The organism is Cystobacter fuscus, from assembly GCF_044360685.1.
Lineage (GTDB): Bacteria > Myxococcota > Myxococcia > Myxococcales > Myxococcaceae > Cystobacter > Cystobacter fuscus_C.
This window is the reverse complement of record NZ_CP043491.1, coordinates 2,010,309-2,125,651: the sequence shown is the minus strand read 5'-3', so window position 1 is coordinate 2,125,651 and position 115,343 is coordinate 2,010,309. Positions and strand designations below refer to the sequence as shown.

Below are 115,343 nucleotides of genomic sequence, written 5' to 3'. Positions count from 1 at the left end.
GGCGGCTCCTCCCGCCGCCCGCGCCTGAGTCTCCCTCCCCCGAAGCACCCCTCCCTCCATGACCTGGTTCTACAACCTGAAGATCTCCACCAAACTGCTCCTCTCCTTCATCGGCCTGAGCATGCTCAACGTCGTGCTGGGCGTCTTCGCCACCCAGCAGCTGAGCAAGATGAATGACGCGACGGACGTGGTGACCGACACCTGGATGCCCAGCATCATCCACGTGTCGGCCGCCAACACCGACACCTCGGACTTCCTCATCCTCGAGCAGCAGCACATCCTGTCGATCGACACCACGCGGATGGCCGAGCTCGAGCGGCTCATGCGTCAGGAACTGGAGTCCATCGAGGGCAGCTTCAAGAAGTACGAGCCGCTCATCTCCTCCGAGAAGGAGCGGCGCCTGTACGAGGAGTTCACCCGCCTCTGGAAGAACTACCTGGAGGAGCACGACCGCCTCATCGAGCTGTCACGCAACAACCCGACCCTGGATCAGATCCAGGGCATCAACCAGGGCCGCGCGCAACAGCTCTACCAGGCCTCCTCCGACAAGCTGGATGAGCTGGTGCTGGCCATCCAGGAGGCCTCGCGCAAGGCGTCGGTCGACTCGGACAACATCTACGCCATCGCGCGGTCATGGATCACCGCCGTCGTGGGAGCCAGCCTGTTCATCGGCGTGCTGCTGAGCATCCTCATCGCGCGGATCATCGCCCGGCCGCTCACCGAGGCCCTGCAGGCGGCGGATCGCATCGCCGATGGCGACCTGAGCGTGCGCGTCACCGCGGAGACCCAGGACGAGACGGGCCGGCTGCTCGCGTCCATGCAGCGCATGGTGCTCAAGCTCTCCCAGGTCATCAGCGAGGTGCGCGAGGGCGCCAGCACGCTCGCCTCCGCGTCGGCCCAGGTGTCCTCCTCCTCGCAGAGCCTGTCGCATGGCACCAACGAGCAGGCCACCAGCGTGGAGGAGACGACCGCGAGCCTGGAGCAGATGACGTCCACCATCACCCAGAACCGGGACCACAGCCGGCAGATGGAGCAGATGGCCCTTCAGGGCGCCCGGGACGCGGACGAGAGCGGCAAGGCGGTGAAGGAGACCGTGGAGGCGATGAACTCCATCGCGGAGAAGATCTCCATCATCGAGGAGATCTCCTACCAGACCAACCTGCTGGCGCTCAACGCGGCCATCGAGGCGGCGCGCGCGGGGGCCCATGGCAAGGGCTTCGCGGTGGTGGCCACCGAGGTGCGCAAGCTGGCCGAGCGCAGCCAGACGGCGGCGCGGGAGATCTCGGGGCTGGCCTCCAGCAGCGTGAAGGTGGCGTCGCGCTCGGGGCAGTTGCTCTCGGAGCTGGTGCCCTCCATCCGCAAGACGGCGGACCTGGTGCAGGAGGTGGTGGCCGCCTCGGCCGAACAGGCCACCGGCGTCACCCAGATGAACAAGGCCATGCTGCACGTGGACCAGGTCACGCAGCGCAACGCCTCGGCCTCCGAGGAACTCGCCTCCACCGCCGAGGAGCTGTCCGCCCAGGCCGAGGCGCTGCAACAGCTCGTGTCCTTCTTCCACCTCTCGGAGGGCGCCGAGCGCTCCGAGCGCGGCTTCCGCCCCCCGGCCGCCCACCGCCCCCAGACGCACTCCCCCGCGGCGGGGTTGAAGGCCGCGGCGAGCGGGCTCGGCGCCGGAGCGTCCAGGCAAGCCCCCCGGGCCCCCGCTCCCCATCCCGACGAGGATCGGGACTTCAAGCGTTTCCAGGTGTGAGAATGAGTGACATGAGCGAGGAGACTTCCGCCGCCACGCAGTACCTCAGCTTCATCCTCGCCGGGGAGGAGTACGCGCTCGGCATCCTGCGGGTGAAGGAGATCATCGAGTACGACACCGTCACCCGCGTGCCCGGAGCCCCCGTGTGGGTGCGCGGCGTGTTCAACCTGCGCGGCAGCGTGGTGCCGGTGGTGGACCTGACGGTGAAGCTGGGCCTGCCGCCCATCCAGCTCACGCGCCGCAGCTGCATCGTGGTGGTGGAGGTGAGGCAGGGCAACGAGGACATCGTCCTGGGCCTGCTCGCCGATGCCATCGGCCAGGTCATCGAGCTGGGGCCCGAGGACGTGGCGCCCCCGCCCGCCTTCGGCACGCCGGTGCACGTGGACTACCTGCTGGGCATGGGCCGCGTCGGCACGGCGCGCAAGTTCATCCTGCTGCTGGACATCGACAAGGTGCTCAGCGGCCAGGAAGTGCTGTCGGCCACGGCGCTGCGGGCCCCGCCCGGGGAGGACACCGGGAGCCCCACCGGGAAGGTCGCATGAAACCGGAGCGCCCGGAGGAGTCCGGGGCAAAATTCGCCCCCGAGCCCCCGCCGCTGTCCGAGCGGGAGTTCACCGGCATCCAGCAGTTCATCTACCGCGAGGCGGGCATCTGGCTGTCGCCCGCGAAGAAGGCGCTGGTGGTGGGGCGGCTGTCGCGCCGGTTGCGCGAGCTGGGCAACCCCTCCTTCGCGGCCTACCTGCGGCGGGCGGAGGAGGACAGCGCCGAGCGCGTGCGGCTGTTGGACGCGCTGTGCACGCACGAGACGCACTTCTTCCGCGAGCCCCGGCACTTCGACTTCCTGGCGCGCGACGTGCTGCCGCGCTGGCGCCACCAGGGGGACACCGGCAGCGGCGAGGGCAAGCGGGTGCGGGTGTGGAGCGCGGGGTGCTCGACGGGCGAGGAGCCCTTCTCGCTCGCCATGGTGCTGCGCCACCACCTGCCGGCCGAGGAGGGCTGGGAGATCGACATCCTCGCCACGGATCTCTCCACGCGCATCCTCGAGCAGGCCCGGCAGGCGCGCTGGCCGGTGGAGAAGGCCGCGCAGATTCCCAAGCCCTACCTGCGCGCCTACATGCTGCGCGGCGTGGGCAGCCAGGAGGCGTGGATGAAGGCGGACGCCCACCTGCGCGCGCTGGTGCGCTTCCAGCGGGTGAACCTGAATGACGACAACGGGGTGGTGGGGCGCTTCGATCTGCTCTTCTGCCGCAACGTCCTCATCTACTTCGACCCGACCTCGAGGGCCCGGGCCGTGGAGCGGCTGCTCAATCATTTGTACCCCCAGGGGATGCTCTTCCTCGGCCACTCCGAGAGCCTGCTGGGCCTGGGCACGCGCGTGCGCGCGCTGATGCCCACCGTCTACGCGCCGCGCGCCCCCCCGGCCGGAGTGTCCGCCGCGCGAGGGTGAGACGGGATCCCTCCCTCGCGAGCGGAGCCGGCGTAGTAAGAGGGCGCGCCATGTCCCGCCGTGCCTCCGCCCCCCACATCGTCATCGTCGGAGCAGGACCCGCGGGTTCATCGGCCGCCACCTTCCTCGCGCAGCAGGGCGCCCGGGTGACGCTGCTGGAGCGCGGCCATTTTCCCCGCGACAAGACGTGTGGGGATGGCTGCACGCCGCGCACGCTGTGGATGTTGGAGCGCCTGGGGCTCGGCACGCTGGCGAGCACCGATGGGACGCCCGTGGACTCGGTGCACGCCGTCTCCCCGGGCGGCGTGGTGTGGGACGCCGCCATTCCGGCCCGCCTCTTCGGCGGCAAGGCCAGCATCATCCCCCGGGAGGTGCTCGACGAGCGGCTCGTGCACAGGGCCGTCCAGACGGGGGCCACCCTGCGCGAGGGCGTGCGGGTGGTGGGCCTGGAGCGCGAAGGCGGCGTGCCGCGGCTGCGCTGCCTCGGGGGCGAGTCGTTGCTGGCCGACGTGGTGCTCGGGTGCGACGGCTCCCCCTCGGTGATCCGCGGCGCGCTCGGGGCCCCGGACTTCCCCGCGCACGAGTGCGCCTTCGCCATCCGCGTCTATTACGAGAACGTGCGCCTGTCACACCCCCGGGGCATGGGCTTCTTCTGGGACGAGGCGCTGCTGCCCGCCTATGGGTGGATCTTCCCGCTGCCCGGAGGCCGGGCCAACGTGGGCCTGGGCATACGCGCGGACCAGCTCGCAGCGTCCAGCGCGCGGCTGCCCGAGCTGCTCGATCGCTTCTGCGCGAGCCCTCGCGTGGCGGCGGAGCTCGCCGGGGGCCGGCGCCTGGGGCGGCCCAAGGGACACCACCTGCCCTTCGGCTCCTCGGCCCGGCACACCACCTTCGATCAGGCGCTGCTGCTGGGGGACGCGGCCGGCTTCGTCAACCCGCTCACCGGCGAGGGCATCGAGTTCGCCCTGGAGTCCGGCGCCTTCGCCGCCGAGGCGGTGGCCGAGGCCGTGAGCGCGGGAGACCTGTCGGCCCGGGGGCTCGGCGGCTACGCGCGGCGCTGGCGCACGCGCTTCCGCACCGCGTTCCGGCTCAACCGCCGGCTCATGTGGGCCTTCGAGCGGCCACGGCTGTTGGATCGCGTCTTCCGCACGGCGTGCCGGGACGAGCGCACCCGCGACGAGCTCATCGACGTGATCAGCGGCGAGGCCACCCGGCTCTCGTGGCGCTTCCTCGCGTCGGTGGCACTCGGACGTTGAGGCACGGGACGCACTGTGAGTCCTTCCCCCGGGCTCCGCCACACCGCGCACCGCGTTACTGACGAGTGGTTGACGTGTGGAGGACGCGCGGGAGAACTCGCCGCCAGAAGCGTCCCCCGCCCCCTTGCACCCCCTGGGAGCTGGGCACATCCTCGATCGCGAACGGCCACGACAGGAGGTGGGGGAATGCTTTCCATCCATGAGCATGCGAGTCTGGAAGAGGCGAGCGTGGAGCTGTTGGAGTTCGCCCTGGCTCCATCCAACTGGATGGCGGTCCAGGCGAACGGGGCGGCGGTGGTGCCCGCGCAGGACGTGCAGCACCAACGGCGCGTCGGGCCGCTGCGCATCTACGCCGTCGTGGAAGTGACGCCCTCGCTGGAGGTCTTCCTGCGCGTCGCCTTTCGCGCGCCGGGACTCTCGCCGGTGAAGGCCGCGGACCACCTGGAGCTCTTCCTCAAGCAGCGCCTGCCGCTCACGCCCAACACCGAGTGGCAGGTGGAAGTGGATGAGCGCCGGTGGATCCACTTCGTGCGGCGCTACGCCTCGCCTCGTCTTCAGGCGTGAGCCTCGACGGCGGGCGTGTGCGGCCCTCCGGGGACGTGCTGGCGCCCGCCCACCACTTGGCCCTCGTTCACCTCGATGATCCAGTAGCCCTCGCGTCCGGCCTGCGTGGACGAGCCCGCGCAGAAGACATGTGGCCGCTCGGCCGTGGCCGGCAGGTGGTAGCGGTGATGGATGTGGCCGTGCAGCACCGCGAAGCGCGGGCCCCGCAGCAGACGGATGAGCGCCTTCGCGTCCCGGAGCCGATGCAGGGGGTGATCCGCGCCGCCCGCGGGCGTGAAGGGCGCGTGGTGCACCACCACCAGCAGGGCCCGGCCCTCCAGCCGGGGATCCGCCACCACCGCCGAGAGCCCCTCCAACTGCGCCGCGCCAATGAGGCCCGAGGCGATCCCGGGAACCACCGGCACCCGCGCGGACAAGAGCCCCACCACCGCGGCGTCCCGCCCCACCAGCCGCACGAAGGGGAAGGCCCCCTCGCGCTGGTGCTCGGGCAGATCGCTGTGCAAGAGCTGGCCGAAGTGCCGCGCGAAGCGGCCCGAGCGGTGGCTGCCCGGCGTGAAGACATCATGGTTGCCGGGGATGATGGTGCACCGGCCCGGGTCCTCGGCCAGCTCGCCCAGAGCCTGGCGCGCGAGCACGAACTCGGGCTCCAGCGCGTACTGGGTGACGTCACCGGAGAGGATGAAGTGGTCCACGCCCCAGCGCCGCGCGTCGTCCGCGATGGTGGCGAGCGTCGCGGGCGCTCGCGCGTAGGCCTTGCGGCGCCCTCCCACGGTCTGCTCGAACATGGCGAGCCACCGCCGCCAGCCCAGGGGACGCATGGGCAGTGACGGGTAGTCCGCCGTCATGTGGACATCGGAGCAGTGAAGAAAGTGCATCGGGTTCCATCCAGGGCACACCGGGTGGCACGGGCACGCATGCTCGCCCGCCTGAAGACGCATGCTCCCCCATCCGAGGGGCACGGCGGGTGAAAACTGCGCACGCCTCGCGGGGAGGCCAAGCTAGTCTGGCCGCCACCACGTCATGAGCCTTCGCGGACGCTTCGCGCCCAGCCCCACCGGGCGCATCCACCTCGGCAATGCCCGCAGCGCGCTGCTCGGCTGGCTCCAGGCCCGCGCGGCGGGAGGCCGCTTCCTCTTGCGCATCGAGGACCTGGACCGGGCGCGCTGCCGGCCCGCCTTCCTGGATGACCTGTACCGGGATCTCACGTGGCTGGGCCTGGACTGGGACGAGCCCCCCCTGGTGCAGAGCGAGCGCGGGGAGGTGTACCAGGCGGCCCTGGAGAGGCTGGAGCGGGCGGGCCGGGTCTACCCGTGCTTCTGCACGCGCGCGGAGATCGCCCGGGCGGCGAGTGCCCCCCATGGCCTGGGCGAGGAGGGCCCCCGCTACCCGGGCACGTGCGCGGCCCTGACGCCCGAGGCCCGCGTGGCCCGGGCCGCCACGCGTCCTCCGGCATGGCGCTTCCAGGCCGTCCCCGGGGAGTGGTGCTTCGAGGATGGACTGCACGGCCGCTACTGCCAGGACGTGGCCGCGGCGGTGGGGGACTTCGTGGTGCGCCGCAATGACGGCGTGGCGAGCTACCAGCTCGCCGTGGTGGTGGACGACGCGGCCAGCGGCATCACCGACGTGCTGCGCGGCGATGATCTGCTGTCCTCCACGCCCCGGCAGCTCCAGCTCTACGACGCGCTCGGCGTGAGCCCCCCGCGCTTCTGGCACGTGCCCCTGGTGCTGGGCGAGGACGGCAAGCGGCTGGCCAAGCGGGAAGGCGCCTTCGCGGTGGCCGAGCTGCGCGAGCGTGGCATCGCCGTCGAGCGGGTGCTGGGGCTGCTCGCGGCCTGGAGCGGGCTGGGCGATGGCTCGCCGGTGACGCGCGAGGAGCTGCTCCACCGCTTCCGCCCGGAGCTGCTGCCCCGGACCCCGGTGGTGGCGCACGAAACGCCCTTGAAGGAGGCCCTGGGGTTGGGCTGAAAATTTCCACCTGCTACACTCCGCGCGGGATCCCGTGAAGCGGGAGGCTCTTGAAAACCCGGGCGGGGCGCTATGGTGTACATCCTCGCACGCACGCCACATGTCCGTCACCGTTCAACAGCTAGCTGCCCGGGACGCCGAAGCGCTGCGGGCGCTGCTCGCCCGGGATCCGGCCCACAACCTCTACCTGCTGGGGCTGTTGGAGGAATTCGGCCTCACCTCGCCCGAGGGGCAGGGCGGCTTCTCCTATTGGGGGCGCTTCGATGGGCCGACGCTCACCGCGGCCGTGTTCGTGGGGGGCGCGGGAGGGCTGCTGGTGCCCTCGGCGAGTGACGGCACGGCCACGGGGCTCATCGCGGACACGCTGGCCGATCGCGTGAGACTCCGAGGGGCGGTGGGCGACAAGCCCGCGGTGGACGCGCTGGTGCGCAGCCTGTGCGTGGGCCGGCCGAAGCTGTCGCGCACCTACCGGCTCTTCTCCGTCTCGGCCGATGACCTGGGCCCCTTCACCAACCCGCTCTTGCGGCTGGCGCGCGAAGAGGATCTGCCGCGCCTGTTGCCGCTGGCGGCGGGGGCCATCCAGGAGCTGCACGAGCGGGACGCGCTCGCGGAGGATCCCCACTTCGAGGCGCGGGTGGCGCAGCGCGTGCGGGCCAAGCGCACCTACGTGCTGGAGGAGGACGGCGAGCTGGTGTTCAAGGTGGACATCGGCAGCCGCTCGCAATACGGCGCGGAGCTGGAGAACCTCTACACGCTGCCGTCGCAGCGCAAGAAGGGCCACGCCACGCTGTGCCTGGGGCAGATCTCCCGCTTCCTCCTCTCGTCGCTGCCGCGCCTGACCCTGCGCGTGGAGGAGAAGGACGAGTCCCTGGCGCGCATCGCCCGCCGGGTGGGTTACCTCGCCGGCCGCACCCAACGCGTGGTGCTGGTGGATTAGCGCGGGGCGGCTGCCGCCTGGGGATTTCGACTGGAGACACATCGATGATGTCCCCCCGCTCACCTGTCTCCGTGAACGGTTAGGGTGTGGAATGAGCAAGACTCTCTTGTTGCTGCGCCTGTGCATGGCCTTGTGCTTGGTGCTGCCCACATCGTGCATGACGTCCCGAGGCTCGGCAGTCGACGAGGCGAACCCGAAGCCGGAACCCGTGGCGGTGCGGGTGAGCGAACTGCCCGGAGGCAGGCTGCGGCTTGCCTTCGAGCCGGTGGAGCCAGACTTGACGCTAGAGCAAGTGCCGCCGCACGAGGCACAGGAAGTGCTCGCGATCTTCCATGAGTCCTTCCCGAGGGAAAAAGGGCGTCATTTCCGGCTCGTGCGAACCTCGACGGGGCCGGAGCCCGCGGAGTGGGAGCAGCGACTGAGAGAGGAGTTCTTGTCCCGCTACGGAGTTCCCGAGGTGCCACTGCCCGGGGCATTGGAGACGAGCCCCGTCTTCATGGCGTTGAAAATGTCACCCCCCTACATGGGTGAGGGTGCCCGGGATGCGGCACGGGAACTGTTCCGCTCACCCGTGTTCCTCTCTAGCGTCGCGTTGTCGGTGCTGGTGTATTTCTCCGCCTGGCTGGCACCAGAGCCCTTGTTCACCAAAGCCTTTGTGATGGCGTTGACGCTGAGACTGGCCTTGCTGGTGGGCGTGCTGGAACTCAACCAGTTCGCGAGGGCATGCGCGAGGTTGTACCAGGAAGCCGAGGCGGCGAGATCGGTGGAAGAGTTGGAGGCGGTAGCGGAGCGCTTCGGCAAAACAGTGGGAGGAACGGGGCTACGCGTGCTGATGCTGGCAGCCAGCATGGGAGTAGCCAGGGGATTGCCCGAAGTGCCCCAGGGTGGTCTCGGGGCGCTGCTATGGGCGCCTCGGCACGCGTTGGCCGGGGGAATGACCGTAGAGGGAGCGGCAACAGTGCAGATGGTGGCCGATGGCACCATCATCGTAACGGGCATGGCGGCGGGCACGGCGACTTCAGCGGCAGGCAATGCATGCACGGATGGAACCGAGAGCCAGAAGGACTACCACTGGCACCACCTCGCAACGAACAAGAATGAGATTTCATCGCGCTACGGTGGACCATGGACGCCCTTGTTCGAAAAGCTCTTCACAAAGGCTGGGATGAGTCTGGATGCGGCGGAAAACCTCGTCTACCTCAAGGGACATAAAGGCCCCCATCCCGAGGAGTACCATTCGGAAGTCTATCAGCGACTCGAAACAGCACTCAGAAAATGCCAGACCGTTGCACAATGCAGAAGCAATCTGGTGCGAGCACTCCAGAAAGTGGCGGATGAGGTATGTTCCCCCGGAGCCTCGCTCCACCAATGGGTGACGAAGTGAAGCACATGGCCCGGTATTTCGAACTGATGGACGACAGGCGCTCCGAGTCACGGTGGCATCTGGGAAGCCCCGTGAATGAGCAGGGGCAGGAACTAGACCCCTGGCAATTCAAGGATGGGAAATCGCTCGAACCAGGCTGCGTTCCTCGGTTTCCACTCGATACGCCAGGACGTCCTCTGGACTATTGCTGGGCGGCGTTTTCCATTCCTGTCGTCCATGAACGGGTCGTCCAGCTCTTCGAGCGGCTGGATGTCCAAGAAGTGCAGTTCCTTCCCGCGCGAGTCGAGGGCCATGATGCGCCCTACTTCATACTCAACTCGCTTCGCATCATCCGGTGTATCGACGATGCCCGGTGCAGACGGGTGGCCTACTGGACGCCCGAGGATGAACAGCCAGAAAAGGTGGGGGAGTACCGGGTTGTTTCAGGTCTGCGCATCGACCCCGGAAAAGCAGGAGGGGCCCACATCTTCCGGCCCTGGGGCTGGCCGGTCGCCCTCATCGTCTCCGAGGGCCTCAAACAGGCCATGGAGGCGGAGGGCATCACCGGCACACGGTTCATCGAAGTGTGACGCCTGTCCGCCTCGGGCGCACACCAGGGCTCATCCACTTGCCCGCTCCTCCCTAGCGGGACGCGGGGGGATGACCCGAAGCGCGCCTGGAGGTCGGCCCGCACAGGAACCAGGGTGCGCATCCCGTCGCGCCCCCCCCGCTGTACTCCAGACCAACGCATGGTCAAGGTCGATAGGGAGAACCCTTTCAACCCGAGGGAGGCGCATATGGCGAACATCAATCAGAGCGGGATGGATATCAACAACCCACAGTCGCAGAGCACGGAGGAGCCGGGTGCGACGCGACGTGCCTCGGGAGTAGACCTACAAACCCGGCGCGAGCAGCGCCGGGAAACCAAGCGCAACCAGACCTACAAGGCCTTCCTGCGCAACCTCATGGCCATCGGCTCGATGAACGAGGAAGACGCGGAGCGTGCCGCGATCTCGGTGCTCTGCGTCCTGGAACAGCGGCTCTTCGGCGGGGAGCCGGCCCACCTGGAAGCCCAGCTCCCCGGCAAGCTTCAGGATCTGCTGGTCCGCTGCGAGCGGCACACGGGCAAACCCGCGAGCAAGTTCGGCAGGGACGGCTTCATCCAGATGGTGGCGCAAGACCTGGAGGTGGAGCCCCTCGTGGCGGAGCGGAGGATCCGCGCCGTCTTCACCGCCTTGAGGGATCAGGTCTCCGAGGGGGAGATCGACGACGTCATCGGCCAGCTGCCCTCCGACCTGCGCGAGCTGTGGCACCTCACCATCTGACGTGCGTCGAGGCCCGGCCGCCCCCGCGCACGGTCAATCGTGCCCCTCCGAGGTGCGACCGCGTGAGGGGGCCTCGGGCTTGAAGAGAGAGCGGCCCGGGGTCGCCATCCACGCCAGCGAGAAGTGCTTGCCCTGGGGATGGAGCGCCAGCACGGCCCCCTTGCGCAGCTTGCCGGGCAGTTCCTCCTGCTCCAGGGCGCGCGCGCCCGCGACGGCGAGCGAGGGATTGTGCCCCACGAGCATCCAGCCCGGGCCCAGCTCGCGTGCCATGTGGAGGATGCGCTTGGGCGCCTGGGGACGGGGACGCAACTCGGGGAGGACCTCCACGTGAGCGAGTCCGAAGGCCTCGGCGAGGATCTCCGCGGTCTGGATGGCGCGCACCAGGGGGCTCGTGGCGATGCCCACCATGGGCGTGAGGCGCGCGAGCTTGCGTGCGTGGGCACGGAAGGTGGCCCTGCCCTCGAGCGTCAGGGGACGGCTCTCATCACCCAGGCGGTGGTCACCCTCGGCCTCGGCGTGGCGGACGAACATCAGGGGCATCTGGTGGGAAGACATGGCGGGAGTGTCCCTAAAGCCCCGGGGCCCAAGGGACAAGCAACGTTCCCGCGTCAGGACTCCCGGCGGCGAGACACGTTCGTGACGGTGGAACCCCGCGTCCGGCGGGCGGTAGAGTCCGCGCCCATGTCCCGTCCCACGCCTGACCGCCGTCCCCTCTCGGGTGAGGGCCCCGTCATCCTCCGGGAGCCCAGTGATCCGCGCTGGCTGCCCCTCGCGCTCGAGCGCTTCGACGAGGTGCTGGTGGACCATGCCCACTGCGAGAAGAAGGCCGCCGCCAACGCGCTCTCGATGATCCAGGTGTACCCGGATCTGCCGGGCCTGCCCGCGCAGATGGCGCGGCTGGCGCGCGAGGAGAGCGCGCACCTGGCCCGGGTGCTGGAGCTGATGGCCGCCCGCGGCCTGACCTTGAACCGGGACGCGGGAGACCCCTACGCCCAGGGCCTGCAGAAGGCCGTGCGCACCTCGCACGAGGGCCGCAAGGTGGACCGGCTGCTCGTGGCCGCCGTCATCGAGGCCCGCTCCTGCGAGCGCCTGTCGCTGCTCGCCGAGGGACTCGAGGAGGAGTCGCTGCGCCGCTTCTACGCGGAGCTCGCCCAGTCCGAGGATGGCCACCAGTCGCTCTTCTACCGGCTGGCCGTCACGGCGGCGGGAGGCGACGAGACGCCGGTGCGCGCCCGCCTGGAGGAACTGCTCGTCCTCGAAGCCGAGGTGCTCCAGCGCATCGGGGTGCGCGCCGCCATCCACTGAGCGGACGAGCTGCCCTCCGGGGCGAGCCCCGCCCCTCCTCGCGGGACGGGGTCAATGCCTTGCATCCATCAGGGCGGGCGCGGCCCGCCCAATCCCAGACATCCCAGCCACCCCTCGCGACGAGCTGAGTTCCCGGGACCGTGGAGTTCCGTTCGGATCCAGGTTGCTGTGCAACCCGCGCGTGTTCAGGTTCGCCCCCGCAGTCAGGAGCAGGGGTGGGTCCGCGAGCGGCGAGGAGGGGCGAACGAATGCAAGGGCGTCGGCAACGCAAAGGGACCGGAGCGGGAAGGACGAGGGGAAGTGGAAGCATCTGGCTCGTGGGTCTGCTCGTCGGCATGGCCTCGTCGGCGCTGGCCCAGAATCCAGCCACGACGGTGGACATCGACGTGAGCGCCGGGCGGCATCCCATCAACCCCTTCATCTATGGCGTCGCCCATGCCACCCGGGCGCAGTTGGAGGATCTCAACGCCACCCTCAACCGCTGGGGAGGCAACGCCACCAGCCGCTACAACTGGCGATTGAACGCCGCCAACCGCGCCAACGACTACTTCTTCGAGAGCCTGCCCTACCCGAGCGCGCAACCGGGTGGCCAGGTGGATGCCTTCATCCAGAGCACCCGGGAGGCGGACGCCGAGCCCCTCGTCACCATTCCCATCCTCGGCTGGGTGGCGAACCTGGGGCCGGACCGCTCCAGGATGTGCAGCTATTCCATCGCCAGGTACGGCGCGCAGCAGGACAGGGATCCCTACTACCCGGACGCCGGCGATGGGGTGCACGTCTCGGGGAAGGACGTGGCCAACGATCCCCGGGACGCCAACGTGCCCGTGGACGCGCGCTTCCAGAAGGGCTGGGTGGAGCACCTGCGCCAGACCTGGGGCACGGCCGCGCGCGGGGGCGTGCGCCACTACGTCATGGATAACGAGCCGAGCCTCTGGCACCAGACCCACCGGGACGTGCAGCCCACGGGTGCCACCATGCGGGAGCTGCGCGACAAGTTCCTCGCGCACGCCGCCGCGGTGAAGGACGCGGAGCCGGACGCGCTCATCCTCGGCCCCGAGGAGTGGGGCTGGAGCGGCTACTTCTACAGCGGCTATGACCATCAATACGCGCCCCAGACGGACTACACCCGCTACCCGGACCGGGAGGCCAACGGGGACTGGGACTACCTGCCCTGGCTGCTGAACCAATTGCGCACGCACGAGCGCACCACGGGCCGGCGGCTGCTGGACGTCTTCACCGTCCACTACTACCCCCAGGGCGGTGAGTTCAGTGGCAACACCTCCCAGGCGATGCAGCTGCGGCGCAACCGCTCCACGCGCTCGTTGTGGGATCCGGACTACGTCGACGAGACGTGGATCAACGACACGGTCATGCTGGTGCCCCGCCTGAAGGACTGGGTGAGCACCTGGTACCCGGGCACGAAGGTGGGCCTCACCGAGTACAACTGGGGCGCGGAGGCGCACATCAATGGCGCCACCACCCAGGCAGACCTCCTCGGCATCTTCGGCCGCGAGGGGCTGGACTACGCCACCCGCTGGGAGACGCCGGCCGCGGCCACGCCCACCTACAAGGCGATGAAGCTCTACCGCAACTACGACGGGCGCAAGTCCACCTTCGGGGACGTGAGCGTGGCCTGCTCCGTGCCCGAGCCGGACCACCTGTCCGCGTTCGCCGCCCAGCGCACGAGCGATGGCGCCCTCACCGTCATGGTCGTCAACAAGGTGTTGACGGGCTCCACCCCCCTCACCTTGAACCTGTCTGGCTTCAGAGCGGGATGGATGGCGCAGGTCTGGCAGCTCACCGCCACCAATACCATCACCCGCCTGAGGGATGTGTCCGTGTCCGCGGGCGCTTTGCACACCCGCGTTCCCAGCCAGAGCGTCACCCTGTTCGTCATCCCCCTGGCCTCGCGCCCCAGCAACCAGCCTCCGGTGGCGAAGCTCACGGCGACGCCCACCTCGGGCAACCCACCCCTCACGGTGGCCTTCAGCAGCGCGGGCTCCACGGACCCCGATGGTCCCCTCGTCACGTATGCCTGGGACTTCGGGGATGGACAACACGCCACCGGCGCCACGGTGAGCCATGTCTATACGCGAGGGGGCTCCTTCACCGCCACGCTCACCGTGAAGGACAACAACGGCGCCACCGCCACCGCCTCCGTGCCCATCCAGGTGACCGCCACCTCCCTGGAGGCTCCGACCAACTGCTACACCCAACGCGCGGGCTCGGACGTGACGGTGCGCTGGACGGACAACTCCCAGACGGAGCAGGGCTTCATCGTCGAGCGCGGCCTCCAGGTCTCGCCCATCACCTACCAGGAGATCGCCCGGGTGGACGCCAACACCAGGATGTTCGTGGACAGGCAGGTGGCCCCAGGCAGGTACTACTACCGGGTCATCGCCTTCGCTGGCGCGCTCCGGTCCACTCCTTCGAACATGGATGGCGAAAAGATTCCCTGACCCGACGCGACGCCAGAGTGTCACCCGGTTCATCATTCCCCCGGGTCCCGCGCCCCACCGGTGAACGGGTCTGGGACGGCGATTCCCGGGCGCGTATAGATGGCGCCGCCCATGAGTGCCCCGACCACGTCCTACCCGCCCGCTCCTCCCCGCCCGCTCCTCCTCGCGCTCGCGTACCTGGCCTTCGTGAGCCTCGGACTGCCCGACGCCGTGCTCGGCGTCTCCTGGCCCTCCATCCGCCACACCTTCGAGCTGCCCCAGGCGGGCATGGGCATCATCCTCGCCACGGGGGCGGCGTCCTACTTCGTCTCGGGCCTGCTCGTGGGCCGGCTCATGCGCGCGCTCGGGGTCGGCCTGCTGCTGGTGGCCAGCACCGTGCTCGTCACGCTCGGCATCACCGGCTACGCCACCCTTCCCTACTTCCCCCTGTTCCTGATGGCCTCGTGTGTCATCGGCTTCGGCTCGGGCGCCATCGACGCCGGGCTCAACACCTACGCCGCCCAGCACTTCGGCGCGCGCCACATGAACTGGCTGCACGCGGCCTACAGCACCGGAGCGGCCCTGGGTCCCGTGCTCACCACGGCGCTGCTCGCGCGCGACGCGGGGTGGCGCGCGGGCTATGCCGTCATCGCCGCGCTGCTGGGCACCCTCGCGCTGTGCTTCGTGCTGATGCGCCGGCAATGGGACGGGGCCCCCGGGGGCTCCGCCTCCACCTCCAACGAGCCGGGCGGGGCGGGCGACGTGACGCCCACGGTGGGTGCCCTCGAGGCCCTGCGCCGCGCCCCGGTGGGGTTGCAGATCCTCATCTTCTTCTTCTACACCGGCATCGAGGTCACCGCGGGCCAGTGGAGCTACACGCTCCTCACCGAGGAGCGTGGCCTGGGCACGGCGGAGGCGGGCACCTGGGTCAGCGTCTTCTGGGGATGTCTGCTCGCCGGACGCATCTCGCTCGGCTTCGTCATCGAGCGCGTCGGCACCGTGCGGCTGCTGCGGCTGAGCACCGCGCTGGCCGTCGTGGGCGCGCTCCTCTTCGCCCTGCCCTCACTGCCTCCCGCACTCGGGTTGGGCCTGCTGGGATTCTCGATCTCCTCCATTTTTCCAGCCCTCATGTCCGAGACCCCCCGAAGGGTGGGCCAGGACGCGGCCGCTCACGCGGTGGGCTTCCAGGTAAGCGCCGCGACGCTGGGGATCGCCGTCCTGCCGAGCCTCGCGGGCCTGCTCGGGGCGCGCTTCGGCCTCTGGGTCATCGGGTGGCAGATCCTCGGATGCGTGGTGCTGCTGACGGTGCTCCACGAGATCCTTTCCGTCCTGACTGACCGCGCCTCCGCTCCCGCTTCACGCGAAGTGATGACGCGGCCCGTGAGCCAAGAGAAGTAGGGGCGCGCGCGCGTTCTTCGCGTTAGCGTGCGGGCCGTTGTCTTCCGAATGGAGCAGCAATGACGGACCCGAAGAACACCTCTCCGGACGCTTCCACACGTCCGGAGACCCCCACCTCCGAAAGCGCGGAGGGCGCCACCCGCCGGGAGTTCATCGCCACCGCTACCGTAACCGTCGGCGGAGCCCTGTTGTTGGACGGTTGCAGCCATACCCCCACCACCCCCGACACCCCCACGCCTCCCGGTACCCCGTCCTCGCCCCCGGCCACCGGTGACGTGGACGTGTCGTTCACCCTCAACGGCCAGCCCCGGACGGTGAAGGTGGACACGCGCACCAGCCTGCTGGACGCGCTGCGTGAGCGCCTGGACATGACCGGCACCAAGAAGGGCTGTGACCACGGCCAGTGCGGCGCGTGCACGGTGCTGGTGAACGGCCGGCGCGAGCTGAGCTGTCTGTCACTCGCCGTCATGAACCAGGGCGCCGAGGTGCGCACCATCGAGGGCCTCGCCCAGGGTGACAAGCTGCACCCGATGCAGGAGTCCTTCATCACCTGTGACGCGCTGCAGTGCGGCTACTGCACGCCGGGACAGATCATGAGCGCCGTGGGCCTCATGTCCGAGCCCTGCGGGCCCGCCGACGACGACGTGCGCGAGGCGATGAGCGGCAACATCTGCCGCTGCAGCGCCTACCCCAACATCATCGCCGCCATCCAGCAGGTGCGGCAGAACACCAAACAGTAGCCTCCAGGTCTCGCGCATGAATCCCTTTCAATATGAGCAAGCGCAGGAGCTGAACTCCGGCGCGGAGCGGGTGCTTCGCACCCCCGAGGCCACCTTCCTGGCGGGCGGAACCAACCTGCTGGACTTGATGAAGCTGGGCGTGGAGAAGCCCGCCGTCCTCGTGGACGTGCGCAAGCTGCCGCTCGCCCAGGTGGAGGAGCTGCCCGATGGGGGCCTGCGGCTGGGCGCGCTCGCGCGCAACAGCGACGTGGCCTTCCATCCGCTCGTCAAGGAGCGCTACCCCCTGCTGTCCCAGGCCCTGCTCGCGGGCGCCTCGGCGCAGCTGCGCAACATGGCCACGGTGGGCGGCAACGTCATGCAGCGCACCCGCTGTTCCTACTTCCGCGACACCTCCACCCGCTGCAACAAGCGCGAGCCCGGCACGGGCTGCTCGGCGCTCGAGGGCATCAACCGCGGCCATGCGGTGCTGGGTGTCAGCGAGGCGTGCATCGCCACCCACCCCTCGGACATGGCCGTGGCGCTCGCGGCCCTGGGCGCCACCGTGCGCGTGAAGGGCGAGAAGGGCGAGCGCTCCATCCCCTTCACCGACTTCCACCTCCTGCCCGGCACCACGCCCCAGCGCGAGACGCAGCTCGAGCACGGGGAGCTGATCCTCTCGGTGGACGTGCCCGCGCTGCCCGCCGCGAAGCAGTCGCTCTACATCAAGGTGCGTGACCGCGCTTCGTACGCCTTCGCCCTGGCCTCGGTGGCCGCGGCGCTGGAGGTGAAGAACGGCCGCATCGAGCAGGCCCGGCTCGCGCTCGGTGGCGTGGGCACCAAGCCCTGGCGCGTGCCCGCCGCCGAGGCGAAGCTCGTGGGCCAGGCCCCTTCGCCCGAGGTGTTCCAGGCGGCGGCGGCGGCGGCGCTCGAGGGCGCCCAGCCGCGCGAGCACAACGGTTTCAAGGTCGAACTGGCGCGGCGGCTCGTCGTGCGTGCCCTGACGGTGTTGGGAGGTCGCTCATGAACGGCAAGCTGATTGGCAACCCCGTGGACCGGGTGGACGGCCGGCTCAAGGTCACCGGCAAGGCCACCTACTCCGCGGAGAACCACCCGGAAGGCATGGTCTACGCCGCCATCGTGCAGAGCACGGTGCCGCGCGGCAGCGTGCTGCGCATGCATACGGACGAGGCGGAGAAGGCCCCGGGCGTGCTCAAGGTGCTCACCCCCCGCAACATGCCCAAGCCCGCGGGGCTGGCGCAGTACAGCGCCATCCCCATGTTGCCCAAGCTCCCCGTCATGCAGGACAGCGAGGTGTTCTACAACGGCCAGCCCATCGGGCTGGTGGTGGCCGACACGTTCGAGCGCGCCGTGCACGCCGCCTCGCTCGTGCGCACCACCTACGTGGACAAGCCCGCCATCCTCGACATCGAGAAGGCACGGGCCAACGCCCAGCCCGCCCCGGGCATCTTCGGCGGTCCCCCGCCCGGGCACACGCGCGGCGACGTGGAGGCCGGGCTCAAGGCCGGCCCCGTGCGCGTGGAGGCCACCTACGTCACCCCCGCCGAGACGCACCACCCGATGGAGCCCCACGCCACCGTCGTCGTGTGGAACGACCCCGAGCACCTCACCCTGTACGACACCACCCAGGGTGTGCACTTCTCGCGGCAGTTCCTCGCCCTGCTGCTGGCCATGCCCCAGGAGAACATCCGCGTGCTGTCGCCCTTCCTGGGCGGAGGCTTCGGATGCAAGGGGCTGCCCTGGGGGCACGTCGTGATGAGCGTCCTCGCGGCGAAGGAGGTGGGCCGTCCGGTGAAGGTGGTGCTCACGCGCCAGCAGATGTCCATGATGGTGGGCTACCGGCCCACGACGGTGCAGAAGCTGGAGCTGGCGGCCAGCCCCAAGGGCCAGCTCACCGCCCTGCGGCACACGGGCATCTCGGAGCTGTCCGAGCAGGACTCCTTCGCCGAGACGTTCACCGCCGTGAGCAACATGCTCTACGCGTGCCCCAACGTCACCACCGCCCAGCAGGTGGTGCGGCTGAGCACGTCCACGCCCACCTTCATGCGCGCCCCGGGCGAGGCCCCCGGCACCTTCGCGCTGGAGAGCGCCATGGACGAGCTGGCGCACCAGCTCAAGATGGATCCGCTGGAGCTGCGCCGCCTCAACCACGCGGACAAGGATCCGGAGCACGGCCGTCCCTGGTCCAGCAAGTCCCTGCTGGAGTGCTACCGCGTGGGCGCCGAGCGCTTCGGCTGGAAGAAGCGGCCGCTCGCGCCGCGCTCCCTGCGCGAGGGCGACAAGCTCATCGGCTGGGGCATGGCCACCGCCACCTTCCCCGCCATGCGCGGCCAGGCCGCCGCCGTGGCGCGCGTGCTGCCGGATGGCACCGCGGTGGTGCAGTGCGGCGGCGCGGACCTGGGCACCGGTGCCTACACCGTGTTCACCCAGGTGGCCGCCGACGCGCTCGGCATGTCCCACCAGAAGGTGCGCATGGAGATGGGCGACAGCCAGCTGCCGCTCGGCCCCCTCGCGGGCGGCTCCATGAGCACCGCCACCGCCTCGCCCGCCATCCAGGGCGCGGCCGCCTCGGCGCGTGAGCAGCTCGTGAAGCTCGCCGTGGCGGACAAGGCCTCGCCCCTGTACGGGCTCGCGGAGAAGGACGTCCTCACCGAGGACGGACGGCTCTTCTCGCGCAAGGACAAGTCCAAGGGCGAGACGTACGCGCAGCTCCTCACGCGCCAGCAGTTGCCCCACGTGGAGGGCAAGGGCGAGTCGGCGCCCAAGGAGGAGGAGAAGAAGTACAGCGGCCACGCCTTCGGTGCCCACTTCGTCGAGGTGCGCGTGGACGAGGCGCTGGGGACCGTGCGCGTCAGCCGCATCGTCTCCACCATGGCCGCCGGCCGCATCCTCAACGCCAAGACGGCCAGCAGCCAGATCAGCGGCGGCATCATCTTCGGCCTGGGCATGGCGCTCACCGAGGAGACCCTGCGCGACCCCCGCAACGGGCGGGTGATGACGGCGGACCTGGCCGACTACCACGTCCCCGTTCAGGCCGACGTGCCGAAGATCGACGTGCAGTTCATCGAGGAGGAGGACAAGTTCGTCAATCCCCTGGGCATCAAGGGCATTGGTGAAATCGCCACCACCGGCGTCGCCGCCGCCGTGGCCAACGCCGTCTTCCACGCCACCGGCAAGCGCATCCGCGAGCTGCCCATCACCCTGGACAAGCTGCTGTAAGAGGGCCGGGCGGAACGCCTCCCGCGTTCCGCCCCCCTCTCCCGGCGCTTCCAGTGCTGGCGGAAATAACCGTCCTTCCTTGATTTGCCGGGAAAAAGGGCATGAGATGCGGCTCCCCCCTCGCTGCCGGAGACGCCGCGTCATGTCCAGACACCCACTGACCCTGTTGTCGTCACTGCTGTTATTGCAGGCCTGCAACCCGGTGATGGAGTCGCCGGAAGAGCCGCCCGAGCCCGTGGCCGCCCCGGCCCAGCAACCCCTGGCGGCACCTGGCTTCGCCGAGCTGCACCACCACATGTTCGCCGAGGAGGCGTTCGGCGGTGGCTGGTTCCATGGCAGCTACACCGGCACGCTCGCGAGCTGTGATGGGGGGGAGCCCGAGAGCGACCATGCGCGGGTGCGCATGGACCTGAGCAACATGCTCAACCTGTGCCCCAACTCGGGCAGCGTGGACCTGAGCGGCGTGCCCCTCTTGTCGTCGCTGTTCGGCGTGGGCGGGGCGGCGGCGTCCGAGTTCATCGGGAAGATCGAGGGCACGGAAGGGGACACCGGCCTGCACCTCGGGCGCAAGAACGTGAACACGCAGTGGCCGCGCTGGGACACCATCGCCCACCAGCAGGCGTGGGAAGGGTGGCTGAAGCAGGCGCACACGGGGGGCCTGTCGCTGGTGACGGTGTCGCTGGTGAGCAATGGCTTCCTGTGCAGCGCCCTGCCCTACGCCAACCTCAACCGCCCCTGCGACGAGATGGCGGACGTCGAGGTGCAGATTCAAATGGCCAAGGACTTCGACGCGCGCACGGACTGGGCGGAGATCGCCCTGTCGCCCGCGCATGCCCGGCAGATCATCGCCTCGGGCAAGCTGGCGATGGTGCTCTCCATCGAGGTGAGCAAGCTGTTCGGCACCAAGGACTGGCGCTCGGAGCTCAACCGCTTCCATGACCTGGGCGTGCGCTCGCTCCAGCCCGTGCACCAGCTGGACAACCGCTTCGGCGGCCCGGCGCTGCACAACGCCATCTTCCAGGTCGCGCAGTTCCTGGAGAACTGCCACATCGACACCGACTGCGGCGCCACCGGCAACGGCTTCACGCTGGGCTTCGACGTGGACGCCAACTGCCGCAACACCAAGGGCCTGACGGAGGAGGGCAAGGCGCTGGTGCGCGAGATGATGGCCAAGGGGATGCTCATCGACATCGCCCACATGTCCGAGCGCAGCGTGCAGGACACGCTCGCCCTCACCCAGGCCAACACGTACTACCCCGTCTATGTCTCCCACGGGCACTTCCGCGAGGTGATGAACCCGGAGCTGGCCGCCACGGAGAAGACGACCCCCGCCAACGTGGTGCGCGCCCTGCGGCAGAGCGGCGGCATGTTCGGCCTGCGCACGGCGCATGACGAGACGCGCGCGTACACGCGCACTTCCATCGCCAACAACTGCCAGGGCTCCACGCGCTCCTTCGCCCAGGCGTACGAGTTCGGCCGCCAGGGACTCAAGGTGCCCATGGCGTTCGGCGCGGACCTCAACGGCTTCATCCAGCAGACCCGGCCGCGCTTTGGCTCGTATGGCGCGTGCTCGGCGGGCTTCAAGGCGGAGGCGGATGCGCAGGCCGCCCAGCAGCGCCTGTCCGGGCCCCCGCGCCTGGGCACCGACTTCGACCAGTACGGCCTGGCCCACGTGGGACTCCTGCCGGACCTGCTGCGCGACCTCAAGCAGCTGGGCGCCAACACCACGGGCCTCGAGGGCTCCACGGAGAGCTTCCTGCGCATGTGGGAGCGCGCCCAGTCCACCCGCGCGGGCATGGCGGACGCCGCGGCGGACATCGACACCAGCGGCGTGGCCCCCTACGTGGACAAGGCCACCCGCGAGGCGCAGTACCCCCAGGTGTGCGGCAAGGCGTACGCGCCCGCCTCCAAGGTGCTCGGCGAGACGTGCCGCTTCAACGAGGAGTGCGTGAGCGCGAAGTGCACCTCCATGGAGTGCGGCGCCATCACCGGCACCTGCATCTGCGACGGCGACAACGACTGCGGCACGACGCAGTACTGCGGCTGGGGCCTCAACACCGGCGTGTGCCAGAACAAGAAGGCCAAGGGCGCCCTGTGCGCGGAAGGCCGGGAGTGCCTGTCGGGCACCTGCCGCTGGCTCACCTGCGGTTGAGCCCGGGACCCTCCGCCGCGAGGGTGGCCCCCGGCGCGCGCACGGCGGCCGCCGGGGTGCTCCCCTTGCCCTGGAAGGGCCAGCGCATGGGCACCAGCACCACGAGCAGGGCGAGCAGCACGGCCGTCAGGGGCGTGCCGAGCCGGAAGAAGTCCGTGAAGCGGTAGTGGCCGGGCCCGTACACGAGCACGCAGCTCGGCTCGAGCGGGGTGATGAAGGAGCAGCTCGCCGCGAGCGTCACCCCCATGGCGAAGGGCCGGGGATCCACCCCCAGCTTCGCCGCGGCGCTGATGGCCACCGGCAGCACCACCAGGGCCGCGGCCTGGTTGCTCATGGGGGCCGACAGCACGATGGTGAGCACCATCATCAAGAGCATCACCAGACGCGGGCCCCCATAGGCCCCGAGCCGCGCCGCGTGTTCGCCGAGGAAGCGCCCCGCGCCGCTCGTCTCCATGGCCACGCCGAGCGCCATCATGCAGCCGATGAGCAGCACCACCCGCCAGTCCACCCGGAAGGCCCGGCCCGCGTCCACGCACCCGGTGGCGATCATCCCCAACATCCCGGCGAGTCCCGCCACCGCCAATGGCACCACCTCGAGCGAGCCCAGCAGCAGCGCCCCGAGGAACAGCGACACGGCCAGCAGGGCCTTGGCATGGCGGGGCGGCTGGTACTCCACGCCCCCCAGCACGAGCAACTGGGCGCCCTCGGTGAGGTCCTGCACCCGCTCACGCGCTCCCCACAGCATCAGCACGTCCCCCGCCGACAGCTCCAGGGTGGACAACGAGCGCCCGCCCACGCGCCGGCCCAGCAGCTGCAACTTGGTGAGCCGCTGGACGACGGGCCTGCGGTGCAGCGCCAGCGCCACCAGGCCATAGCGCTCGAGGAAGTGCGTCTCCTTGAAGCTGCGGCCCACGAGTGGACTGTCCGGGGTCACCGTCGCCTCCACCAGGATGGTGTCCTGGGGGCGCAGCTCCGAGTCCGACAGCTTCACGTCCGGCCTCAGCTCGATGCCCTTCAGGTCCTTCACCCGGAGGATGTCCTCTCGCTTGCCCTCGATGATGAGCCGCTCGTCGCCCTGCAGCCGGAACGTCGGGATCGCCGGCAGGGGCTGCCCCCCGCGGCACACCCCGATGACGCGCAGCCCGAGCCCCGTGGTGATGTCCGCCAGGGTCTGGCCCACATAGGGGGAGTCCGGGGGCAACACCACCTCGGTGAGGTAGTCGCGCAGGGTCCAGTCCGTCATGGAGCCGTCGCCCTCGCGCGCCGGCAGGAGCAGCGGCCCCAGGAACACCACGAGCAGCATGCCGATCACCGCCAGCGGCAGGCCCACGGGCGTCAGCTCCGTCACCCCGAGCGGCGCGAGCCCCAGGCGGGGCAGCGCCGCGGACACCACCAGGTTGGTGGAGGTGCCGTAGAGCAGCACCATGCCCCCCAGCATGGAGGCATACGCCATGGGCAAGAGCACCTTGCTCTTGGGCACCTTGGCGCGATGCGCCGCCCCGATGGCCACCGGCAGGAAGGCCGCCGTCGTCACCGTGTTGGACACGAAGGAGGAGAACACCGCCACCGCCCCCATCATCGCCAGCACGAACGTCTGGTGGCCAAAGCGCGCGAAGAAGGACAGCCGCTGCCCCACCAGCAGCACCACCCCCGTGCTCGCCAGCCCCTGCGTCATCGCCAGCAGGGTGAAGATGAAGACGACGGTGTCGTTGCTGAAGCCCGCGAAGGCCTGCTCGGGCGTCAGCACCCCCGTGAGCGCCAGCAGGCACACGATGGACAGCGACGTCACCTCGATGGGAATCGCCTCCAGGGAGAACAACACGAGCGCCAGCAGCACGGCGCCCAGGACGATGGCGATGGTCATGGAGGGTGCGCAGACTGGAGCTTGCCGGACGTGGAAGGAAATCTTCCGGTACTGAACGTCGGCTTCTGAATAGACACGATTCAATTAGTAAAATTGAATGAACAAGGCAGTCCCCGAGGGAGGCGAGGAAGCGGGCGTCGTTGCTTTTACAAGCAGGAGCCAGAAATGTAGCCGGACCTTTTACAAGGAGATGTCCACATGGCCTCGCTCCAAACCCCAGGGACCCAGGGCAGTGCTCCCACGAAGAACCCGGAGCTCCTGGCCTGGGTGGCGAAGATGGCGCAGATGACCCAGCCGGATCAGATCGTCTGGTGTGATGGGTCCGAGGAAGAGAAGAAGCGGCTGACGGAGCAGGCGGTGAAGCAGGGCATCCTCATCCCGCTCAATCCGCAGAAGCGCCCGGGGTGCTACCTGCACCGCTCCAACCCCAACGACGTGGCGCGCGTGGAGCACCTCACCTTCATCTGCACCACGAACAAGGAAGACGCCGGGCCCACCAACAACTGGATGGAGCCCGAGTCGGCATACACGAAGCTCTCCCACCTGTTCACCGGGAGCATGAAGGGCCGCACGATGTACGTGGTGCCCTACGTGATGGGCCCGCTGGGCAGCCCGTTCGCCAAGGTGGGCGTGGAGCTGACCGACAGCATCTACGTGGTGCTCAACATGCGCATCATGACGCGCATGGGCCGCGCGGCGCTGGAGATGCTGGGCGACGCGGGCGAGTTCAACCGCGGCCTGCACAGCACCGGGGACCTGGACCCCGAGCGCCGCTTCATCTGCCACTTCCCCCAGGACAACACCATCTGGAGCATTGGCAGCGGCTATGGCGGCAACGCGCTGTTGGGCAAGAAGTGCATGGCGCTGCGCATCGGCAGCTATCTGGGCCAGCACGAGGGCTGGCTCGCCGAGCACATGCTCATCCTCGGCGTCACCAGCCCCCAGGGCGAGACGACGTACGTGGCGGCGGCCTTCCCCTCCGCGTGCGGCAAGACGAACTTCGCCATGATGATTCCGCCCAAGGAGTACGCGGGCTGGAAGATCGAGACCGTGGGCGATGACATCGCGTGGATGCGCGTGGGCCCGGACGGGCGCCTGTGGGCCATCAACCCCGAGGCCGGCTACTTCGGCGTGGCCCCCGGCACCAACATGAAGAGCAACCCCAACGCCATGACCAGCGTGGCGCGCGACACCCTCTTCACCAACGTGGCCCTGACGGCCGATGGGGACGTGTGGTGGGAAGGCATGGACGGCGAGGTGCCCGAGGAGCTCACCGACTGGCAGGGCCGGCCCTGGAAGAAGGGCAGCACGGAGAAGGCGGCGCACCCCAACAGCCGCTTCACCGCGCCCATGACGAACAACCCCGTGCTCAGCTCCAAGGCGAACGACCCCATGGGCGTGCCCATCTCCGCCATCATCTTCGGCGGCCGTCGCTCCAACACCGTCCCGCTCGTGCTCCAGGCCTTCAACTGGACCCATGGCGTCTTCCTGGGCGCCACCATGGGCAGCGAGACCACCGCCGCCGCCACCGGCAAGGTGGGCGTGGTGCGCCGCGACCCCATGGCCATGCTGCCCTTCTGCGGCTACCACATGGGTGACTACCTCCAGCACTGGCTCAACATGCAGAAGGCCATCGCCCACCCGCCGAAGATCTTCCAGGTCAACTGGTTCCGCCAGGACAAGAACGGCAAGTTCATCTGGCCGGGCTTCGGCGAGAACATGCGCGTGCTCGAGTGGATCGTGAACCGCGTCCACGGCCGCGTGCCCACCGAGGAGACCCTGCTCGGCTGGGTGCCGCGCTCGGATCAGGGCCTCAACACCAAGGGGCTGGACCTGCCCCGGGAGTCGCTCGCCGAGGTCACCTCCATCAAGCCGGACGAGTGGAAGGTGGAGCTCAAGAACCAGGAGGTCTTCTTCGAGTCCCTGGGACTCAAGGCCCCCGAGGCGCTGACGTTGCAGCGCAAGCTGCTCATCTCGCGGCTCGAGAGTTGACAGACCTGACACACGGCAGGTGAGCCCCGCTCGACGGGGCGCGGGGCCGCCCTTCCACATCCAGGAGGGAGCGGCCCGGATGTTTTGGAGTAGACTCGGCCTTCATGAGATTGGTCCTGCTTCTGTGGACGGCCCTGCTGCTCACCCCCTTCGCGGCACACGCCAAGGGCCCCTCCGCCAAGGAGCTCGTGAAACAGGCGGAGCGGCTGTATGACCAGAAGAAGTACGTGGAGGCCGCCGAGGCGCTCGAGAAGGCGAACGAGCAGGCCCCCGACTCGCGGCTCGTCTACAACATCGCCCGCGCGTACGACCAGGCGGGCCGGGCACGCGAGGCCATCAGCTATTACGAGCAGTACATGACGGACGGCGAGGACGCGCAGCTGCGCAAGCGCGCGCGCTCGGCGGTGGAGCGCTTGCGTCTACAGCAGCAGAAAGAGGAGGCGGCGGCGGCGGCGGCCGAAGCCGAGCGCAAGCGCATGCAGGAGGAGGCCGAGGCGGCCCAGCGGCGCATGGAGGCGGAGCGCGAGGCGGCCCGGCAGGCCGAAGCGGCCAACCAGCTGCGGCTCGAGGAGGCGCACCGGGACGCGCTCGCGGAGCGCAAGCGCACGCAGATCACCTCCTTCGCCCTGGGAGGCCTGGCGGTGGCGGGCGTCGGCATGGGCGTCGTCTTCGGGGTGCAGGCGGCGAACGCCCGCGCGAACTTCAACAACGCCCAGGACCTGGACACCAAGGTCGCCGCGCGCACCGCCACCCGGAGCAACGCGCTGCTGGCGGACATCGGCTATGGCGTGGGCATCGTCAGCGCCGTGGCGGCCGTGCTGCTCTATCCCCGGCAGCCCGCGCCCGTGGCGGGACAGGCCCGGTTGATCTCCGCGCCCCGGGGCTCGGGCGCGGGTGTGGAGGTGAGCTTCTGATGCGCGCACTGTGGATGACGGGAGTGTTGTCGGTGCTGGCCAGCGGGTGCAGCTTCATCTCGGCGGCGGGGCTCGACGAGTGCGAGACGAGCGCGGACTGTGGCAGCGACCGGGTCTGCACCCCCGAGAAGCTGTGCCTGCCACTGCCCGTGGGCTGCGGCACCGTGTACGGCTCCCAGAGCCGGGATGCCATTCCCATCGGGGGCCTGTTCCCCGTGCACTCCGGCCCGGCCGTGGACGCGCCCATCGACGAGTCGGATGAGCAGGCGCTCAACGCCGCGGTGCTGGCGGTGGAGCAGATCAACCAGCGAAGCATTGGCGGCAAGCAGTTCGCCCTGTACTTCTGCGACACGGGCAACGACGTGGGGCGCGCCCAGCGGCAGGCCGAGTGGCTGGTGAAGGAGAAGAAGGTGCCGGCGATGATCACCGCCGGCAGCAGCCAGACGCTCACGGTGGCCCAGTCGGTGGCCATCGCCGCGAACGTGGTCACCATGAGCTACAGCGCCACCTCGCCCGAGGTGACGGATCTGCCGGACAAGAATGGCGGGCAGGTGGGGTTCGTGTGGCGCACCTCGGCCTCGGACGCCATCCAGGGCAGCGTCATCGCCAACCTGCTGCGCACCGACGCCCGCTTCGGCGCCCCCAAGCGCGTGGGCATCTTCTACGTGAATGATCCCTACGGGCAGGGGCTCTTCAACATCGTCTCCGAGCGCCTCGACATGGCCCCGAAGGTGGACAACGAGGGGGACTCGTATACGCGCCAGGGAGACGTCAAGGCCGCGCTGGACACGCTCAACCAGTTCGATCCGGACCTCACCGTGCTGGTGGGTTTCGCCAGCGACGTCACGAACATCCTCACCGAGGCCGCCACCCGGCCCAACCTCCAGCGCAGCGTGCACAAGTGGCTGTTCTCCGACAGCGTGAAGGACGTGGCCGTGCTGGCCAATGGCACGGCGTCCGCCCAGGCGCAGGGCTTCTATGGCACGGCGCCGGCCCAGGGCACGGGGCAGGCCTTCCGCGCCTTCCAGAGCAGCTTCAAGGACCGCTTCAACAAGGACCCGAGCGCCTACGCCTATACCTCCAATGCCTATGACGCCATGTACCTGCTGGCCCTGGGCGCCGCCTACTCCCAGGGCACCAGCGGCGCCGTGACGGGCCCGAAGCTGGCCGAGGGCCTGACGAAGGTCTCGTCCGCGACGAACAACCCCATCCAGCTCACCAGCAGCAGCTTCACGAGTCTCGCCGCGGAGCTCGCCGCGGGCCGGAGCGTCAACGTGGATGGAGCCAGCGGCGCCCTGGACTTCAACAACGACACCGGCGAGGCCCCCGCCCCCGTGGAGTTGTGGCAGGTGGTCGGCAACAACTTCGCGACCATCGAGACCATCCCGGCGCCCAAGACCACGCCGTGACGCCCCCTCCCCCGCGCGAGCGCTCCCCCGAGGGACGCGGCGCGGGGGGAGCGGCACGCTACGCCCAGGACGCCGCCCCGTCCGCGCCCGGAGCCTCCGCGTGGAACCAGGCCGCTACCGGCTCCCCGCCCTCGAAGTAGAGCAGGCTCCTCACCCCATCCCGGTCCTCGATGCGGATGCACTGGAGGTTGCCCTCGTCATCCATGAGCAGGTGCACGTGCTCCGGCTCACTGACGTGGTGGGTGAACTCCCGCCGCAGCGTGCCCACCGTCACCTCCAGGGTGCCTGGCTCCCGCGACTCCACGTCGATGCCCACCAGCGGCAGCGCCTGCTCCATCCGCCACGGCGACCCCTGCCCGTCCTCCACCTCCAGCCGGAGGGGATGACTCGACGCCCGCTCGCTCAGCAACTCGAAGTAGGCGAACCAGTTCCGCCTGGGAATCTCCGCCACATAGCCCATGGTCTGCCTCCTCCCCCGAAGGTAGGTCCGCGAGCGCCCCGGCCATCCACCCCTTCATGAATGGCGCGTTCTGGCGATTCCCCAGGCCGTGGGGCGGGCAGGCGTTCATCCCCCTCGTGGCTCGTCAGGAGCCCGTCCCGGCGTCCGGGTCCGGATCACACGAACACAGGTCCGCGTCGATGTCCTCTCCGCCCGACGTCCCATCCCCCCCATAGGAGGTGATGCGCGGCTTGCCCCCTTCATTCACATAGACGTACTCGTTGCCCCAGGGGTCCTTGGGCAGCGCTTCCAGGATGCGGTTGTCCACCAGCCCGCGCAGCCCCGTGGCCGTGTCTGGGAAACGGCCTTTCTTGGCGTAGTACACAGTGAGAGCGTTGCGCAGCGCGTGGAAGTCCATCCGCGCCCGGCGCTGCCTGGCCTCATTCAACCGGGGAATCACGGCCACTCCCACCGCGGCCATGATGAGGCCCAGGATGGTGATGACGACCATGATCTCGATGAGCGTCATGCCGCGTGCCCGGCGGCGCCGCGCCCCCGTCTTGAGTTGTTGCACCTTGTAGCTCCTTGTCTGGCCCCGCGTGGAGCCAGACATCCACCTGTGCAACCCGTGCGCCGGACGGGGCGGCGCTCGTGGCGCCGAGGAGCGCGGAGCGGACGCGGGGCGGCCAGAGTCAGCGGGCAAGCCAGGCTGTCCCGGACGAGGACGCGCTCCCGGGACAGCCTGTCCCGACAGGATGGCGGGACACTTTGTCGCTCCGAGCGCCAAGTCTTCTGGCTGCTCCTCGAGTAGCCATCCACGAAGGCATGCACTCATGCGAGTGGAAGCCGCCCATACCCCCAGCACTCCGCATGGGATCCGATGGCCGTGCTACAATTCAATCCCCGTTGAAGTTCTCGCCTGAAGCCCCCGCTGGGTTCGACCCGGTCTAAAGAAAGAGCCTGAATGGATGCCATCGCCGTGGTGGGATTGGGTTGCGTCCTGCCGAACGCGCACCGCGTTTCCGATTTCTGGACCAGCATCTCCACCGGAAGGATTTCACTCGCGAAGGTGCCCGCCCGCGCGTGGGATCACTCACTCTACTTCAGCCCGGATCGCACGATGCCGGACCGGGCCCACGCGGACGTGGGTGGCTTCATCAACGACTTCGTCTTCGATTGGCGCAAGTACAAGGTGCCGCCAGCGGACGCGCAGAACGTGCACCCCCTGCAGTGGATGATTCTCGAGGCCGGCACCCAGGCGCTCTCCGAGGTGCGCGTGCTGCCGCGGGAGACCACCGGCATCCTGCTCGGGGCCACCAGCCTGGGATGGCAGCGCGACAGCGGCATGCACATCCGGCTGGAGGACATGCTGGACGCGGTGCGCACCACGGACGAGTTCCGCGCGCTGCCCCTCACCCGGCAGCAGGAGGTGCTGGAGATCACCGCCCAGCGGCTGCGCGCGCGCCTCAAGGAGTGCAGCGACGACAACGTGGTGGGCTCCTCGGCGAGCGTGGCCGTGGGGCGCATCAACATGCAGTTCGACCTCAAGGGGCTGCACTACTCGGTGGACGCGGGCTACTCCTCGGCGCTCGCGGCGCTGGACCTGGCGGTGCGCGGCCTGCGCGACGGCGAGTTCGACCTGGCGGTGGCCGGCGGCGTCAGCGAGATGCTCACGCCGCTGGAGTTCATCGCCTTCTCCAAGCTGGGAGGGCTGTCCTACAAGGGCCACGTCCGGCCCTTCTCGGATGACTCGGACGGCACGCTGCTGGGCGAGGGCGTGTCGCTCTTCGCCCTCAAGCGGCTGGAGGACGCGGAGCGGGATGGGGAGACCATCTACGCGGTGCTGCGGGGCATCGGCGGCTCCTCGGACGGGCGGGGCAAGTCGCTGGTGGCGCCCCGGCGCGAGGGCCAGGCGCTCGCCATGCGCCGCGCCATCGAGGACGCGGGGGTGGACCCCACGAGCGTGCAGTACGTGGAGTGCCACGCCACGGGCACCCAGGTGGGGGATGCCAGCGAGGTCCAGGCGCTCGCGAGCATCTACACCGGCGCCCCGGGCTCCATCGCGCTCGGCTCGGTGAAGGCCAACATCGGCCACCTGCGCGCGGGCGCGGGCGCCGCCGGTCTGCTCAAGGCGGTGCTGTCGCTGCACCACGGCCAGATTCCGCCGCAGCCGGGCGTGGAGCGCGTCAACCCGAAGCTGGAGCTGGAGCGCACGCCCTTCTTCGTGCCGCGCAAGGCGCAGCCGTTCCGTCCGGGCACCACGCCGCTCGCCTCCGTGAGCTCCTTCAGCTTCGGCGGCAACAACTACCACGCGGTGCTGGAGGCCTACCGGCCGGGCCATGGCCGCACGCCCCAGCCGCGCCGCCACCAGGCCGAGCCGCTGGCCATCATCGGCATGGGCGGCATGTTCCCGGGAGCCCCCAGCGTCGAGGCCCTGTGGAAGCGGCTGCTCGAGGGGTACGACGCCACGCGCGAGGTGCCCCCCGAGCGCTGGAAGGCCGAGCGCTACTCGCACCCGGATCGCAAGGATCGCACCTACACGAAGCTGGGCTGCTGGCTGGAGAACCTGCCCTCTCCCACGCTGGAGATGCGCATTCCCCCCGCGGCCTGGGCCTCGTTGGACCCGTCGCACGTGGTGACGCTGCTGAGCGCCGAGCAGGCCCTCAAGGACGCGGGCTACGCCGCGGACAAGTGGAACCGGGAGCGGGTGGCGCTCGCGCTCGGCTTCCTGCCCTACCAGGGCATCAAGTTCCTCGCGGACACGCGCGTGCGCTGGGCGGAGTTCGCCCGCGAGCTGCGCGAGACGCTGGAGAAGTCCGGCATGCCCGAGTGGATGCGCAACGTCATCCTCAAGGGCGCCGAGGAGCGCTACAAGGCGGGCCTGCCCCCCATCAGCGAGGACAGCCTCACCGGCTACCTGGGCAGCCTCAACGCCGGGCGCATCTCCTCGCTGTATGACTTCCACGGCCCGCATATGGTGATGGACTCGGCGTGCGCCAGCTCGCTCGCGGCGCTCCATGCCGCCGCGAAGCTGCTCAACCACCGCCAGGCGGACGTGGTGCTCACCGGCGGCGTGTGGGCGGACATGTCCCCCGAGTTCTTCATCGCCGGCTGCCGCTTCAACGCCCTGTCCTCCCGGGGCAGCTCGCCCTTCTCCGCCAACGCGGACGGCTTCGTGCCCGGCGAGGGCGCGGGAGTGCTCGTGCTCAAGCGGCTGTCGGACGCCGAGCGCGATGGCGACCGCATCCACTCCGTCATCCGCGCCATCGCCGGCTCCAGCGACGGCAAGGGCCGCTCGGTGCTGCCCCCGAGCGAGATGGGCGAGACGCTCGCCATGCGCCGCGCGCTCGCCGCCGCGAACGTGCCGCCCACCAGCGTGGACTACGTGGAGTGCCACGGCACCGGCACCGCGCTGGGCGACGTGGTGGAGACCAAGTCCACCCACAACGCCTATGGCGAGGGCCGCACCCGGCCCCTGCTCATCGGCTCGGTGAAGAGCAACATCGGCCACCTCAACGCCGCGGCGGGCGTGGCGGGGATGATCAAGGTCACGCGCGCCATGCAGGAGCACCTGCTGCCCCGCTCGCTCAAGAGCGAGCCGCGCAACCCGAAGATTCCCCAGGGCCTGGAAGTGGTGACCGAGCAGCGCGAGTGGCCCGTGCCCATGGGCGGGGGCCCCCGCCGCGCCGGGGTGAGTTCGTTCGGCGTGGGCGGTTCCAACTTCCACGCCATCCTCGAGGAGTATAAGGCCCCTTCACTGCGGACCGCCGGCAAGGAGCCGGAGCCGGGGAAGAAGGAGACGGCCAAGAAGGAGGCCGGGCCGGTGAAGGAAGCCGCGCCCATGAAGAAGGAGGAAGCGGCGGTGAAGAAGGAAGGCGAGCCGGTGAAGAAGGAGACGGAGCCCGCCGACGCGGAGCCCCGGCTCATCGCCGTGGCGGGAGCGGACGCGCGCGCGTGCCTGACGCAGTTGGACCGGCTGTGCGAGGCGACGGGCCCCCTGGAGGACACGCGCCGCGTGCCCGAGGGGCCCTACCGCGTGGCCGTCACGGCGCGCACCCGCGAGGAGCTGCGCAAGAAGCGCGACTTCCTGCGCAAGGCGGTGGAGACGGGCGGGGACATGGAGTTCCTCGGCCAGTCCGGCATCTTCGCGGCCGGGCCGGACGCTCCCCTGCGCGGCGCGCCGGTGGCCATCACCTTCCCGGGCCAGGGCGGCCAGTACGCCAACATGCTGCGCCCGCTCGCGCGCGCCTACCCGGTGGTGCAGAGCACCCTGGACGAGGCGGACCGCGTCTACCTGCACCTCACCGGACGCACGCTCACCTCGAGCTTCTACACCGAGGACGCCAAGGGCTACCGGCAGAACGACGAGGACATCCACGCGGCCGTCTTCCTCGTCAACGTGGCGCTCTACCGGCTGCTGCGCGCCCATGGCATCCGCGCGGACGTGCTCGTCGGCCAGAGCGCGGGGGAGCTGGCGGCGCTGGTGGCCGCGGGCACCCTCACCCTGGAAGAGGGCCTGCGCGCCATCCACTCGCGCACGGTGGCCGTGCTGGAAATGCCCACGGTGGACCCGGGCCAGATGGCGGCGCTCACCTGCGCCTCCGAGCAGGTGCCCGAGCTCATCGCGGGCCTGCCCGGCTACGCCACCCTCGCCGCGGACAACGGGCCGCGCGCCTGCATCGTGTCCGCGGATCGCGAGGCCCTGCCCGCCCTGGTGGAACGCTGCGCCGCGCGTGGCATCGAATGCACCGTGCTCGCGGTGTCCCACGGCTACCACTCGATGCTCATCGCGGGCGCGCGTCCCGCCTACCAGCGGGTGCTGGAGGGGTTCGTCTTCCGCGCGCCCACGGTGCGCCTGGTGTCCACCATCGACGCGGCGGAGTATGGCGGCCGGCCCGCGCGCGACTATCCGGCCTTCCTGACGAGCCAGTTCGTCGAGCCTGTCCGGTTGCGTCAGGCCCTCGCGGAAGCACACCGCCTGGGCGCTCGGATCTTCATCGAAGCCGGACCCAAGTGGTCTCTCACCCAGTTCACCCGGGAGATCCTCAAGGGTCAGTCCCATGGTGCCATCGCATCGATTCACCCCAAGGTAGGTGACATGGAACAGTTCAAGCGAGTCGTCGGATATTCGTACGTCAATGGCGTCGGGCAGCTCTCGGCGGACGCCGTGAACGGCGAAACCGTGGAGCAGGTGCTGCTCGGACTGCCCCTGGACGGGGTGCTCGAGCCCGCCACCGCGCTCAAGATCGCCATCGCCCTGGGCCGTGAGTTCGGCGTGGACGCCTCGGTGGCCCGGCCCGAGAACCTGGTCACGCTCGATGCGATCATCGCCCTGGTGGAGCAGCTGCGCACGGGCCAGAGCGCGGCCGGCCTCGCGGCCCCCGCTCCCCGGGAGGCTCCCGCCCCGGCCCCGGTGGCCGCGGCTGCCCCCGCCGCCCAGCCCGTCACGACGGTGCAGAAGTCCATCGCGCTGGAGGAAGAGGTCCGGCGCGTGCTGATGGACACCGTGGTGGCCAAGACGGGCTACCCCGAGGACATGCTGGAGATGGACCTCGATCTGGAGGCCGACCTCGGCATCGACACCGTCAAGCAGGTGGACATCTTCGCGCGCACCCGCGAGGCCTTCGGCGTCTCGCGCGACCCCAACCGCGCCCTGCGTGACTTCAACACCCTGCGCAAGGTCATCGAGCACATCGTCGAGCGCGTCCTCTCCTCGCAGGGTGGCGCCGCCGCGGCTCCGGCCCCCGCCAAGGCCGCCGCCCCCGCTCCCGCCGCCGCGGCTCCGGCCCCCGCCAGGGCCGCCGCTCCGGCTCCCGCTCCGGCCCCCGCCGCGCCCGCGCCCCTCGTCGCCAGCAGCGTCCCGTCGGTGCCCACCGCCCTGGCCGCCTCGCTGAACCTCTTCGAGCAGGTGCGCGAGGTGCTCATCCGCACCGTGGTGGCCAAGACGGGCTACCCCGAGGACATGCTGGAGATGGACCTCGACCTGGAGGCCGACCTCGGCATCGACACCGTCAAGCAGGTGGACATCTTCGCGCGCACCCGCGAGGCCTTCGGCGTCTCGCGCGACCCCAACCGCGCCCTGCGTGACTTCAACACCCTGCGCAAGGTCATCGAGCACATCGTCGAGCGCGCGCAGCACGCGAGCCCGCCAACCGCGGCGGCTCCCGCTCCGGCCGCGTCGGCCACGGCCGCGGCCGCGGCGGCGCTCGCCAAGGCCGCCGTGCCCGTCACCGAGGAGTCCTCGAAGCGCGCGGGTGGTGGGGGCGGTTCGCGCTCGGTGCGCGACGCGCTCTTCGCCCTGGACCTGCGGCAGGTGGGCGCCAAGCAGGACGAGCTGCACCGGCTGGGCGAGGCGCTGTCCTTGAAGGTGGGCGCCGCCGCGCCCGACATGGGCCAGGTGCGTACCTTCGGTGACCTCCTCCAACATTTCGCGAAGGACCGCTAGTCCGTGCAACCCGACACCTCACAATACCCCCTGCTCGAGGAAGTGGCCGAGGTCTTCCGCGGGGAGAGCGCGGTCGCCAAGCGCGACGTGCGCCTTCCCGTGGAGCTCGACGAGGAGACGCGCCCGCTGTCCGCGTCCCTGGAGTTGGAGTTCCTCGCCGAGGTGGGCGCGCTCGTGTACCCGGACCGGGTGCTGGTGGGCATGCGGGACGTGCGCTGGTTCCTGCGCGCCCCGGTGCCCGCGGCCGCCGCGCGGCTGGTGGGGCGAGCCCGCCGGGAGCAGGATGGTGAGGTCTCGGTCTTCCTGTCCCTGGAGCAGGAGAGCAGCGAGGAGCCCATCCCCGTCTGCCGTGCCATCCTCCAGTTCGGCCAGGCCTATGGGCCCGCCCCCTGGCCCCAGCAGCAACGGCAGCTCGCGCCCCGCACGGAGAACCTCCAGAACGGGCGGCAGCTCTACACGAGCGTGGGCGGCCAGGGCGACCGCGTCCCCGAGTCGCTCCAGGTCGTCTCCTGGGCCCGGCTGTGTGAGCTGGGCCGCATCCAGGGCGGGCTCATCCACCCCCGGACGCTCTCCAAGGTCCTCCCCGCCAGCCGCATCCAGGTGGCCCCCGCCGCGCTCGAGGGAGCGCTGCACCTGGTGAAGTGGCTCTGGTACGCCTTCTCCGGCGAGGGCTCGCGCGAGATGGCGATGACCGACGCCAACTGGTACCGCATGCCCCGGAGGGACGAGCGGCTGCTGTGCGACGCACGCCTGTGTGGCGCCGGCAGCGGCCTGGCCTCCTTCAACGCCCAGCTCCTCGGGCAGGATGGCATCCCCGTGCTCGAGTTGCGCGGCATCGGCATGGCCTCGCTGCCCTCCGAGGACACCTCCCCCACCCTGCCCCGCGTCACCTGGCAGTCCTTCGTCAAGCTCCTGACCCCGCGATGACCTCCTCCGCGAACATCCCCCTGGCCATCATCGGACTCGGCTGCCGACTGCCCGGCGCCGACACGCCCTCGCGCTTCATGAACCAGTCCCTCGAGGGGATGCGCGCCCTGACACAGGCCCCGGAGGACTGGAACGCCGGCCTGCCCGTGCGCCATCCGCTCCTGGGCGGCTTCGTCCCCGAGGAGGGCAAGGACTGGAAGCAGTTCAAGCTGCCGCCCGCCCACGTGGAGAAGATGCACCGCATGGAGCGCCTGCTGCACCTCACGCTCCTGCAGGCCACCCAGGACGCCGGCTATGGCCCCGACAAGAGCCCGGGCAGCCGCTGCGCCATCTTCCTGGGCTCCACCGGCCTGGGCGTGGACCTGAAGAGCGATCAGGCCCTGCGCCTGCGCGCCCCCGAGCTGCGCGATCACCTCGCCCCGCTGCTGGCGCACAGGCCCGACGGCGCCCGGTTGCTGGCGGCCGTGGAGCGGCACGTGGAGCAGCACGCCCCGCCCATCATCACCGAGACGGTGCCCATGACGGCCACCATGGTGGCCAACCGGCTGTCCACCCTGCTCGACACGCGCGGCGGACACCTCGCGGTCGACGCGGGCACGGCCTCGTCGCTCGCGGCGCTGCGGCTCGCCTCGCTCTCGCTCTCGCATGGCCAGTGCGACGTGGCGGTGGTGGGCGCGGTGGCGCCACTGCTCAGCCCCTCCTCTTTCGCCCTGCTGGCCGCGCGCGGCTGGTTGGCGGAGCGCGAGCTGCTCGCGCTCGATGGACGCTCCGCGGGCACGCTGCCCGGCGAGGGCGCCGTGGCGCTCGTGTTGTGCCGGCTCGATGACGCGCTGGCGGACAAGCAGCGCATCTACGCCGTGCTCCATGGCGTCAGCGCCGAGGTGAACCTCAAGCAGGGCCTGTCGCGCCTGTCGCGCATGGTGGATCGCGCCGCGCGCGCCTGCCTGGACATGAGTGGAGTGGAGGCCGAGCAGGTGCGGCACGTGGAGCTGCAGGCCTGCGGCGTACCGGGCCTGGAGGACCAGGAGCTGCTCGGGCTCAAGGCGGCGCTCTCCGCGACGCGCTCCGAGCCCCTGACGTTCTCCACCGCGACGCCCCAGGTGGGCTTCCAGCAGGCGGCCAGCGGGCTCGTGTCGGTGATGCGCGCGGCGCTGTCGCTGCACGGCAACGTGCGTGCTCCCGTGGCCGGACTCACCTCGCCCCGGCAGGGCGCGGACGCGCTGCTGCAGTGCCTCACCCGCCCGGAGCCGCTGCCGCCGCGCGCCTACGTGGGGGTGAGCAGCCTGGGCTGGAGCAACATGGCCTATCACGCGCTGCTCGGGCCCGCGCCCACCCGCGAAGCGTGGACGGACATCCGCCCCGTGCGCCCGGCCGTGCAGAAGTTCGCCATCGTCGGCATGGGGGCGCTGGCCCCGGGCGCGCCGGATGCCCAGGCGCTGTGGACGAACACGGTGTCCAAGGCGGACGCCATCGGCGACCTGCCGCCCTCGCGCTTCGACGTCAACCGCACGCTGGGCGCCCTCCTGGCCAAGAACGAGGTGGTGCCCCGGCTGGCCGGCACGGTGGAGATTCCGACCGCCGAGCCACGCTGGCTCAAGCTGCCTCCGGCGCAGGCCGCGGCCCTGGATCCCTCCGTGCCCATCTTCGTCAAGGCGGCGGAGGAGGCGCTCGGCCAGGCGGGCCACGAGCCCGGCGCGTGGAATGGCAAGCGCGTGCAGGTGGTGGTGGGCCAGTTGCCCGTGCGCTACAAGGAGTTCGAGATCGAGGTGCGCTTCGTGGGCGAGCGCTACCTCAAGCTGGCGGCGCAGGCCCTGCGCGCCGAGGGCCTCACCGACGCCCAGGTGGCCCCCCTCATCGAGGCCGCGCGCGCGAACCTCGTCTCCAAGCTGCCCCCGCTGGATGAGAACACGTCCCAGTACTACTCGGGCATCGCCTGCGCGGCGCGGCTGGCCGCCCTGCATGACTTCAATGGCGGGGTGATGGCGGTGGACGCCGCGTGCGCCAGCTCTCCCGCGGCGCTGCACGCGGGCATGCTCGCGCTGAGCAACCGCGACGTCGACATCGTGGTGGCCGGTGGCGTGGCCTTCAACCTGGTGCCCGAGTACGCCGCCGCCCTGGCCGCGCTCGGCATCCTCTCGCCACGAGGCACCTTCCCCTTCGACGATCGCGCCGACGGCTTCGTGCCGGCCGAGGGCGCGGGCGCGGTGGTCATCAAGCGCCTGGAGGACGCGGAGGCGCAGAGGGACCGGATCATCGCCGTCATCTCCGGCATCGGCTTCTCCAGTGACGGACGGGGCACCAGCGTGTTCGCGCCCAACCCCAAGGGACAGGCGCGCGCGGTGGAGCGCGCCCTGGAGGACGCGAAGATCCACCCGGATCAGATGGGCCTGCTGGAGGCGCACGGCACGGGCACGCGCATCGGGGACAGCGCGGAGGCCACCGCCTATGGCGAGGCCTTCCAGTCGCGCGGGCGCGACAATCCCGTGCCCATGGGCACGCTCAAGTCGCAGATCGGCCACACCTCGTCGGCCAGCGGCATGCTCGCCCTCATCAAGACGGCCTTCGCGGTGAGCGAGGCGTACCTGCCGCCCATGAACGGCGGCGAGTTCCCGAAGCAGGAGATTCCCTTCGACAAGCTGCCCATCGCCCTGTCGCTCGAGGGCCGTCCGTGGCCGGCGCCCCGGGAGGGCAAGCGCTACGCGGGGGTGAGCTCGTTCGGCGCGGGCGGCACCAACTACCACGTCATCCTCGAGGAGCACGGCAACGTCCACCGCAAGCCCCAGACGGTGGACCCGCAGAGCCTCACATCAGGCCATCCCCTGCCCAGCCGCGGCCTGTCCGCGCAGCGCTGGAGCGTGGACCTGGTGCCGCTGGCGCTCTCGTCGGAGAAGCGCTACCCGCTCGCGGGCCGCAAGCTGCTGTTGCTCGGGGACGAGCCGGGCCTCGTCGCCGCCTTCAGCCGCCTCCTGGTGGGCAAGGGCGTGCGCCTGGCCACGGTGCAGGTGTCGGGCCTCACCGACGCGCTGGAGGTGGAGCGCCGCGTGCGCATGGCCAGCGCGGAGCTGGGAGGAGCCGACGGCGTCATCGACCTGGGCGCCTTCGGTCCGGTGGAGTACTTCCTCACGCTGGGCAGCGCCCGCTTCGCGCGCCGCATGGCGGAGACGACGGCGCGCTGGCACGGCACCGGCCGCGCGCTCTACGAGCGGATGCGCGACGCCAAGGGGCGCAACGCCTGCTACGTGGCCGTCACCACCATGGGCGGTGACTTCGGCTTCGTGGGAGATGGCGGCAACGTGATGGGCGGCGCGCTCGCGGGCTTCCTCAAGGGGCTCAAGCAGGAGCTGCCCTCCACGGTCGTCAAGACGATCGACTTCGAGCCCCGCGTGTCGCACTGGGTGGTGGCGGAGACGGTGGCGCGCGAGCTGGAGGAAGGCAGCGACCGCACGGAGATCGGCTACCTGGCGGGCCGCCGCTTCGTGGTGGGGCTGCGCCGCTCGGACTTCTCCCTGGAAGACAACACGGTGCTGCGCCGGGTGGACCCGAGCTGGGTGCTGCTCTTCTCCGGAGGCGGGCGCGGCGCCGTCTTCGAGGTGGCCAAGGCGGTGGCGAGACTCGGCCCCAAGGTGATCGTCACCGGACGCACCCCCGCGCCCACCGGAGACGAGCCCTACCTCGCGCTGGACGACAAGGACTTCGAGAACTACCGCAAGGAGGAGATGGTGCGCCGCAAGAAGGCGGACCCGTCCCTCACGGTGGTGCGCTTCAACGAAATGTTCGAGTCCTACGTCCGGGCGCGCGAGCTGTGGCGCAACCTCCAGGAGGTGTACGCCCAGGGCCTGTCCATCGAGTACGAGACGTGCGACGTGCGCAACGCCACGGACGTGCGGGCCATGGTGGACCGGGTGCGCGAGTACCACGGCCACATCGACGGCATCGTCCACGGCGCCATGGTGGAGTCCTCCAAGAGCCTGCCCGACAAGACGCCCGCCATCGTCGCCTCCACCATGGAGGTGAAGGTGCTCGGCCTCATCAACCTGCTGGAGGCCACGCGGCGCGATGACCTGAAGCTCATGATGTGCTTCGGCTCGGGCGCGGGCCGCTTCGGCAACAAGGGCCAGACGGACTACAGCGCCGCCAACGACTTGATGAGCAAGTGCGCCATGGCGTACGCGCACCGGGCCCGGCCCCACATGCGCTGCGTCACCATCGACTGGACGGCGTGGGAAGGCGTGGGCGCCGCGGCGCGGCAGATGGACGTGGTGCAGAACACCGGCGTGTCCTTCATCACCCCGGCGGAGGGCGCCTACTGGTTCATCAACGAGCTGATGCTCGGCCGCTCCGAGCGCGAGGTGGCCATCTTCGACGAGCGGCTCTTCCGCGAGTGGCCCTTCCTGGGCGCCTCCGCGGACGGCCCGGACGCGCGCACCGTGTACGACGACCGCGGCTTCCTGCTCGTGCGCTCGGACTACCCGATGCTCGACTGCGTGGAGCGCCATGACTCCGAGGGCCTCATCGCCACGCGCACGTTCGACCTGAGGACGGATCCGTTCGTGCTCCAGCACCAGCTCGACTCGGTGCCCATCATGCCCGGCACCTTCGGCTTCGAGATGCTCGGCGAGACGGCCTCCCTCTTCCGCCCGGACCTGACCGTGCTGCGCGCGGAGAACCTGCGCATCGAGACGCCGCTCAAGTTCTTCAAGGCCCCGCTCACCGGCGAGCGCGCCAAGGGCAAGCCCGTCCACGTCACCCTCACCGCCAAGGTGCTCAAGCGCCAGGGCGACGAGGTGACGCTCTACGTGGAGTCCAGCAGTGATCTGGCGCTAGGCGGGCGCTCCGAGCAGACCCAGCGGCGCATCCACCAGCAGGGCATCTTCGTGCTCGGACCGCAGCCGCCCGTGGAGACCGGCCAGGGCAAGCTGCCCGAGGCGCTTCCCGGCGCGCGCGCCCGCTCCATCTTCCACCTGGCCAAGGAGCCCTTGTACCTGGGTCCGCTCTTTTGCCGCGCCGAGTGGGTCTACGTGGGCGAGCGCGAGGTGGAGGGCATCATCCGCGCGCCCCGGCAGCGGGAGATCTTCACGCACGTGGCACGGCCGCGCTTCCAGTTGGATCCGCTCCTGCTCGACGCCGCCTTCCAGGTGGCGGCCAACTGGGACGGACACCACAACAACCTCGTGTCGGTGCCCATGGGCGTGGATCACCTGGTGCGCGGACGCCAGCGGCGGCTCGGCGAGTCGGGCCACGTCAAGGCGCGGATGATGCGGGTGGAGGGCGAGGACGTCATCTACGACTTCGAGGTGCGGGGCGAGGACGGCGCGCTGCTCCTGGGTGGCAGCGGGCTGTGGTTCCGGCGGCTGCAGCGGGGTGAGCGGCGGAGTGACGACAGCTGAGCGGCTCCAGCTCCCCGGCGGACGGGAGCTCTTCCTGGGCTGGGCCGAGGTGGGGGCGGAGGACGACGCCACCCTCTCTGGCCTGGAGCGCGAGGGGCTCGCCCGGTGCCGCACGGCCAAGCGGCGGCGGGAGTTCGTCGCGGGCCGGCTCGCCGCGCACCGTGCCCTCGAGCGCCTGGAGCCCGGCGCCCGGGCGGAGGTGACAGCGCGCACCGAAGGGCTGGACGCCGGCCGCCCGGTGCTCGTGCCCGAGCGGGGACTCGCGCTGTCCATCTCCCACTCCACGGGACTGGCGGTGGCGGCGCTCGCACGCGGCGGCGCGCTGGGCGTGGACCTAGAAGAGCGGGTGGAGGCGGGCGAGGCCTTCCTCGAGGAGGCCTTCGCTCCGGGTGAGCGCGCGGGCTACGCCGCCGTCTGCGGAGCGTGGGTGGACGCCACCACCGCCGCCTGGGCGATGAAGGAAGCGGTGCTCAAGGTGTGGGGCGTGGGGCTGCGCGCCCCCCTGCAGAAGGTGGCGGTGCGCCCCGTGCTGCTCCACGCGCACGCGGGGCTGCTGGCCCTGCGGGTGAAGCTCGACACGTGGGAGTTGCCCCCGGGGCTCGGCGAGCCCCCGTCCGTCCTGGACGCGCTGCTGCTCACGGACGGCACGGGGCGGGTCCTGGCGGCCGCCGGCTGACGGCCACCAGGGGTGCTCGGGCCCGCTAGGCGCGCTCGCCCCGCTCCGCCCGCTCGGCCGAGGAGACCTCCTCGGCGGTCAGGGCGGTCTGGAAGTCGTACTCCTCGACGAAGGACGTCACGCGCGAGGCCACGATGCGCATGTGGTCCGCGGCCTCGTCGCTCGTGCGCAGACTCGTCATCGTCTGATCCATGATCTTCGTGAGGTCATTCACCGCCTGGAAGATCTGCCCGATGCCCTGGTTCTGCTGGGTGACGGCCGCGGAGATCTGCCGCACGGAGTTCACGTTGTCGCGCACGATGCCCGACAGCTGCTTGATGTTGTCGCCGAAGGAGCGCAGCTGCTGCACGCTGCCCTGCACCTTGCCCGAGCCGCTCTCCGTCATGTCCGCCGTGGTGCGGATGGACTCGCTCAAGTCCTGCAGGATGTTCTGCACGTTGTAGGTGGCCTTGACGGACTGGTCCGCCAGGCTGCGGATCTCCCGCGCCACCACGCTGAAGCCCTTGCCGTGCTCGCCCGAGCGCACCGCCTCGATGGCGGCGTTGAGCGCCAGCATGGTGGAGCGGTCCGCCAGGCTCTTCACCGTGGTGGTGATGTTGGCGATCTGCTGCGCGCGCTCATCCAGCGAGCGGATGCTCTGCGCCATCTGGATCACCTGCTGCTGGATTTCATGCATGCCCGCGAGGCTCTGCTCGAGCGCCGCCTCGCCCGCGCGGCCGATCTGATCCGCGCGCTCGGCCTGCTGCAACACGTCCTCCGCCTTCTGGGCGGCGACCATCGACGTCTGGCGGATCTCCTGGGCGGTGACCTGGGTCTCCTGCAGCGCCGCGGCCTGGATGGAGAGCGCCTCGGTCTGCTCCTTGTGCGAGCTGTTGAGCCGTCCGGCCGAGTCGCCCAGCGTCTGCGCCGAGTCGCTGAGCGACGAGGAGAAGGTGCGCAAGCGCTCGAACGCGGAGGCGGTGGCCATGGACAGATCTCCCACCTCGTCGGTGGAGACCCAGAAGGGCAGCATCGGCTTGCCCGAGGCGATGGAGCCGATGGACTTCTGCACGGCGCCCGAGCCCGCGCTCTGGTGGCGCGCGATCTCCCAGGCGCACCACGCCGCGGAGAAGGTCATGAAGCCACCGACGCCCACGATGGGAATGATGAGCGAGTCCAGGATGCCGGCCACCTGCGTCTGCACGAACGAGAGGAGCGTCGGAGCGATATTCGCCAGCTCCGCGAACATCTTGTCGTAACCACTGGCGCTCTGCTTCGTGATGATCATCCCCGTCACCGTCAGCGTGGCGAACACGAAGATGGCGAAGCAGTAGGGCAGGAACCAGCTCTGCTTGGGCCACAGAAAGCCGCGCTCGTCGTCGATGCGCAGCTGCGGGTACTTGTGCAGCTCCTCGATGGCATGGGGCCGCAGCACGCGCTCCATGCGCAGCGCCATGCGGATGCCGACGACCATCGCCAGCAGGCCGAAGGCGAGCATCGACTGGGGGATGATCCACGGATTCAGGCCGTACTTCACCACGGGCCAGGTGGCCCACGTGATACAGGAGCCCTGGTAGGCCAGCATCACGCCGATCTCGATCTTGCGCGGGGCCTTGAGGATGCGCCGCAACCGGTCACCCGGCAGATCCTCGGGCCGCGGAGTCACGGCCTTCGTCACGATCGCGCGGATCAAGAAGAACGTGATGACGTTGCCGAAAATGGGCGTGTTGCACGTCGCGTTGATGAGGAAGACCTTCAGGGCGAGGGAGGACTCCAGCCCCATCACCAACGTGAGCAGGTAGGCCACCGGCACCAGCGCGGTCAACATCGCGAACTGCTGCTCCAGGTAGCAACGCCAGACCAGACGCTTCAACTCAGGCTTGTTCATCGCCGTTTCATCCTAGCACCCTTTTTTCCCGCGCCGCTGTTTCACGCCTCGGATCATCCCGCGCGGGGAAGATCCCGGCTTCCTCGGGCGGAGGGCAGGAGAGGAGCCTGTGAGGTCCCCCCCTCCCGACCCGATTCCACAGGACGGGTCACGCCCGGCGGCCGGGCGCCGCGAGGCTCCCGGGAGGCCTACTTCATGAGGTAGCCGCCGTTGACCCCCAGCGTCTGCCCGGTCACCCATCGGGCGTCCTCGGAGGCGAGGAACGCGACCGAGCCGCCGATGTCCTCGGGGCGGCCCACCTTGTCCAGCAACGTCTGCGACGTGATGGTGCGCCGGACCTTGAGGGGCACGTCGCTCACCATGTCCGTGGCCACCAGGCCGATGATGAGCGCGTTGACCGTGATGCCCCGCGGGGCGAGCTCGATCGCCGCGGTGCGGGTGAGCGACTCGGCCGCGGCCTTGGTGGCCGCGTACATGCCGTCCCAGGCGATGTTCTTGTGGGCGCTCACGGACGAGAAGTTGATGATGCGCCCCCGGTCCGACATGTGGCGCCCCGCCAGGCGGCAGCCCACGATGAGCCCCCAGATGTTGACCTCCACGAGCCGCTGGAAGAGCGCCCGGTCGAGGGTGTCCAGGGACGCCGGCTCCTGCGCCGCCGCGTTGTTGACCAGGATGTCCACCTGCCCGAAGCGCTGGAGGGTCGTGTCGAAGAGCGCCTGCATCTGCGCCTCGTCCGCCACGTCCGCGCGGAAGGAGAAGGCCTGCCCCCCCGCGGCCTGGATGGAGCGCACCACCTCCTCGGCCGCCTCCGCGCTCCGGGCGTAGTTGACCACGACCCTGGCGCCCTCGGCCGCCAGCCGCCGTGCGACCGCGGCCCCGATGCCGCGGGCGCTTCCCGTGACGATGGCCACCTTCTGATCGAGCCTGGGCATGCGCGTGATTTCCTCGTGATGTGGATATTTCCGCGAAGGCTATCCCGTGCCACTGGCGAGCGCAGCCATCCACACACCGGCAGCGAACCGTCCTTCACCCGGGTGGAGAGGAGCCACGCGAGCCATCCGAGTACCCTCCTGGATTCTCATATATCGTCTGGCCCCGGACGGTCCGGCGAGTCGACCATCGACAAGGGGGAAGTAGATGAAGCCCAGCACTCACAGGTTCGGACAGGCGGTGATCATCGGAGGCAGCATCGCGGGGCTGTTGAGCGCCCGGGTGCTGGCGGATCACTTCGACAAGGTGCTTGTCCTGGAGCGCGAGCCGTTTCCCGACGGGCCCGAGGCGCGCAAGAGCACGCCCCAGGGGCGCCACATCCACGCGGTACTGGAGGCCGGGCTCAAGGTCATGGAGGGACTGTTCCCCGGTCTGCGGCGGGAGCTGGAGGCGGGGGGCGTCGAGTACATCGACATGGCCCGGGACGCCGCCTGGCTCCAGTCGGGAAGCTGGAAGGCGCGCTATGAGGGAGACATCGAGACCGTGCTCGTGTCGCGGCCCTTCCTCGAGTGGAAGATCCGCGGCCGCGTCGCCGCGCTGCCCAACGTGGAGCTGCGCACGGGCTACGCCGTCGAGGAGCTGGTGTTGGACGCCTCGCGCACCCGCGCCGTGGGCGTGAAGGTGAAGGGCCCGGAGGGAGAGCAGGAGATTGCGGGCGCGCTCATCGTGGACGCCAGCGGACGGGGCTCCCGGGCGCCGCAGTGGTTGGAGGCGCTGGGCTTCGGCCAGGTGGAGCAGGAGCAGGTGCGCATCGACCTGGGCTACACGAGCCGCCTCTACGAGCGCCCTCCGGGCTTCGACGCGTGGAAGATCCTCGTGCTCAATGGCAAGGCGCCCGAGAGCCAGCGCTCGGGCTTCATCTCCAACGTGGAGGGAGGGCGGTGGATCGTCAGCCTCAATGGCTACTTCGGCGACCACGCGCCCACGGATGACGCGGGCTTCCTGGAGTTCGCGCGCGGCCTGCCCACGCCCGCCATCTACGAGTACATCCGCGACGCCAAGCCACTCACCGCCCCGGTGGTGCACAAGATTCCCTCGAGCCGGTGGCTGCATTACGAGCGGCTGGCCCGGCGGCCCGAGGGCTTCGTGCTGCTGGGGGACGCGGTGTGCGCCCTCAATCCCGTCTTCGGGCAGGGCATGACGGTGGGCGCCCTGGGCGCGAAGTTCCTCGGCGAGTGCATCGCCCAGGCGAGGGTCTCGCCGGAGGGCCTGCCCCTGGAGGTGGCGCGGCCCTTCCAGAAGAAGCTCGCCGGGCTCATCGGGCTGTGCTGGACGCTCACCACCACCATGGACCTGGCCCACCCCCAGGCCGAGGGCAAGCGCCCCTTCGGCTTGAAGTTCCTGCAGTGGTCCTTCCAGAACATGATCGACCTGACGTCGGAGAACGTCTCGTCGTGCCGGACCTTCTACGAGGCGCTCCACCTGCGCAAGGGCATCCTGGGGCTGCTCCAGCCCGGCTTCCTCGCGGCGCTGGTGGTGTACAACCTCAAGAGCTTCTTCGTGCCGAGGCATAAGCGGGCCAACCTGGACCAGATGCCGGCCCGGCCCAGCCACAGCCCGTCCCCGGGCATGAAGCGGGTGGACGCCGCCGCCTGAGCCCCTGGGGCACCCAGTCATTTGGAGGAGCCGGGAGGCGGTTGTAGAACCCTCCCCGACCCGGCCGTCCCCCTCCTGGGAGCCCCATCACATGAAGCCTGATTCCGCTGGCCCCGCCGCGACACAGTCCCTCCAGCCCGCCACCGACTTCCAGCCCTACATCCCCGCCGAGCGGATGGACGTGGCGGAGTTCACGCCCAAGGCCGTCATCATCGGGGTGTTCTTCGGCATCGTCTTCGGCGCCGCCACGGTGTACCTGGCGCTCAAGGCGGGCCTGACGGTGTCGGCGTCCATTCCCATCGCCGTGCTGGCCATCTCCCTGCTCAAGAAGCTGGGGGGCTCGACGATCCTCGAGAACAACGTGGTGCAGACCATCGGCTCGGCGGGCGAGTCCATCGCCGCGGGCGTGGTGTTCACCCTGCCCGGCTTCCTCTTCCTGAGCCCCGAGAGCCAGGGCGCGAGCTTCTTCGAGTACTGGACCATCTTCACGCTGGCGCTGCTGGGCGGCGTGCTGGGCACGCTGATGATGGTGCCCCTGCGCCGCTCGCTCATCGTCAAGGAGCACGGCAACCTGCCCTACCCGGAAGGGGCGGCGTGCGCCTCGGTGCTCATCGCGGGCGAGAAGGGCGGCGACCTGGCGAAGATCGCCTTCCAGGGCGTGGGCTTCGCGTTCGTGTACGCGCTCTTGCAGAAGATCGTGAAGCTCATCGCCGAGACGCCGGCGCTGGTGACGAAGCAGACCAACCGCTTCTTCCCCTCCGCCACGCTCAACGGCGACATCACGCCGGAGTACCTGGGCGTGGGCTACATCGTGGGGCCCAAGATCGCCGGCGTGCTCGTGGCCGGTGGCGTGCTCGCGTGGCTGGGGCTCATCCCGCTGCTGGCCACGCTGGTGCCGGGTGACACCATCGCCGAGCAGCTGGTGAAGCTCGGCTATCTGCAGAGCCTCACCACGGCGGGAGGCCCCGGCGGGTGGGATCCGGCGACCCACACCTTCCGCGACACCGCGGCGGCCATCTACCGCGCGTACGTGCGGCAGATTGGCGCGGGCGCGGTGGCCGCGGGCGGCTTCATCACGCTGCTCAAGACGCTGCCCACCATCGTGTCCGCCTTCCAGGAGAGCCTCGCGTCCTTCAAGGAAGGCGCCGGGAAGGCGGTGCAGAAGCGCACCGAGAACGACCTGCCCATCACCGTGGTGCTCTTCGGCAGCGCGGCCCTCATCCTGGTGCTGGCCGTGCTGCCCTTCCTGCCCGGGAGCGTGTTCGGCCGGCTGATGCTGGGCATCCTCATCGTGGTGTTCGGGTTCTTCTTCGTGACGGTGGCCTCGCGCATCGTGGGCATCATCGGCTCGTCGTCCAACCCCATCTCCGGCATGACGATCGCCACGCTGATGGCCACCTGCCTCATCTTCATCGGCATTGGCTGGACGGGGGACATCTACCAGCCCATGGCGCTGTGCGTGGGCGGCATGGTGTGCATCGCGGCGGCCAACGCGGGCGCCACGTCGCAGGACCTGAAGACGGGCTACCTGGTGGGCGCCACCCCGCGCGCGCAGCAGATCGGCCTGATGATTGGCGCGGTGGCGGCGGCGATCGTCATCGGGCTCACCATGAAGCTGCTGGACACGCCCACCGAGGCGATGCGCGCCCAGGGCATCATGCACCGCATCGGCACGGACGCGTACCCCGCCCCGCAGGGCACGCTCATGGCCACGCTCATCAAGGGCCTCTTGTCCTTCAACCTGGACTGGCAGTTCGTGCTCGTGGGCGCCTTCCTGTCGGTGACGATGGAGCTGTGCGGCGTGAAGTCGCTGTCCTTCGCCGTGGGCGCCTACCTGCCCCTGTCCACCACCGCGCCCATCTTCGTGGGTGGCGCCATCAAGGGGCTGTCCGACTTCGTGGCCCAGCGCAAGGGCGAGCACGTGGAGGAGTCGGAGCTCGGCCCCGGCAACCTCTTCTCCACGGGCCTGGTGGCCGGTGGCGCGCTCGCGGGCGTGGTGGTCGCCATGCTGTCGGTGTACGGGCCCATCAACGACGTCATCTCCCGGCTGTCGATGGAACACAAACTCACCGAACTGCTGGGCGCGGGGGGCTACCAGCTGCTCGGCGTGTTCGCCTTCGCCTTCATGAGCTTCGTGCTCTACCGCGTCTCGCGCCGCCCCTCGCGGGTGTGACGCACCGCATCCCCGACCCCGCCTGGTGGGCCAAGCGTGTGCTTGTCACCAGTGCGGGGGCATTCCCGGCGGATTATTGAAGGGTGCAGGACGATCGTCGGCCCGCCCGCATGAAGAAGGAGCGGGCACTGCACATCTTTGTCACCGAAACGGCGAAGCGCTGTCCGCATCACTCCATCTAGGTAGTGGAGAAGGACATCGCGTAACCGGAACGGTTCCGGGAGAGGCGACCATGGCCATGACCGTGACGAAGCTGGTGGAAGGACGAGAGGCACAGAACCGCGCCCTCGAAGCACGGGAGCGCCGCAACAAGGCGCGGCAGGCGGTGGCGCGGAGCATGTCGGGCCGATCGCTCGTCGAGCTGTCCCTGGACGAGGCCCGGGAGAACGCCCTGGAGGATGACCGGGAGCGTCGCTTCCTCACCGCGCTGCAGCATCTGGAGACGGAGCTGGGGGTGGCGCCCTCGGAGATGGTGGAGGACGAGACGGGCTTCTATGGCCTCTTCGTCACCCCCATGCCCGCCCTGCTCGCCCGGCGCCGGGCCAGCCGCATCGAGGCGCGGGAGGCGTGGGATCAACGCCTGAGCATCGAGTGCTACGGGCTCGCCGGAAGCCAGGTGGCCACGGGCAAGGTGCCCCGCGAGACCGTTGGCTCACCCACCCTGCACTGACGCTCGGAGACCCTAGCCGCCCGCGGCCAGCACGCGCGCGAGCGGCCCCAGGGCGGCGGCGAAGACGTCCGGGTGCGTCAACAGCGACAGCACGAGGAAGGCCCCTCCCCGGAAGTCATAGAAGTACCCCGGCTGCACGTTCACCCCTTCCTCCAACAGCGCCAGACACGTGGCCTCCTCGCCGGGCTCCAGGGGAATGCGCAACACGGCGCTCCAGCCGCCCTGAGCGGGCACCACGTCCCAGCGCGCGCCCGACGGCCGGGCCTCGAGCAGCCGGCGCCGGTTCTCCTTCACCCGCGCGAGCACCGCGCCCTGGAAGACAGGCGCGTGGGCCAGCCACTCCGGCAGGCTGAGCTGCACGGGCGTGTTCACCGGCAGGTACGTGTCCGCCACCAGCTCCAGGCGCGCCAGGGCCTCGTCCCGCGCCGCCTCGGGCCCCCCCACGTGCATCCACGCGAGCTTGAGGCCCGGCAGGCCGGCGACCTTCGACAGCCCCGACAGGCTGAAGGTGGGCATCGGCAGCTCCCGCCCGGCCACCGAGCCCACCCGCCCCGGCTCCGCGTCCCAGGCGAAGTCGGAGAAGACCTCGTCCGACACGAGCGCCAGCCCGGCCCGCGCGCACAGGGCGCTCAGCGCCTCCAGCTCGCCCTCGCGCAGGTAGTGGCCCGTGGGGTTGCCGGGATTCACCACGAGCACCGCCCGCGTGCGCGCGTCACGCGCGGCGTCCACCGCGTCCACGTCCAGGCCAAAGCCATGCGCGCGGGGCAGGCGGTAGGTGCGCGTCTGGACGCCCTCCAGCCGCGCGAGGTACTCGAAGAGCGGGTAGCTGGGCGCGGGGACGAGCACGTTGTCCCCCGGCTCGCACAGCAGCTTGAACAGCCAGCCGTAGGCCTCGCTCGTGCTCGACGAAAGGACGAGGTGCTCGGGGCGCGGCGCCCTTCCCCGCGTGCCCAGGAAGGCCGCCACCGCCTCGCGGGCGGAGAGCAGCCCCAGGGACTCGGGGGAGTAGCGCAGGGCGTCCGGGTGGGCCAGCGGCGCGGGCCCGGGCAGGGGCAGGTGCAGCTCCACGCGCGTGGGGTTGGTCTCCGTGAGGTCCATCACCGGCAGTCCCCGGGCGCGGCGGCTGGCGAGCGCCAGGGCCAGGGTGTTCCACGTCCGCGCGAACCCCGTGCGCGCGGAGAAGGGACTCACAAGCCCGTCTGGAGCATGGCGGAGGCCACGCGCCGGATGAGCTCGCGGCGGATCTCCTTGCGGCAGTGGTCGATCGCCTTGGGGTGGGGCTTGGGCAGTGTCCCCTCCCGCGAGCGGAGGGCGGTGCGCAACACCAGTTCGACCTTGGATGGCTCGAGGTGGAAGAGCCGGGCTCCCTCCTTCTGCAGGAAGTAGGAGAGACCGCGCGTATCGAGGAGCTTGGAGAGGTATCGCCTGGAGTCAGCGAGGAGCGAGAGGTCGATGATGTCGGCCATTCGCCGAGGTTTCTCACCCGGATCGAAACATGCGTCCATTTCGCGGCCGGACGGTGCGAAAATTTGATCTCCGGCGCGCATGCGAAACGCGGCGGAGGCCGATTTATCGGGCTCGCGCGCGATCCATCCCGAGCAGCGGGGCGAGTGCCGCGCGGAACGCCGCGTGACGGCGTACCGGCTGCAACAGGTAGGGAACAGGGCCCAGGACACGGACGCCATGACGCTCGGCGATGAGCGCCGCGTTGTCGCGCTCGGAAGGGTCGCGCGTGGGGGTGCTGCGCGACAGCAGCACCGCCGCGACAGGGATGTTGCGCGCGGCGAGGGCCTCGAGCGACAGGGCCGTATGGTTGAGCGTGCCCAGGCCCGCGCGGGCCACGAGCAGCACGGGCAGGCCGAGCGTGGAGATGAGATCGATGACGTCGTGGGAGGAGTCGAGCGGGACGAAGAGGCCGCCGGCCCCCTCCGCGACCACGGCGCCCTTCCCCACCCGCTCCCAGGCGGCGAGGGTGGTGCCCCAGTCGGGCTCTCGGCCGAGGCGGCGCGCGGCGATGCCCGGGGCCAGGGGCGCTCGGAAGCGGTGGGGACAGACGAGGTCCAGGGGCAGGTCGCTGCGCGCGGCCTCGCGCAGGCTCAGCGCGTCCGCGGGGGCGCGCAGCGAGGCACACCCGCTCTCGTAGGGCTTGAAGCCCTGGGGGGACAGCCCCGCGTCGGCCATCAGGGACAGCAGGGCACGCGAGGCCTGGGTCTTGCCCACGCTGGTGTCCGTGCCCGTGACGAAGAAGCGGGGGACGGGGGGAAGCGCACGTCGACGGGCCATGGGGCCTCCGGTGTCAGAGATTGAGGGAGCGCAGGGCGGCGAGCGCCAGGTCGAGCTGACCCTCGGTATGCGCGGCGGACAGGCAGAAGCGCAAGCGGCTGGTGCCCTCGGGGACGGTGGGGGGGCGGATGGCCTTGACGAGCAGGCCCCGCGAGCGCAGCGCCTGGGACGCCGCGACGGCGCGCTCGGGCTCGCCCACGATGACGGGGAAGACGGCGCTGCGCGGCTCCGCGGCGAAGCCGAGCTCTCGCAGCCCCTTGGAGAAGCGGTGGATGTTGCGCCACAGCCGGGCGCGCAGCGAGTCATCGCGCTCGACGATGTCCACGGCGGCCTCGGCCGCGGCGCACAGGGCGGCGGGCAGCGCGGTGGAGTAGACGAGGGGCCGGGCGCGCTGGAGCACGAAGTCCACCACCGGGCGGGACGCGGCGATGTACGCGCCCAGCCCGCCGAGCGACTTGCTCAACGTGCCCATGCGCACGTCCACGGCCCCTTCCAGGCCCAGCGCCTCGCACAAGCCCGCCCCCCGCTCGCCGAGCACCCCCGTGGCATGCGCCTCGTCGACGAGGAGCGCCGCGCCGTGGGCCTGGCACACCTGGACGATGTCGCGCAGGGGGGCGACGTCTCCATCCATGGAGAACACGGTGTCGGTGACGACGAGCCGGCGGCGCGCGGGGGTGGAGGCCAGGGCGCGCTCCAGCGCCTCGACGTCCGAGTGGGGGTAGACGACCGTGCGGGCGCGTGACAGCCGGCAGCCGTCGATGAGGGAGGCATGGTTGAGGGCGTCGGAGAAGACGGCGTCCTCTGGGCCCACGAGCGCCTGGAGGGTGCCCACGTTGGCCGCGTAGCCCGAGTTGAACAGGAGCACGGCCTCGGCGCGCTCGAAGGCGGCGAGCCGGGCCTCCAGCCGCTGGTGCGCGGAGGTGTCGCCCACCACGAGCCGGCTCGCGCCGGAGCCCACGCCATGCACCTCGAGCGCGGCGGCGGCCGCGGCGCGCACGGTGGGCGACGCGGCCAGACCCAGGTAGTCGTTGGAGGCGAAGTTGACGAGCGTCTCGCCGCCCAGGCGCACGAGTGGCCCCTGGGCGGAGTCGAGCGGCTCCAGATAGCGGCGCAGCCCCCGGGCCTTCAGGGCGGAAAGCCCCTCCTCGGCCCAAGCGGTGGCCACGCCCGTGGCACGCGCGCTCACCGGGACGTGTCCGGCTCCAGCGGCCGGATGCCCGCCTTCTCCAGCAGGGCCATGTCCTGGGCGTACTCGGGGTTACCCGTGGTGAGCAGCTTGTCGCCGAAGAAGATGGAGTTGGCGCCCGCGAGCATGCAGAGCAGCTGCGCCTCCTCGTTCATCTGCTTGCGGCCCGCGGACAGGCGCACCATGGACAGGGGCATGAGCAGACGCGCCGTGGCGATGGTGCGCACCATCTCCACCGACTCCACCGGCTTCTGGTTCTCCAGGGGCGTGCCCTTCACCGCCACCAGCGCGTTGATGGGCACCGACTCCGGGTGCACCTCCTGGTTGGCCAGCGTGAGCAGCAGCCCGCAGCGGTCCTCCACGCTCTCGCCCAGGCCGATGATGCCGCCCGAGCACACGGAGATGCCCGCCTTGCGCACGCGCTCGAGCGTGCGCAGCCGATCGTCATACGTGCGCGTGGAGATGATGTCGCCGTAGTGCTCGGCCGAGGTGTCCAGGTTGTGGTTGTAGGCGGACAGGCCCGCCTCGCGCAGCCGCGCCGCCTGGCTCTCGGAGAGCATGCCCAGCGTGGCGCACGCCTCCATGCCGAGCGCCTTCACGCCCTTGACCATCTCCAGGACGCTGTCGAACTGGGGACCGTCCTTCACCTCGCGCCAGGCCGCGCCCATGCAGAAGCGCGTGGCGCCCGCGGCCCGGGCCTGCGCGGCGGACTCGAGCACGGCCGCCACCGGCATGAGCTTCTCGGCCTTCACGCCCGTGTGGTGACGCGCCGCCTGGGGGCAGTAGCCGCAGTCCTCGGGACAGCCGCCCGTCTTGATGGACAGGAGCGAACACAGCTGCACCTTGTTGTCCTGGAAGACGGCCCGGTGGACGGTCTGCGCCTTGTGGATGAGCTCCAGGAGCGGCAGCGCGTAGAGGGCGCGCACCTCGGGCAGCGTCCAGTCATGGCGGACGGTGACTCCGGGAGGCGGCGTGGCGAAGTGGGCGTGGCCGTGGAACGAGTCGTCGGAAGGGGCGTGGGCGGACATGGGCTCCTCGGAAGAGCGCCGAACGTCGTGGATGGCCCCATCGTTGTCAACCACGCAGCACGCCCGGGTTGACAACCCCCGGGCGTGCCGAAAATCAATCTGAAATCAGGAACTTACGGAGGTCATCCCCCCGAAGGCCCGCCCTATCAGGCGTGGATTCTGCGTCCGCGGCCCGCCCAGCCCGCCAGGAACAACACGACGATGGAGCCAATCACCGACATGATGAGACCCGAGGGCTGCAGGTCGAGCACGCTCCGGCCCGGCGAGAACAGCGCGCCGATGAAGCCACCCACGAACGAACCCACGATGCCCAGGATCATCGTCATGATGAGACCCATGGACTGGCGGCCCGGAACCAGAGCACGCGCGATCAGACCCGCCACCAGACCCACCACGATGAACCAAATGATGCTCATCTGTTCTCTCCTCGATCGGGCACCGCCCCGTGCGGCCCCAGTGGTCTGCAACTTGGGGAGCCCCTCCCCGGAGCACAACTTGATCCGGCGGATTCCGATGAATCCCCACGCCTCCCTGCTCGCTCTCCATCCAGCCAGGAAATGAAGTGGGGCGGCGTGGGAGGGGTGCGCTAGAGAACAACCTCCATGGCGAAGGCGAAGACGCATTACGCGTGTCAGGCATGCGGGTACCAGTCGGCGAAGTGGTTGGGGAAGTGCCCTGACTGCGGCGCGTGGAGCTCGCTGGTGGAGGAGACCGAGACGAAGGTGGACGAGAAGCGCCCGGCCTGGGGCGCCTCGGGCGGAGCCTCCAAGCCGGTGCGGCTGCGCGAGGTGAGCGGCGAGCAGGAGCAGCGCCGGCACACGGGCATCGCCGAGTTCGACCGGGTCCTCGGCGGCGGAGTGGTGGACGGCTCGCTGGTGCTGCTCGGCGGAGACCCCGGCATCGGCAAGTCCACGCTGCTGCTCGCCGCGCTGGATCGGCTGGGCCACGCGGGCCCGGTGCTCTACGTGTCGGGCGAGGAGTCGCTGCGGCAGACGAAGATGCGCGCCGAGCGCCTCCGGGTGGAGGGCGAGGCCATCCACCTCTTCGCGGAGACGGACGCGGACCGGGTGCTCTCGGTGGCCGAGTCGCTCAAGCCCCGGGCCCTGGTGGTGGACTCCATCCAGACCATGTACCTGCCGGAGCTGGGCAGCGCGCCGGGGAGCATCTCCCAGGTGCGCGAGGTGGCCGGGCGCTTCATGGCCTACGCCAAGCGCAGCGGCGTGCCCACCTTCCTCGTGGGCCACGTGACGAAGGAGGGCTCCATCGCGGGCCCGCGCGTGCTCGAGCACATGGTGGACACCGTCCTCTACTTCGAGGGCGAGCGCGGCCACCCCTTCCGGATTCTGCGGGCGCACAAGAACCGCTTCGGCTCGACGAACGAGATTGGAGTCTTCGAGATGAAGGGAGCGGGGCTCGTGGAGGTGGCCGACCCCTCGGCGCTCTTCCTCGCCGAGCGCCCGGCGGGCAAGGCGGGCAGCGTGGTGACGTGCACGCTCAATGGCACGCGCCCCCTGCTGGTGGAGGTGCAGGCGCTGGTGGCACCCACGGGCTACGGCACCGCGCGGCGCACGGCCATCGGCGTGGACGGCAACCGCGTGGCCCTGCTCGCCGCGGTGCTGGAGAAGAAGGAGGACATTCCGCTGGTGGGCTGCGACCTCTTCGTCAACGTGGCCGGAGGCATGCAGTTGTCCGAGCCGGCGTGTGACCTGGCGGTGTGCGCGGCCCTGGTGAGCAGCCTGCAGAACCGGCCGCTCGAGGCGCATACCCTGGTGCTCGGCGAGGTGGGACTCGCGGGCGAGGTGCGCGCGGTGGGCCAGGTGGAGCCGCGGCTCGCCGAGGCGGCGAAGATGGGCTTCCAGCGCGCCGTCATCCCCAAGGGCAGCGCCCGGCGGCTCGAGGACTCCAAGCTGGAGGTGGTCGGCGTGGAGACGCTGTCCGAGGCGCTCGGCGCCATGTTCGACTGAGCGGGCCGGCCCCCTTCGAAAGACGACCGGCCCCGCGCCGCGTCCCCCTTCCGGAGGACCGCGCGAGGCCGGTACGGATGAGCCGCTCGAGGAGCGGGAATCAGCCGCCGATGTTCTTGAGCACGGACATGCCCATCTCGTGCATCTGCTTCATCATCTGCGCGATGAGCTGGTTGAGCTCCTGCTCCTTCTGCATCTTCATCTGCGCCTCGAGGAAGGGCTTCATCTCGGCGGGAGCGGTCGCGAGCATCTGGTTCTGGGCAGCGCTCAGACCACCCATGGCACCCTGAGCCGAATTCACGATCGAAGAGAGAGAGGACATTTGATTTTCCTTGGGCCCGCTCGGGGCCGAAGCTGAGGTTTGAATCCAACTGCTTGATAAATTGGTTATCGATTCTTGAGAGCCGGAGTTTCCTCCCGGATTTTCGGAACCATTTCCGGGCGGTTTCCGGGGAAGCCGGCTCAGCCCGCCTTGCGAATCTTCTCCGCCGACGGCACCACCTCGAGGAAGCGCACCGGTATCCTCTCCACCAGCCGCTCGGTGTACTGGGTGAACAGGCGGTAGAGCACCGGCAGCAGCACCAGCGTCAGCACGCACGCGGAAATGGTCCCCGCCACGATCACCACCGCCAGGGGCTTCTGCGTCTCCGAGCCGATACCCCGGCTCAAGCACGCCGGCACCAGGCCCAGCGCCGCCAGTGACGCCGTCATCAGCACCGGCCGCAGACGCTCCATCGCGCCGTTGAGGATGGCCGACTCCAGCGGCTCGCCCGCCTCGCGCCGCTCGGCGATGGCCGACATCACCAGCACCCCGTTGAGCGCCGCCTGGCCGATGAGCGCGATGAAGCCCACCGCCGCCGCCACCGACAGCGGCATGCCCGCGAGGAACAGGCCGAAGACACCTCCGATCAGCGCGAAGGGCACGTTCATCAGCGTGATGACCGCGCGGCCAAACGAGTTGAACGCCTTGAAGAGCAGCAGCAGCGTCAGCACGAGCGCCACCGGCACCACCGTCAGCAGCCGGTGCATCGCGCGCTCCTTGCTCTCGAACTCGCCGCCCCACTCGATGCCCACCCCTTGGGGCAGGGGCACGTCCCTGGCCACCTTCGCGCGGGCCTCCTCCACGAACGAGCCCATGTCGCGCCCACGCACGTTCATGCGGATGCCAATGTAGCGCCGGCCATTCTCGCGATTGATGGACGCGCGGCCCTGGCCATTGCCCACCTGGGCCAGCGCCTCGAGCGGCACCGTCACGCCACCGTCCACCGGAACACGCAGCTTGCGGATCTTCTCCACGTCGTCGCGGCTGGAGGAGGGCAGACGCATGACGACGTCGAAGCGCCGCTCCCCGTCCCAGAACTCGCTCACCGGCTGGCCGCTGAGCGCCGTCTGCAGCACGTGCTGGAACTCGCCCATGTCCATGCCGTAGCGCGCGAGCGCCACCCGGTCCGGCGTCACCTGCACCTGGAGCACCGCCGCGCTCTTCACCAGGCCCAGGTCCGCCACGCCCTCCACGTGGGAGATGCTGTTCTTCACCTTCTCCGCCAGCTCCTGCAGCGCCGCCAGGTCGTCACCGAAGAGCTTCACGGCGATCTGTCCCTGCTGACCGGAGATGCTCTCGTTGACGTTGTCGCCGATGGGCTGGCTGAAGTTCACCTCCAGGCCGGGGATGCCATCGATGGGCCTCTTGAGCGCGTCCATCACCAGGTCGAGCGTGGGCGTCTCCTTGGGCCACTCGTGGGGCGGCCTGAGCTTGACGAAGAACTCCAGGTTGTTGGCCAGCTTGGCGTCCGTGCCGTCCTCGGGGCGGCCCAGGGCGGAGAGCACCTGCTCCACCTGCGGCGCCTGCTCGATGAGCTGGGTGATGCGCGGCACCAGCTTGCGGCCCTCGGTGAGGGAGACATTGGGGGGCAGGCTGAAGGTCATGTAGATGCTGCCCTCGTTGAGCGCGGGGAGGAACTCGCTGCCCAACCGCGGCACCATCACCCCCGCCACCACCAGGCCCGCCGTGGCCACGCCCAGCACCAGCGCGGGCCGCTTGAGGGCGAACTTCAGCGTGGGGCCATAGGCGCGCTCGGCCAGCTTGAGCACCGGGCTCTCCTTGTGCCGGGCCCCCTTGCGATAGACGAACGAGGCGAGCACCGGCACCAGCGTCACCGAGAAGATGAGCGCGCCCACCAGCGCCGCCACCACCGTGTTGGCCATGGGGCTGAAGATGCGCCCCTCCACCCGCTCCAGCATGAAGATGGGCAGATAGGCCGCGATGATGATGAGCATGGAGAACACCGTGGGCCGCACCACCTGCGAGGTGGCCTGGCGGATGCGCTCCTCCACCGGCACGTCCTCGTGCGCCGCCCCAGGGCCATGCCCATGGTCCAGCGCCAGCTTGAGCAGGATGCTCTCGATGATGACCACGCCACCGTCCACGATGACGCCGAAGTCCACCGCGCCCAGGGACAACAGGTTGGCGGACATGCCTCGCATCTTCAGGTAGATGAACGAGCTGAGCAGCGAGAGGGGAATCAGCGTCCCCACCACCAGCGCCGCCCTCAGGTCCAACAGGAAGATGAAGAGGACGAGCGTCACCACGATGCCGCCCTCGAGCAGGTTGTGGCCCACCGTCTTGAGGGTGGTGTTCACCAGGTCCGTGCGATCATAGAAGGGCTCCACCTTCGCCCCGTCCTGCTCCAGGCGGTGGTTGATCTCCCCCACCGAGTCGCGCAGGCGCGCGAGCACCTCGGAGGGATTCTCCCCGCGGCGCATCAGCACGATGCCCTCCACGGAATCGAGGTTGGTGCCACGGCTCACCACGCCCTGGCGCGGGGCCCAGCCGTCCGCCACCTCCGCCACGTCCTTGATGAAGACGGGCGTGCCATCATGCGTGGCCACGCGCACGTCGCGGATGTCGTCCAGGGTGGAGAAGAGGCCCTGGCTGCGGATGACGAGCTGCTCGGCGCCGCGCTCCAGGACGCCGCCCGAGGCGTTCTTGCTCCCGCTCTGAAGGGCCTTCTCCAGATCGTCCAGCGTCAGGCCAAAGGAGGCCAGGCGCGCCGGATCCGGCTGCACGTGCACCTCGCGCAGCAGGCCACCGATGGACACCACGTCCGCCACGCCGTTGACCCGCAGCATCATCGGGCGCACCACCCAGTCCTGCAGGGTGCGCAGCTTCATCGGGTCCCCCTTCGCGCCGCTGAGCGTGTAGCGGTACACCTCGCCAATGGGCGTGGCGTAGGGCCCCAGCTCCGGGGTGATGCCCTCGGGCAGATCCACTTCGCGCAACCGCTCCAGCACCTGCTGGCGCGCCGCCAGTCCGTCCACCCCGTCGTTGAAGGTGAGGGTGACGAAGGACAGCCCGAAGAGCGACAGGTTGCGAAGCCGGTTCAAGCCCGGGGTGCCGTTGAGCGCGCGCTCCAGCGGCAGGCCAATCTGCCGCTCCACCTCCTCCGAGGGCTGGCCGGGAAAGAGGGTAATCACCTGCACCTGCGTGTCCGTGGGGTCCGGGAAGGCCTCCACGGTGAGGCCCTGGAAGCTCACCCAGCCCCAGATGGCGACCAGCACCGAGAAGAAGACGACAGCGGCCCGGTTCTTGAGTGAGAAGTCTACGAGTTTGTCGAACATGGATGCGTCTCCGGTCCGCGGTTAGTCCGCCAGCTCGATGGTGTTCTCCAGCAGCAGCGCGCCGCGGGCGACGTAGCGGCTGCCCGTCTCCAACCCGGCGCGCAGCTCGACCTCACCGTCCCTCCGGCGGCCCGTCGTCACCGCCACGCGCTCCAGCCTTCCGGCCTCCCGCGCCACGAAGACGACCGAGCGCGCTCCATCCGTCACCACCGCGCTGGCCGGCACGCGCACGCGCCTCACGTCCGCGGGCGCCTCGGGCGTCACCTCCATGAAGGCGTTGGGACGCAGCACCCGGTCCTCGTTCACCACCCGCACGCGCACCTCCACCGTGCGCCGCCGCGGATCCACCACCTCCGAGACACGCTCCACCGTGCCGCGCCGCTCCACCGCGCCCGACTGCGTGCGCACGATGGCCCTCTGGCCCTCGCGCAGGTCCGCGGCGTCCGACTCCTGCATGTCCGCGATGACCAGCACCTCGCTCAAGTCCGAGATGCGTGCGAGCGGCTTGTCGCGATCCGGCGTCACCTCCTGGTTGGACACCACGTCCAGGTCCACCACCGTGCCCGCGCGCGGCGCCGTCACCCAGAAGAGGTTGTCCCCCTCGGCGGACACCGAGAGGCTCGCGCGCTTGGCCCGAGCCGCCTCCAGGGCCAGCTTCGCCTGGCGCAGCTCGGCCTCGGCGGCCAGGAGCTCCTTCTCCGGCGCGGCCTGCAGGCTCACCAGCTCGCGCAGCCGCTCCGCCACGCGCTGCTTGTCCGCCACCTCCGTCTCGGCGCTCTTCTGCTCGCGATCCAGGTCCGCGTAGGCCGCCGAGCGCACGGAGAAGAGCCGGTCTCCCGCCTTCACCCGATCTCCGATGCGCACGCGCACCTGATCCACCCGGCCCGCCAGGGGCGCGCCCATGGAGGCGGTGCGGCGCTCGTCCAGGTCCACGCGGCCGGGCGCGGGCAGCGGCGCGAGCGCGGACGCCTCCGCGGCCACCGCGAGCTCGATGTACTGCCACTGCGGCCCCTCCGGGGGCAGGTGCACGCTCTCGCCCTTGACGACGGGACCAGACGCGGGCGTGGGCTCGGCCTCGGCGATCGATGGGCGGCCGAGCACCAGGCCCAGGGAGATGGCGGCGCCCACGCCGAGACCGGCGGCGGCGAGCAAGACGGGACGGCGGGGAGGACGGGAGGAGGAAGCGGTCATGGGGGGGATTCCGAAGGGGGGAAAGGGGTGGGAAGGGGGGTTAGAAGTGCTCGCCGAGCTCCGGCGGCGGCTTGGGACCGGCCGAGCGCACCCGGTCCAGGTCCAGCGAGAGGCGGAAGGCGGCGAGGTCGATGTCGGCGGCATCCAACAGGAGCTGGCCGTAGGTGCGCCGGGCGAGCAGCAGGTCCTGCAGCGAGGCCCCACCGGCCTTCACCGCCGCCTCCAGCCGCTGCACCAGCGAGGAGGCCAGGGGCAGCGTCTGCTGGCGCACGCGCTCGCGCCGGGCCGCCACCGCGTCGCGCTGGGTGGTGAGGGATTGGGTGTCGCGCTCGGCCTGGGCGGTGAGCCGCATCCGGGCCTGCTCGGAGGCCTCGGACTGGGCGCTCGCGGCGAGCGCATCCGCCTGGCCATGATCGAACACGGGCAGGGGAAAAGACAGACTGACGCCCAGCGAGTCGCGCTGGTTGCCGGAGATGAGGAACTGGTCGCGCAGGTAGCCCACGCGCACGGTGGGGTCCGGAATCCAGCGCCGCCGGGCAAGCGTGAGCGAGGACTGAGCGCTGCGCCGCTGGGCCTCCAGCGAGAGCAGATCCGGCCGCTGTTCCACCTCGGAGGGCGGGAGCGGACGCGACAAGCGGGAAGAGAGGAATTGGCTCGCGGCCTCGCGGCCACCGAAGGGAGAGCAGGACAGCCCCACCGTCCGCGAGCACTCCAGGAGCGCTCCAGCCAGCCGGCTGTGCTCCTCGACGAGCTGCCCCTGGAGCTGCGTCTCCTCCAGCGTGGCCCGGTCCACGTCCAGGCCCGCGGTGTCACCCCGCTGCGCCCGGACACGCTGCAGCTCCGTGAGCCGCGCGGCGTCCTCGGCCAGACGCTCCAGCTCGGCCAGACGCACCTCGGCGGTGGCCACCTCCGCCGCGCGCTCCAGCACGTCATAGGTGCGCTCGCGCAGGCTGGATTGCACCTCGAGCGCGGTGGAGGCCAGGGCCGCCTGGGCCGCGTCACGGCGGGGGCCGCGCTTGCCCAGCTCGATGAGCTCGGAGATGCCCACGCCCGCGTTGGGCACCTGCGTCAGCCGATTCAGCCCCGGCGGGTTGGTGGGCCCCACGGCGATGGTGCCGACGGAGAGATCCAACTCGGGATTGGGCAGTTGGCGCGCGCGCACCAGCTCGGCGCGCGCGGCGGCGATGCGGGCGCGGGCGGTGGCGAACTCGGGCGAGCGTGCCCACAGCAACGCGGCCATGCCGTTCTCGTCGGGCAGCGAGGCGAGCGTCAGGGAAGCGGACGAGGCGGCGGGCGCTGGCGCGGCGCTGGGGGAATCGGACTGGGCCGGGGCGGCGGTGGCCCCCAGCAACAGGCAGGAGACGAGCAGAGGTGGAACACGACGCACGAAAGGGGCTCCCGGTGGGGTTCGGGGGAGTCCCTGGGCAAGCCGCGTGCCCACGCCACTTCCAGTGATTCCGAGGGGTTGGGCCGAGGAGTCACTGCAAGGATCTTGAAGTGGCGGCCGGACTTCAAAATCCTTTCATTGAAGATTCTTGAACCGCCTGGTGCCGGGCGCGTGGGGAGTGGGAACACCGGCAGTGACATTCGCCCGTGGAGGGGACGAAATTGCGCGCGTCCCTTGCTGGAGTTCACACATGACCGCACGCCGTCCGCTGTTGGCCGCCACCCTCGCCTTGGGCCTGCTCGCTGGATGCAGCCGCAATGCGCCGCCCCCCGAGTCCAAGCCTTCCGAGTCCGGTGGAACGCCCGCGCAGGCCGACAAGCCCGCCACCGAGACGCCTACCCCGCCGCCCGCCGACACCCCGCCAGCCGGGAGCAATGCGGCGGAGACCGCCGCCACCCAGCAGAGCGCCACCTATTACGTCCGGGACAGCGGCATCCGCTGCATCGCCCCGCCCTGCCCGGCCTTCATCGCCACGCGGGTGGACAAGCCCGACGAGGATGGGCTTCAGGTCACCGAGTTGGATCTCAACGCGCTGGGCCTCAGCCAGGAGAAGCAAGACAGCCTGATGGAGGCGACCCACACGGCTCCCGGAATCAAGGTGGAGGCCATCCTGGGCATCGGCGCGAGCGTCGGCCCCGCTGGCCACGCCAAGATCCTGCGCATCAGCCGGGTCATCGACAGCAAGTAGTCATTGGCTTCACGGTGGATGACCTCCGGCCCCGGTACGCGGGCACGGAGGTCTCGCACCGGGTCACCCCCCCTCCGGGGTTGGCTCGGTGTCCATGTCCCATTGCTCCGGCGAGAACATACAGACACCGTTGCCCGCGTCATCGGTGCTCACGCAGAACTCGTTCACACACGGGGAGGGGCCCGACAAGGAGCAGCGTTGGCGGCACCGGCCCTGGACACACGCGGAGTCTTCCGGACAGCTCGCCTCCCCCTCGTGTCCACAGGGCTGGACGCACTGGCCCTGGGCACGCCCCACCAAGGTGAGGAAGGGCTCCGTCTCGCAGACCTTACCGTCGGGACAAGGCAGGTCGCTGAGGCATGATTGACCCAGAACCACGAGGCACGCCGACACGCCGCCCTCCAGGCGAACACACTCCTGGTCCTCGGCGCACTCACGGTCCTCACACGTGGGCAGGCACACGGGCCCTTCGGGGTCACCGCGAGCACAGAAGAAGCCCTCCGAACACGTTCCCTCCTCACCAGGTACACACCGCCGGCCGCACCAGCCAGAACCCGCGCAAACGAGTCCCTCCCCACAAGCCCATTCCCTCGAGGCCAGCAGAGGCTCCCGAATGCATCGTTCCCCCTCCTTGCGCGAGCCCACGAAGACACACTGGCGCAAGGCCATCCGCCGTCCACGCACGGGGATGGCACGGCAGACGTTCCCATAGGGCGCGCACCACCGATCGGATTCGCATCCACTGATCGTGCACCTCCGCATCTGGTAGCGCGGATCGTGAAAACACACGAGCGGAGGATCACACTGCGCATCCCCCTGGCATGGCTGGAGCAGGGTCAGCCGTTGACGGGCCTCCGCGGGCGGCAACCAGGCAGCGACGTGCCACCCCTCGACAAATTGCTCAGCAGGGGCCCGGTGCCAGAGCAGGAGGATTCCCACCAGTGGGAGAATCAACAACGATGCGGCGGAGATCCCCAGCACAACGCGCCACTTCGTCATCGACGCGTCCTCTCGCTCGAATCCAACAGTCCATCCCTATCTAGCGGCTGTGCCCGTCCGTGCTGGTACATCACGCCGACCATGTTACCTCTCCAGTCAGCCCGGCGCACCATTTCACCGCCGGAACCGGAAGCCTCGCGCGGTAGCATGTGCACATGGCCACAGGACGCAAAGCTCCCAAGGTACGGCGGACCAGCACTCACCCTGTGGCTGCTCGAGCCCACCCCACCAGAAGGTGCGAGGCACGGACGGCATCCCTGATCATCCTGCTCGCCAGCATGGGCACCAACGGTTGTTACGCGGGCGCCAATTGCACGCCCGCCGATACGACCCATAGCTGCTGCGTGAAGAACCACCCCGAGGAGCCTGAAGCATGCGACGGGATCGAGGCAGTGGAAGGCACGGCCTTCCGGAGTTCCTCCACCCCTCAACAGGTCAAGGCCTCCAGCAGCAAGGGTCCAATGATCGCCGTCGCGACCGTCGCGGCGACTGGGACAGCAGCGGTGTTGGTCAACATGAACGATGCCGTCCAGTTCAAGAAGCTCCAGGAGGAGTTGGACAGGGTGATGGAGGAGTGTGTGGATCTGGCGGATCGAACCATCGATTCGAGACGGCCCAAAGGCGAAATCCTCGACTCCGTCAGGTGCAACGAGGAGGTGGGGAAAGACGCCAACGGGAAACGAGTGACCCGAGCCATGCAGTTGGGCAATGAGAAGCACCAAGAAGCATCCAACTGCGTCAAGGAGAAGCTCAGCAGACTTATCAAGGGGCAATTCAGCATCGAGCAGCGTTACCAGTACAATTCGTCGACGAAGAAACTCAGGCGCGTGAGCACAGAAGAAGAACAACGCTTGATACGGCAGGGGCGGAAACACGAACTCAGGGGCACGTTGAAACCGGATGTCGTCATCCACTCAGGAGATCCAACACAAGCCCGGCTTGTCTACGACTTCAAGTTTCCCTGCGGGGACGACAAACCTCCCACATGGCGCATCTACGAACAAGGCCCTTACCGAGACAAAACACAAGGGCGAATATACGAGGATGCGTTCGGTGTACAGCCTGGGCGCGTCGCGCCCGGTAGAAAGGGCGTCATTCGATGATCGAGCAATACCCGAGGATCAGACAATACGACGATCATGGCCAGTTGGATCTACGTGAGGGGCTGATCCTCTGCTTTTTCATGCGTCGTCCGCACAATGAAATATCACAAGCCGTCATGCGCGCCCTGGACATCTACCTCGATGCGGTAGGACCCGAGAAGCTAGGCTGGTCCCTGGAGCCAGAGAGTGACGACGACCCCGATGAAGAGGGCGTCGAGACGGTCATGCGACCACTGGACAGCGGGCAGTGGGCAAGAGTTCGAGAAAAATTGCGTGATCCCATCAGTTGCCTCCTCCAACTGGAAGAGCATAAAAGCCAGGTGGGGGGATTCCATGTCGAGTACTACGGCAGACAACGCGCCACCTTCGAACGCCCTGCCTGGGCACAAGCCGTCAGCGCGCTGTCCTTCTGGTTGCCCACGGAGTACCTGGAGGAGCAGGGCCCCTCGCGAGTCAGGGACATGGCCGTGGCGATGGCTCGCGAGCTTCCCATCAACTCCGGCTATGTCAGTCTCGCCTTCAACTACCTTTTGCGATACCGAGATGTCGTCCGTGCGGTACACGAGAATTGCTTCCGCTACCCGGGTCTGGATGTGCATGACCTGAGCGACGCGTCCATGGAACTCGGCACACGGGTTCGCGGGGCGTACTGGTTGAACTTCTACGGACAGCCGCTGCTCGGACAACTCGGAGGGGCGGAACGTCTTCGCCAGCAACTCGATTCACCCCAGGTCTCCGTCGAAGAACTCGGGGAAGAAAAGGTGCTGGTGGCGCTCGGGGCGGAACCAACGACAGGGGAAGTGCAACGGCAGGGCGAGCTACATCCGTATCGGGCCCTGGCCCGGGTGCTGGAGCCCTTCCTGCATCAGGAGAAACCGCGCTGGTTCAGCTTCTCCCTGGAGCAACTGCGTCACTGGGAGCGCCGATTCATGACCTGATAGGCCGAGGCACCCTCGAAGTCACGTGGCCCGCGCACGCGCGAGGGTCGCAGACCGCGCCCCTCCGCGCCATGCTTCCTACGGGGTAGCGACCATCTCGAACGAGACACATAGGGTGCGCGCCCTCACCCGCCGATTGGGAGTCCCCATGCGTCTCACGTCCCTCGTCCTGCTGTCCCTGCTCGCCACTGCCTGCGGCCCCGGCGAACCCGGCCCCGCGGGCCCTCCCGGCCCCCAGGGTCCCGCCGGTGCCCAGGGTCCCGCGGGCGCTCCGGGAGCCCCGGGTGCCACCTTGAGCACGAGCTACGTGTGCACCGGAGCGGCCAACAACGGCACGGCGAATTTTGCTCTCGTCCACACGGTCTACGTCATGTCGGACGAAAGCGTGATGGCCACCTGCAACCTGGCGGATGGCAGCCTATGGACCACGGGCATCAACATGTGGCGCAAGGACCAAGATGGCGCCGCCGTGGGCGGATGCCTCGTGTACTTCGACATCGATGACACCAAGAACGCGGGCGCCTGGACGATGGAGATCAACGCCCAGCGCACGTCCAGCTCGGCCACCTACCGCAACACGGGAAGCCCGCTGAACGGCCGCGTCTTCTCCCTGTCCTGCACCGCCGGCTGACCGGGCACGGGCGCCACCCGATGGAGCGCGCCCATCTCCAGTAGAGTGGGGTCCCCGCCCATGGCCCCCTGGACCCCGCTCACCCCCCGGCTGTCGGACGCGCTCGGCTCGCTCTCGGCGCGCCTGCTCGTGGCCTTCCTCCTGCCCACCCTGCTCTTCCTCGCCCTCACCGGCACCGCCGTCTACGCGCTCGCCCGCGGCATCCTCGAGGACGAGCTGGGCACGAGCCTCACCGCCATCGCCGCGGCCACCGCCACCCAGGTGAGCGGCGAGCGCATGCTCACCATCGAGCCGGGGGACGACACCACCGGCACGCGCACGTGGCGCAACCTCGTGCGCCTGCTCACCGACGTGCGCGCCGCCAGCGGCGTGCGCCGCGTGTACGTCGTGGACACCCGCGGCCAGGTGCGCGCCGACGTGGGCGGCGGCCTCCCCGTGGGCACCGAGGTCCCCGAGCTCGCCCGCGACCGGCTCGAGCTGTCGCGCGTCTTCTCCGGGCAGCGCGCCGCGAGCCAGGTCCTCTTCCAGGGCTCGGACGGCCTGCTCTACAAGACGGGCTACGCGCCCGTGCGCCGCGAGGGCGAGGTGGTGGGCGCCGTGGCGGTGGAGGGCAGCGCCGCCTTCTTCGGCCCGCTCGCGCGCCTGTCCCGGGGCTTCGCGGCGGCGAGCACGGGCGCACTCGGGGTGCTCGCGCTCGTGGCGCTCTTCACCGCGCGTGGGCTCGCCCGGCCCCTGCGCCGGCTCATGGACTCGGCGCTGCGCATCGGCCGGGGTGACCTGACCACCCCCGTCCCCCCCGAGCCCACCCGGGAGATTGGCGTGCTGGCGCGCGAGCTGGAGGTGATGCGCGGGGCGCTCGAGAGCCGCGACCGGCAGCTCAAGCTGATGCTCGCGGGCGTGGCCCACGAGGTGCGCAACCCCCTGGGCGGCATCTCGCTCTTCTCGGGCCTGCTCACCGAGGACCTGAAGGCGGGCGCCACCCAGGAGGCCGCCGGGCACGTGGCGCGCATCCAGCACGAGGTGGACTACCTGCAGCGCATCGTCGAGGACTTCCTCGCCTTCGCCCGCGAGCAGCCGCTCTCGCGCGCGAGCGTGGCGGCCTCGGAGCTGCTCTGGGAGGCGCGGGGCCTGCTCACCTCGGACGCGGCGGCGCGGCAGGTGGAGGTGCGCGTGGAGGCGGAGGAGGCCGTGCTGGAGGCCGATGGCAGCCTCTTGACGGCCGCGGTGGTGAACCTGGTGAAGAACGCCGTGCAGGCCACCCCTCCCGGGGGCCTCGTGCGGGTGACGGGCCGCGGCGAGGGCCCCCACTACACCATCCGCGTCGAGGACCCCGGCGCGGGCGTGCCCGAGGCCGAACGCGAGCGCATCTTCGAGCCCTTCTTCACCACCCGGCAGAAGGGCACGGGCCTGGGCCTGCCCCTGTCGCGCAAGATCGCCCGGGCCCACGGCGGCGACCTGCGCCTGGTCCCCACGCCGGGGGTGACTTGTTTCGAACTCACCCTTCCCCGGGCCGCTCCACTGCCTCCTCTTTGACCCGGCGGGCCAGCACCTGTCCGCCCTGCCATCCAGAGAGGAAATGAAGTAGGGAAAGGACCTGTTGCGCGGACGACAGCCTGTCCCACGCGACGACCACCCCCCCACCAGAGGTTGTAAAGAAGGATCCAAGGGGGGCCGGACAGGCAATAGGTGGGTGGCTGCTCGGTGAAAACCATCTCCTCAACCCAGCGGAGGCCTCCTCCTCGTGTCCCTGCCATCGGATAACGATCTCTCCTCGCCCGGCGCCCTGCACGCGCTCTTCGGGGGCGGGGGCCAGGAGCAGCGGCTGGATACCGAGCGGGAGCAATTCCGGCTGCTCGCCGAGGCCCTGCCGCAGATCGTCTGGACGGCCCGGGCCGATGGCGTCCAGGACTACCTCAACCGGCGCTGGTTCCAGTACACGGGCATGTCCGCCGAGGAGTCCCGCGGGGACGCCTGGATGCGTGCCTTCCACCCCGATGATCTGCTGGAGTACGAGCAGCGCTGGCGCCACAGCCTCACCACGGGCGAGCCCTTCGAGGCCGAGTCGCGCTGCCGCCGGCTGGACGGCGTCTGGCGCTGGTTCCTCGCCCGCGCCATCCCCGTGCAGGACCCGCAGGGCCGCGTCATCCGCTGGTTCGGCACCTGTACCGACATCGACGACCAGAAGCGCACCTCGGACGTCCACAGCTTCCTGGCCGAGGCGAGCTCCCTGCTGGCGGTCACGTTGGATCCGGAAGAGACCCTGCGCAACTTCACCCGCCTGGCCGTGCCGCGGCTGGCGGACTGGTGCACGGTGGACCTGGTGGGAGCGGACGAGGGCGTGGAGCGCGCGGCGGTGACCCACATCGACCCGGCCAAGGAGACCCTGGCGTGGGAGCTGGCGCGCAAGGCGCCGGCGGACCTCCAGAGCACCTCGCCGGGGGTGGGCCAGGTCATCCGCACCGGGGAGTCGGAGCTGCTGGAGCTGGTCTCCGACGAGCTGCTCGCCAGCCTGGTGCGCACTCCGGACGAGCTGCGCCTGCTGAGTGAGCTCGGCCTGCGCTCCTCCATCATCGTTCCCCTGGTGGTGCATGGGCGGACGCTGGGCGCCATCACCCTCGTGCAGGCCAGCGGCACCCGGAGCTTCTCCGCCGCGGACCTGCCCCTGGCCGAGGAGTTCGCGCGCCGGGCCGCGCTCGCGCTGGACAACGCGCGCCTGTACCGCGAGAGCCAGGAGGCCGTGAGCCGCGCCCAGCACGAGCGCTACCTCGCCGAGCAGGCCCGCGCGATGCTCGACACGCTGCTCGACGCCGCCCCCGCCGGCATCGCGCTCTTCGACCGGATGCTGTGCTTCGTGCGCGTCAACCGCACCCTGCGCGACATCAACCGCCTGTCCACGGATGACCCGGCCTTCTCCGAGGCCATCTCCACGCAGGGCCCCGGGGCGACGCTCGTGGTCAAGTCGCTCGTCAAGGCGCTCGAGACGGGAGAGACGCAGACGGTGGAGTCCACCACGCGGCTGCCCAATGGCGAGGAGCGGGCGTGGCTGGCGCGCTACGCGCCCGTGCGCTCGGCGGAGGGCAGCACGCTGGGCGTGGCCACCGTGGTGCTCGACATCACCGAGCGCAAGCGCGCCGAGGCCGAGCGCGAGCGCCTCATCGCCGCGCTGGAGCGCAGCAACCAGGATCTGGATCAATTCGCCTACGTGGCCAGCCATGACCTGAAGGCGCCCCTGCGCGGCATCGCCAACCTGTCGCAGTGGATAGAGGACGACCTGCAGGAGGTGATGACCGCGGAGACGCGCGAGCAGATGCGGCTGTTGCGCGGGCGCGTGCAGCGCATGGAGGCGCTCATCAACGGCATCCTCGACTACAGCCGCGCGGGAAGGATGCGCGGGCGGCCGGAGCGGGTGGACGTGGGGCGGCTCATCATGGAGTGCGTGGAGCTGCTCGCGCCTCCCGAGAGCACGCAGATCGAGGTGGCGCCGGGCATGCCCACGATGCGCACCGAGCGCGTGCCCCTGCAGCAGGTGTTCCTCAACCTGCTGAGCAACGCCCTCAAGCACGCGCAGGGGGCCGAGCCGCGCATCCGCGTGGGCGTGCGCCCGGCGGAAGGCTTCTGGGAATTCTCCGTGGAAGACAACGGGCCGGGAATCGCACCGGAGTACCATGAGCGCATCTGGGGCCTCTTCCAGACACTCCGGGCGAGGGACGAAGTGGAGAACACGGGAATCGGGCTGTCGGTGGTGAAGAAGAGCGTGGAGGCGCGCGGCGGACGTGCCTGGCTGCGCTCCACGCCGGGGCAGGGTGCCACCTTCCTCTTCACCTGGCCCGGCCACATGCCGGATGAGGGAAGGTGATGCTGCCCCTGAAGATGCTCAACATCCTCCTGGTGGATGACGACTCGGTGGACGTGATGAACGTCCAGCGCGCCTTCAAGAAGAGCAACATCCAGAGCGCCCTCTACGTCGCGAGCGACGGCAAGCAGGCGCTGGACATGCTGCACGAGGGCCGGGTGCCGTCGACCAACCGGCTCATCCTGTTGGATCTCAACATGCCGCGCATGAATGGCCTGGAGTTCCTGCGCGCCATCCGCGCGGACCCAGACCTGTCCAGCACCCCTGTGGTGGTGCTCACCACATCCAACGATGACCGGGACCGGGTGCAAAGCTACGCCCACCATGTCGCTGGCTATCTCCTCAAGCCCGTCACCTCCCCAGCTTTCGTGGAGTTGATGAGCGCGCTCAACGCATACTGGGTCCGAGTGGAGTTGCCGTGAGAGCCGAGGGGCACATGGAGGAGCAACGGCTGCGCCTGCTGGTGGCGGATGACGACGAGGTGGACAGGCTCGCGGTGCGGCGCGCCCTGCTCAAGGCGGGACTGAGCGCGCAGCTCGTCGAGGTGGCCGACGGTGCGTCCGCGCTCGCGGCGCTGCTGCAGCAATCCTTCGACTGTGCCCTGCTCGACTTCCAGATGCCGGGCCAGGACGGGCTGCAGGTGCTGCGCAAGGCGCGCGCCGCGCTGGTGGAAACCCCCATCATCATGCTCACCGGCCAGGGGGACGAGCAGACGGCCGTGGAGCTGATGAAGGCGGGCGCCACCGACTACCTCGGCAAGTCGTCGCTCACCGCCGAGCGGCTCGCGCACCTGCTGCGCCAGGCGCTGCGGCTGCACGAGGCCCAGCAGCAGTACCGCACGCTCGCCGAGGTGCTGCCCCACACCATCTGGACGAGCCGCCCGGACGGGCAGGTGGACTACCTCAGCCGCCGGGGCTTGGAGACCATGGCGGTGCCCGAGGCCAACCCCTCGCGATGGATGGAGGCGGTGCACCCGGACGATCTGCCGCGCCTGAACGAGCTGTGGCAGCGCAGCCTGAACACGGGCGAGCCCTTCGAGGTGGAGAGCCGCCTGCGGGGCCCCGAGGGCGGCGACCACTGGCACCTCATCCGGGCCCACCCCATGCGCGACTCCCGGGGACGGGTGCTGCGCTGGTTCGGCACCAACGCGAACATCGACGGCCAGCGGCGGGCCCAGGAGCGTATCTCCCGGCTCCAGGCCGTCACCGCCGCGCTCTCCGAGGCGCTCGCCCCGCGCCAGGTGCTCGACGTCATCGTCACCCAGGGACTCGTGGCCATGGACGCCCAGGCGGGCGCGGTGTGGCTCGTGTCCGAGGACAACCAGTCGCTCGAGGTCGTGGGCCCCTCGCCCCAGGCGCGCGAGCTGGCCCGGGGCCTGGAGCGCCTCACGCTCGACACCGCCGTGCCGGTGGCCGAGGCGGTGCGCCAGGATCGGCTCGTCACCTACTCCACGCGCGAGGAGCGGGACCGGCGCTATCCGCTGCTCGCCCGGCAGGGACTGCCCTTCGAGGCCTCGGCGGTCATCCCCCTGCGCGGCAGCCGCGGCGTCATGGGCGCCCTGGTGGTGGACTTCACGCGCCGGCGCGTGCTGCCCCAGGACGAGCAGGACTTCTTCCTCGCCCTGGCGCGGCAGGGGGCCCAGGCGCTCGAGCGCGCCCGGCTCTACGAGGCCGCGCAGCAGGCGCGCGCCGCCGCCGAGGCCAGTGAGACGCAGCTGCGCCACGTGCTCGCCGAGCGCGAGCGCATGGAGGCCACGCTCCAGGAGCGCGACGAGCGGCTGCGCGCGGCCCTGTGGGCGAGCAGCACCGGCACCTTCCGCTGGGACCTGCGCACCGGGGCCCTGGAGTGGGACGAGAACCTGGATCAGCTCTTCGGGCTGCCGCCGGGGCGCACGGTGCAGAGCATCGAGGACTTCCTGTCGCTCCTGCACCCCGAGGAGCGCGACGAGGCGCGGCGGCGCAGCGAGGCGTGCGCGCGCGAGGGCGCGGACTTCGACATGGACTTCCGCGTGGTGTGGCCGGACGAGCGCCTGCACTGGCTCAACTGCAAGGGCAAGACGTTCGTGGACGCGGGCGGGCGGCCGCTCTACATGACGGGCGCCTGCGTGGACATCACCGTGCAGAAGCAGCAGGAGGCCGAGGCGCGCCAGCTCGCCGAGTTCGAGCGGCAGATCCTCGGCATCGTCAGCCATGATTTGCGCAACCCCCTGAGCGTCATCCGCATCTCCGCCTCCACCCTGCTCGCGCGCGAGGGGCTGGACGAGCGGCAGAGCAAGAGCCTCACCCGCATCATCACCGCCACGGACCGCTCCACCCGCCTCATCCGAGATCTGCTGGACTTCAGCCAGGCGCGGCTCGGCGGCGGCATCCCCGTGGAGCGCAAGCAGATGGATCTCTTCGAGCTGACGCGCGGCGTGGTGGAGGAGCTCGCCGCGAGCCACCCGGAGCGCGAGGTGGAGATGAGCCAGGAGGGCGAGGGCGCGGGCGACTGGGATGGAGACCGGCTCGCGCAGGTGCTCGGCAACCTGGTGGGCAACGCGTTGCAGCACAGCCCCGCGCACACCCCGGTGCGCGTGCGCTGCCAGGGCGAGCCCTCCACGGTCGTCATCGAGGTGCACAACGAGGGGACGCCCATCGATCCCGCGTACCTGCCGGAGCTGTTCGAGCCCTTCCGCCGGGGGCGTCACGCGGGCAGTGGCGCGGGCAGCGTGGGGCTCGGCCTCTACATCACCCGGCAGCTCGTGCTGGCCCACGGAGGCCGCATCCAGGTGACCTCGCGCGAGGGCGAGGGCACGCGCTTCGCCGTGCGGCTGCCACGCGGCCCCCAGACCCCTCCGCCCCTACCGGGAGTGTCGGGCCGCCCCTTCAGCGGTTGAGCGGGGGGCTCACTGCGCGCGCGCCACCGCCCGGGCCTTCTCCAGCAGGCGCCGCAGCGGCGCGTCCTCGCCCACCCGCGCGAGCGCCTCGTCCCACGTCAACCACTGCGCGCCCGTGGACTCGTTGGGATCATGCACCAGCGCCTCCGGGTTCTCCGCCACCACGAGGTAGCGCACGTCCAGGTGCTGGTGCTCCGCTTCGTCCTTGCGCGCGGGAATGGTGTGCACGTCCACGTCCAGCGGGCGGGGAGCGCGCGGATGGAGCACCACGCGGCAACCCGTCTCCTCCCGCGCCTCGCGCAGCGCCGAGTCCTCCATGCGGCCCGCGTCCGCCTCCTCCGCGTGTCCACCGGGTTGCAGCCAGCGCTTGAGCTTGCCGTGCAGCAGCAGCACCACCCGCGCTCCCGCAGGGTCCACCACCACGGCGCTCCCGGTGAAGTGCGCCCGCGGCTGGGCGCGGGAGAAGGGCTGCTCCAGCTCCTCGGCGAAGCGGCGCATGCGCTCCAGGTCCTCGCGCTCCCGCTCGTCCGCGGGAACGTGGTGGGACAGCAGGGCGCGCAGGGAATCCAGGGAGGCATTCATGGGGGGCGCATTGTGCCCACTTCGATCCCGAGTGCCAGGACGATATAGGTTCGCCTCCATGGCCCGAATCCTCGTCATCGACGACCACGACACCCTTCGAGAGGGCATGGCGGTCACCCTCACCCGCTCCGGCCACGTGGTGACCGCCGCGCGCTCGGGGACGGATGGCGTCGCCGCCTACAAGAAGACGCCGTTCGATCTCGTCGTCACGGACTTGAAGATGGATGGCATGGACGGCATCGCCGTCACGCGCACCCTCAAGGCCCACGACGCGGCCGCCGTCGTCATGGTCGTCACCGCCTTCGGCACCATCGAGACGGCCGTGCAGGCCATGCAGCAGGGCGCCTACGACTTCATCACCAAGCCCTTCACCCCGGACGTGCTGCGCGCCAAGGTGGACAAGGGCCTGGAGCTGTCGGCCACCCGCCGCCAGGTGGAGAAGCTGTCGGCCCGCACCGAGGCGCTCGAGTCCGACGCCGCGCGCGCCAGCGGCGGCCTGCTCGTGGGTGACAGCGAGCCCATGCAGCGGCTCGTCGCGCAGGTGCGCAAGGCGGCCGCCACCGACGCCACCGTGCTCGTGCGCGGCGAGTCCGGCACGGGCAAGGAGCTCGTGGCGCGCATGCTCCACCAGTGCTCGCCCCGCAAGGACGGGCCCTTCGTCGTCGTGCACTGCGCGGCCCTGGCCGAGACGCTCCTGGAGAGCGAGCTGTTCGGCCACGAGCGCGGAGCCTTCACCGGCGCCATCAAGCGCAAGCTCGGCCGCTTCGAGCTCGCCGACGGCGGCACGCTCTTCCTCGACGAGATTGGAGAAATCCCCGCCTCCGTGCAGACGAAGCTCTTGCGCGTGCTGCAGGAGAAGGAGCTGCAGCGCGTGGGCGGCGAGGAGACGCTCAAGGTGGACGTGCGCGTGGTGAGCGCCACCCACCGCGACCTCCAGGCCGAGGTGAAGGCGGGCCGCTTCCGAGAGGATCTCTACTACCGGCTGCACATCGTCCCCCTGATGCTGCCGCCGCTGCGCGAGCGGCCCGAGGACATCCCCACGCTCGCGCGGCACTTCGTGACCCGGCATGGGCCACGGGTGAACAAGCGCGTGCGGGGCCTGGAGGACAGCGCCCTGCGCGCGCTCACCCGCTACGCCTGGCCGGGCAACGTGCGCGAGCTGGAGAACGTCATCGAGCAGTCGCTCGTCTTCGCCGAGGGGGAGACACTGGCCGCCACGGACCTGCCGGCCCACCTCTCCCAGCTCCCCCCGCGCGCCGACGCGGGCCTGCCCGTGCCCACCGGCGACCGGCCACTGCCCGACATCCTCGAGGACCTGGAGCGCCAGCTCATCGCCCGCGCCTACGAGAAGGCCGGCGGCGTGAAGACGGAGACGGCCCGGCTGCTCGGCATCAAGACGTCCGCGCTGTACTACAAGCTGGAGAAGTACGGTTTCATCTCCAAGGGTGAGCGTCCCGAGGAGTCCTGACGCGGGGCGCCGGCGGGCCCCTCCCCTCGAAAATCCATCGCCCCCGGCCTCCCCTGGCGGATTTCCACGGGACGGCGCCCCGGCCCCGCCCGTCCCGCCTGGCCGAACCCCCTGGAACCACGCGGGTTGAACGGGAAACGGCTCGCCTCGCCGTGCAGTGGCCCTGGCATCCGTCTTGCTGATAGGAATCGGGTGATGAAGCGCGTCCTGCTCGCCCTGTGGCTGTGTCTCGTGCCGGGAGCCCCCGTATGGGCGGCCTCGGGCCTGGACACGCCGCGGACGCAGGCCCAGGAAGCGCGCGCCCGGGTGCGCGAGCTGCGCGAGCAACAGCAGGTGCTGCGCGCGGAGTTGAACACCCTGGCCGGACGCATCGAGCAGCTCAAGACCGGGCAGAAGGGCCGGCTGGTGGCGGGCTCGGAGCTGGAGCAGGCGCTGCAACGCTCGCAGGAGCTGTCCGGACAGCTCACGGGGCTGGCCCAGTCGCTCGCCGGGGCCGAGTCCGAGGCGGAGCGGCGCCACCTGGCGTTGCACACGGCGCTCTCCGCGGAGCTCGACCGGGTGCGCGCGGCCTGGGACGCCACGAGCGACCGGCGGGCGCGGGCCGGACTGCTCGAGCGCATGCGCACCCTGCGCGCCGAGCGTGATGCGGTGCGCACCGCGCTGCCCCCCTCCCAAGTACCGGCGTTGCCCGAGGCGGCCACGAGCGATGACGCCGAGGATCTGCTGGAGCAGGCGGACGCGCTGCGTGACACCGAGGACAAGGTGAACCAGCGGCTCCAGGCACTGCGCACCCGCCTCACCGAGGTGCGCGAGGAGCGGGAGCTGGAGCGGCGCATGAGCGACTTCCTCGGCGAGGAGTCCATGTTCGACGAGCAGGACCGGCGCCTGCGCTTGAGCATGGACTCCACCACGAAGAACATCTCGGTGAGCGCCACCCCGCGCACCGGGAGCCCGGCCCTCGTGACGAGGGACGAAGCCCCTGCCGGGGGAAATGGGTCGGCGGGAATCCCGCCCCCGGCGCTGCCAGGCAGCAGCCCGGACACCCCTGGGGACTCGACCCCTGGCCCTCCGAGCGGCCCCGGCAACTCGGGCGACCCCTACAACTACAACAACGGGGCTCCCCCCACCCGCCCGCAGGCCATCGACAGCCGCCCGCAGGTGGGCACGGTGCGCGCCCAGGTCCTCGCCAGTGACTTCCCGGAGGATGTCCGGGGCCTGGAGCAGGAAGCCGCTCGGCTCGAGTCGCTCGCTCGGGAGCTGGGCTCACGCGCGGACTCGCTGGAACGCCGCGCGCGCGAGCTGCGCTAGCTCATCCTCCCGCCACCAGGAACCCCGGACCTCGGTTCGTGGCCGGCCCGCTCCGGCTCCAACGCCCCCATCAACGAACATGTTCGTTAAGTACTTGTTCGTGACGAACATGTTCGTTAGATTGGGGGCATGAGTTCGACCCCACCGCGCACCAGTCGCCGCGAGCGCCCAGCGAAGCCGGCGCTCACCCGCCACGCCATCGTGAGTGCCGCACTGGACGTGGTCCGCGAGGAGGGACTGGAGCGGCTGACGATGCGCCGGCTGGCCACCGAGCTGGATACCGGCGCGGCGTCGCTCTACGTCTACTTCCGCAACGTCGCCGAGCTACACGCCGGCGTGCTGGATGAGTTGCTGGGCACCGTCGACCTCGGAGGCGGGGACGGCGACTGGAGGACCCGGCTCATCGGGGTGCTGCGCTCCTACACCCAGGTGTTGCTCGAGCAGCCGAGCCTCGCCCGCTCCGCGATGGTGTCCCGGCCCTCGGGACCGCACTACCTGGCGCTGCTGGAGAAGCTGCTCGCCCTCCTCGCCGAGGGTGGCGTTCCCGACGGCCAGGCGGCCTGGGGCGTCGACCTGCTCCTGCTGTACGCCACGAGCACGGCGGTCGAGCACGGCGCCCCCGATGGGGAAGCGAGTGGAGAAGACGAGTTCAACACCCTGGCCGCCGCGTTGCGCACCGTCTCGGCCACCAGCCACCCACGTATCGCCGCGCTCGGTGACGATCTGTTGTCCGGCACCGGCTCCGACCGCCTCACCTGGGGCTTCGACGTCCTGCTCAACGGGCTCCCGCGCACCCCCAGACCGCGGCGCTGACGTTCCTCCCCACGACCCGACCCACCCCCACGAAGAAACCAAACCATGACCGCGACCCCCTCGATCACCATCGTCGGAGCCGGACTGGGCGGATTGACCCTTGCCCGCGTCCTGGCCCGCTCCGGAATCCACGCCACGATCTACGATCTCGACGCCTCACCCACGGCCCGCCCCCAGGGCGGAATGCTGGACATCCACGAGGACTCCGGGCAGCGAGCCCTGCGCGAGGCCGGGCTGTTCGAGCGGTTCCTGCCGCTCACCCAACCTGGCGGCGAGGATCTGCGCGTCCTGGACAAGAACGCGACCGTGCGCCTGGACGAGCAGGGGGAAGGTGGCCGGCCGGAGATCGAGCGCGGCGCGCTGCGCGACCTGCTGCTGTCCTCCCTGCCCGAGGGAATGGTGCGCTGGGGATCCAAGGTCACCGCCATCCGCGCGCTCGGCGACGGCCGGCACCAACTGACCCTGGGCAACGGGGACGTGGTCGACAGCGATCTGCTGATCGGCGCCGACGGAGCCTGGTCGAAGGTCCGCCCCCTGGTCTCGGCGGCCGTGCCGGTCTACTCGGGACTGTCCTTCATCGAGGCCCACCTGAGCGAGGCCGACACCCGGCATCCCGCCAGCGCCACCCTCGTGGGCCGAGGTTCGATGTTCGCGCTGGGCGCGCACCAGGGAATGATCGCCCACCGTGGAGGCAGGGGCGAGCTGCACGTCTACATCGCGCTGATGAAGCCGGCCGGCTGGGCGGCGTCCCTCGACGTCACCGACCCGGCCGCCATCAAGGCCCACCTGCTGGAGCACTTCGCCGGCTGGGACGAATCGCTGCTCGCGCTGATCTCCGACGCCGACGACCACCTCGTGCCCCGGCCCATCCACGCCCTGCCGGTCGGGCATCGCTGGCCCCGGACACCGGGAGTCACCCTGCTCGGCGACGCCGCCCACCTGATGTCGCCCTTCGCCGGGGAGGGTGCCAACCTGGCCATGCTCGACGGTGCCGAACTCGGACGGGCACTCCTCGCCCACCCCGGCGACGTGGAAGCAGCGCTGGCGGCGTACGAGCGGGAGCTGTTCCCCCGGAGCGAGAAGTCGGCCGCCGAGTCCGCCGCCAACCTCATCACGCTCTTCAAGCCCGACGCCCCCCAGGGCTTGTTGGACATGATGGCCCGGTACGCCGTGATGAGCGCGTGAGCCGCGCGGACTCACCGCCCCACGAGCACGTCCAGCGTCACGTCGGCCTGCAGGCGCACCTCGCGTGACGGCATGCGGCCCTTGCCCCGTACGAGCAGGCTCATGGACGGAGCGGCGAGGAAGGGCTGCAGCTCCGCGTGCGTCAGCTCCAGGAACAGCACGGGATTGGGCGCACTCAAGTTCAGCGAGGAGATGTTCTGCTTGTACGCCACCCGGACCTCCCGATCTCCCGAGCGCGCGTAGCACTCCACGGTGTCCAGGAAGGAGAAGTCCTGGTCCGCGGGCGCGAGCACCTTGAGCTGGAAGGAATGGATCCGCGCGGACGTCACGCGATCCTTGGTGATGTCCTGGTTCTGGAAGTCCTGGTTCCGGTTGAAGTCGAGGTTGGTGAAGCTGCCAAAGGCCGGGAAGGCATCGAGCGGGGTATCGGTGTCGCTCGGGGGAGCGGCGGGAATGGTCGTCTCGCCCTTGAGATTGGCGACGTAGGAGGGGGGCGCGCAGGCCACGAGCGCGAGCAGGGCACACATGGGGAGCACGAAAGGGGGGCGCATGGGGCGGGAATCTACCGGCCCGCCGGGGAGACGTCACCGAGCCCCCGTGGAGGCCGCTGCTCTCGTGGACAGGGCGGGCTTGGCCCGGAGTATGGTGCGCCCACTTGAAACACATCCTCTCCACGCTCCTGGTGCTGGTCGTGGCGCGGGCCGGTGGTGCGCGGGCCGCCGACGTGGAGGGACGCCTGCGCGTGACGGGCCGGTTGCTGTGGGATGGCAACGCGCCGCGGGACTTCTCCCAACGGGGCATCTCCCGCGACACCTCGGACGGGGTGTTCGGCCTGCTCGCCTCGGCCGAGGGCCGCTACACCGCCGAGCGCTGGCAGCTCGTGGGCCGCTACGACGGGGGCGCTCGCGCCTACCTCGGCTACACCCAGGAGAACACGCTCGTGCAGGCCGCCGCGCTGGAGGGCTCGCACGCGCTGGGCGAGTTGCTCGGCCTGGGCGTGGAGGGACGCGCCAAGGACCGGCGAGGGGGAGGCCGGGAGTACACGGACCTGGCGGCCTCGGCCTTCGCCGAGTACGTCCCGGACGCGCGGCTCGCCCTGCGCCTGCGCCTGGGCGCCCACCGCTTCCTCTACCGCCCGGACTCCGCCGCGAACTTCGGCGGCCCCGAGCTGGGAGTGCTCGCGCGCTACCGGCTCGACCGCCGCCATGCCTTCAGCCTCACCGGAGAGTACGGCGCGCGCCGCTACGACTCGTTCGCGCGCCTGCCCCCGGCCGAGCCCCCGCGGCTGACGGATGGGCGCGCGGACACGGCCCTGCTCGCGAGCGTGGGCTACACCTACAAGGGCCCCCTGACGCTGGGGCTCGCGTACTCCTACGCGGAGAACAACTCCAACAGCTTCGGCGAGTCGGTGCACCGCCACCGGCTGAGCGCCACCCTGGGAATGCGCCTGCCCTGGAAGCTGACGCTGCTGGCCCAGGGCGCGGTAGGGCTCAACCTCTACCCGGATGGCGTCTACCTCTCGCCGGAGATCACCCTGCTCGAGGAGGACGAGGCGCAGAACATGCTGTCCGTGCGGCTGGTGCGGCCCCTGAACGATTGGCTCGACGTGGAGCTGTCCTCGGCCTTCTATGGCAGCAGCCGGATGCCCAGGTCGGGCCTGTTCTACTTCCGCCCCGTGGTGGGCGTGGGCCTGACCTGGCGGCCCTGACGCCCGCTCACTCCAGCCCGGCCAGCCGCTCGTCGATCTCCTCGGCGAGGCTCGCGTGGCTCTGGGCGAGCGCCGTGTCGCGGGCGCGGGTGAGCACCTCGCGCGCCCGGGACGTCTGCCCCGCTCCGGAGTAGGCGTCCCCCAGGGACACCAGGGCGGCGGCGTACTGGGGATCCAGCCGGACGGCGGTCTCCAGGGCCTCGGCCGCCTCGGCGTAGCGGCGCGCCTCCAGCAGGGCCTTGCCCAGGGAGAAGTGCGCCATGGGGGCATCGGGGAACTGGGCGGCCATCTTCTTGAACTGCTCCAACCGGGCGTCGCTCATGGAGGGGTGATAGAAGAGAGGCATGTCCGTTGCCAAGCAAGACGTGCGCTCCCTCGCCGAGGCCGCCCGCAAGGCCTCGCGCGTACTGGCCTCCGCCCCCACCGCCCAGAAGGACGAGGCCCTTCGTGCCATGGCCCGTCATCTGCGCGCCGCCCTGCCCGCGCTCCTGGCCGCCAACGCGGAGGACCTGGCCGCCGCGCGCGCCGCGGACAGACCCTCGGCCTTCCTGGACCGGCTCCTGCTGGACGCCGGACGGGTGGAGGCCATGGCGCGGGCGGTGGAGGAGGTGGCGAGCCTGAAGGATCCGGTGGGCGAGCGGGCGGAGGAGTGGGACCGGCCCAACGGCCTGCACGTGAGCAAGGTGCGGCTGCCGCTGGGGGTGGTGCTGATGATCTACGAGGCCCGGCCCAACGTGACGAGTGACGCGGCGGCGCTGTGCCTCAAGAGCGGCAACGCGGCGCTCTTGCGCGGGGGCAGCGAGGCGGCGCGCTCCAACGCGGCCATCGCGGCGGCGCTGGCGGCGGGGCTCACCGAGGCGGGGCTGCCGGCCGCGAGCATCCAGCCGGTGCCTCCGGGCGAGCGCGAGACGATGCTGGAGCTGCTCAAGCTCGACGGCCTCATCGACCTGTGCATTCCCCGGGGCGGCGAGAGCCTCATCCGCTTCGTGGCGGAGAACGCGCGCATTCCCGTGGTGAAGCACTACAAGGGCGTCTGCCACGTGTACGTGCACGCCGCGGCGGACCTGGAGATGGCCACGCGCATCGTGCTCAACGCCAAGGCGAGCCGTCCGGGGGTGTGCAACGCCGCCGAGTGTCTGCTGGTGGACCGGGCCATCGCCGAGCGCTTCCTGCCCCAGGTGGGCCGGGAGCTGGTGGCGCGGGGCGTGGAGCTGCGCGCGGACGCGGCCTCCAGAGGTGTCCTGGAGCAGGCCGACGTGGCGGCGCGGCCCGCGACCCAGGAGGACTGGGGCCAGGAGTACCTGGACCTCATCCTCGCCGTCCGGGTGGTGGACGGGCTGGAGGAGGCGATGGAGCACATCGCCCGCTATGGCAGTGAGCACACCGAGGCCATCGTCACAGCGGACGCCGGGGTGGCCGGGCGCTTCATCCGGGAGGTCCTGGCGAGTGGGGTGATCTGGAACGCCTCCACGCGCTTCAACGACGGGAGCGAGCTGGGCCTGGGGGCGGAAATCGGGGTTTCCACCAGCCGACTGCACGCCTTTGGACCCATGGGCCTGAGAGAATTGACGACTCAAAAGTACGTCATCCACGGACAGGGCCAGGTGCGCTAGGGTGCGCGCCCAGACACGTATGGCGACCAAGAAGACGACGAAGAAGCCGGCGGCGAAGAAGAAGAGCGCGACGAAGACGCCCGCCGCCCGCAAGAAGACGGCCGCGAAGAAGACGACGGCGAAGAAGCTGGCCGTGCGCAAGAAGCCGTCCGTCCGCAAGAAGAAGGCGCCCGCGCCGGCGGCGGCGGCTCCGGCCATCGCGGAGAACCCACGCGCCCATGCGCTCGCGCGCAAGATCGCCAACCTGCTGTCGGACAAGAAGGCCGTGGACATCGTCATCCTCGACGTGCGCGGCATGACGTCCTACGCCGACTACGTCGTGGTGGCCTCGGGCGAGAGCGACCGGCAGGTGTCCTCCATGGCCGAGCACGTGCTCGTCAAGCTCAAGGAGAGCGAGGGCCTGCGCCCCGTGGGCCACGAGGGCATGGACACCGGCCAGTGGGTGCTCCTGGACTTCGGCGAGGTGGTCGCCCACATCTTCTATTCGGAGATGCGCGCCCACTATGACCTCGAGGGCATCTGGGCCGACGCGCGCCGGGAGAAGGTGGCCTGAAGGTCCGGCTCGTCTCGGTGGGCAGGGATCGCTCGGGCCTCTATGAGCCCGCGGTCCAGGAATACGCCTCGCGCCTGGCCCACTACACCCGCTTCGAGCTGGTGGAGCTACCCGAGGCCGGTGGAAAGAAGGGCAAGGCCACGGACGCCCGCGCGCTCGAGGCCGACGCCCTGCTCGCGCGCAGGAAGCCGCAAGACTTGCTGGTGGCGCTCGACGAGCGGGGCAAGCTGCTCGACTCGGTGGAGTTCAGCCGCTACGTGGGCCGGGCCCGGGATGGCGCGAAGGATCTCCTCCTCGTCATTGGGGGGGACGAGGGCCTGGACGATCGGGTGCGGCAGTCGGCCGACCTCGTGCTCTCGCTGTCGAAGATGACGCTGCCTCACCGCCTGGCGCGCGTGGTGCTGGTGGAGCAGCTCTACCGCGCCTTCACGCTCCTCAAGGGCGAGCCGTACCACAAGTAGCCCGCCCCGGCCCGGCACGTCAGACGGCGCGTGCCGCGCGCGTCCAGGGGCGGCATGAACTCCACCCTTCCCCGCGTCCGTGTCATCGCCTCGCCCCAGTCGTGGGTGGAGGGAGAAGCCCTGCGTCAACTCGAGGCCGCCGCGCGGCTTCCCGGCATGCGCTCCGCGGTGGGCCTGCCAGACCTGCACCCGGGCAAGGGAGCTCCGGTGGGCGCCGCGTTCACCTCGCAAGGCGTCTTCTATCCCTTCCTGGTGGGCAACGACATCGGGTGCGGCATGGGGCTGTGGGCGTTGGACCTGCCCGCGCGCAAGGCGAAGCCGGAGCGCTGGGCCGCGCGGCTGGACCTGGAGGGCCCCTGGGAGGGCGACGCGGAGGCGATGCTCGCGGACGCGGGCGTCAGGCCCTGCGGCTTCGAGGCCTCACTCGGCACCGTGGGCGGCGGCAACCACTTCGCCGAGGTGCAGCGGGTGGAGGCGGTGCACGACGCGAAGGCCTTCCAGGCGCTGAAGCTGGAGATGAACCAACTGCTGCTGCTGGTGCACTCGGGCTCACGGGGCCTGGGGGAACACATCCTGCGCGCGCACGTGGACCGGCATGGCGCGGGAAGCCTCGCGGAGGAGTCGGCCGAGGCGCGCACCTACCTCGCGCGGCATGATCAGGCGGTGGGCTGGGCGCGGGCCAATCGCGCCGCCATCGCCGAGCGGGTGATGCGGGGCGTGGGCGCGGCGGGGCGGCGGGTGCTGGATGTGTGCCATAACAGCGTCACGCCCAAGACTTGGCAGGGCGGACGGGGCTGGCTGCACCGCAAGGGCGCGGCGCCCTCGGATCAGGGGCCGGTGGTGATTCCCGGCAGCCGTGGCGCGCTGAGCTATCTGGTGCTGCCGCTGGGGGACGGCGAGGACCATGCCCACAGCCTCGCGCACGGGGCGGGCCGCAAGTGGACGCGCACCCATGCCCGCGAGCGCCTGCGCGAGCGCTTCACCCCCGATGCGCTCCTGCGCACCTCCTTCAAGAGCCACGTCGTGTGCGAGGACCGCGACCTGCTCTTCGAGGAGGCCCCTCCCGCGTACAAGGCCATCGATCGCGTGGTGGGCGATCTGGTCGATGCTGGACTCGTGCGTGTGGTGGCCACGCTCGCGCCGCTCCTGACCTACAAGACCCGGAGCCGGCGGGAGTAGGCTCACGCCCGCCATGATCAAGCTCTACCAGTCCCAGCCCTCGGGTAATTGCTACAAGGTCCGCCTGCTGCTGCACCAGCTCGCCATTCCCTTCGAGACGGAGGAGGTGGACATCGCCGCCGGGCAGACGCGCACGCCGGAATTCAAGACGAAGAATCCCGTCGCCAAGCTGCCCACCGTGGAGCTGGAGCCGGGCGTGTTCCTCGCCGAGTCCAATGCCATCCTCTGGTACTTCGCCGAGGGCACGCCCTTCATCCCCTCGGACAAGCTGGAGCGGGCGCGGATGCTGCAGTGGATGTTCTTCGAGCAGTACAGCCACGAGCCCTACATCGCCGTGGCTCGCGCGTGGGTCTCCCTCTTCGGGATTCCCGCGGGCAAGGAGCAGGAGTTGGAGGAGCGCATCCACAAGGGCTACGCCGCGCTGGACGTGATGGAGGGCGAGCTCAAGAAGCGTCCCTTCTTCGCCGGAGACACCTACAGCCTCGCGGACATCGCGTTGTATGCCTATACGCACGTGGCGGACGAGGGCCGCTTCGAGCTGGGACGCTACCGGGCCATCCGCGCCTGGTTCGAGCGGGTGCAGGCTCAGCCGCGCCACCTGCGCCTGCGCGACCCGGTGGCCTGAGAGAGCAATGGTGCTCGCGGCGGTGACGCATTGACCCCGGGGTGAAGGGGCCCGTCCTCATCCTCGAGGCTTCTTGCCTCCGAGGTGGGCCGCGAGCGCGTCGATGAAGACCCGCACCTTGGCCGAGAGGCTTCGATGGCTCGGGTACAGGGCATTGACCTCGGTCGTGTCCGGTCTCGTCTGGGGGAGCACCCGCACCAGTTCGCCAGCGGCAATCGCTTTCTCGGCCATGAAGCGTGGGAGCCTGCCAATGCCCGCTCCGCCCATCAGCATCACCAACCCGACCGCGGGTTCCGGGCAAACCGAACGGGGGTAGATGGCGATGTGCTCTTTTCCACGACCGGGGGTATCGAACGTCCACTCCGTCGTCCCGTCGATCCTGTCCATGAAATCGTGGCCCGCGAGGTCCGCGACCGTGGTGGGCGTCCCCCGTGCCTTGAGATAGGAGGGACTGGCGCAAAGCCACATCTCCAGTGATGGCAGACGGCGTGCGACGAGCCCGGAATCGACGAGTGAACCCATACGGATCGCCACGTCGATCTCCTGGGCGATCATATCGACGTTGCGATGGTTGAGGTCGAGCACCACCCGGACCTCGGGGTAGCTCGCGAGGAACGCGGGCAGCATCGGCGCGATCAGGGTGTGGACGTACGAGAGCGGCGCGCTCACCCGCAGGGTGCCGCGCGGTACGCCGACGAAGCCCCCCAGCGCCGTCTCGGCCTCGTCGACGTCGTTCATGATTCGCAAGGCATGCGGATGCAGCAGCGCGCCCGCGTCCGTGAGCCGCACATGGCGATTGGAGCGTTCCACCAGCGCGGTGCCCACGACGGCCTCCAGCCGGGCGAGCGAACGGCTGACAGATGATTTCGGCATGTTCAACGCTCGCGCGGCGGCCGAGACACTCTTCAAGTCGGCGATGCGCGCGAATGCACGCAGATCAGTCAGGTCCAGGTCGAACATGGCCTCGAGCGTTCCAGAACTGGAACATCATGTCCACACCTGGCAACCGCGCTTCCAGTTGGAACAACCCGGGCATCCACCTAGAGATGATTGGCAACAGGAACCCAGCAACAGGAACCCGGTATGACCTCAATCCTTCATCAAGACAGACTTCTGTCCCCAGTCACCCTTGGCGCGCTGACACTGCGCAACCGGGTGATCATGTCCCCCATGTCCCGCGTGCGAGCGGATGCGGACCTGGCGCCCCCGGACTTCGTCGCGAGGTATTACGCCCAGAGGGCCAGCGCGGGGCTGATCATCACGGAATCCACCGCCGTCGCTCCCTACGGCGCTGGCTTCCCACCACTGCCCGGTCTCTTCACCGCCAGACAGGTCAATGGCTGGCGCAAGGTGGTCGAGGCCGTGCACGACGCGGGCGGCCTGATCGCCGCCCAGCTCTGGCACACCGGACGCGAACGCACAGAAGACGAAGCCCGGGGACGGCCACCCGGCTGGGCCATGATGGAAGCGATCACACCGGCTGATCTCACGACATCCGAAATCGCCGGCATCGTGAAGGGGTACGTCAACGGCGCACGGGCCTCCCGGGAAGCCGGCTTCGACGCCATCGAGCTCCACAACGGAAATGGCTTCCTCCTCGATCGCTTCCTCCGGGCTGGAACCAACGGTCGCGAGGACAGCTACGGGGGGAGCCTCGAGAACCGCACACGCTTGACGCTGGAAGTCCTCGCGGCGGTCTCGGACGTCTACGGTGCCGATCGCGTCGGAGTCAGGTTCTCGCCCAGCGCCACCATCGCGGGTGGCCCGGATCCGCGAGTGGAGGAGACCTTCGCCTATCTTCTCGAGCGGCTCCGTCCACTGGGTCTCGCCTGGGTCGATGTGACCCGTGTCACCGCGCAGGATCTCGCCCATGGGTCTGGACCGGGAATCCCGCTGGAGTGGATCCGGTCGCACTACGCGGGCCGACTGATCGGGGCTGGCGAGTTCGACCGCGAAAAGGGCGAAGAGGCGATCGCCCAGGGTACCCTGGACGCGGTCGCCTATGGCCGGCTGTTCCTCGCCAATCCGGACTTGCCGAGGCGCTTCGCCAGGCGGGCCCCGCTGAACAATCCCAACCCTCAGACCTTCTACGCGCCGGGCGAAATTGGCCTGACGGACTACCCCACGATGGAGGCGGCATGAACACCCAGCTCATGACAAGGGGAGTGGCTCCGGCCGCTCCCCAGGCGGACAGCTCGGTGAAAGGACTCGACGGGTTCACGCACCGCTACGCCGAGGTGAACGGTACCCGGATCCACTACGTGGTGGGCGGCAAGGGCCCGGCCATCGTGCTCATGCATGGGTATCCGTACACCTGGGCCTCGTGGCGCAAGCTGATGCCGCTGCTCGCCGATGCCGGCTTCACCGTCATTGCCCCCGACCTTCGCGGCCTCGGCGATTCCGACAAGACCGAGACGGGTTACTCGAAGGTCAACGTCGCCGAGGACGTGCGGCAGATCGTCCAGTCGCTCGGCTTCGACACCATCAACCTGGTCGGCACCGACATCGGCACGATGGTTGCCTATGCCTACGCGTCCCGCCATCCCGACGAGGTCCGCCGGCTGATATTGGCCGAGTCCCTCATCCCCGGCTTCGGCCTCGATGAACTGATGAACCCGGCAACGGGCGGCTATTGGCACTTCGGCTTCCACGCCCAGGTCGATGTCGCCGAGCTGCTGACGGCCGGGAAGGAAGTGGCCTACCTGCTGCCCACGATGAAATGGGCGTCCACGTCCAAGGACGCGGAAGACGTGGCGCTGAAGCTCTTCCTTCCGTACTACCTCGCGCCGGGTGGCATGCGCGCCGGCTTCAAACATTACGAGACGATGGTCGAGGATGGCAGGGAGAACCGCGCGGCCTTCCGCGCCAAGCTGAAGATGCCCGTGTTGGTACTGAACGGCGACAAGGGCATCCCTCAGGCCCAGACACTCGGATGCGTGTTCCAGGTCGCGGAGAACGTCGAGGCGGAACTCGTTCCCCAGAGCGGCCATACCTTCGCCGAGGACAATCCGGCCTGGGCCGGGGAGAGACTCGCTCGCTTCTTCGCCCCCTCTCGCCGGGCCAGTTCAGCCCTGGGTGAAGGAGCCCATCACGTCGAGGCATCGAGGGCCTTCTTCACCTCGTCCGCGAGCGGATCATCCGAGAGGCTGATGACGGCGAAGCCGTAGCCGTCGCGGAACCAGTAATGCGTGAGCAGCACCCCATCCCGACGCAGCCCCTTCGTCCGGCCGGGAACCCGGCTTCCCGGCCGCATGTAGAAGCCGAGACGCCGCCCGTCCCGGGCCTCGTAGAGCAGCAGGGCGGCCGCGCCAACGTCGGTCGACAGCAGTTGCCCGCCGAGCAGCGTGAAGCCGTGCGCTTGGAGATCCGGTACCGCAGCCCGGGGGCCCAGGTTCCTGACCAGCCAGAGCTTCAAGTCGTCGGACTTCGACGCGTCCAGCTCGAGCGCGTGCGTCTGGTCCATCGCGAACAGGCGGTAGGCCTGGAGCGCGTCCTCCATGGGTGGGAGCGTGGCGGCCATCGTCATCGAGCGGGCCACCCACCCCCCCACGGCGCCCACACCCGCCGTGAGCACCAGGGCCGCCGCCAGGGCCACGCGCTGGCGCGTCCGGGCACGCAACAAGCGGCGGATGGCGGAGGGCTCGAGTTGGGGGGCGGGCGGGAGGGCATGGGGATTGGCGTGCGCCGCGCGCAGCCGCTCGGCATCGCGCTTCCATGCGGCGACCGTCTCCGCCCACTCGGGAGTGGCCTCGAGCCAGGCCTCGACTTCCCGCCTCCGGCCATCGTCCAACTGGCCATCGACATAGGCGTGCAGTTCGTCCTCGGTCGGAATGAGCGGCGTCATTTCAGCACCCGGAGAGAAGGAGGAGACACATCATTGTCCGTCAACTCGCGCAACGCCTTGCGCGCGCGCGACAGGCGGGACATCACCGTCCCGATGGGCACCCCGAGCGCCTCGGCGGCCTCGCCATAGCTCAAGCCCTCCACGGCCACCAGCAGCATCAACGCCCGCTGCTCGGGTGGCAACCGGCCAAAGGACTCCAGCGAGGCGCGGGCGATGACCACCTCCTCGGCCGAGGGCGCCACGTCCCGGGGACCCCGGAACACGTCCAGCAGCCGCGAGAAGCGCCCCGCGCGCTTGCGCTCGTCGAGGAAGCGCCGGTACAGAATGGAGAACAGCTAGGCCTGGAGGCTGCCCGCCTCGTGCCGGCTCTTCCATCTCGACACCGCGCGCTCGAGGCTCGCCTGCACGAGGTCGTCGGCGGCGGTGGAATCGTGGGTCAAGGCCCGTGCGAACCGCCGCAAGCGGGGAATCAAGTCACGGAGTTCGGCTTCGTCGGTCTCGGTCATGGGGCGCTCGTGAGACGACCGGATCCTGTCCCTATTCCGCACCGATCCGAAAGCCGGGGAATAGGTGCGCGCGAGCGTCGTCTCACGGGCTCTTCAAAGGACACCTCATGATGATCCTCAACCGCCTCGCTTCTGCTTTCGCCGCCTTCCTCCTCCTCGGAGCGGCTTCCTCTCCCGTGCTCGCCGCCCCGGTGAAGAACATCGTGCTGGTTCATGGAGCCTTCGTCGACGGCTCCGGCTGGAAGCCCGTTCACGACATCCTGATCAAGCACGGGTACAACGTCAGCATCCTCCAGCACCCGATGACCTCGCTGGAAGACGATGTCGCCGCGACGAAGCGTCTTCTCGACCGCCAGCAAGGCCCGGTCCTGCTGGTCGGTCACAGCTACGGTGGCACCGTCATCACCCATGCGGGAACGGATCCACGGGTCGCCGGGCTCGTCTACATCGCGGCCCACATGCCGGACACGGGTGAGAGCGGCGCCTCCAACAAAGCGAAGACGCCAGGCGCCTCGAAGGCGATCGCACCCACGCCGGACGGTTTCCTCTTCATCGATCCCGCGCGCTTCCATGAGGACTTCGCCGCGGACCTGCCGCGCGAGCAGGCCGAGTTCATGGCTCGCTCGCAGATGCCCACCGCGCTCCGGGCGATGTCGACGCCCATCGTCAATCCCGCCTGGAAGACAAAGCCCAGTTGGATGCTCGTGTCGACGGAGGACAAGATCATCCATCCCGAGCTGCAACGGATGTACGCCGCGCGCGCCCACAGCCACAAGGTCGAGGTGAAGGGAAGCCATGCGGTCTACGTGTCGCACCCCAAGGAGGTCGCGGCGCTGATCGAGGACGCCGCGAAGCACGCCGGGGACTGAAGCAAGGCGAGAAGGTCGCGTGAGATGATAGGAAGCCAGCCATGATGCGAATCATCCCAGGCGACCTCGGTGACCCGCGCGTCATCGAGCTGCTCCACATCCATCACACACGAGCCCGGGCGGAGACAGCACCGGGCAGTGCGCACGCCTTGGACCTCACCGGGCTACGATCGCCCGACATCCGCCTCTGGACGATCTGGGAGGACGAAACGCTTCTGGGTGTCGGCGCGCTGAAGCAGCTCTCACCGGAGCATGGTGAGATCAAGTCGATGCATACGGCGCAATCCATGCGCGGCCGGGGCGCTGGAAGCGCCATGTTGCGCCACATCATCGAGACCGCACGGGCCAGCGGTATGTCGCGCCTCAGCCTGGAAACGGGCTCCTGGGATTATTTCCGGCCCGCACGGGCGCTCTACAAGAGCCATGGCTTCGTGGAGTGCCCGCCGTTCGCCGACTATGTGCTCGACCCGAACAGCGTCTTCATGACGCTCGGGCTGTCAGCCAACAAGTCCGGAATCGACGATTGAACCCACACCACACGACTACAGGCGGCACCCCGGACCTCCGGTACAACTCATGTCGTTGAAGTCGTAGACCTCGGAGTGACCTGGATTGCCACGTGGGCGCTCCGTGCCTTTCCGTACGAAGAACACCGCCGAGCGCGCCCCATAGAGGCCCGCCGGAAACGTCATGGGCCGCAGCACAACGTATGCATTGCGCATCATGTGCGACGACCTGAACCTGGAGACCCGCCCATCGCCCGGGACGGATGTCGCTCCGCGCCCAGGCGCCACGCGCGCCATCTGCGCTTCCCACTCATTGATGTCGCCAATGTTCGCGCGCCGCAGCAGCCCCTTGCGCAAGGCATCATCAAGGCCCGCCTCCCCCGCCAGCGGCGCCGTCTTGTCGGCGTACGACTCCACTGGCGCGTCGCTCCCCCCCACCCACTTGGAGGGCGTGCCCTTCGCCTCACCCAGAGTGACCTCACCTCCGCTTGCCGGGTAGACCATGTCGACATCACGCCCGAAGAAGCGCTGGGCCATGGGGTTCAGCGTCTCGAGGCGATTCGCATCCACGTAGAAGTAACCGCACTCACTCCTGTTCTCGGCCGTGAGAACGGTGACCGGCGTGGTGGCATCCAGGCCCGCGACGATCTGTCGATAGGAACTGCTGACCAGCACGGCCAGGATGGTCGTCTCTTGAGAGCGTCGGATCGACCAGAGGGTCGGCTCTTGGGAACTAAGCATCAGCACGACGGGCTTGCCCGGGTTGTCGACACTCACTGTCATGGTCGTGGCGGCGCTCCCGCTCTGATCGATCTGCACCGTGCTCCTCTTGCCCCCGTGGCCGCCACCCGCCAGGACGGCGAAGTCGGCGGGCAAGGTCAGGCCCCTGAAACCGCACGCCGGCGCGACGGGTGGCGTCTTGATGGGCGGTTCTGGCACGACATCTGCCCTGGACAGGCTTCGCACGGCGACGAGCGGCGTCTTGATGGAGGGCGGTGCTGGCGGGAGATACTCCCTGCCTCTGCTCTGCTCGCGCGACGGAGTCTTGAGAACCGTCCACGATGAGAACGTCATCGACACCTCCCCCTCCTTGATTTCCACGAAGGTGAGCGCCCGCTCTTTCCGATCATCGATGAGCAACGAGTCCTCCGACATCCAGACCATGCGTGGAGACAGCCCGGGGGACAACGTCACTTGCTGCAAAGCCCTGGTCGCGCAGTCCAACGCTCCACCCGAACGAACCACCTTGATCAAAGTCATTCGCTCACTCGGGCCGTTGCGGCAATCCAGCACGACGGCCTGGTAGGTCCCATCGGGCGAAGGGATGAGCTGCAACATCTCCCCTGCCGGATCACAACCCAACAACGCCATCGAGCCCAGCACGTACAGCACCAGAAGCCGCTTCATGACCGCCCCCGACGTGGACACACAATGCGTGTATCCATCGTCCTCCGAGTCTTCACTTAGCGTCAACTCGCACCAGGGTAAGCAGTGGTGCGGGCATTCACGCCTCGTGCCGTGCGTACTCCCACACCACGGCCCGAGCACGCTCGGCCAACGCGTGACTCTCGGACAGCTCCCGCCCGAGAAGCCGCGGAACGGCGAGCGCGAGGCTGACGGAGTTGGTGAGGACACAGCCCCGGACGGCCTCCAGTTGCTCCCGCCCCACCGGGCGCTCCACGACTGGCATGTCCCCGAGCCGTCCTTCCTCCAGCAGCACGGAGCGGATGATGCCGGGAAGGCAGGGAGCCTCCAGGGGCGGAGTCACCACCGCGTCCCCCAGGAGGAGGAACAGATTCCCGTTCGGCGCCTCGCAGAGTTCCCCGGCCTCGTTGGCGAAGACCACTCCCCGGCCAAAGTGCGCGTACTGTCGCAGGTACGAGACGCTCTTGTGTTTCAAGGAGGGGTCGCCCCTCCGGTAGCCGTGCGCCTCCCACTCGTCGAGGACGGTGTGCTCGTGTGGAGCTGGCAGGGCCCGAAAGGACAGCAGCAGCCGCCCATCTCCCGCCACCAGCTTGCCCACGCCGGTGAAGCTCGGGCCCAGGCTGGCATCCACCTCCAGGCACCGGTGCAAGGACTCGCGAACGGCGCTGACGGTGAGGACGTCCTCGGGTGGTGCGCGCACGCAACCCGCATGGGCCTCGAGGCTCGATCGGAGCCGCGCGAGGTGCCGCCCGAGGAACATGGGCGAGCCCCCGGTGACGAGGAACGTCTCGAAGAAGCCCGCGCCGAAGAAGAACGACTGGAGGAAGTCCTGGAGCCGCAACTCCTCGAGCCGCCGCACCTCTCCGTTCACCGCGACCGTGTCCATCATCCGCTTCGCGCCTCCAGGAAGTTCGCGAGCAACGTGTTCCCGTGCGGGGTGAGGAAGGACTCGGGATGGAACTGGATGCCCTCCACCCACGGGTACTCGCGGTGGCGCAGCCCCATCACCAGGTCGCCGCACCAGGCCGTCACCTCCAGGCAGTCCGGAAGACTCGCCCGCTCCACCACCAGCGAGTGATAGCGCGCGGCGACGAACGGGTCGGGCAGGCCCCGGAAGACACCCCGGCCATCGTGGTGGATGTCGGCCGTCTTCCCGTGCACGGGCACCGGCGCCCGCACCACGCGCCCGCCGAACACCTGACCGATGGACTGGTGCCCCAGGCACACCCCGAGCACCGGCACCCGGCTCGCGAAAGCGCGGATGACCTCCAGGGAGATGCCGGCCTCGTTCGGCGTGCACGGGCCCGGTGAGATGACGATCCGCCCGGGCCGCAGGGCTTCCACCCCGGCGAGGGACAGGGCGTCGTTGCGCACCACCTTCAGCTCCGCCCCGAGCCCGCCCAGCACCTGCACGAGGTTGAAGGTGAAGGAGTCGAAGTTGTCGATGAGCAGTATCATGCCGCGCCCTCCACCGGTCGCGCGGACAGCGCCAGCAGCAGTGAGCGGGCCTTGTGCAGCGTCTCCTGGTATTCGCGCCTCGGCTCCGAGTCATGGACGATGCCCGCCCCGACCTGCACCCAGGCCCGGCCATTCTTGAGCACCATGGTGCGGATGACAATGTTCAGGTCCAGCTCGCCCGTGAAGCTTACGTACCCGAGCGAGCCCGTGTAGAGGCCCCGCGCGTGGGGCTCCAGCTCGGTGATGATCTGCATGGTGCGGATCTTCGGCACGCCGGTGATGGTGCCGCCCGGGAACACCGCCGCCACCACGTCGAGCGGCTCCACTCCCGGCGCCAGCCGGCCCACCACCTCGGACTCGATGTGGAGCACGTGGGCGTACTCGATGATCTCCATCAGCTTCGTCACCTGGACACTCCCGTAGGCGCAGACGCGCCCCAGGTCGTTGCGATCCAGGTCCACCAGCATCGCGTGCTCCGCCCGCTCCTTCTCGCTGGTGCGCAGCTCGTGCGCGAACCGGGCGTTCTCCTCCGGCGTGCCCTTGCGGCGCGTGCCCGCGATCGGGCGGGTGATGGCCCGGCCATCCTCCACCCGGACCAGACGCTCGGGCGAGGCACTCACCACCTCGAAGCCATCCACCTCCAGGTAGCTGGCGAAGTGCACCGGGCTGATAGACGCGAGGGCCTCGTACAGTTCCAGAGCGGGGAGTCTCGGCTCCACCTCCAGCCGCTGTGAGAGATTGACCTGATAGGTGTCTCCCGCGCGGATGTACTCCTGCACGCGCTCCACCGCGCGCTGGTAGCCCTCCTGCGTGAAGTTGGAGCGCCAGGGCACGTCTGGCGTCTGCCCGTCCGCGAGGTGCCAGGCCGGTGCCCGCGGCCCGGCCGATGCGACCGTGCGCACGACATGCTCCAGCGCCTCCACCCGTTGAAGGCAGTCCTCGTAATCACGGCCCGTGGCCACCACGAGCGCCCGGTCCTCCAGGTGATCCACCGCCACGAAGGTGTCCACGAAGTCCAATGCGATGTCCGGCAGGCCCAGGTCGTCATTCGAGTGGCGTGGCAGGGACTCGAAATGGTGCGCGGCCTCGTAGGCGAAGAAGCCCACCGCCCCGCCGCAGAAGAGCGGCATTCCCGGCAGCCGCACGCCCCGCCAGCGCCTGAGCAGCCCACGCAAGGTCGCCAGGGGCTCGCCCGGCTGGGCCTCGCCGTTCACCTCGCATCGTGAGCCCCGGGCCCGGAACGAGAGGAAGGGTTTGGCACCCACGAAGGAGTAGCGGCCCTCGCTGGAGACGCGGCTGCTCTCGAGCAGGAAGCGGTGCCCCGGGGGGAGGGCTCGCAGCAGGTCCACGAGCCGTGCGCCTTGCAGTTCCACCGAGCGGACGAGGGGTACCTGGTCGTACCCCTCCGCCACGAGCACCTCGAAGCGCTCGCGGTCCAGCGGAGAGGGAGGCGGAATGGGGACGACTGACATGGGCGGGCTTGTAACAGAGGAGTGAAGCGGAAGCCCGTCAGGGGTGGTCCATCAGGAGGATCCCGCTCGTATGCCAGGCGGGCCTCGTGCATCCGCTTCGCGCGCGTCCTCCCCAAGGAGCCTGTTTGGTAGGACCCACGTCATGGCATCAGGACAGACCTCTTCGCTGCAACTGCCATCGTTCCTACATGGCACCTTCCGCTCGGTGCAGCAGAAGACGAGACGGGATGGCTCGCGGTGTGGCGAGCAGTACCGTGAATGTCCTCCTGCGACTGGGCCATGGATGCGTGGTGCCCGTTGGGAGAAGTCTCGGTGCGCGAGCGCCTGGAGATGGCGGCGCAGCGCATGGAGAAGGCAACACGGGAGGACTGCGTCAACGCCATCTTCCGGGAGATGCCGCGAGCGCTCGCACATGTCGGCGAGTTGAAGCATTGGAAGGTGGTGGCCGACCCTGAATTCCAGCGCGAGCGCCTCACCACACTCGACCCGAGGTCCTTCGAGCGGGTATCGGCTGCATGTACAGCGGACCTGCTCTGGCTGTTGACTCGCTGGGACCGTGAGATGGAGAAGCAGTAGGAGGCACTCCCGACACGTCCACCCCCCACCGCTCCCCCTCCCCAGGTTCCTGCCGCCGCGGGCATGTCCCTTTCACCCTGATGAGCCGGTTTGTGAACTCCCGCGCGTTCTCGAGCGCATAGCCCTCCCGACCATTGTTGAAGTACCGCGGGCGGCGGAACCCTACTTCGTCTGTCGTGAGGTCAGCCGGGCGGGAAAGCGCTCCTCGACGCCGGGCAGGAACAGGGGCCGACCCTCGCGGGCGGCCTGGATGGCCAGGGGGAAGTCAAGGTCGCCATAGCGGTCGAGCACCGCCGGGTCGAAGAAGTCTGTTCCGTTCCCCTCCCCTTCGTTCTCGATGTCCGGCTCCAGCGTCTCCCAGCCCGCGCGCGACGCGTAGAGCAGCGAACGCACCCCTCCGTCCGTGTAGATGAAGGTGTGCGTGTCGAGGAAGCTCGCCCTCGCCCTGAGCCCGCCCGTGGCGCTGAGGACGGCGTTGTGGTCTCCGTACTGGCCGAAGAGCCAGTCTTCCACGAAGACCGAGCCTTCGACGAAGACCCGCGCCCCGTTGCCGAACGAGAGCGTCCGCGCCTGGAGGTCTCCCCGGACAATGACGAGCCCGGGGAGATACTCGTAGGTCCACAGGTCGAGGTGGCCGGACGTCTTGAGGGGACCGTCGACCAGGACGACATAGGGGCCTTTGCCCGTGTCGATGTCTCCGGAACCGTCGACGCCCCCGTCGATGATGCGAAGCTTGCCGGGAGGAGGGCCACCGGGGCGGCGCTCGAGGTCCCAGAGCTCCGCCTCCTGCGGGTGGAGGTGGAGGCGCGAGTGGAGCTCCGCGAAAGTGGTCTCCCGGCCAAGGTCTTCGAGTCGAGTGGTGGGCATGAAGTGCATCATGCCTCTGGTCTTGCCGAGACCCACGGTCGATTGGCTCGCGGCGTGCGCAGGGCCGGGCTCTCCTCCTCCCGCCCGCGCTGGCGCTCAGCGCTGGGTGCGCTGGAACGAGGCCAGCAGCACGCCGGCGAGGATGAACAGCGTGCCGAAGGTCTTGTTCAGCACCGACAGGTGCCGTGGCGAGCGCAGCAGCCGCAGCGCGCGCGACGCCAGCAGCGTGTAGCCGCCCATCACGACGAGGTCGGTGAACCCGATCGTCGCGCCGATCGCGAGGTACTGCGGGCCCAGCGGTTCCGACAGCGCGACGAACTGGGGCACGACGGCGAGGATGAAGACCGTGCCCTTGGGGTTGAGCGCATTGACGATCCAGCCCTTCAGCACGAGCTGGCGGCGCGGCACCACGCCCCGCCCACCGGCAGGGCTGGCATCGGAGTCCGCGACCAGCGGCAGCGCCGACGCGCGCCACTGGCGCACGCCCAGCCAGACGAGGTACGCCACACCGGCCCACTTCACCACCGAGAACGCGAGTGGCGAGGCGGCGATCAGCGCGCCCATCCCCATCGCGACGACGAGCACCTGCGTGACGATGCCCAGCACCAGACCGAAGGTCACGAAGTAGCCGCGGCGAAAGCCGTGGTCGAGACCCGCGCTCATCGCGGCGACCGCGCCCGCGCCGGGCGACAGGCTGATCGCCCAGGAGGCGGCGAAGAAGGTGAGCCAGACGGACAATGCCATGTCGGCGTTGTAGCACGGCCCTGTCCGTCCCCGTTCACTGGGGCAGCCTTGGACCTGCGGCCCTGTCCCGCGACGTGGGGCTGTCGATGCGCCCAACGCCCTTGCACGTCACCGCGCCACACCTCCCCCTGCCAGCCCACCGGCGGTGAGCGAAGGGTGGCGTGGCGGCTCGGTTACTCCGCGCCGAGCGCCTTCCACCACGCCTTCCGTCGTTGGACGGGCCAGTCTCCACGGGAATGGCGACGGGGCAGATAACCCTTCAAAGACCGTGCGAAGAGAGTTTCCTGGTACATCAGCCTCCGCATGAAGATCGAAGACATCCAGCCAGAGTGGCTCACGGAACTTCTTCGGGCCGGGGGCACACTGCATTCGGGAGCAGTGGCCGCGGTGCAGGTGAACCGCTCGTCACGTCCTTTCTCCTCGGTGGCGCGGTTGCAGGTCCAGTACACCGCCGACGCGCCGTCCACCGTGCCCACTGCCCTGTTCCTCAAGAGCAGCAACCGTCCCTCCGAGTGGGTGTTCCATGCCGAGGTGAAGCCCACGCTGCGAGACGCCCCCGCTCTTCGTTGCCTGGGCAGCCAGGTGGATGAGGAGGTGACCTGGCTGCTTTTCGACGACGTGAGCGGGACGCATCTCTCTCTTCCCGAGAACGTGCCACCCACACGGGCCATCTATGAGCAGATGGTGGACTGCCTGGCGGGGCTGCACGTCCAGCACTGGGAGGACGCTCGGATGCGCGAGCGGTTCGCCACCCGGCAGGGGGATCCGTCCTACGGCTTCCTCTTCAAGCAGACGCTGGGGGCTTTTGGTGCGTTCGTGGACGCGCTGGAGGATCGCCTCTCCGGCGAACGCCGCGCGATCTACGAGCGGGTGCTCGAGGTCTGGCCTCGCATGTGCCTGGAACGAATCCAGCAAGGACGCGGCGTGACCATGCTCCACGGCGACTGCCATCCGTGGAACTTCCTGATTCCCCGGACAGGTCAGGCGGGGAAGCTGTTCCTGGCTGATTGGGCGGACTGGCGCTTCGACTCAGGCACTCACGATCTGGCCTTCCTCGTCTCGCTGCCCTGCTTTCCGGAGCAGCGCGCGCGGATGGAACAGGAGCTGGTGCGGCGCTACTGGCAGCGGCTGAATCATGGCGGCGTGCGTTACGGCTGGGAGGAGTGCTGGCTCGATTACCGCAAGTCGGTGATCGGCAACCTGCTCTGGCCGGTGTTCTGGTGGTCGCTCGGCAGCCCCAGCAGCATCTGGTGGCCCAACCTGGAGCGGGCGGTGCTCGCGTTCCAGGAGCTGAGCTGTGCGGAGCTGCTCTGAGCGCATGGGTGAATGCACGTAACCCCGGAGGGTTCAACCCGGAAGGGGAGGGGCAAGGGTCAGGACCGAGGGAATCAGCTCGGGGCATGCCAGCCGGAGATGGCCGTAGCCGATGCCAGCCAGTCCCGTCATCAATCCGGGAGTCTCGACGCCCAGGGGAACTCCGCATTGCCATCCCCGCTCGTGGGCGTTGTCGAGGACCATTCGAGCCAGTCTGTAGGTGCGGCTCCGGAGCGCGCTGTCCCCAAAAGCCATGCTTGCCATGAGGGGAAGTTCGAGGTTGCCGAGGTCACCATGACAGATGGAGTGGTTCCTCCCGAAGCCTTGCTCCAATGTCGTCTGGAGGGCGACCTCCGCATCGGCTCTTAGTCTGGGATCCTCCAGATGAGGCATCGACCTGATGCGCGCCATACCGATGCCGGGAGCGCCATGACACCAGCCGATCGAGAAGCGGGAGTTTCGCAGCTCGGTGGGAGTAGTGTCGGGGACGCGCAGGTCCGCCCAGTTACGAGCCTGAGCGGAGAAGAGGCTCCGCTCGTATTCGAGCGCCCCACGGGCGGCCTCCCGGAAGCGTGAATCTCCGGTGGCGGTCGCCAGTTCCAGCAGCGACAACGCGATGCCGGCGGCGCCGTGGGAGAATCCGGAGAGCGGCCATGGAGCGATGTTCTTGACGTACCAGGCGAGTCCCTCATGCATGGGCTGAGCCGTGGCCAGTAGCCGCTCGCCGCAGCGGACCGCCGCGTCGAGCGCCACGCGCGAGCCCTGGGCGGCATGCAATCCGAGCAGGCTCAGGATGGCTCCCGCCGCGCCATCGAGGACATCCAGGAGTTCGTCCCTGGCGATCTGAGGACCAAGGTACTCGATGAAGGCCTCCGCTTCTCTCGATAGGGAGGGATCCCGCCAGAGCCGGCCAAGGTGGGTCATCGCGTAGATGAATCCCCCCCAGCCAGCGTACCCACCGAGCAGTTTCACATGCTCCCGATCTTGCCAGGCCAGGCGGCGAGCCGTGCTCAGCGCCAGCTTCGCGACTTCCGTGTAGCGCGATTCACTTGTCACATGCCCCAGGTAGCCGAGAAAGAGCGCGATCCCCGTGTCCCCCGAGTACAGATCGATGTGGGTCGGGGTGAGGCTCCAGTGGCGGTCATTGATGAGCGTCAGTCCGACCCAGCCGATGTCCTGCGCTCCCCGCACCGCGAGCTGCTCCAATCGATCGCCCAGGGCGCGGGCCGCCGCGAGCAGTTCTTCTTGGGACGCTTCCCGGGAAGGCTCATGTGGCGTGTAGTGGCTCCAGACCGTTTGCTCCCCACCCATGGCCAGGGTCGTGAAAGAGGCCTGGATGAACCAGAGTTGCCTTGAGAGATCCTCCTCGCTGAACGCGCGAAGACGCTGCTGGACGTGCTCCAGGGCCGTGGAGTCGAAGAAGTTCCGGATGCACCCGTGGCCATGGTTCCAGAGATCGCGCGAGCTGGGCCGCGTGGTGAACATCGGAATGTCATCGTTATAGAGGTCCGCGCGCTCCGCGGAAAGCACCTGGTCCATGGTGGTCAGGTCCGCGATGCCGACCCATAGCTTGTCGAAGAATCGCTCCCGGTCGAGCGCATCGCGGAGGAGCTCGGGATGATAGCTTTCGTCGAGGATGCGCGAATAGGAATTGGTGGTGCGCAGGATGACGCGAACCTCGTCATTCGCGAAACGGGACAGAGGTCCGTCCGCCGCGCAGAGGGCCTGAGCGTGTTGCCACAGGAGCCGATAGAGCCGGATGAATCCCTCGGTGAAGGAGCTGGCGTATTGGGCGACGTCGACGTGCTGCCCCTGGAGGGTGGGGCGGTTCGCCGAGGCCTCGCTCATGAAGTGCAGGTTGGCGAGCCGCATTCTGTCGGTGCCCACTTCGGTGATGACAGGCGAGGCTTTGGGCCACATCTGCGGTAGCCCTCCCGCCAGGCCACTCATCTCGAGCCCCTCCGAGTCGATGTCCAGCCAGGCACGACCAGGAAGCATCCCCACTTCCAATACAGAGGAATCCATCAACCGTGCGACCCGGGGCTCGAATAGACCAGGAATGGACAGGAGCCGCGGGTGGAACAAGGCTTCCAGGTCGGTCAGGATGGGGTGCTCGCCAGAGGCGATCAGGTTTTCCGAGTGGAAGTCTGTCGCGCTGAGACCATGGAGCAGTGCCAGATAGGCGCCCTGGCGCTTGTAGAAGCGTTCGACCTCGTCTGGACTCCGGCAGCCCTCCTCCGTGACGAATTCGACCCAGCCGTAGGTGTCCCGCCCCAGGACCTTCAAGGTCCGGAAAGCGGGGTCCATCCCGTGTTCGTTGAGCCAGGTCAGCAGTTGTTGGAAATGTAGTTCCACGGCGAGGGAGCGTGGCTTGTAGACCAGCCTGGCCCCGGAACCAAACTGGCTCACGGTGACCGTCCTGCCGCCGTTGTGCGGGTCTCCCGCTCCCGCGTTGACGGCCGTGAGTTCATCCCGAGGAGAAAACCCCATGAGGGCACACAGTTCCATCCAGTCCTGGGCGAGGTGGGTGAGGAACTCGAGACCGCAGCGCACCCATTGACGGATGGAATTGACGATCTGCCGCGCCAGGACGGGATATTCCTCCCACAATCCCAGGGCGACATCACGCCGCGCGAGCAGGTTCACGAAGTGTTGGAACCGCTCCTGTGGCGTATCTCCCGCCAGCTTGCCCTGGATTCGGCAGATGTTGAGCTCGAGGATGAGGGTGCGGTGAATCATCGGCAACAGGCGCGCCGGGAGGGCGGCCAGCAGGAGGTGCTCCACTCCCTCCGTGAAGGGCGCCTCGTCGTGTTTGCGCCGGAGTGCCTGGATGCCCTGCCGCAGTTGCCGCCGGCCATGGTCGATGAGTGGCACGAGCGGGTTGAAAAAGCCCGCGACTGCCCGCTGCGACTCCGGGAGGGCCGCGGTCATGAGATGCAGGGTGTCCTGGTTGGCGAGAGAAGGGGCCGCGAATGCCTGTTCCAGGATGAGGAGCCATTGAGGACGCCGGGCTCCCATCGGGGCCACGAAGGACTCCGCGGAATTCTCGAGCAGGGAGAGCAGGCCGTCTTCCGTCAGGCCGTCCAATGCCAACCGGCGCTGGAAGACATCCACTCTGTCGAAGGGACGCTGGGATTTCCAACGCCGGAGACGCTGCTGTCCTTGCGAAGAGTTCGAGTGGCTGGCGGCCATGGGCCTCCCCGATGACCGATCGAGCGCGAGGCGTTCCGTCAGGGTCTGGGTCCGGTACCAGGCGGCATCGCTGAAATGGGGAGGGGTCATGATGGAGGCCGACGGTGGGAAGGGAAAATCGGAGAGGCCCTAACAAGACGTTGTGCCTGCTAGGGCCTCGGCTCTGAATCGTCTCGGTTGCTTTGCGTGTTTACGGGGAACCCGAGACATCAGCGGGGGCCAACAAGACAGTGGCACCGGCATCGCGGCTCCCTGCTACCTGTGCCAGTGCTTGGCGGGTGGGGGCGGTGCCGATGGGCGGCTCCGACGATGAGGGAGAGTTCGTCCTCGGTCAGCTCAATCCCGCCGGCAGGATTCGAGGGAACGAGCGCGCGCTCCTCCTCGCTCAGGCTTTCCCGGTAGGTTGGATCCCTCCACGCCCGGGCAATATCGATGCTGGACATCGTGACATCCTTTCTTCGTCCGCTTCTCGCGCCCCATGGGTCGAGAGCGGTCAATCAGTGGAAACGGGGAGTTCGTCTCCCCGCCGCATGGTCGCTGGCGCTTGGATCACCTCCTTTTTGCTCTCTCAAAAAAGGTGTGGTGCGCACCCGGTGGATGTGATGGGAAAAGTTGATCAGCCGGCTGGTGCCACGTCGGGCAGACGAGCAACTGAGAGCCCATTCCAGCCGAGCCCCAGCATCCTCCAGAGATAGCAACCGTCGAGCCCCCGACAGGACGGCAACCCATGCAAGCCTTCCATTCACCTGGACCAAAGAGCCCGAGGAGGACGAGGCCGGCTTGGATACGCGGGGAACCTGGCGATCGAAGAGGCCTTGTGTCGTCCAGCCTCCCTTCACGGGAACTCAACACCCTGCTCTCTGCTCAGGCCCCTGCGCCGGGGCTAGCTGAGCTGACCGCGTGGGTCGTTCCAGCTGCTCCAACCTGGCGCGCTCCCTCCAGCAGGGTGTCAGACGACTCGTAGGGAGGTGTCAATACGAGTCCTTTGCCTCGACTTTCGCCATTTTGAGGAGGGCGAACGAGGGAGCACGGGAGCCTTAGGGAAGGGACGTCCACCGGACTGGTTGTGAGGTCGACCAAGACTTCTCTCGTCCAGTACACGATGACCGCCCCTCCTATAAACACGCTGCTGTCGCTGCTTCTACTCATCCGTCCCGTTTTCACTCGGCCCTCGTTCTGTCGCTTCCTCACCTTGTCTGCAGGCTGGGTGGGGACGCGTGGGTTGCATGCAGTCACCGAGGCCTTGGTGTCCGCGGGTGTCTCTGGAGTACGTCACCACGCGGGCTTCCATCGCTTCTTCTCGCGAGCACGCTGGAGCATCGACCAGGTGGGCCGGCTGCTCTTGCTGCACCTGGCGGCACTCGCGCCGGGGCCTGTGCGCCTGGCGCTCGACGACACCCTGTGCACCCCCAAGGGGCCCAAGGTGTTTGGCCTGGGTGTACACGTCGACCCCGTGCGCTCGACTCGACGCACGCGCCTGCTCACCTTCGGCCATGTCTGGGTGGTACTCTGCGTGCTGCTCCCCGTGCCTTTCTCCGAGAGGGTCTGGGCCCTGCCCGTTCTCTTCCGCCTCTACCGGACCCAAGCCGACGGCCAGAAACGAGGGGGGACGCATTTGAAAATGGCGAAAGTCGAGTTCGACACCTCTTCCGCGTTGCGGCCCATCACCTTGACCGCTCCCCGGCCTCGCGCAGCTCGCTGAGCGCGGCGGCCTGATCTGCCTCATCCATCAGCCACTTGAAGCCCACGACCCGGGCATTTGGCGCTTACTGTTCCGGTGGGTCACCCCACGACAGGATGCCCGTAGAAGTAGCGCACACCATTTTGATACGGCTCCAGGTCCTTTCCGTTCAGCAAGGCGCCAATCAACGCCAATGCGGCCTTTGGCCGAAGCTCACCACTCGAGTAGAAGCCGCTCAGATCAATACCCGTCGAGACCTGAATGAGATGGCGCTCGCGCGAGATCTGGAGCTGAGCCGGTGTGGAGGCCTTCAGGTGATCTTGAAGCAGGAGCGCCACCTGCTTGACGGAGAAGGGTCGACCATACACAACAGCTACTTCGTCCGTACCCAACAAGTCCCGAAGCTCCCGGTATCGAGTCATGACGCGTCCGATGTACGCATCATCGGGTTTACCAGCACCCAGAACCATCCATCCTGATGGTCCCTGTTCGAGCAGCCCCGAAAGAAGCCTTCCAATCGACAAGGCTTGCTCCTGGCTGGAGGCGCATCGAAGGATCTCCAGCATGATGGGGATCGCCCAGAGCATCCTCGATTGATGAAGTGCGTAACACACGAACTCTTGAACGCTGGCCTCGCGCTGGTCGAGAAGCCTTGGACGCAAGCGCTCCACTATCTCGCGGATGACACCAGACGGACCCGCGTCTCCCAACAAGGAGGCGCAAACCCACCAGAGCGTGGAACCCTCTTGAGCCTCCACTCCAGCCAAGCCAGCCGCGTCAATTGCCGTGAAATCACCCCGCTGGGCACGCTCGAACGCAGACAACACAGGGGACCAGGACTCCGGGTTCTGCCGCGGGCAAGTGGCTACCGAATCGTAGACGAACCAATCCCACCCGGGAGCCGCCTCCTCTTCTGCGGCATCCTGCTCACTCTGGTGCTCGTCCTCTGCCGCCTTGCCGCTTGCAGCGCCGACGAGCACGGGGTGGCGCAGCAGCCGCTCCAAGGCCAGGTTGCGAATAGCCCCAGTGGCTCCGTGGTGCCCCTCTGCGGGGAGTGGATGGCCATAGAAATAGCGCCTGCCTGGCTCGAAGCGGTCTGCCTCGGAGCTCCCGAGGAAGAGTTCCATCTGTGCGGCGATGGCCAGGGCACGCGGTCGCTCGTTCTTGAAGAAAGAGCGGCAGTCCCGACCTGTTGATGCCTCGAAGCCGTGGCGCTCATTGCGCATGAGTACACCTGAGGGATTGCCTTCCGCCGCCTGGGCATGCATGAGCTGAGCGAGCTGACGCACAGAAAACGGCCGACCGTGAAGCACCCCGGTGTCGTCCGTGCCCAAGCGCTGCCGGAGTGAGTGATATTTCTCGACAGCAGTCCGGATGAACTCCTCACCAGTCGTCCGATGGAGCACGCCTTTGCCCCATTCGGTTTCCTCCTCGAGCATACGAGCCACGGCGAACTCGACCCATTTGAGCTGGCGGCGCTCACAGGATTCCAGATAGAGCGCCAGCATGATGGGAACCGTCCACAAGAGCAGGGACTGGTGCATCATGCCACACATCCCAAGTGAAATGTGCCACTGGCGCTCTTCGAAGAGCGCACCACGGAATTGCTCCAGTACCTGTTCGATGGTTCTCGGCGACCCGGCGTCGCCCAGCAATTCCGTGCCTGCCCCCCAGAGAACAGCGTTCTCCGTACGCCTCAAGCAATTCACGATCAGCGGCAGCTTCTCGAAGTCCCCTTGCTTGGCACGCTCAAGCACAGCAATGAAGATGATGCCGGGGTTGGAGTGGGTCAGTGCTTGCCGCGACAGCGGGGAGATATCCGGGGGCAGCGAAACACGATACCCATTCGCGGCCCAGTCAAGATCCCCGTCCTGCAGGAAGCGCAGCTCCTCGAATTCCATCTTGATACCCAGAAGTTCTTTCCAACCGCTGACCGAGCGGCTTAGACAAAAGGATTACCGGCGAAAGGTCCCTTGCTTGGGTCCCAGGCATTCATCGCATTCGACCATTGAGAATCCACTTCCGCCTGCACCTTGGTCAACTCGGCATCCACCTGCAGACACGCGGGGCTCAACCTACTATCTGGAACCAAGTTCCCCTCTCCATATTTGTTGCCCGGACAGCCGCCAGCGGATTTTGGAACCCGATGATTCACCTTCTCTCCCGCTGGGATACCATGCTTGGCCTGATAGGTCTTCCTGTAGTTGTCCCATTCGTCTTCAATGAGCTGAGCACTGCCCGGAGGGGTGATTCGGTATACATTGCATGGAGGCTCGGGCAGACTCGCGCATTTGAGCTCCCTTGCTCTCTCCATTAGAGCCTTACGATTCGCGAGCTTTTCATTTCGCTCGAAAAGCTTCTTGAAATCATCGTTCCATTTCTTTCTCGCACTCCCCTTGTTGAGGGGATGAGGTTCCGAGGCGCCGAGCCGCTCCAGCTCCTTTTCGAGGGCGGGCCCCTCATTCAGCCCGTACCAATCGTCCTCGCTCACGATTGGCGCTGGATCACCATCCGACCCCTTCTGGCCATCATGCATCGACTGGTTGCAGCACTCACACAACTCCTGACCCTTCACCGCATTCGCGCGCTGGGCCTGAGCCGGGTTGGGTTTCGACACGTTCGGAACCGCGCCCGTCGCCCCCGGCATCGCAGAGTTGTGATTGGATGTGGTCAAGTCGATGTGCCGGACGACATTCTTGCCGTCGAACTGGACGTCCATCGACCACGAGACAAAATACGTCTTACCCGTCAGGGTATGAGTGACGACGCTGGCACCGAAACTCCGGGTCGCGGCCTCGTTCCCAAGTGGAGAACTCTTGTAGTAGGACTGATCCCGCAGCATCACTGGCTTGCCGTGAATCATCACGGTCTTGCTCCCATCCTTCATGTCCTTGGAGAAGGACGAGTTCGGATAGGGCACGGGGAACGGCCCCGCGGGCGGAGCCGGAGGGCTCATGCAGACGTCAGGAAACGCCGCTATTACCTTCCCATCCCCTGCCTCGCAGGCAATCTCGTTACCATCAGCATAGACGTTGATTCCCATGCATGTACTCCTGGATTCAATAGAGCCTATATCCCCACCACGGCCACGGCCCTGTCACCGGAGGCAGCCGCCGTGTAGGCGATGGCACGTGTGCCGGGAGCATGACCTCGATCCATCGCCATGGAGGCCATCACCAACGCCGTGAGTCCCGAGGCTGCCCCGGTTTCTCCCAGTGACTCCGCCGGTAGCCAAAGTGGCATCGACTCCTTGTTCACCCGCAGCATACGGGACAATGCCAGCGAAACCTCCTTGAAGGAGTGACTCTCCCCCGCTGCATCGGACAATCGGAAGTCGATGCCAGAGATAGAAAGCCCGGCCTCGACGAGTGCAGCGCGAGAAGCCTGGACCAAGCCATGGGCCCGGAGCGGCTCCTCCGACTGAGGGAGCGCCGTCTCCCGAGCAAAGCCCAAACCAAGCACAGCCATCAGCCGACTTCCTCTCAGCCGGGGCTTGCGCGTCACAAGCACACATGCCGCGGCTTCCCCAGGGATCACTCCATCCGGGAAATCCGACCGCTTGAGGCGTTCGTTCTCGTCGAGCCACCAGATAGCGGGTGCATTCACCAATGAATCGACGCCAGCCACGAAACATCCGGGAACCCACGGCTGCCGCTCCAGCAAGGACCGAGCCTCAGCCAGCGCGCGCAGCCCCGCGGTATTTCCAGTGGAGATACCGTGAGAAAGACTTGCGTTGAGAAGCAGCCCCTTCTCGCGCTGGAGCCGGACAATCACCTCGGCATGCAGATCGGATATACATCCCGGACGTTCCGGCTCCGACGTGCCGACAAGCAACGGCATATGCGCAAGCTCTGTCTGATCGACTCCCCGAGCCGCGTCGGCCACGGCCAGGCCCAACAAGACAAGGAGACGCTCCCGGTGGGTCGAATCCACGGGAAGTAGCGATAATTCAGAGCAGATGATGGGCTCCCCGTTGTCATCACGGTAGCGGCTCTCCTGAAAGCACTTCACTCCGGCACGCATCGCCGCATACGCCGTTTCGGCTCTCAACCCGAGCGGACACACCATGCCCACGGAGGTGACGTACAAGGGACTGACGGTCAAGGCGACCCTCCACGCTGCTTACGGCGAGTCCATGCAACAAACGCCCCGAGTCCCTGGAAGTATGGCTTTCCCTTCCTGTATGACACTGGCCCGAAAGAACTGCTCGGGGGAGGCGCACCCACTCTCACTTCCCGCAGATTGATCAGCTTTTTTCCAAGTGGGCACGACGCCCGCCATATCACGACAGCCTCCTGCGCATCACAGTCGAGGAGCACGGTGTCCAGGCGCGACTCCACTTCGAGCCGTCGATCCCGGAAATGAAACGACACAGGCACTTGCATACACGGTAGCGTAACTGTCCAGGTGCCGGTCTCGGTCATCCCGATACAGCGCAGCACCTGTCCACCCTTCAACTCAGGAACTTGTTGGTCCTCAGGAGCGGATTGGAAGTAGCGAGGCTCGAAATCCGCCGGCAAGAAGGGACAGACATCGTGAAGCCAACGTTCGTCATACGTACCCGCATAGCCTATTCGTGGCTGCCAATTACGGCCGATAGATCCAAATCCCACGGGTGTAGGGGTGTCGCGCCAGCGCTCGATGCGCTGTCGCGGGTCCTCGATGTTGGGGAGTAGAACGCCAAGGGCGTCGCTGGCGCTGGGATTCTTGCAGAAACCGACCCCCACTGGGTTTCGAAGTTCCGTTCCCTGATGGCGAGCTTCCGGGTGCGAATAATCTGAACCTCCGAAAGCATGCTCGAAGACCATGGGCATCCGGTTGAAGGGCTTGGGCTGCGTAGAGCTTAACCCAAGGAGCCCCTGATCCCAGTAGCGATCTCCGGTGACGAGGAGTTCCTTGCTGCGTTCCGGCAACTCCAGGCGAACCAGCATGGACTCGACCGGGCGCCCCCTGCGGGCAATGGCATGCCCATGTACGAGCACCTCGGCGCGCGGCTTTCCCAGAGCGAAGTCGCACTCATAACGAATGCTGGTCGCTCCGGGGTCTCCATGGTGCTCATCCGCGAAGACCAACGGGCGTTGAGTTTCAGCCAGACGCGGCTCATCTCCATCGTCACACCGGAAGGTGCCCTTGATCACGACAACACAGTGCTCGCGAGCATCCTTGTCCATGGCGACCGAGAGCCCTGCTTGCATACCTGTAGTATTGCTGGAGATGTGCATATCCGCTTGCTCCTACTCACCCGGTCCAAAAAACGGCGCAACAACATCAAGGCCCCGTTCTTTCAGCACCGTCACCTGGCTGAACTCAACGAGTTGTCGTTGGCTCAGCGCACGCGTATTCACGGTATACCGCCCCTGGGTACGCAACATCAGGAGCAAGGCGAGTGAATGGCGTTGGCGCATGGGTGCATCCCGGAGCGCCGAGAGCAAAGTCGTGAGGTTGAGCGGCACCCCTCGAAGGTACCGGATCTTCGCGTCGAAGCGGCTCTTGTGACCAGCCCACCAACGCCGCACACCTTCCGCGTCTGGCATCAAGAGCTCATCCTCAGGACGAGGCATCAAGTTCGCGTCATCGGATTCGTACGGATCGAGTTCCTCATCCTGGGCGTCAATGACAAGTTTCCGCTCACCGAGATCCAGTCCTGTAATCAAGCAGAACGCCTCTCCGGCAATCCTGGCCAGCGACTTGTCACCCAAATATGGGACACAGACCTCAGCGGCTGTCGTTGTGCCGGAGAAACCGAGGGCCCAAAGCGCATCAGCACGGGTATCCGGCCGAGCGACAGCATCCATCAGCCATTCCTGGTCACGGGAGGTACCTAGCAGCGCCAACAACAACATCGCGATCCGCTCCCCCTCCCGGGCGGCCTTCCTGCAACTCTGCCATACGTCCGGTATACCCAACGCGACACCCGTAACGATCGCGGAGAGCCGGACGGTGGCCTCCGGCGATTCGAGCGCCCGCAGTATGGCCCGGAGGTGAATCTTGGGTTGGGCCTCGTGAAGTACGGCATGCACTGCGAGCGCGTGGAGTTGAGGAAGTGGATGCTCGAGAAGCGGAGTCAAGTTGTTTGCAATGGGGATGCGCTTGAAGCACAAGGCTCGCGCCGCCGCTTCCACGGATTCAGCAAGCGGTGATTGCAGCAACGCCCGGAGGCGCTCCTCCAGCTCTCGGCGCTCACAGAGTTCGAGCGCACGAGCCATGACGGAATGCCTCAACCCAGGCGTGGAAAGCGCGTCGAATACGGCCTGGAGGCCCTCCTCACCTGGAGAATTCAACAGCGCCAGGGCCGCGGACCCAACTCGTGAGGGCTCCGCCTCCGCGTCGACAATCACGGGACGAAGCAATCGTTCCGCCGCCCTGGGACCATTGGCGACAAGACCGTCGAGATGAGCCATCAGCCGTAGTTCCGGGCCCCTCGCTACTTCACCCAATGTGTAATTCGGCGCGTCGAGGCTGCGCTCCCACCTCGTCCAGAAAAACTCCGCTTCGTCCACATGCACTTCGACGATGTCCCACAAGGGCTCAAGCTGATCGATGTTCACGCGGCAAAGCCCCCCCGGGACAATCTAGCACACGCCGTCAAAATTCCAGCCCGGTAGCTTGGGCGATGGCAACGCCTCGAAACGCACGCCGCCGTCTCGCGGCACGAAGACACCATCCGGTACCAGCGAATGGAAGTGCGGCGTGACCTTTCAAGGCCCCCTCATCCACGGGTTCAAGTCCCGTACACTCCCCACCATAAAGAAGAGCCCGAACCCCAGAGGGAAACCTCGCAAACCCGCTGCTACTCACGGGGGTCATCCTCTGCAGGCTCGGCGTAGAGTCCGAGAACTCAAGCCGCGCTTGTCTTGAGCAAGTGTGGGCCCTGCCGCGCCACCTGAGCATCCACGAACAGGTGGCAGGGGCGCCTGACCCAGCGCCGCCACCAGGACATCAGGTGGCGGGAGGACCGCCCTCCTGGCTCTCTCCGCTCTCCGCGTTGCCTCCTGGAGTGGGCGTGGCCGCCAGGGCCTGGCCGACGTCCACTGCGATCTCCGGCTCGTCCTTCACCAGGTGGAAGAACTCGCGGCGGAACGCCTCGGGGGTGAGCTGGCAGGTCACCGCGAAGCGCGCCAGCTCTCCCGGCCGGGAGAAGTCCTCGCGCTTGAGCCGCAGCATGAAGCTGCGCGCGATGCGGTAGCGATCCGAGTCCACGTCCACCATGCGCACCCGGGGCCGCCCCGTGGCCGGGTCCTTCATCTGCTGGAACGAGATGGGCTGGAAGCGCCCGTTGATCATGGCCACCACCGCCTCGGTGCCCCCCTCGATGATGTAGCGCGCCGCGCAGTGGCCCAGGTCCCGCGTGTACTCCATGTCGAACGGAATGGGATCCGCGCAGCGCACCTCGTAGCCGATGTATTTGGAGACGATCGTGGACTTGATGCCCAGGACCGCGAGCCGCGCCTTGACGGCCTTCTCGAGCACCTCGGCCAGCGGCACGTCCGCCACGTGCAGGTTGCCCATGTGGTCGCGCGGCAGCTCCGTGTAGCGCGCCAGATCCTCGGGCTCGATGCAGTCGGCGATCCCCTCGGCCAACAGCGCGATGCCATCCGGGCGCCCATACGCGAGCCGCTTGATGACGGAGCCGGCGAGCAGGTCCACCACGGTGGTGAAGGGCACCTTCTTGCCGCGGAACTCCTCGGGGATGACGGTGACGGTGGCGCCCACCGCCTTGCCGATCGCCAGGGCGAGGTGTCCCGCCTTGCGCCCCTGGGCGACGACGAAATACCAGCGCGACGTCGTCTTCGCGTCCACCATCAGGTTCTTGACGATCTCCACGCCCACGTGGCGCGCCGTCTGGAAGCCGAAGGTGCTCGTGTCGTCGGGCAGGTCGATGTCGTTGTCGATCGTCTTGGGCACGTGCACCACGCGGATGCGGCCCCGCGTCTTCTCGGAGATGATCTGCGCGAGCGTGGCCGTGCCATCACCCCCCACCGTGACGAGCATGCCCACGCCCAGGCGCTCCAGCCCGTCGATGGTGCGCTGGAGGTGCTCGGGAGAGCGCGTGGGGTTGGCGCGCGAGATGCCGATGTACGAGCCGCCGCGGAAGTGGATGCGGCTGGTGTCCTCGATGGTGAGGGGAATGACGTGGGAGGTGTCTCCCTCGGCGAGCCACTTGAAGCCATCCTGGATGCCGAGCACCTCCACGCCCGCGAGGCAGGCTCGGATGGTGGCCGCTCCAATCACGCTGTTGATGCCCGGGGCAGGCCCCCCGGCGACGACGATGGCGAGCTTCTTCATGAGTGCGCGTGTCTCCCGTGATTTCCTGGCCGCATCCTCCCCCGGAGCGGCGGCTGAACCCAGTGAGAAAAGGTCATGAATCGCGCATGAGGTGCAGTTGGGAGCCGACGAGCCGGATGCCCGCGGCGTCGAGCATCCTCGACTCGGGCGTGTTGCGCGTGATGACCGTCTTGCCACTCGCGATCCAGTACCACCGCTTCACGGTCTGGCCCGGCTTGAGCGCGGAGCGCAGCACCGCTTCGGCGGCACGCTTTTTCGCGATGAGGACTTTGACCTCTCCGGTATTCGCCGGATGGACCTCGACCGCGATGAGCGGAAGGCCCGCCTGGCTCGTTCCCAGTAGGTAGTCCCATCGATTCTCATTGCCATGCTCGACCGCGGTTTGAGTGTCGAGATCGAGCGAGTCGACGACCCGGGCGGCAGCGGACTCGACGATGCGCTCGCGATCGGCCTTTCGGAGGGCTCGTTTGCCTGGGTGGACCGCAGTAACGAGCACGATGCCTGGCGCCAGTGCTTCGCGGACGCTCACGAGCCCTCCTCGTTGACCGCATCGGAGATGGCTTTTCCAAATCTCCCACTGAAACCGGTCAGCCCACCCCAGCCCGACGTCGCCGCGTCATCGGCGCCTGGATCGAGGCTGGAAATGTCCCGGCTGTGGACGCGGAGTTCCTCATCGAACTCCAGAGCGTAGGTCCTCGTGGACTTATTGAGTGCCTCGCTGATGAACCGCGCATTCTCCGCCCCGGCGGGGAGCCCGAATGCCTCGCGCAGTCTCCGAGCGCCTTGCTTCTTGTCCCGCAGGGACTGGATGGCGAAGACGACATCCAGCACGACGGGCGAATGGGTCGACAGGACGACCCGGTAGCCGCGCCACAACAAATCGAGGACCAGGGCCATGACCGCCGTCAAGGCCTGGGGATGAAGACCCATTTCAGGCTCTTCGATGATGACCCACTCGATGTCCTCTTCCTTCCTTTTGCGCCGCTCGGGAAGAACCCGGTAGAGGCCCAGCAGGAGCGGCGTGAACTCACGCTGACCCGCGGTCCAGGTCATGAACGGGAGCTGTGTCTTGCCGTAGCCGAGCTGAAGCCGGGTCTGCAATCCGGCCTTCTCCAGCCGCACCGTGCCTCCATGGAAGACGGCATCGTCGATCAGCGTGCGCACCCCCTGCTTCAACCGTCGCTCCACCGGAAACAGGTCTCCCGCCTGCTTTCCGGTGAACCGGTCATACAGGCTCTGGCTGAACAGGCGGGCCACGGCCGGGGTGTCCGCCTTGAGCCGCATGAAGGGCGATGGCCAGCCCTCCGCCATGAGGAGGGCGCGGTGAGCCGGGACGAAGAACACGCGGCCCTCTGCCTTCCTGGCATGCAGCAGTTCCTCCGGGCGCAACGGCTGGCCGTTGATGGACACCCGGGTCTTCCCCACCCACGCCGTGCTCATCCCCTCGCCGTAGTACGCGTCCAACAGCTCGTTCTTGTTCTCCAGGGAGGTCCCGGCATCACGCAGCGCGGAGACGATCTCCCCACTGTCGAGCCCCAGCTTCCACGTCTGCAACAGGAGACTCTTCCCCGCCGCTTGAGGACCCACCAGCACGGTCAGGTCTCCAAACTCGATGCGAGCATGTGCGATCTGCCCGAGATTGCGGACCTCCAGAACATCAGCAGCCACATGTCCTCCCAGAGGCGGGGGACGCTGACACAGGGCGGGAGACTTCAACAAGCATCCTCGACCCACCCACACTCCACTGGCCCCCGGGTTGCACGGTCCGCCCCGTGTGCTCCAGGCCCTCCTCGAACTGCTCTACCCGCCCGCGTGCATCGCCTGCGCGAAGGTGATGCCCGTGCGCGCCGCCTTCTGTGAAACATGCGATCTCGCCGTGGAACGGCTGCCCACCGCGCGCTGCCGCACCTGCGCCGAGCCCGGCACCTTCCCCCGCCACACCTGTCCCCGCTGCCACGACGCGCCGCCGCCCTTCTCCCGCGCCTGGGCCCCCTTCGCCCACGAGGGCCCCGTCGCCCGCGCCATCCACCGCTTCAAGTACGAGGACCACCCCGAACTCGCCCCCGTCCTCGGGGAGCTGCTCGCCACCGAGTGCCGCCACTTCCTCTCCCAGGCCCCCACCCTGCTCGTCGCCCTGCCCCTGCACGGCAAGCGCTTCCGCGAGCGCAAGTACGATCAGGCCCAACTGCTCGTGGAGGCCCTGGCCCGCGCCACCGGCCGCGAGGCCAGCCTGGGACTGCTCCACCGCGCCCGCGAGACGCGCCGCCAGGTGGGCCTGTCCGAGGCCGAGCGCGCCCTCAATGTCTCCCAGGCCTTCCGCGCCTCCGCCTCCGTGGCGGGACGGGACGTGCTCCTCGTGGACGACGTGCTCACCACCGGCGCCACCGTCCGCGCCGCCGCCACCGCCCTCCAGGAAGCCGGGGCCCTCCGCGTGGAGGTCCTCACCCTCGCCCGCGCCTTCTCCCTCGCCTGAACCCCGGCCCCCGGACACCGGGCCCGCCCCCTCGCACGTTCCTCGACATTTCAGTTGCCTGCCCGCTCCCAACAGCGCATGCAGGGAAGGCTGCCCGAAGTCCGGCTGTTCACCGGCGCCGGGAATGACACCCCGGTCCCCCCTTCCGACGGACGAGGAACACGGATGTCTCGTACCCCACGGCTCGCCCCGCGCTCTCCCGCTCCCTGGCTCGCGACACTCCTCGTGCTCGCCTGCCCGCTTCTCGCACGGGCCGTCTCCAACCCGAGCGCCGCCGAGGCCCAACAGGAGGCCGAGCAGGCCCTCTCCCTCGCCTCGTCCCCCCGGGGGGCCGCGCACCTGCTGCGCATGCAGGCGCTCGAGCCGGACCTCGACGATCTCACCCTCCTGGCGAAGACCTATACCGAGGTGGCCACGAGCCGGAAGTTCGTGGACCCCGGCACCCGCGCCACCGCGCAGTTCCTCATGCTGGACCTGGAGCGCGCCCGCGGCCGGCTCAACCGCGCCGCCGAGTGGCAGGATTCGCTCGGCTTCGTGCGCGACTTCTACGTCGTCGGCGGCTTCGACAACGAGGGCAAGGCCGGCTGTGACACCGACTTCGGCCCCGAGGCCGCCGCGATCGATCTGTCCGCCCGCTACTCCGGCGCCAAGGGCCCCGTGTCCTGGCGCCCCCTGTCCGTCACCCCCAACGACGGCTACATCGACCTGGGCGCCGCGCTGCGTCCCAACCGCGAGGCCGTGGCCTACGCCGTCACCTGGCTCGAGTCCCCGGCCGAGACGCGCGTGGCGCTCGGCGTGGGCACCTCCGGCGCCTTCCGGCTGTGGGTGAATGGTGAGAAGGCCGCCAGCAGCGACCACTACAACCTGCCCCGGCCGGATCAGACGCGCGTCTCCGTGCGCCTGCGCAAGGGCCTCAACCGCGTCCTCGTCAAGGTGTGCCAGGAGTCGGGTCCCCTCGGCTTCTACCTGCGGCGGGATCCCCCCGGCCGACTGCGTGTCACCCTGCCCTCCAGCGCCCCCGCGATCGCCAAGGGCACCACCCCCGCGCCCCAGCTCCTGCCCACCCTCACCTCCTCCTTGAGGGACGCGGTGGCCCGCGCCCCCGCGGACGCCGCCCTGCGCGGCGAGTACGCCACCGTGCTCGACTACTTCCGCGCCTTCGACGAGCGCGAGCACACCGCCACCGTGGAGGCCGAGCGCGCCGCCCGCGCCGCCCCGAACGACGCGCGGCTGCAACTGCTCGCCGCCTCCACCGCCCGTGAGGATCTCAACCAGCGCCGCCTCTTCCTGGAGGCCGCCGTGCGCGCCGCGCCCTCGCTGGTGCGCGCCCGCGTGGCGCTCGCCGAGTTCGAGCTGGAGCGCGGCCACCCCGAGCGCGTCCTGGAGCTGCTCACCCCCGACCTGACGAGCTCCCCCGACTCGGCCGGTGTCCGGCTCACGCTCGCCCGGGCCCACGAGGCGCTCGGGGAGACGGCCCGCGCGCACAAGCTCGTGGAGGAGACGCTCCTGCGGCTGCCGCGCATCCCCCGCGTGGTGCGCGCCGCCGCCAGCTCCGCGCGCGCCCTGGACCGGCCCGAGGAGGCCGCCTCCCGGCTGCGCGTGGCGCTCGCGCTGCGCCATGACGAC

Annotated in this window: 96 protein-coding genes (2 of these 96 cut by a window edge); 56 read left to right on the top strand and 40 right to left on the bottom strand. The window is 69.0% G+C overall.

Going from position 1 to position 115,343, the window contains the following annotated elements; genetic code table 11:
- The 6 genes from F0U63_RS08850 to F0U63_RS08825 all read left to right on the top strand — a co-directional run.
- Positions 1-28 carry the final stretch of a chemotaxis protein CheA gene (locus tag F0U63_RS08850; protein ID WP_395845448.1) on the top strand. The gene continues 1,601 nt to the left of window position 1, outside the view, so the window shows 28 of its 1,629 coding nt (coding positions 1,602-1,629); the start codon falls outside the window, past its left edge; it ends in the stop codon at positions 26-28.
- Positions 29-58: 30 nt separating this feature from the next.
- Positions 59-1,750: a methyl-accepting chemotaxis protein gene (locus tag F0U63_RS08845; RefSeq protein WP_395845447.1), complete on the top strand. Its 1,692-nt coding sequence runs from the start codon at positions 59-61 to the stop codon at positions 1,748-1,750.
- An 11-nt stretch (positions 1,751-1,761) separates the two neighbouring features.
- Positions 1,762-2,292, top strand: a complete 531-nt coding sequence (locus F0U63_RS08840; protein ID WP_395845446.1) for a chemotaxis protein CheW — start codon at positions 1,762-1,764, stop codon at positions 2,290-2,292.
- On the top strand, positions 2,289-3,197 hold the full coding sequence (locus F0U63_RS08835) for a CheR family methyltransferase (RefSeq protein WP_395845445.1): 909 nt from the start codon (positions 2,289-2,291) through the stop codon (positions 3,195-3,197). Before F0U63_RS08840 ends, F0U63_RS08835 begins: the two co-directional genes overlap by 4 nt.
- A gap of 50 nt (positions 3,198-3,247) precedes the next feature.
- Complete coding sequence (locus F0U63_RS08830) at positions 3,248-4,453, top strand: NAD(P)/FAD-dependent oxidoreductase (protein ID WP_395845444.1); 1,206 nt, start codon at positions 3,248-3,250, stop codon at positions 4,451-4,453.
- A 186-nt stretch (positions 4,454-4,639) separates the two neighbouring features.
- On the top strand, positions 4,640-5,017 hold the full coding sequence (locus F0U63_RS08825; RefSeq protein ID WP_395845443.1) for a hypothetical protein: 378 nt from the start codon (positions 4,640-4,642) through the stop codon (positions 5,015-5,017).
- Here the strand turns inward: F0U63_RS08825 and F0U63_RS08820 are convergent.
- On the bottom strand, positions 5,008-5,892 hold the full coding sequence (locus tag F0U63_RS08820) for a metallophosphoesterase family protein (RefSeq protein WP_395845442.1): 885 nt from the start codon (positions 5,890-5,892) through the stop codon (positions 5,008-5,010). The two genes, F0U63_RS08825 and F0U63_RS08820, sit on opposite strands and share 10 nt — an antisense overlap.
- A 145-nt stretch (positions 5,893-6,037) precedes the next feature.
- Between F0U63_RS08820 and gluQRS the strand changes: the two genes are divergently transcribed.
- From gluQRS to F0U63_RS08795, 5 genes are all read left to right on the top strand, one after another.
- On the top strand, positions 6,038-6,982 hold the full coding sequence (gene gluQRS, locus F0U63_RS08815) for a tRNA glutamyl-Q(34) synthetase GluQRS (RefSeq protein ID WP_395845441.1): 945 nt from the start codon (positions 6,038-6,040) through the stop codon (positions 6,980-6,982).
- Between the two features lie 100 nt (positions 6,983-7,082).
- Complete coding sequence (locus F0U63_RS08810) at positions 7,083-7,919, top strand: DUF4081 domain-containing protein (protein WP_395845440.1); 837 nt, start codon at positions 7,083-7,085, stop codon at positions 7,917-7,919.
- A 91-nt stretch (positions 7,920-8,010) separates the two neighbouring features.
- Positions 8,011-9,303: an AHH domain-containing protein gene (locus F0U63_RS08805; protein WP_395845439.1), complete on the top strand. Its 1,293-nt coding sequence runs from the start codon at positions 8,011-8,013 to the stop codon at positions 9,301-9,303.
- A 71-nt stretch (positions 9,304-9,374) separates the two neighbouring features.
- Positions 9,375-9,872 (top strand): imm11 family protein, encoded by a 498-nt coding sequence (locus F0U63_RS08800; protein ID WP_395848341.1) that lies wholly within the window; start codon positions 9,375-9,377, stop codon positions 9,870-9,872.
- 207 nt (positions 9,873-10,079) lie between these two features.
- A complete protein-coding gene (locus F0U63_RS08795) occupies positions 10,080-10,607 on the top strand; it encodes a DUF2267 domain-containing protein (RefSeq protein WP_395845438.1) in 528 nt (175 codons plus the stop codon).
- A 33-nt stretch (positions 10,608-10,640) separates the two neighbouring features.
- Here F0U63_RS08795 and F0U63_RS08790 read toward each other — a convergent pair whose 3' ends face one another.
- Positions 10,641-11,162, bottom strand: a complete 522-nt coding sequence (locus tag F0U63_RS08790; protein ID WP_395845437.1) for a SixA phosphatase family protein — start codon at positions 11,160-11,162, stop codon at positions 10,641-10,643.
- Positions 11,163-11,288: 126 nt separating this feature from the next.
- On the opposite strand from F0U63_RS08790, the gene F0U63_RS08785 reads away from it, so the two are divergent.
- From F0U63_RS08785 to F0U63_RS08755, 7 genes are all read left to right on the top strand, one after another.
- Entirely contained in the window at positions 11,289-11,912 is a 624-nt protein-coding gene (locus tag F0U63_RS08785; RefSeq protein ID WP_395845436.1) for a tRNA-(ms[2]io[6]A)-hydroxylase, read from the top strand.
- 317 nt (positions 11,913-12,229) lie between these two features.
- Entirely contained in the window at positions 12,230-14,371 is a 2,142-nt protein-coding gene (locus F0U63_RS08780) for a glycoside hydrolase family 44 protein (RefSeq protein ID WP_395845435.1), read from the top strand.
- Positions 14,372-14,482: 111 nt separating this feature from the next.
- On the top strand, positions 14,483-15,748 hold the full coding sequence (locus F0U63_RS08775) for an MFS transporter (RefSeq protein ID WP_395845434.1): 1,266 nt from the start codon (positions 14,483-14,485) through the stop codon (positions 15,746-15,748).
- 59 nt (positions 15,749-15,807) lie between these two features.
- Entirely contained in the window at positions 15,808-16,488 is a 681-nt protein-coding gene (locus F0U63_RS08770) for a (2Fe-2S)-binding protein (RefSeq protein WP_395845433.1), read from the top strand.
- A gap of 16 nt (positions 16,489-16,504) precedes the next feature.
- A complete protein-coding gene (locus tag F0U63_RS08765; RefSeq protein ID WP_395845432.1) occupies positions 16,505-17,491 on the top strand; it encodes an FAD binding domain-containing protein in 987 nt (328 codons plus the stop codon).
- Complete coding sequence (locus F0U63_RS08760; RefSeq protein WP_395845431.1) at positions 17,488-19,704, top strand: xanthine dehydrogenase family protein molybdopterin-binding subunit; 2,217 nt, start codon at positions 17,488-17,490, stop codon at positions 19,702-19,704. The genes F0U63_RS08765 and F0U63_RS08760 overlap by 4 nt, the downstream gene beginning before the upstream one ends.
- A 142-nt stretch (positions 19,705-19,846) precedes the next feature.
- On the top strand, positions 19,847-21,856 hold the full coding sequence (locus tag F0U63_RS08755; protein WP_395845430.1) for a membrane dipeptidase: 2,010 nt from the start codon (positions 19,847-19,849) through the stop codon (positions 21,854-21,856).
- Here the strand turns inward: F0U63_RS08755 and F0U63_RS08750 are convergent.
- Positions 21,843-23,720, bottom strand: a complete 1,878-nt coding sequence (locus F0U63_RS08750; RefSeq protein ID WP_395845429.1) for an SLC13 family permease — start codon at positions 23,718-23,720, stop codon at positions 21,843-21,845. The genes F0U63_RS08755 and F0U63_RS08750 overlap by 14 nt on opposite strands.
- Positions 23,721-23,918: 198 nt before the next feature.
- On the opposite strand from F0U63_RS08750, the gene F0U63_RS08745 reads away from it, so the two are divergent.
- From F0U63_RS08745 to F0U63_RS08735, 3 genes are all read left to right on the top strand, one after another.
- On the top strand, positions 23,919-25,712 hold the full coding sequence (locus tag F0U63_RS08745; protein ID WP_395845428.1) for a phosphoenolpyruvate carboxykinase (GTP): 1,794 nt from the start codon (positions 23,919-23,921) through the stop codon (positions 25,710-25,712).
- Positions 25,713-25,816: 104 nt separating this feature from the next.
- Positions 25,817-26,626 carry a tol-pal system YbgF family protein gene (locus F0U63_RS08740; protein WP_395845427.1) on the top strand — a complete coding sequence of 270 codons (810 nt, stop codon included), beginning with the start codon at positions 25,817-25,819 and terminating at the stop codon, positions 26,624-26,626.
- Positions 26,626-28,035 carry an ABC transporter substrate-binding protein gene (locus tag F0U63_RS08735; RefSeq protein WP_395845426.1) on the top strand — a complete coding sequence of 470 codons (1,410 nt, stop codon included), beginning with the start codon at positions 26,626-26,628 and terminating at the stop codon, positions 28,033-28,035. Before F0U63_RS08740 ends, F0U63_RS08735 begins: the two co-directional genes overlap by 1 nt.
- Before the next feature lie 58 nt (positions 28,036-28,093).
- Here the strand turns inward: F0U63_RS08735 and F0U63_RS08730 are convergent, their stop codons facing one another.
- Both F0U63_RS08730 and F0U63_RS08725 read right to left on the bottom strand, forming a co-directional pair.
- On the bottom strand, positions 28,094-28,495 hold the full coding sequence (locus F0U63_RS08730) for a DUF5335 family protein (protein WP_395845425.1): 402 nt from the start codon (positions 28,493-28,495) through the stop codon (positions 28,094-28,096).
- A gap of 124 nt (positions 28,496-28,619) precedes the next feature.
- On the bottom strand, positions 28,620-29,087 hold the full coding sequence (locus F0U63_RS08725) for a type II secretion system protein GspG (protein ID WP_395845424.1): 468 nt from the start codon (positions 29,085-29,087) through the stop codon (positions 28,620-28,622).
- A 351-nt stretch (positions 29,088-29,438) separates the two neighbouring features.
- Between F0U63_RS08725 and F0U63_RS08720 the strand changes: the two genes are divergently transcribed.
- Genes F0U63_RS08720 through F0U63_RS08705 form a run of 4 tightly spaced genes read left to right on the top strand, consistent with a single transcriptional unit; the run spans position 29,439 to position 41,909 of the window.
- Complete coding sequence (locus F0U63_RS08720) at positions 29,439-34,919, top strand: beta-ketoacyl synthase N-terminal-like domain-containing protein (RefSeq protein WP_395845423.1); 5,481 nt, start codon at positions 29,439-29,441, stop codon at positions 34,917-34,919.
- A 3-nt stretch (positions 34,920-34,922) separates the two neighbouring features.
- Positions 34,923-35,846, top strand: a complete 924-nt coding sequence (locus F0U63_RS08715) for a hypothetical protein (RefSeq protein ID WP_395845422.1) — start codon at positions 34,923-34,925, stop codon at positions 35,844-35,846.
- Complete coding sequence (locus F0U63_RS08710) at positions 35,843-41,233, top strand: SDR family NAD(P)-dependent oxidoreductase (RefSeq protein WP_395845421.1); 5,391 nt, start codon at positions 35,843-35,845, stop codon at positions 41,231-41,233. The genes F0U63_RS08715 and F0U63_RS08710 overlap by 4 nt, the downstream gene beginning before the upstream one ends.
- Positions 41,220-41,909, top strand: a complete 690-nt coding sequence (locus F0U63_RS08705) for a 4'-phosphopantetheinyl transferase family protein (protein ID WP_395845420.1) — start codon at positions 41,220-41,222, stop codon at positions 41,907-41,909. The genes F0U63_RS08710 and F0U63_RS08705 overlap by 14 nt, the downstream gene beginning before the upstream one ends.
- A 25-nt stretch (positions 41,910-41,934) precedes the next feature.
- Here F0U63_RS08705 and F0U63_RS08700 read toward each other — a convergent pair whose 3' ends face one another.
- Both F0U63_RS08700 and F0U63_RS08695 read right to left on the bottom strand, forming a co-directional pair.
- On the bottom strand, positions 41,935-43,776 hold the full coding sequence (locus F0U63_RS08700) for a methyl-accepting chemotaxis protein (protein ID WP_395845419.1): 1,842 nt from the start codon (positions 43,774-43,776) through the stop codon (positions 41,935-41,937).
- 188 nt (positions 43,777-43,964) lie between these two features.
- A complete protein-coding gene (locus tag F0U63_RS08695) occupies positions 43,965-44,708 on the bottom strand; it encodes an SDR family NAD(P)-dependent oxidoreductase (protein WP_395845418.1) in 744 nt (247 codons plus the stop codon).
- A 205-nt stretch (positions 44,709-44,913) separates the two neighbouring features.
- On the opposite strand from F0U63_RS08695, the gene F0U63_RS08690 reads away from it, so the two are divergent.
- The 3 genes from F0U63_RS08690 to F0U63_RS08680 all read left to right on the top strand — a co-directional run bounded on the left by F0U63_RS08690 (position 44,914) and on the right by F0U63_RS08680 (position 49,205).
- Positions 44,914-46,362 (top strand): FAD-dependent oxidoreductase, encoded by a 1,449-nt coding sequence (locus tag F0U63_RS08690; RefSeq protein ID WP_395845417.1) that lies wholly within the window; start codon positions 44,914-44,916, stop codon positions 46,360-46,362.
- Positions 46,363-46,453: 91 nt separating this feature from the next.
- Complete coding sequence (locus F0U63_RS08685; RefSeq protein WP_395845416.1) at positions 46,454-48,535, top strand: OPT family oligopeptide transporter; 2,082 nt, start codon at positions 46,454-46,456, stop codon at positions 48,533-48,535.
- Between the two features lie 232 nt (positions 48,536-48,767).
- Complete coding sequence (locus F0U63_RS08680) at positions 48,768-49,205, top strand: hypothetical protein (RefSeq protein WP_395845415.1); 438 nt, start codon at positions 48,768-48,770, stop codon at positions 49,203-49,205.
- A 12-nt stretch (positions 49,206-49,217) separates the two neighbouring features.
- On the opposite strand, the gene F0U63_RS08675 is transcribed toward F0U63_RS08680, so the two are convergent.
- The 6 genes from F0U63_RS08675 to F0U63_RS08650 form a co-directional block, all read right to left on the bottom strand.
- Positions 49,218-50,396, bottom strand: a complete 1,179-nt coding sequence (locus tag F0U63_RS08675; RefSeq protein WP_395845414.1) for a pyridoxal phosphate-dependent aminotransferase — start codon at positions 50,394-50,396, stop codon at positions 49,218-49,220.
- Entirely contained in the window at positions 50,393-50,671 is a 279-nt protein-coding gene (locus tag F0U63_RS08670) for a hypothetical protein (protein WP_395845413.1), read from the bottom strand. The genes F0U63_RS08675 and F0U63_RS08670 overlap by 4 nt, the downstream gene beginning before the upstream one ends.
- Before the next feature lie 103 nt (positions 50,672-50,774).
- Entirely contained in the window at positions 50,775-51,488 is a 714-nt protein-coding gene (bioD, locus tag F0U63_RS08665; RefSeq protein WP_395845412.1) for a dethiobiotin synthase, read from the bottom strand.
- A 13-nt stretch (positions 51,489-51,501) separates the two neighbouring features.
- Entirely contained in the window at positions 51,502-52,674 is a 1,173-nt protein-coding gene (bioF, locus tag F0U63_RS08660; protein WP_395845411.1) for an 8-amino-7-oxononanoate synthase, read from the bottom strand.
- Positions 52,671-53,702 (bottom strand): biotin synthase BioB, encoded by a 1,032-nt coding sequence (bioB, locus tag F0U63_RS08655; protein WP_395845410.1) that lies wholly within the window; start codon positions 53,700-53,702, stop codon positions 52,671-52,673. The genes bioF and bioB overlap by 4 nt, the downstream gene beginning before the upstream one ends.
- A 146-nt stretch (positions 53,703-53,848) precedes the next feature.
- Entirely contained in the window at positions 53,849-54,118 is a 270-nt protein-coding gene (locus F0U63_RS08650; RefSeq protein WP_395845409.1) for a GlsB/YeaQ/YmgE family stress response membrane protein, read from the bottom strand.
- 186 nt (positions 54,119-54,304) lie between these two features.
- Between F0U63_RS08650 and radA the strand changes: the two genes are divergently transcribed.
- Positions 54,305-55,666: a DNA repair protein RadA gene (gene radA / locus F0U63_RS08645; RefSeq protein ID WP_095984867.1), complete on the top strand. Its 1,362-nt coding sequence runs from the start codon at positions 54,305-54,307 to the stop codon at positions 55,664-55,666.
- 100 nt (positions 55,667-55,766) lie between these two features.
- Here the strand turns inward: radA and F0U63_RS08640 are convergent, their stop codons facing one another.
- The 4 genes from F0U63_RS08640 to F0U63_RS08625 all read right to left on the bottom strand — a co-directional run bounded on the left by F0U63_RS08640 (position 55,767) and on the right by F0U63_RS08625 (position 61,862).
- Positions 55,767-55,988 (bottom strand): hypothetical protein, encoded by a 222-nt coding sequence (locus F0U63_RS08640; protein ID WP_395845408.1) that lies wholly within the window; start codon positions 55,986-55,988, stop codon positions 55,767-55,769.
- Between the two features lie 140 nt (positions 55,989-56,128).
- Complete coding sequence (locus F0U63_RS08635) at positions 56,129-59,284, bottom strand: efflux RND transporter permease subunit (RefSeq protein WP_395845407.1); 3,156 nt, start codon at positions 59,282-59,284, stop codon at positions 56,129-56,131.
- 21 nt (positions 59,285-59,305) lie between these two features.
- Positions 59,306-60,475, bottom strand: a complete 1,170-nt coding sequence (locus tag F0U63_RS08630) for an efflux RND transporter periplasmic adaptor subunit (protein ID WP_395845406.1) — start codon at positions 60,473-60,475, stop codon at positions 59,306-59,308.
- Positions 60,476-60,515: 40 nt separating this feature from the next.
- Entirely contained in the window at positions 60,516-61,862 is a 1,347-nt protein-coding gene (locus F0U63_RS08625; protein ID WP_395845405.1) for a TolC family protein, read from the bottom strand.
- A gap of 250 nt (positions 61,863-62,112) precedes the next feature.
- On the opposite strand from F0U63_RS08625, the gene F0U63_RS08620 reads away from it, so the two are divergent.
- The 8 genes from F0U63_RS08620 to F0U63_RS08585 all read left to right on the top strand — a co-directional run bounded on the left by F0U63_RS08620 (position 62,113) and on the right by F0U63_RS08585 (position 73,009).
- Complete coding sequence (locus F0U63_RS08620; RefSeq protein ID WP_395845404.1) at positions 62,113-62,610, top strand: hypothetical protein; 498 nt, start codon at positions 62,113-62,115, stop codon at positions 62,608-62,610.
- A 1,343-nt stretch (positions 62,611-63,953) separates the two neighbouring features.
- Positions 63,954-64,712 carry a hypothetical protein gene (locus F0U63_RS08615; protein ID WP_395845403.1) on the top strand — a complete coding sequence of 253 codons (759 nt, stop codon included), beginning with the start codon at positions 63,954-63,956 and terminating at the stop codon, positions 64,710-64,712.
- Positions 64,709-65,650: a type VI immunity family protein gene (locus F0U63_RS08610; protein WP_395845402.1), complete on the top strand. Its 942-nt coding sequence runs from the start codon at positions 64,709-64,711 to the stop codon at positions 65,648-65,650. Before F0U63_RS08615 ends, F0U63_RS08610 begins: the two co-directional genes overlap by 4 nt.
- Positions 65,651-65,798: 148 nt before the next feature.
- A complete protein-coding gene (locus F0U63_RS08605; RefSeq protein WP_395845401.1) occupies positions 65,799-66,281 on the top strand; it encodes a hypothetical protein in 483 nt (160 codons plus the stop codon).
- Positions 66,282-66,341: 60 nt separating this feature from the next.
- Positions 66,342-67,814 carry a sensor histidine kinase gene (locus F0U63_RS08600; protein WP_395845400.1) on the top strand — a complete coding sequence of 491 codons (1,473 nt, stop codon included), beginning with the start codon at positions 66,342-66,344 and terminating at the stop codon, positions 67,812-67,814.
- Between the two features lie 208 nt (positions 67,815-68,022).
- Positions 68,023-70,137, top strand: a complete 2,115-nt coding sequence (locus F0U63_RS08595; protein ID WP_395845399.1) for a PAS domain-containing protein — start codon at positions 68,023-68,025, stop codon at positions 70,135-70,137.
- On the top strand, positions 70,137-70,556 hold the full coding sequence (locus F0U63_RS08590; protein WP_395845398.1) for a response regulator: 420 nt from the start codon (positions 70,137-70,139) through the stop codon (positions 70,554-70,556). The genes F0U63_RS08595 and F0U63_RS08590 overlap by 1 nt, the downstream gene beginning before the upstream one ends.
- On the top strand, positions 70,553-73,009 hold the full coding sequence (locus tag F0U63_RS08585; RefSeq protein ID WP_395845397.1) for a PAS domain-containing protein: 2,457 nt from the start codon (positions 70,553-70,555) through the stop codon (positions 73,007-73,009). The genes F0U63_RS08590 and F0U63_RS08585 overlap by 4 nt, the downstream gene beginning before the upstream one ends.
- Positions 73,010-73,018: 9 nt before the next feature.
- Here the strand turns inward: F0U63_RS08585 and F0U63_RS08580 are convergent, their stop codons facing one another.
- Positions 73,019-73,591, bottom strand: a complete 573-nt coding sequence (locus F0U63_RS08580) for an NUDIX hydrolase (RefSeq protein ID WP_395845396.1) — start codon at positions 73,589-73,591, stop codon at positions 73,019-73,021.
- A gap of 58 nt (positions 73,592-73,649) precedes the next feature.
- On the opposite strand from F0U63_RS08580, the gene F0U63_RS08575 reads away from it, so the two are divergent.
- From F0U63_RS08575 to F0U63_RS08560, 4 genes are all read left to right on the top strand, one after another.
- The gene (locus F0U63_RS08575; RefSeq protein WP_395845395.1) at positions 73,650-75,059 is read left to right on the top strand and encodes a sigma-54-dependent transcriptional regulator; all 1,410 of its coding nucleotides are present in this window, start codon (positions 73,650-73,652) and stop codon (positions 75,057-75,059) included.
- A 195-nt stretch (positions 75,060-75,254) separates the two neighbouring features.
- Complete coding sequence (locus F0U63_RS08570; protein WP_395845394.1) at positions 75,255-76,367, top strand: TetR family transcriptional regulator; 1,113 nt, start codon at positions 75,255-75,257, stop codon at positions 76,365-76,367.
- A gap of 129 nt (positions 76,368-76,496) precedes the next feature.
- A complete protein-coding gene (locus F0U63_RS08565; RefSeq protein WP_395845393.1) occupies positions 76,497-77,180 on the top strand; it encodes a TetR/AcrR family transcriptional regulator in 684 nt (227 codons plus the stop codon).
- Positions 77,181-77,225: 45 nt separating this feature from the next.
- Positions 77,226-78,365 (top strand): FAD-dependent oxidoreductase, encoded by a 1,140-nt coding sequence (locus F0U63_RS08560; RefSeq protein ID WP_395845392.1) that lies wholly within the window; start codon positions 77,226-77,228, stop codon positions 78,363-78,365.
- Positions 78,366-78,376: 11 nt separating this feature from the next.
- On the opposite strand, the gene F0U63_RS08555 is transcribed toward F0U63_RS08560, so the two are convergent.
- Positions 78,377-78,916, bottom strand: a complete 540-nt coding sequence (locus F0U63_RS08555) for a hypothetical protein (protein ID WP_395845391.1) — start codon at positions 78,914-78,916, stop codon at positions 78,377-78,379.
- Between the two features lie 104 nt (positions 78,917-79,020).
- Between F0U63_RS08555 and F0U63_RS08550 the strand changes: the two genes are divergently transcribed.
- Positions 79,021-80,073, top strand: a complete 1,053-nt coding sequence (locus F0U63_RS08550) for a hypothetical protein (protein WP_395845390.1) — start codon at positions 79,021-79,023, stop codon at positions 80,071-80,073.
- A gap of 7 nt (positions 80,074-80,080) precedes the next feature.
- Here F0U63_RS08550 and F0U63_RS08545 read toward each other — a convergent pair whose 3' ends face one another.
- Positions 80,081-80,419 (bottom strand): tetratricopeptide repeat protein, encoded by a 339-nt coding sequence (locus F0U63_RS08545; RefSeq protein ID WP_395845389.1) that lies wholly within the window; start codon positions 80,417-80,419, stop codon positions 80,081-80,083.
- Here F0U63_RS08545 and F0U63_RS08540 point away from each other — a divergent pair.
- The 5 genes from F0U63_RS08540 to F0U63_RS08520 are packed head-to-tail and all read left to right on the top strand — an operon-like array spanning position 80,418 to position 84,504.
- Positions 80,418-81,686: a glutamate-5-semialdehyde dehydrogenase gene (locus F0U63_RS08540; RefSeq protein WP_395845388.1), complete on the top strand. Its 1,269-nt coding sequence runs from the start codon at positions 80,418-80,420 to the stop codon at positions 81,684-81,686. The genes F0U63_RS08545 and F0U63_RS08540 overlap by 2 nt on opposite strands.
- A gap of 19 nt (positions 81,687-81,705) precedes the next feature.
- Positions 81,706-82,239, top strand: coding sequence for a ribosome silencing factor (gene rsfS / locus F0U63_RS08535; RefSeq protein WP_395845387.1), 534 nt, complete (start codon positions 81,706-81,708; stop codon positions 82,237-82,239).
- Complete coding sequence (locus F0U63_RS08530) at positions 82,236-82,700, top strand: 23S rRNA (pseudouridine(1915)-N(3))-methyltransferase RlmH (protein ID WP_395848340.1); 465 nt, start codon at positions 82,236-82,238, stop codon at positions 82,698-82,700. The genes rsfS and F0U63_RS08530 overlap by 4 nt, the downstream gene beginning before the upstream one ends.
- A gap of 54 nt (positions 82,701-82,754) precedes the next feature.
- Entirely contained in the window at positions 82,755-83,879 is a 1,125-nt protein-coding gene (locus tag F0U63_RS08525) for an RNA ligase RtcB family protein (RefSeq protein WP_395845386.1), read from the top strand.
- Positions 83,880-83,892: 13 nt separating this feature from the next.
- A complete protein-coding gene (locus tag F0U63_RS08520; protein WP_395845385.1) occupies positions 83,893-84,504 on the top strand; it encodes a glutathione S-transferase family protein in 612 nt (203 codons plus the stop codon).
- Between the two features lie 57 nt (positions 84,505-84,561).
- Here the strand turns inward: F0U63_RS08520 and F0U63_RS08515 are convergent, their stop codons facing one another.
- The gene (locus tag F0U63_RS08515; protein WP_395845384.1) at positions 84,562-85,464 is read right to left on the bottom strand and encodes a LysR family transcriptional regulator; all 903 of its coding nucleotides are present in this window, start codon (positions 85,462-85,464) and stop codon (positions 84,562-84,564) included.
- A gap of 123 nt (positions 85,465-85,587) precedes the next feature.
- Here F0U63_RS08515 and F0U63_RS08510 point away from each other — a divergent pair, with 123 nt between their 5' ends.
- On the top strand, positions 85,588-86,646 hold the full coding sequence (locus F0U63_RS08510; protein ID WP_395845383.1) for an alkene reductase: 1,059 nt from the start codon (positions 85,588-85,590) through the stop codon (positions 86,644-86,646).
- A complete protein-coding gene (locus F0U63_RS08505; RefSeq protein ID WP_395845382.1) occupies positions 86,643-87,671 on the top strand; it encodes an alpha/beta fold hydrolase in 1,029 nt (342 codons plus the stop codon). Before F0U63_RS08510 ends, F0U63_RS08505 begins: the two co-directional genes overlap by 4 nt.
- On the opposite strand, the gene F0U63_RS08500 is transcribed toward F0U63_RS08505, so the two are convergent.
- The 3 genes from F0U63_RS08500 to F0U63_RS08490 are packed head-to-tail and all read right to left on the bottom strand — an operon-like array spanning position 87,593 to position 88,854.
- Complete coding sequence (locus F0U63_RS08500) at positions 87,593-88,348, bottom strand: anti-sigma factor family protein (protein WP_395845381.1); 756 nt, start codon at positions 88,346-88,348, stop codon at positions 87,593-87,595. The genes F0U63_RS08505 and F0U63_RS08500 overlap by 79 nt on opposite strands.
- Positions 88,345-88,671: an RNA polymerase sigma factor gene (locus F0U63_RS08495; RefSeq protein WP_395848339.1), complete on the bottom strand. Its 327-nt coding sequence runs from the start codon at positions 88,669-88,671 to the stop codon at positions 88,345-88,347. The genes F0U63_RS08500 and F0U63_RS08495 overlap by 4 nt, the downstream gene beginning before the upstream one ends.
- Before the next feature lie 12 nt (positions 88,672-88,683).
- On the bottom strand, positions 88,684-88,854 hold the full coding sequence (locus F0U63_RS08490) for a sigma factor (RefSeq protein WP_395845380.1): 171 nt from the start codon (positions 88,852-88,854) through the stop codon (positions 88,684-88,686).
- A gap of 107 nt (positions 88,855-88,961) precedes the next feature.
- On the opposite strand from F0U63_RS08490, the gene F0U63_RS08485 reads away from it, so the two are divergent.
- Both F0U63_RS08485 and F0U63_RS08480 read left to right on the top strand, forming a co-directional pair.
- On the top strand, positions 88,962-89,723 hold the full coding sequence (locus tag F0U63_RS08485) for an alpha/beta fold hydrolase (RefSeq protein WP_395845379.1): 762 nt from the start codon (positions 88,962-88,964) through the stop codon (positions 89,721-89,723).
- Between the two features lie 41 nt (positions 89,724-89,764).
- On the top strand, positions 89,765-90,250 hold the full coding sequence (locus F0U63_RS08480; protein WP_395845378.1) for a GNAT family N-acetyltransferase: 486 nt from the start codon (positions 89,765-89,767) through the stop codon (positions 90,248-90,250).
- A 15-nt stretch (positions 90,251-90,265) separates the two neighbouring features.
- Here F0U63_RS08480 and F0U63_RS08475 read toward each other — a convergent pair whose 3' ends face one another.
- The 4 genes from F0U63_RS08475 to F0U63_RS08460 form a co-directional block, all read right to left on the bottom strand.
- Positions 90,266-91,636 carry a hypothetical protein gene (locus F0U63_RS08475; protein ID WP_395845377.1) on the bottom strand — a complete coding sequence of 457 codons (1,371 nt, stop codon included), beginning with the start codon at positions 91,634-91,636 and terminating at the stop codon, positions 90,266-90,268.
- A gap of 97 nt (positions 91,637-91,733) precedes the next feature.
- Positions 91,734-92,543 (bottom strand): aminotransferase class IV, encoded by an 810-nt coding sequence (locus F0U63_RS08470; protein WP_395845376.1) that lies wholly within the window; start codon positions 92,541-92,543, stop codon positions 91,734-91,736.
- Entirely contained in the window at positions 92,540-93,112 is a 573-nt protein-coding gene (locus F0U63_RS08465) for an anthranilate synthase component II (protein ID WP_395845375.1), read from the bottom strand. The genes F0U63_RS08470 and F0U63_RS08465 overlap by 4 nt, the downstream gene beginning before the upstream one ends.
- Positions 93,109-94,584 carry an anthranilate synthase component I family protein gene (locus F0U63_RS08460; protein ID WP_395845374.1) on the bottom strand — a complete coding sequence of 492 codons (1,476 nt, stop codon included), beginning with the start codon at positions 94,582-94,584 and terminating at the stop codon, positions 93,109-93,111. Before F0U63_RS08460 ends, F0U63_RS08465 begins: the two co-directional genes overlap by 4 nt.
- 258 nt (positions 94,585-94,842) lie before the next feature.
- On the opposite strand from F0U63_RS08460, the gene F0U63_RS08455 reads away from it, so the two are divergent.
- Positions 94,843-95,160 (top strand): hypothetical protein, encoded by a 318-nt coding sequence (locus F0U63_RS08455; RefSeq protein ID WP_395845373.1) that lies wholly within the window; start codon positions 94,843-94,845, stop codon positions 95,158-95,160.
- A gap of 162 nt (positions 95,161-95,322) precedes the next feature.
- On the opposite strand, the gene F0U63_RS08450 is transcribed toward F0U63_RS08455, so the two are convergent.
- A complete protein-coding gene (locus F0U63_RS08450) occupies positions 95,323-96,027 on the bottom strand; it encodes a hypothetical protein (RefSeq protein WP_395845372.1) in 705 nt (234 codons plus the stop codon).
- A gap of 96 nt (positions 96,028-96,123) precedes the next feature.
- Entirely contained in the window at positions 96,124-96,771 is a 648-nt protein-coding gene (locus F0U63_RS08445) for a LysE family transporter (protein WP_395845371.1), read from the bottom strand.
- A 303-nt stretch (positions 96,772-97,074) separates the two neighbouring features.
- On the opposite strand from F0U63_RS08445, the gene F0U63_RS08440 reads away from it, so the two are divergent.
- Positions 97,075-98,085 carry an aminoglycoside phosphotransferase family protein gene (locus F0U63_RS08440; protein ID WP_395845370.1) on the top strand — a complete coding sequence of 337 codons (1,011 nt, stop codon included), beginning with the start codon at positions 97,075-97,077 and terminating at the stop codon, positions 98,083-98,085.
- Positions 98,086-98,118: 33 nt separating this feature from the next.
- On the opposite strand, the gene F0U63_RS08435 is transcribed toward F0U63_RS08440, so the two are convergent.
- Positions 98,119-101,367: a type 2 lanthipeptide synthetase LanM family protein gene (locus F0U63_RS08435; protein ID WP_395845369.1), complete on the bottom strand. Its 3,249-nt coding sequence runs from the start codon at positions 101,365-101,367 to the stop codon at positions 98,119-98,121.
- A gap of 119 nt (positions 101,368-101,486) precedes the next feature.
- Positions 101,487-101,720 carry a mersacidin/lichenicidin family type 2 lantibiotic gene (locus tag F0U63_RS08430; protein ID WP_395845368.1) on the bottom strand — a complete coding sequence of 78 codons (234 nt, stop codon included), beginning with the start codon at positions 101,718-101,720 and terminating at the stop codon, positions 101,487-101,489.
- Between the two features lie 779 nt (positions 101,721-102,499).
- On the opposite strand from F0U63_RS08430, the gene F0U63_RS08425 reads away from it, so the two are divergent.
- Complete coding sequence (locus F0U63_RS08425; protein ID WP_395845367.1) at positions 102,500-102,979, top strand: transposase; 480 nt, start codon at positions 102,500-102,502, stop codon at positions 102,977-102,979.
- Between the two features lie 80 nt (positions 102,980-103,059).
- On the opposite strand, the gene F0U63_RS08420 is transcribed toward F0U63_RS08425, so the two are convergent.
- From F0U63_RS08420 to F0U63_RS08385, 8 genes are all read right to left on the bottom strand, one after another.
- Positions 103,060-104,859: a hypothetical protein gene (locus F0U63_RS08420; RefSeq protein ID WP_395845366.1), complete on the bottom strand. Its 1,800-nt coding sequence runs from the start codon at positions 104,857-104,859 to the stop codon at positions 103,060-103,062.
- Positions 104,860-104,900: 41 nt separating this feature from the next.
- Complete coding sequence (locus tag F0U63_RS08415; protein ID WP_395845365.1) at positions 104,901-106,001, bottom strand: DUF4150 domain-containing protein; 1,101 nt, start codon at positions 105,999-106,001, stop codon at positions 104,901-104,903.
- A 26-nt stretch (positions 106,002-106,027) separates the two neighbouring features.
- On the bottom strand, positions 106,028-107,062 hold the full coding sequence (locus tag F0U63_RS08410; RefSeq protein ID WP_395845364.1) for a hypothetical protein: 1,035 nt from the start codon (positions 107,060-107,062) through the stop codon (positions 106,028-106,030).
- Complete coding sequence (locus F0U63_RS08405) at positions 107,059-108,180, bottom strand: DUF2169 domain-containing protein (protein WP_395845363.1); 1,122 nt, start codon at positions 108,178-108,180, stop codon at positions 107,059-107,061. Before F0U63_RS08405 ends, F0U63_RS08410 begins: the two co-directional genes overlap by 4 nt.
- 12 nt (positions 108,181-108,192) lie before the next feature.
- Positions 108,193-109,506 carry a TIGR02270 family protein gene (locus tag F0U63_RS08400; protein WP_395845362.1) on the bottom strand — a complete coding sequence of 438 codons (1,314 nt, stop codon included), beginning with the start codon at positions 109,504-109,506 and terminating at the stop codon, positions 108,193-108,195.
- 391 nt (positions 109,507-109,897) lie between these two features.
- Positions 109,898-111,244: a diphosphate--fructose-6-phosphate 1-phosphotransferase gene (gene pfp / locus F0U63_RS08395; protein WP_395845361.1), complete on the bottom strand. Its 1,347-nt coding sequence runs from the start codon at positions 111,242-111,244 to the stop codon at positions 109,898-109,900.
- Positions 111,245-111,317: 73 nt separating this feature from the next.
- Positions 111,318-111,773: a hypothetical protein gene (locus F0U63_RS08390; RefSeq protein WP_395845360.1), complete on the bottom strand. Its 456-nt coding sequence runs from the start codon at positions 111,771-111,773 to the stop codon at positions 111,318-111,320.
- The gene (locus tag F0U63_RS08385; RefSeq protein ID WP_395845359.1) at positions 111,770-112,912 is read right to left on the bottom strand and encodes an AAA family ATPase; all 1,143 of its coding nucleotides are present in this window, start codon (positions 112,910-112,912) and stop codon (positions 111,770-111,772) included. Before F0U63_RS08385 ends, F0U63_RS08390 begins: the two co-directional genes overlap by 4 nt.
- A gap of 106 nt (positions 112,913-113,018) precedes the next feature.
- Between F0U63_RS08385 and F0U63_RS08380 the strand changes: the two genes are divergently transcribed.
- Complete coding sequence (locus F0U63_RS08380) at positions 113,019-113,717, top strand: phosphoribosyltransferase family protein (protein WP_395845358.1); 699 nt, start codon at positions 113,019-113,021, stop codon at positions 113,715-113,717.
- Positions 113,718-113,882: 165 nt separating this feature from the next.
- Positions 113,883-115,343, top strand: the beginning of a protein-coding gene (locus F0U63_RS08375; RefSeq protein WP_395845357.1) for a DUF3857 domain-containing protein. Its footprint extends 2,226 nt past the window's final position; the window shows 1,461 of its 3,687 coding nt (coding positions 1-1,461); the start codon lies at positions 113,883-113,885; the stop codon falls past the right edge of the window.

Coding starts and splice junctions, on each gene's coding strand:
- F0U63_RS08845 (WP_395845447.1), top strand. CDS start 59: ATGACCTGGTTCTACAACCTGAAGATCTCCACCAAACTGCTCCTCTCC.
- F0U63_RS08840 (WP_395845446.1), top strand. CDS start 1,762: ATGAGCGAGGAGACTTCCGCCGCCACGCAGTACCTCAGCTTCATCCTC.
- F0U63_RS08835 (WP_395845445.1), top strand. CDS start 2,289: ATGAAACCGGAGCGCCCGGAGGAGTCCGGGGCAAAATTCGCCCCCGAG.
- F0U63_RS08830 (WP_395845444.1), top strand. CDS start 3,248: ATGTCCCGCCGTGCCTCCGCCCCCCACATCGTCATCGTCGGAGCAGGA.
- F0U63_RS08825 (WP_395845443.1), top strand. CDS start 4,640: ATGCTTTCCATCCATGAGCATGCGAGTCTGGAAGAGGCGAGCGTGGAG.
- F0U63_RS08820 (WP_395845442.1), bottom strand. CDS start 5,892: ATGCACTTTCTTCACTGCTCCGATGTCCACATGACGGCGGACTACCCG.
- gluQRS (WP_395845441.1), top strand. CDS start 6,038: ATGAGCCTTCGCGGACGCTTCGCGCCCAGCCCCACCGGGCGCATCCAC.
- F0U63_RS08810 (WP_395845440.1), top strand. CDS start 7,083: ATGTCCGTCACCGTTCAACAGCTAGCTGCCCGGGACGCCGAAGCGCTG.
- F0U63_RS08805 (WP_395845439.1), top strand. CDS start 8,011: ATGAGCAAGACTCTCTTGTTGCTGCGCCTGTGCATGGCCTTGTGCTTG.
- F0U63_RS08795 (WP_395845438.1), top strand. CDS start 10,080: ATGGCGAACATCAATCAGAGCGGGATGGATATCAACAACCCACAGTCG.
- F0U63_RS08790 (WP_395845437.1), bottom strand. CDS start 11,162: ATGTCTTCCCACCAGATGCCCCTGATGTTCGTCCGCCACGCCGAGGCC.
- F0U63_RS08785 (WP_395845436.1), top strand. CDS start 11,289: ATGTCCCGTCCCACGCCTGACCGCCGTCCCCTCTCGGGTGAGGGCCCC.
- F0U63_RS08775 (WP_395845434.1), top strand. CDS start 14,483: ATGAGTGCCCCGACCACGTCCTACCCGCCCGCTCCTCCCCGCCCGCTC.
- F0U63_RS08770 (WP_395845433.1), top strand. CDS start 15,808: ATGACGGACCCGAAGAACACCTCTCCGGACGCTTCCACACGTCCGGAG.
- F0U63_RS08765 (WP_395845432.1), top strand. CDS start 16,505: ATGAATCCCTTTCAATATGAGCAAGCGCAGGAGCTGAACTCCGGCGCG.
- F0U63_RS08760 (WP_395845431.1), top strand. CDS start 17,488: ATGAACGGCAAGCTGATTGGCAACCCCGTGGACCGGGTGGACGGCCGG.
- F0U63_RS08755 (WP_395845430.1), top strand. CDS start 19,847: ATGTCCAGACACCCACTGACCCTGTTGTCGTCACTGCTGTTATTGCAG.
- F0U63_RS08750 (WP_395845429.1), bottom strand. CDS start 23,720: ATGACCATCGCCATCGTCCTGGGCGCCGTGCTGCTGGCGCTCGTGTTG.
- F0U63_RS08745 (WP_395845428.1), top strand. CDS start 23,919: ATGGCCTCGCTCCAAACCCCAGGGACCCAGGGCAGTGCTCCCACGAAG.
- F0U63_RS08740 (WP_395845427.1), top strand. CDS start 25,817: ATGAGATTGGTCCTGCTTCTGTGGACGGCCCTGCTGCTCACCCCCTTC.
- F0U63_RS08735 (WP_395845426.1), top strand. CDS start 26,626: ATGCGCGCACTGTGGATGACGGGAGTGTTGTCGGTGCTGGCCAGCGGG.
- F0U63_RS08730 (WP_395845425.1), bottom strand. CDS start 28,495: ATGGGCTATGTGGCGGAGATTCCCAGGCGGAACTGGTTCGCCTACTTC.
- F0U63_RS08725 (WP_395845424.1), bottom strand. CDS start 29,087: ATGTCTGGCTCCACGCGGGGCCAGACAAGGAGCTACAAGGTGCAACAA.
- F0U63_RS08720 (WP_395845423.1), top strand. CDS start 29,439: ATGGATGCCATCGCCGTGGTGGGATTGGGTTGCGTCCTGCCGAACGCG.
- F0U63_RS08710 (WP_395845421.1), top strand. CDS start 35,843: ATGACCTCCTCCGCGAACATCCCCCTGGCCATCATCGGACTCGGCTGC.
- F0U63_RS08700 (WP_395845419.1), bottom strand. CDS start 43,776: ATGAACAAGCCTGAGTTGAAGCGTCTGGTCTGGCGTTGCTACCTGGAG.
- F0U63_RS08695 (WP_395845418.1), bottom strand. CDS start 44,708: ATGCCCAGGCTCGATCAGAAGGTGGCCATCGTCACGGGAAGCGCCCGC.
- F0U63_RS08690 (WP_395845417.1), top strand. CDS start 44,914: ATGAAGCCCAGCACTCACAGGTTCGGACAGGCGGTGATCATCGGAGGC.
- F0U63_RS08685 (WP_395845416.1), top strand. CDS start 46,454: ATGAAGCCTGATTCCGCTGGCCCCGCCGCGACACAGTCCCTCCAGCCC.
- F0U63_RS08680 (WP_395845415.1), top strand. CDS start 48,768: ATGGCCATGACCGTGACGAAGCTGGTGGAAGGACGAGAGGCACAGAAC.
- F0U63_RS08670 (WP_395845413.1), bottom strand. CDS start 50,671: ATGGCCGACATCATCGACCTCTCGCTCCTCGCTGACTCCAGGCGATAC.
- bioD (WP_395845412.1), bottom strand. CDS start 51,488: ATGGCCCGTCGACGTGCGCTTCCCCCCGTCCCCCGCTTCTTCGTCACG.
- bioB (WP_395845410.1), bottom strand. CDS start 53,702: ATGTCCGCCCACGCCCCTTCCGACGACTCGTTCCACGGCCACGCCCAC.
- F0U63_RS08650 (WP_395845409.1), bottom strand. CDS start 54,118: ATGAGCATCATTTGGTTCATCGTGGTGGGTCTGGTGGCGGGTCTGATC.
- radA (WP_095984867.1), top strand. CDS start 54,305: ATGGCGAAGGCGAAGACGCATTACGCGTGTCAGGCATGCGGGTACCAG.
- F0U63_RS08640 (WP_395845408.1), bottom strand. CDS start 55,988: ATGTCCTCTCTCTCTTCGATCGTGAATTCGGCTCAGGGTGCCATGGGT.
- F0U63_RS08635 (WP_395845407.1), bottom strand. CDS start 59,284: ATGTTCGACAAACTCGTAGACTTCTCACTCAAGAACCGGGCCGCTGTC.
- F0U63_RS08630 (WP_395845406.1), bottom strand. CDS start 60,475: ATGACCGCTTCCTCCTCCCGTCCTCCCCGCCGTCCCGTCTTGCTCGCC.
- F0U63_RS08620 (WP_395845404.1), top strand. CDS start 62,113: ATGACCGCACGCCGTCCGCTGTTGGCCGCCACCCTCGCCTTGGGCCTG.
- F0U63_RS08610 (WP_395845402.1), top strand. CDS start 64,709: ATGATCGAGCAATACCCGAGGATCAGACAATACGACGATCATGGCCAG.
- F0U63_RS08605 (WP_395845401.1), top strand. CDS start 65,799: ATGCGTCTCACGTCCCTCGTCCTGCTGTCCCTGCTCGCCACTGCCTGC.
- F0U63_RS08600 (WP_395845400.1), top strand. CDS start 66,342: ATGGCCCCCTGGACCCCGCTCACCCCCCGGCTGTCGGACGCGCTCGGC.
- F0U63_RS08590 (WP_395845398.1), top strand. CDS start 70,137: ATGCTGCCCCTGAAGATGCTCAACATCCTCCTGGTGGATGACGACTCG.
- F0U63_RS08580 (WP_395845396.1), bottom strand. CDS start 73,591: ATGAATGCCTCCCTGGATTCCCTGCGCGCCCTGCTGTCCCACCACGTT.
- F0U63_RS08575 (WP_395845395.1), top strand. CDS start 73,650: ATGGCCCGAATCCTCGTCATCGACGACCACGACACCCTTCGAGAGGGC.
- F0U63_RS08570 (WP_395845394.1), top strand. CDS start 75,255: ATGAAGCGCGTCCTGCTCGCCCTGTGGCTGTGTCTCGTGCCGGGAGCC.
- F0U63_RS08565 (WP_395845393.1), top strand. CDS start 76,497: ATGAGTTCGACCCCACCGCGCACCAGTCGCCGCGAGCGCCCAGCGAAG.
- F0U63_RS08560 (WP_395845392.1), top strand. CDS start 77,226: ATGACCGCGACCCCCTCGATCACCATCGTCGGAGCCGGACTGGGCGGA.
- F0U63_RS08555 (WP_395845391.1), bottom strand. CDS start 78,916: ATGCGCCCCCCTTTCGTGCTCCCCATGTGTGCCCTGCTCGCGCTCGTG.
- F0U63_RS08540 (WP_395845388.1), top strand. CDS start 80,418: ATGTCCGTTGCCAAGCAAGACGTGCGCTCCCTCGCCGAGGCCGCCCGC.
- F0U63_RS08545 (WP_395845389.1), bottom strand. CDS start 80,419: ATGCCTCTCTTCTATCACCCCTCCATGAGCGACGCCCGGTTGGAGCAG.
- rsfS (WP_395845387.1), top strand. CDS start 81,706: ATGGCGACCAAGAAGACGACGAAGAAGCCGGCGGCGAAGAAGAAGAGC.
- F0U63_RS08525 (WP_395845386.1), top strand. CDS start 82,755: ATGAACTCCACCCTTCCCCGCGTCCGTGTCATCGCCTCGCCCCAGTCG.
- F0U63_RS08520 (WP_395845385.1), top strand. CDS start 83,893: ATGATCAAGCTCTACCAGTCCCAGCCCTCGGGTAATTGCTACAAGGTC.
- F0U63_RS08515 (WP_395845384.1), bottom strand. CDS start 85,464: ATGTTCGACCTGGACCTGACTGATCTGCGTGCATTCGCGCGCATCGCC.
- F0U63_RS08510 (WP_395845383.1), top strand. CDS start 85,588: ATGACCTCAATCCTTCATCAAGACAGACTTCTGTCCCCAGTCACCCTT.
- F0U63_RS08505 (WP_395845382.1), top strand. CDS start 86,643: ATGAACACCCAGCTCATGACAAGGGGAGTGGCTCCGGCCGCTCCCCAG.
- F0U63_RS08500 (WP_395845381.1), bottom strand. CDS start 88,348: ATGACGCCGCTCATTCCGACCGAGGACGAACTGCACGCCTATGTCGAT.
- F0U63_RS08490 (WP_395845380.1), bottom strand. CDS start 88,854: ATGACCGAGACCGACGAAGCCGAACTCCGTGACTTGATTCCCCGCTTG.
- F0U63_RS08485 (WP_395845379.1), top strand. CDS start 88,962: ATGATGATCCTCAACCGCCTCGCTTCTGCTTTCGCCGCCTTCCTCCTC.
- F0U63_RS08480 (WP_395845378.1), top strand. CDS start 89,765: ATGATGCGAATCATCCCAGGCGACCTCGGTGACCCGCGCGTCATCGAG.
- F0U63_RS08475 (WP_395845377.1), bottom strand. CDS start 91,636: ATGAAGCGGCTTCTGGTGCTGTACGTGCTGGGCTCGATGGCGTTGTTG.
- F0U63_RS08470 (WP_395845376.1), bottom strand. CDS start 92,543: ATGATGGACACGGTCGCGGTGAACGGAGAGGTGCGGCGGCTCGAGGAG.
- F0U63_RS08465 (WP_395845375.1), bottom strand. CDS start 93,112: ATGATACTGCTCATCGACAACTTCGACTCCTTCACCTTCAACCTCGTG.
- F0U63_RS08460 (WP_395845374.1), bottom strand. CDS start 94,584: ATGTCAGTCGTCCCCATTCCGCCTCCCTCTCCGCTGGACCGCGAGCGC.
- F0U63_RS08455 (WP_395845373.1), top strand. CDS start 94,843: ATGTCCTCCTGCGACTGGGCCATGGATGCGTGGTGCCCGTTGGGAGAA.
- F0U63_RS08450 (WP_395845372.1), bottom strand. CDS start 96,027: ATGCCCACCACTCGACTCGAAGACCTTGGCCGGGAGACCACTTTCGCG.
- F0U63_RS08445 (WP_395845371.1), bottom strand. CDS start 96,771: ATGGCATTGTCCGTCTGGCTCACCTTCTTCGCCGCCTCCTGGGCGATC.
- F0U63_RS08440 (WP_395845370.1), top strand. CDS start 97,075: ATGAAGATCGAAGACATCCAGCCAGAGTGGCTCACGGAACTTCTTCGG.
- F0U63_RS08435 (WP_395845369.1), bottom strand. CDS start 101,367: ATGACCCCTCCCCATTTCAGCGATGCCGCCTGGTACCGGACCCAGACC.
- F0U63_RS08430 (WP_395845368.1), bottom strand. CDS start 101,720: ATGTCCAGCATCGATATTGCCCGGGCGTGGAGGGATCCAACCTACCGG.
- F0U63_RS08420 (WP_395845366.1), bottom strand. CDS start 104,859: ATGGAATTCGAGGAGCTGCGCTTCCTGCAGGACGGGGATCTTGACTGG.
- F0U63_RS08415 (WP_395845365.1), bottom strand. CDS start 106,001: ATGGGAATCAACGTCTATGCTGATGGTAACGAGATTGCCTGCGAGGCA.
- F0U63_RS08405 (WP_395845363.1), bottom strand. CDS start 108,180: ATGCACATCTCCAGCAATACTACAGGTATGCAAGCAGGGCTCTCGGTC.
- pfp (WP_395845361.1), bottom strand. CDS start 111,244: ATGAAGAAGCTCGCCATCGTCGTCGCCGGGGGGCCTGCCCCGGGCATC.